This is a genomic window from Marinomonas sp. A3A, assembly GCF_018336955.1.
In the GTDB taxonomy this organism is placed as follows: domain Bacteria; phylum Pseudomonadota; class Gammaproteobacteria; order Pseudomonadales; family Marinomonadaceae; genus Marinomonas; species Marinomonas lutimaris.
In genome coordinates this window covers 115,344-230,686 of record NZ_CP025532.1, presented here as the reverse complement: position 1 = coordinate 230,686, position 115,343 = coordinate 115,344, and the positions used below count along the sequence as shown (strand labels likewise).

General features: G+C 44.3%; 103 protein-coding genes and 1 pseudogene (2 of these 104 cut by a window edge). 45 read left to right on the top strand and 59 right to left on the bottom strand.

The genetic code is table 11. The features are described from left to right. The 3 genes in view from CYL31_RS01035 to CYL31_RS01025 are tightly spaced (at most 24 nt apart) and all read right to left on the bottom strand, a layout consistent with a single transcriptional unit that may run on beyond the window. On the bottom strand, positions 1-1,386 hold the 5' portion of the coding sequence (locus tag CYL31_RS01035; protein WP_212917157.1) for a DHA2 family efflux MFS transporter permease subunit. 141 nt of this gene lie to the left of the window's left edge; only the first 1,386 of its 1,527 coding nucleotides appear in the window; its start codon is at positions 1,384-1,386; its stop codon lies off the left edge, out of view. Between the two features lie 10 nt (positions 1,387-1,396). Then, a complete protein-coding gene (locus CYL31_RS01030; protein WP_212917156.1) occupies positions 1,397-2,461 on the bottom strand; it encodes an HlyD family secretion protein in 1,065 nt (354 codons plus the stop codon). 24 nt (positions 2,462-2,485) lie between these two features. Then, positions 2,486-2,911, bottom strand: coding sequence for a MarR family winged helix-turn-helix transcriptional regulator (locus CYL31_RS01025; RefSeq protein ID WP_212917155.1), 426 nt, complete (start codon positions 2,909-2,911; stop codon positions 2,486-2,488). Positions 2,912-3,113: 202 nt separating this feature from the next. On the opposite strand from CYL31_RS01025, the gene CYL31_RS01020 reads away from it, so the two are divergent. Next, on the top strand, positions 3,114-3,863 hold the full coding sequence (locus CYL31_RS01020) for an SDR family oxidoreductase (protein ID WP_212917154.1): 750 nt from the start codon (positions 3,114-3,116) through the stop codon (positions 3,861-3,863). A gap of 10 nt (positions 3,864-3,873) precedes the next feature. On the opposite strand, the gene CYL31_RS01015 is transcribed toward CYL31_RS01020, so the two are convergent. From CYL31_RS01015 to pdxR, 8 genes are all read right to left on the bottom strand, one after another. After that, a complete protein-coding gene (locus CYL31_RS01015; RefSeq protein WP_212917153.1) occupies positions 3,874-5,532 on the bottom strand; it encodes a tannase/feruloyl esterase family alpha/beta hydrolase in 1,659 nt (552 codons plus the stop codon). Between the two features lie 224 nt (positions 5,533-5,756). Further along, positions 5,757-6,647: a heme o synthase gene (gene cyoE / locus CYL31_RS01010; protein WP_100186256.1), complete on the bottom strand. Its 891-nt coding sequence runs from the start codon at positions 6,645-6,647 to the stop codon at positions 5,757-5,759. A 71-nt stretch (positions 6,648-6,718) separates the two neighbouring features. After that, positions 6,719-7,039, bottom strand: a complete 321-nt coding sequence (gene cyoD, locus CYL31_RS01005) for a cytochrome o ubiquinol oxidase subunit IV (protein WP_212917152.1) — start codon at positions 7,037-7,039, stop codon at positions 6,719-6,721. Next, entirely contained in the window at positions 7,039-7,650 is a 612-nt protein-coding gene (gene cyoC / locus CYL31_RS01000) for a cytochrome o ubiquinol oxidase subunit III (protein ID WP_212917151.1), read from the bottom strand. Before cyoC ends, cyoD begins: the two co-directional genes overlap by 1 nt. Before the next feature lie 2 nt (positions 7,651-7,652). Next, positions 7,653-9,632: a cytochrome o ubiquinol oxidase subunit I gene (cyoB, locus tag CYL31_RS00995; protein ID WP_212917150.1), complete on the bottom strand. Its 1,980-nt coding sequence runs from the start codon at positions 9,630-9,632 to the stop codon at positions 7,653-7,655. Further along, the gene (gene cyoA, locus CYL31_RS00990) at positions 9,632-10,672 is read right to left on the bottom strand and encodes a ubiquinol oxidase subunit II (RefSeq protein ID WP_212917149.1); all 1,041 of its coding nucleotides are present in this window, start codon (positions 10,670-10,672) and stop codon (positions 9,632-9,634) included. Before cyoA ends, cyoB begins: the two co-directional genes overlap by 1 nt. Positions 10,673-10,832: 160 nt before the next feature. Further along, positions 10,833-11,204 (bottom strand): hypothetical protein, encoded by a 372-nt coding sequence (locus CYL31_RS00985; protein WP_212917148.1) that lies wholly within the window; start codon positions 11,202-11,204, stop codon positions 10,833-10,835. 250 nt (positions 11,205-11,454) lie between these two features. Beyond that, the gene (gene pdxR, locus CYL31_RS00980) at positions 11,455-12,933 is read right to left on the bottom strand and encodes a MocR-like pyridoxine biosynthesis transcription factor PdxR (RefSeq protein ID WP_212917147.1); all 1,479 of its coding nucleotides are present in this window, start codon (positions 12,931-12,933) and stop codon (positions 11,455-11,457) included. Between the two features lie 105 nt (positions 12,934-13,038). Here pdxR and CYL31_RS00975 point away from each other — a divergent pair, with 105 nt between their 5' ends. Together CYL31_RS00975 and CYL31_RS00970 are read left to right on the top strand one after the other, a co-directional pair. Next, positions 13,039-13,689 carry a pyridoxamine 5'-phosphate oxidase family protein gene (locus CYL31_RS00975; protein WP_212917146.1) on the top strand — a complete coding sequence of 217 codons (651 nt, stop codon included), beginning with the start codon at positions 13,039-13,041 and terminating at the stop codon, positions 13,687-13,689. Between the two features lie 331 nt (positions 13,690-14,020). Further along, the gene (locus CYL31_RS00970) at positions 14,021-15,427 is read left to right on the top strand and encodes an alanine/glycine:cation symporter family protein (protein WP_212917145.1); all 1,407 of its coding nucleotides are present in this window, start codon (positions 14,021-14,023) and stop codon (positions 15,425-15,427) included. Positions 15,428-15,515: 88 nt separating this feature from the next. Here CYL31_RS00970 and CYL31_RS00965 read toward each other — a convergent pair whose 3' ends face one another. Continuing rightward, the gene (locus CYL31_RS00965; RefSeq protein WP_212917144.1) at positions 15,516-15,731 is read right to left on the bottom strand and encodes a DUF2798 domain-containing protein; all 216 of its coding nucleotides are present in this window, start codon (positions 15,729-15,731) and stop codon (positions 15,516-15,518) included. Positions 15,732-15,877: 146 nt separating this feature from the next. Here CYL31_RS00965 and CYL31_RS00960 point away from each other — a divergent pair, with 146 nt between their 5' ends. Further along, positions 15,878-16,768, top strand: coding sequence for a LysR family transcriptional regulator (locus CYL31_RS00960; RefSeq protein ID WP_212917143.1), 891 nt, complete (start codon positions 15,878-15,880; stop codon positions 16,766-16,768). A gap of 83 nt (positions 16,769-16,851) precedes the next feature. Beyond that, positions 16,852-17,658 carry a TSUP family transporter gene (locus CYL31_RS00955; RefSeq protein ID WP_212917142.1) on the top strand — a complete coding sequence of 269 codons (807 nt, stop codon included), beginning with the start codon at positions 16,852-16,854 and terminating at the stop codon, positions 17,656-17,658. A gap of 226 nt (positions 17,659-17,884) precedes the next feature. Here the strand turns inward: CYL31_RS00955 and CYL31_RS00950 are convergent, their stop codons facing one another. Continuing rightward, positions 17,885-20,779, bottom strand: a complete 2,895-nt coding sequence (locus CYL31_RS00950) for an FAD-binding and (Fe-S)-binding domain-containing protein (protein WP_212917141.1) — start codon at positions 20,777-20,779, stop codon at positions 17,885-17,887. Positions 20,780-21,032: 253 nt separating this feature from the next. On the opposite strand from CYL31_RS00950, the gene CYL31_RS00945 reads away from it, so the two are divergent. Then, complete coding sequence (locus CYL31_RS00945; RefSeq protein ID WP_212917140.1) at positions 21,033-21,809, top strand: FCD domain-containing protein; 777 nt, start codon at positions 21,033-21,035, stop codon at positions 21,807-21,809. A 26-nt stretch (positions 21,810-21,835) separates the two neighbouring features. Here the strand turns inward: CYL31_RS00945 and aroE (CYL31_RS00940) are convergent, their stop codons facing one another. Further along, the gene (gene aroE, locus CYL31_RS00940) at positions 21,836-22,726 is read right to left on the bottom strand and encodes a shikimate dehydrogenase (RefSeq protein ID WP_072838685.1); all 891 of its coding nucleotides are present in this window, start codon (positions 22,724-22,726) and stop codon (positions 21,836-21,838) included. A gap of 117 nt (positions 22,727-22,843) precedes the next feature. Beyond that, a complete protein-coding gene (locus tag CYL31_RS00935) occupies positions 22,844-24,133 on the bottom strand; it encodes an MATE family efflux transporter (protein WP_212918809.1) in 1,290 nt (429 codons plus the stop codon). A 388-nt stretch (positions 24,134-24,521) separates the two neighbouring features. Here CYL31_RS00935 and CYL31_RS00930 point away from each other — a divergent pair, with 388 nt between their 5' ends. After that, a complete protein-coding gene (locus CYL31_RS00930) occupies positions 24,522-24,725 on the top strand; it encodes a hypothetical protein (RefSeq protein ID WP_212917139.1) in 204 nt (67 codons plus the stop codon). Position 24,726: 1 nt separating this feature from the next. Next, positions 24,727-25,152, top strand: a complete 426-nt coding sequence (locus tag CYL31_RS00925; RefSeq protein WP_212917138.1) for a group II truncated hemoglobin — start codon at positions 24,727-24,729, stop codon at positions 25,150-25,152. A 6-nt stretch (positions 25,153-25,158) separates the two neighbouring features. Here CYL31_RS00925 and CYL31_RS00920 read toward each other — a convergent pair whose 3' ends face one another. From CYL31_RS00920 to norR, 3 genes are all read right to left on the bottom strand, one after another. Then, positions 25,159-25,926 (bottom strand): retron system putative HNH endonuclease, encoded by a 768-nt coding sequence (locus CYL31_RS00920; RefSeq protein WP_212917137.1) that lies wholly within the window; start codon positions 25,924-25,926, stop codon positions 25,159-25,161. After that, positions 25,923-27,224, bottom strand: a complete 1,302-nt coding sequence (locus CYL31_RS00915) for an AAA family ATPase (RefSeq protein WP_212917136.1) — start codon at positions 27,222-27,224, stop codon at positions 25,923-25,925. The genes CYL31_RS00920 and CYL31_RS00915 overlap by 4 nt, the downstream gene beginning before the upstream one ends. A gap of 117 nt (positions 27,225-27,341) precedes the next feature. After that, the gene (gene norR, locus CYL31_RS00910; RefSeq protein ID WP_249411652.1) at positions 27,342-28,937 is read right to left on the bottom strand and encodes a nitric oxide reductase transcriptional regulator NorR; all 1,596 of its coding nucleotides are present in this window, start codon (positions 28,935-28,937) and stop codon (positions 27,342-27,344) included. A gap of 207 nt (positions 28,938-29,144) precedes the next feature. Between norR and hmpA the strand changes: the two genes are divergently transcribed. Then, on the top strand, positions 29,145-30,335 hold the full coding sequence (hmpA, locus tag CYL31_RS00905) for an NO-inducible flavohemoprotein (RefSeq protein WP_212917134.1): 1,191 nt from the start codon (positions 29,145-29,147) through the stop codon (positions 30,333-30,335). 7 nt (positions 30,336-30,342) lie between these two features. On the opposite strand, the gene CYL31_RS00900 is transcribed toward hmpA, so the two are convergent. The 5 genes from CYL31_RS00900 to CYL31_RS00880 all read right to left on the bottom strand — a co-directional run bounded on the left by CYL31_RS00900 (position 30,343) and on the right by CYL31_RS00880 (position 35,035). Further along, entirely contained in the window at positions 30,343-31,503 is a 1,161-nt protein-coding gene (locus tag CYL31_RS00900; protein WP_212917133.1) for a GNAT family N-acetyltransferase, read from the bottom strand. 41 nt (positions 31,504-31,544) lie between these two features. Continuing rightward, the gene (gene aroE / locus CYL31_RS00895) at positions 31,545-32,345 is read right to left on the bottom strand and encodes a shikimate dehydrogenase (RefSeq protein ID WP_212917132.1); all 801 of its coding nucleotides are present in this window, start codon (positions 32,343-32,345) and stop codon (positions 31,545-31,547) included. A gap of 52 nt (positions 32,346-32,397) precedes the next feature. Further along, a complete protein-coding gene (hemF, locus tag CYL31_RS00890; protein ID WP_212917131.1) occupies positions 32,398-33,345 on the bottom strand; it encodes an oxygen-dependent coproporphyrinogen oxidase in 948 nt (315 codons plus the stop codon). A 105-nt stretch (positions 33,346-33,450) separates the two neighbouring features. After that, complete coding sequence (gene lpxM / locus CYL31_RS00885; RefSeq protein WP_212917130.1) at positions 33,451-34,389, bottom strand: lauroyl-Kdo(2)-lipid IV(A) myristoyltransferase; 939 nt, start codon at positions 34,387-34,389, stop codon at positions 33,451-33,453. An 82-nt stretch (positions 34,390-34,471) separates the two neighbouring features. After that, positions 34,472-35,035 carry a TetR/AcrR family transcriptional regulator gene (locus tag CYL31_RS00880; protein ID WP_212917129.1) on the bottom strand — a complete coding sequence of 188 codons (564 nt, stop codon included), beginning with the start codon at positions 35,033-35,035 and terminating at the stop codon, positions 34,472-34,474. A 161-nt stretch (positions 35,036-35,196) separates the two neighbouring features. Here CYL31_RS00880 and lpdA point away from each other — a divergent pair, with 161 nt between their 5' ends. After that, on the top strand, positions 35,197-36,606 hold the full coding sequence (lpdA, locus tag CYL31_RS00875; protein WP_212917128.1) for a dihydrolipoyl dehydrogenase: 1,410 nt from the start codon (positions 35,197-35,199) through the stop codon (positions 36,604-36,606). Here the strand turns inward: lpdA and CYL31_RS00870 are convergent. After that, entirely contained in the window at positions 36,601-38,655 is a 2,055-nt protein-coding gene (locus CYL31_RS00870) for an FAD-binding oxidoreductase (protein ID WP_212917127.1), read from the bottom strand. The two genes, lpdA and CYL31_RS00870, sit on opposite strands and share 6 nt — an antisense overlap. 30 nt (positions 38,656-38,685) lie before the next feature. After that, complete coding sequence (locus CYL31_RS00865; protein ID WP_212917126.1) at positions 38,686-39,327, bottom strand: glutathione S-transferase family protein; 642 nt, start codon at positions 39,325-39,327, stop codon at positions 38,686-38,688. Between the two features lie 124 nt (positions 39,328-39,451). Between CYL31_RS00865 and CYL31_RS00860 the strand changes: the two genes are divergently transcribed. Beyond that, entirely contained in the window at positions 39,452-40,363 is a 912-nt protein-coding gene (locus CYL31_RS00860; protein ID WP_212917125.1) for a LysR family transcriptional regulator, read from the top strand. A gap of 43 nt (positions 40,364-40,406) precedes the next feature. Here the strand turns inward: CYL31_RS00860 and CYL31_RS00855 are convergent, their stop codons facing one another. Both CYL31_RS00855 and CYL31_RS00850 read right to left on the bottom strand, forming a co-directional pair. After that, on the bottom strand, positions 40,407-40,757 hold the full coding sequence (locus CYL31_RS00855; RefSeq protein ID WP_212917124.1) for a hypothetical protein: 351 nt from the start codon (positions 40,755-40,757) through the stop codon (positions 40,407-40,409). A gap of 14 nt (positions 40,758-40,771) precedes the next feature. Beyond that, entirely contained in the window at positions 40,772-41,824 is a 1,053-nt protein-coding gene (locus CYL31_RS00850; protein ID WP_212917123.1) for a LacI family DNA-binding transcriptional regulator, read from the bottom strand. A 342-nt stretch (positions 41,825-42,166) separates the two neighbouring features. On the opposite strand from CYL31_RS00850, the gene CYL31_RS00845 reads away from it, so the two are divergent. From CYL31_RS00845 to CYL31_RS00820, 6 genes are all read left to right on the top strand, one after another. Next, entirely contained in the window at positions 42,167-43,105 is a 939-nt protein-coding gene (locus tag CYL31_RS00845) for a sugar ABC transporter substrate-binding protein (protein WP_212917122.1), read from the top strand. 117 nt (positions 43,106-43,222) lie between these two features. Continuing rightward, positions 43,223-44,230, top strand: a complete 1,008-nt coding sequence (locus tag CYL31_RS00840; RefSeq protein WP_212917121.1) for a Gfo/Idh/MocA family protein — start codon at positions 43,223-43,225, stop codon at positions 44,228-44,230. A gap of 12 nt (positions 44,231-44,242) precedes the next feature. Next, entirely contained in the window at positions 44,243-45,202 is a 960-nt protein-coding gene (locus CYL31_RS00835; RefSeq protein WP_212917120.1) for a sugar phosphate isomerase/epimerase family protein, read from the top strand. A gap of 325 nt (positions 45,203-45,527) precedes the next feature. Next, the gene (locus CYL31_RS00830) at positions 45,528-46,505 is read left to right on the top strand and encodes a dihydrodipicolinate synthase family protein (protein ID WP_502845433.1); all 978 of its coding nucleotides are present in this window, start codon (positions 45,528-45,530) and stop codon (positions 46,503-46,505) included. After that, positions 46,496-47,431, top strand: coding sequence for a 4-hydroxyproline epimerase (locus tag CYL31_RS00825; protein ID WP_212917118.1), 936 nt, complete (start codon positions 46,496-46,498; stop codon positions 47,429-47,431). The genes CYL31_RS00830 and CYL31_RS00825 overlap by 10 nt, the downstream gene beginning before the upstream one ends. 53 nt (positions 47,432-47,484) lie before the next feature. Next, positions 47,485-48,735: an NAD(P)/FAD-dependent oxidoreductase gene (locus CYL31_RS00820; RefSeq protein ID WP_212917117.1), complete on the top strand. Its 1,251-nt coding sequence runs from the start codon at positions 47,485-47,487 to the stop codon at positions 48,733-48,735. Between the two features lie 113 nt (positions 48,736-48,848). Here CYL31_RS00820 and CYL31_RS00815 read toward each other — a convergent pair whose 3' ends face one another. The 3 genes from CYL31_RS00815 to CYL31_RS00805 all read right to left on the bottom strand — a co-directional run bounded on the left by CYL31_RS00815 (position 48,849) and on the right by CYL31_RS00805 (position 53,056). After that, entirely contained in the window at positions 48,849-49,517 is a 669-nt protein-coding gene (locus CYL31_RS00815) for a GntR family transcriptional regulator (RefSeq protein WP_212917116.1), read from the bottom strand. Positions 49,518-49,646: 129 nt separating this feature from the next. Continuing rightward, positions 49,647-51,770, bottom strand: a complete 2,124-nt coding sequence (locus CYL31_RS00810; protein ID WP_212917115.1) for a TonB-dependent receptor family protein — start codon at positions 51,768-51,770, stop codon at positions 49,647-49,649. A 389-nt stretch (positions 51,771-52,159) separates the two neighbouring features. Then, positions 52,160-53,056, bottom strand: a complete 897-nt coding sequence (locus CYL31_RS00805; protein ID WP_212917114.1) for a Fe(3+) dicitrate ABC transporter substrate-binding protein — start codon at positions 53,054-53,056, stop codon at positions 52,160-52,162. Between the two features lie 300 nt (positions 53,057-53,356). Here CYL31_RS00805 and CYL31_RS00800 point away from each other — a divergent pair, with 300 nt between their 5' ends. After that, positions 53,357-54,823 carry an NAD-dependent succinate-semialdehyde dehydrogenase gene (locus tag CYL31_RS00800; RefSeq protein WP_212917113.1) on the top strand — a complete coding sequence of 489 codons (1,467 nt, stop codon included), beginning with the start codon at positions 53,357-53,359 and terminating at the stop codon, positions 54,821-54,823. A 97-nt stretch (positions 54,824-54,920) separates the two neighbouring features. Then, the gene (gene gabT, locus CYL31_RS00795; RefSeq protein ID WP_212917112.1) at positions 54,921-56,198 is read left to right on the top strand and encodes a 4-aminobutyrate--2-oxoglutarate transaminase; all 1,278 of its coding nucleotides are present in this window, start codon (positions 54,921-54,923) and stop codon (positions 56,196-56,198) included. Between the two features lie 160 nt (positions 56,199-56,358). Here gabT and CYL31_RS00790 read toward each other — a convergent pair whose 3' ends face one another. Further along, entirely contained in the window at positions 56,359-56,562 is a 204-nt protein-coding gene (locus CYL31_RS00790; protein WP_212917111.1) for a hypothetical protein, read from the bottom strand. Between the two features lie 106 nt (positions 56,563-56,668). Here CYL31_RS00790 and CYL31_RS00785 point away from each other — a divergent pair, with 106 nt between their 5' ends. Next, positions 56,669-57,610: a LysR substrate-binding domain-containing protein gene (locus tag CYL31_RS00785; RefSeq protein ID WP_212917110.1), complete on the top strand. Its 942-nt coding sequence runs from the start codon at positions 56,669-56,671 to the stop codon at positions 57,608-57,610. A 14-nt stretch (positions 57,611-57,624) separates the two neighbouring features. On the opposite strand, the gene uxuA is transcribed toward CYL31_RS00785, so the two are convergent. The 7 genes from uxuA to manD all read right to left on the bottom strand — a co-directional run bounded on the left by uxuA (position 57,625) and on the right by manD (position 65,430). After that, a complete protein-coding gene (gene uxuA, locus CYL31_RS00780; protein ID WP_212917109.1) occupies positions 57,625-58,812 on the bottom strand; it encodes a mannonate dehydratase in 1,188 nt (395 codons plus the stop codon). Between the two features lie 11 nt (positions 58,813-58,823). Then, a complete protein-coding gene (locus CYL31_RS00775; protein WP_212917108.1) occupies positions 58,824-60,290 on the bottom strand; it encodes a mannitol dehydrogenase family protein in 1,467 nt (488 codons plus the stop codon). A gap of 12 nt (positions 60,291-60,302) precedes the next feature. After that, positions 60,303-61,577, bottom strand: coding sequence for a TRAP transporter large permease (locus CYL31_RS00770; protein WP_212917107.1), 1,275 nt, complete (start codon positions 61,575-61,577; stop codon positions 60,303-60,305). Continuing rightward, positions 61,577-62,122, bottom strand: a complete 546-nt coding sequence (locus tag CYL31_RS00765; protein ID WP_100636201.1) for a TRAP transporter small permease — start codon at positions 62,120-62,122, stop codon at positions 61,577-61,579. The genes CYL31_RS00770 and CYL31_RS00765 overlap by 1 nt, the downstream gene beginning before the upstream one ends. A gap of 64 nt (positions 62,123-62,186) precedes the next feature. After that, complete coding sequence (locus CYL31_RS00760) at positions 62,187-63,143, bottom strand: TRAP transporter substrate-binding protein (protein WP_100636202.1); 957 nt, start codon at positions 63,141-63,143, stop codon at positions 62,187-62,189. Between the two features lie 46 nt (positions 63,144-63,189). Then, entirely contained in the window at positions 63,190-64,212 is a 1,023-nt protein-coding gene (locus CYL31_RS00755; RefSeq protein WP_212917106.1) for a Zn-dependent oxidoreductase, read from the bottom strand. Positions 64,213-64,218: 6 nt separating this feature from the next. Beyond that, positions 64,219-65,430 (bottom strand): D-mannonate dehydratase ManD, encoded by a 1,212-nt coding sequence (manD, locus tag CYL31_RS00750; protein ID WP_212917105.1) that lies wholly within the window; start codon positions 65,428-65,430, stop codon positions 64,219-64,221. A 216-nt stretch (positions 65,431-65,646) separates the two neighbouring features. Between manD and CYL31_RS00745 the strand changes: the two genes are divergently transcribed. Then, the gene (locus tag CYL31_RS00745; RefSeq protein WP_212917104.1) at positions 65,647-66,369 is read left to right on the top strand and encodes an FCD domain-containing protein; all 723 of its coding nucleotides are present in this window, start codon (positions 65,647-65,649) and stop codon (positions 66,367-66,369) included. 10 nt (positions 66,370-66,379) lie between these two features. On the opposite strand, the gene CYL31_RS00740 is transcribed toward CYL31_RS00745, so the two are convergent. Next, a complete protein-coding gene (locus tag CYL31_RS00740; RefSeq protein WP_212917103.1) occupies positions 66,380-67,318 on the bottom strand; it encodes a LysR family transcriptional regulator in 939 nt (312 codons plus the stop codon). A 333-nt stretch (positions 67,319-67,651) separates the two neighbouring features. On the opposite strand from CYL31_RS00740, the gene CYL31_RS00735 reads away from it, so the two are divergent. The 4 genes from CYL31_RS00735 to CYL31_RS00720 all read left to right on the top strand — a co-directional run bounded on the left by CYL31_RS00735 (position 67,652) and on the right by CYL31_RS00720 (position 72,920). Continuing rightward, positions 67,652-69,541: a HAMP domain-containing methyl-accepting chemotaxis protein gene (locus CYL31_RS00735; protein ID WP_212917102.1), complete on the top strand. Its 1,890-nt coding sequence runs from the start codon at positions 67,652-67,654 to the stop codon at positions 69,539-69,541. Between the two features lie 399 nt (positions 69,542-69,940). Next, positions 69,941-70,966, top strand: coding sequence for a TRAP transporter substrate-binding protein (locus CYL31_RS00730; protein WP_212917101.1), 1,026 nt, complete (start codon positions 69,941-69,943; stop codon positions 70,964-70,966). 80 nt (positions 70,967-71,046) lie between these two features. Further along, positions 71,047-71,601: a TRAP transporter small permease subunit gene (locus CYL31_RS00725; RefSeq protein WP_212917100.1), complete on the top strand. Its 555-nt coding sequence runs from the start codon at positions 71,047-71,049 to the stop codon at positions 71,599-71,601. After that, positions 71,598-72,920, top strand: coding sequence for a TRAP transporter large permease (locus CYL31_RS00720; protein WP_212917099.1), 1,323 nt, complete (start codon positions 71,598-71,600; stop codon positions 72,918-72,920). The genes CYL31_RS00725 and CYL31_RS00720 overlap by 4 nt, the downstream gene beginning before the upstream one ends. A 117-nt stretch (positions 72,921-73,037) precedes the next feature. Here the strand turns inward: CYL31_RS00720 and fabF are convergent, their stop codons facing one another. Then, complete coding sequence (gene fabF, locus CYL31_RS00715) at positions 73,038-74,306, bottom strand: beta-ketoacyl-ACP synthase II (protein ID WP_212917098.1); 1,269 nt, start codon at positions 74,304-74,306, stop codon at positions 73,038-73,040. A gap of 130 nt (positions 74,307-74,436) precedes the next feature. Between fabF and CYL31_RS00710 the strand changes: the two genes are divergently transcribed. Then, on the top strand, positions 74,437-75,039 hold the full coding sequence (locus CYL31_RS00710; protein ID WP_212917097.1) for a TetR/AcrR family transcriptional regulator: 603 nt from the start codon (positions 74,437-74,439) through the stop codon (positions 75,037-75,039). 66 nt (positions 75,040-75,105) lie between these two features. Here CYL31_RS00710 and cysQ read toward each other — a convergent pair whose 3' ends face one another. Continuing rightward, the gene (gene cysQ / locus CYL31_RS00705; protein ID WP_212917096.1) at positions 75,106-75,960 is read right to left on the bottom strand and encodes a 3'(2'),5'-bisphosphate nucleotidase CysQ; all 855 of its coding nucleotides are present in this window, start codon (positions 75,958-75,960) and stop codon (positions 75,106-75,108) included. Positions 75,961-76,003: 43 nt separating this feature from the next. On the opposite strand from cysQ, the gene CYL31_RS00700 reads away from it, so the two are divergent. Next, complete coding sequence (locus CYL31_RS00700; protein WP_212917095.1) at positions 76,004-76,420, top strand: RNA-binding S4 domain-containing protein; 417 nt, start codon at positions 76,004-76,006, stop codon at positions 76,418-76,420. An 85-nt stretch (positions 76,421-76,505) separates the two neighbouring features. Here CYL31_RS00700 and dprA read toward each other — a convergent pair whose 3' ends face one another. Further along, positions 76,506-77,828 (bottom strand): DNA-processing protein DprA, encoded by a 1,323-nt coding sequence (gene dprA / locus CYL31_RS00695; protein WP_212917094.1) that lies wholly within the window; start codon positions 77,826-77,828, stop codon positions 76,506-76,508. 255 nt (positions 77,829-78,083) lie between these two features. On the opposite strand from dprA, the gene def reads away from it, so the two are divergent. From def to gmhB, 7 genes are all read left to right on the top strand, one after another. Beyond that, complete coding sequence (gene def, locus CYL31_RS00690) at positions 78,084-78,599, top strand: peptide deformylase (RefSeq protein ID WP_212917093.1); 516 nt, start codon at positions 78,084-78,086, stop codon at positions 78,597-78,599. Positions 78,600-78,684: 85 nt separating this feature from the next. Further along, entirely contained in the window at positions 78,685-79,701 is a 1,017-nt protein-coding gene (gene fmt, locus CYL31_RS00685) for a methionyl-tRNA formyltransferase (protein ID WP_212917092.1), read from the top strand. Then, positions 79,698-81,068, top strand: coding sequence for a 16S rRNA (cytosine(967)-C(5))-methyltransferase RsmB (gene rsmB / locus CYL31_RS00680; protein ID WP_212917091.1), 1,371 nt, complete (start codon positions 79,698-79,700; stop codon positions 81,066-81,068). The genes fmt and rsmB overlap by 4 nt, the downstream gene beginning before the upstream one ends. Before the next feature lie 407 nt (positions 81,069-81,475). Continuing rightward, a complete protein-coding gene (gene trkA / locus CYL31_RS00675; protein WP_212917090.1) occupies positions 81,476-82,849 on the top strand; it encodes a Trk system potassium transporter TrkA in 1,374 nt (457 codons plus the stop codon). A 103-nt stretch (positions 82,850-82,952) separates the two neighbouring features. Next, positions 82,953-84,401, top strand: a complete 1,449-nt coding sequence (locus tag CYL31_RS00670; protein WP_212917089.1) for a TrkH family potassium uptake protein — start codon at positions 82,953-82,955, stop codon at positions 84,399-84,401. 39 nt (positions 84,402-84,440) lie between these two features. Continuing rightward, a complete protein-coding gene (ybaK, locus tag CYL31_RS00665) occupies positions 84,441-84,914 on the top strand; it encodes a Cys-tRNA(Pro) deacylase (protein ID WP_212917088.1) in 474 nt (157 codons plus the stop codon). Positions 84,915-84,968: 54 nt separating this feature from the next. Then, complete coding sequence (gmhB, locus tag CYL31_RS00660; RefSeq protein WP_212917087.1) at positions 84,969-85,526, top strand: D-glycero-beta-D-manno-heptose 1,7-bisphosphate 7-phosphatase; 558 nt, start codon at positions 84,969-84,971, stop codon at positions 85,524-85,526. 75 nt (positions 85,527-85,601) lie between these two features. On the opposite strand, the gene CYL31_RS00655 is transcribed toward gmhB, so the two are convergent. Further along, positions 85,602-86,732 carry an MFS transporter gene (locus CYL31_RS00655; protein WP_212917086.1) on the bottom strand — a complete coding sequence of 377 codons (1,131 nt, stop codon included), beginning with the start codon at positions 86,730-86,732 and terminating at the stop codon, positions 85,602-85,604. Positions 86,733-86,907: 175 nt separating this feature from the next. On the opposite strand from CYL31_RS00655, the gene CYL31_RS00650 reads away from it, so the two are divergent. From CYL31_RS00650 to CYL31_RS00640, 3 genes are all read left to right on the top strand, one after another. Further along, the gene (locus CYL31_RS00650) at positions 86,908-87,828 is read left to right on the top strand and encodes an AraC family transcriptional regulator (protein ID WP_212917085.1); all 921 of its coding nucleotides are present in this window, start codon (positions 86,908-86,910) and stop codon (positions 87,826-87,828) included. A 143-nt stretch (positions 87,829-87,971) separates the two neighbouring features. Next, complete coding sequence (locus CYL31_RS00645) at positions 87,972-90,113, top strand: TonB-dependent siderophore receptor (RefSeq protein ID WP_212917084.1); 2,142 nt, start codon at positions 87,972-87,974, stop codon at positions 90,111-90,113. Between the two features lie 43 nt (positions 90,114-90,156). Further along, the gene (locus CYL31_RS00640) at positions 90,157-90,909 is read left to right on the top strand and encodes a siderophore ferric iron reductase (RefSeq protein ID WP_212917083.1); all 753 of its coding nucleotides are present in this window, start codon (positions 90,157-90,159) and stop codon (positions 90,907-90,909) included. 73 nt (positions 90,910-90,982) lie between these two features. On the opposite strand, the gene CYL31_RS00635 is transcribed toward CYL31_RS00640, so the two are convergent. Continuing rightward, positions 90,983-91,396, bottom strand: coding sequence for a winged helix-turn-helix transcriptional regulator (locus CYL31_RS00635; protein WP_212917082.1), 414 nt, complete (start codon positions 91,394-91,396; stop codon positions 90,983-90,985). Positions 91,397-91,479: 83 nt separating this feature from the next. On the opposite strand from CYL31_RS00635, the gene CYL31_RS00630 reads away from it, so the two are divergent. Beyond that, on the top strand, positions 91,480-92,325 hold the full coding sequence (locus CYL31_RS00630; protein WP_212917081.1) for an SDR family oxidoreductase: 846 nt from the start codon (positions 91,480-91,482) through the stop codon (positions 92,323-92,325). A 95-nt stretch (positions 92,326-92,420) separates the two neighbouring features. On the opposite strand, the gene gyrB is transcribed toward CYL31_RS00630, so the two are convergent. The 4 genes from gyrB to dnaA all read right to left on the bottom strand — a co-directional run bounded on the left by gyrB (position 92,421) and on the right by dnaA (position 98,729). Beyond that, the gene (gene gyrB / locus CYL31_RS00625; protein WP_212917080.1) at positions 92,421-94,844 is read right to left on the bottom strand and encodes a DNA topoisomerase (ATP-hydrolyzing) subunit B; all 2,424 of its coding nucleotides are present in this window, start codon (positions 94,842-94,844) and stop codon (positions 92,421-92,423) included. Further along, positions 94,845-95,951: a DNA replication/repair protein RecF gene (gene recF / locus CYL31_RS00620; RefSeq protein WP_212917079.1), complete on the bottom strand. Its 1,107-nt coding sequence runs from the start codon at positions 95,949-95,951 to the stop codon at positions 94,845-94,847. A 97-nt stretch (positions 95,952-96,048) separates the two neighbouring features. Further along, entirely contained in the window at positions 96,049-97,146 is a 1,098-nt protein-coding gene (dnaN, locus tag CYL31_RS00615) for a DNA polymerase III subunit beta (RefSeq protein ID WP_212917078.1), read from the bottom strand. A 32-nt stretch (positions 97,147-97,178) separates the two neighbouring features. Continuing rightward, positions 97,179-98,729: a chromosomal replication initiator protein DnaA gene (gene dnaA / locus CYL31_RS00610; protein WP_212917077.1), complete on the bottom strand. Its 1,551-nt coding sequence runs from the start codon at positions 98,727-98,729 to the stop codon at positions 97,179-97,181. Positions 98,730-99,241: 512 nt separating this feature from the next. Between dnaA and rpmH the strand changes: the two genes are divergently transcribed. The 6 genes and pseudogenes from rpmH to CYL31_RS00580 all read left to right on the top strand — a co-directional run. Then, positions 99,242-99,376: a 50S ribosomal protein L34 gene (gene rpmH / locus CYL31_RS00605; protein ID WP_012072147.1), complete on the top strand. Its 135-nt coding sequence runs from the start codon at positions 99,242-99,244 to the stop codon at positions 99,374-99,376. An 8-nt stretch (positions 99,377-99,384) separates the two neighbouring features. After that, positions 99,385-99,783 carry a ribonuclease P protein component gene (rnpA, locus tag CYL31_RS00600; protein WP_100636222.1) on the top strand — a complete coding sequence of 133 codons (399 nt, stop codon included), beginning with the start codon at positions 99,385-99,387 and terminating at the stop codon, positions 99,781-99,783. Between the two features lie 94 nt (positions 99,784-99,877). Then, the gene (gene yidC / locus CYL31_RS00595) at positions 99,878-101,533 is read left to right on the top strand and encodes a membrane protein insertase YidC (RefSeq protein WP_212917076.1); all 1,656 of its coding nucleotides are present in this window, start codon (positions 99,878-99,880) and stop codon (positions 101,531-101,533) included. Between the two features lie 152 nt (positions 101,534-101,685). Next, complete coding sequence (gene mnmE, locus CYL31_RS00590) at positions 101,686-103,065, top strand: tRNA uridine-5-carboxymethylaminomethyl(34) synthesis GTPase MnmE (RefSeq protein ID WP_212917075.1); 1,380 nt, start codon at positions 101,686-101,688, stop codon at positions 103,063-103,065. A gap of 249 nt (positions 103,066-103,314) precedes the next feature. Next, complete coding sequence (locus CYL31_RS00585; protein ID WP_212917074.1) at positions 103,315-104,022, top strand: Abi family protein; 708 nt, start codon at positions 103,315-103,317, stop codon at positions 104,020-104,022. A 100-nt stretch (positions 104,023-104,122) separates the two neighbouring features. After that, a pseudogene (locus CYL31_RS00580) lies at positions 104,123-104,263 on the top strand (tRNA uridine-5-carboxymethylaminomethyl(34) synthesis GTPase MnmE); the annotation flags it as partial. Between the two features lie 116 nt (positions 104,264-104,379). Here the strand turns inward: CYL31_RS00580 and CYL31_RS00575 are convergent. The 5 genes from CYL31_RS00575 to CYL31_RS00555 form a co-directional block, all read right to left on the bottom strand. Then, entirely contained in the window at positions 104,380-105,387 is a 1,008-nt protein-coding gene (locus CYL31_RS00575; RefSeq protein ID WP_212917073.1) for an NADP-dependent oxidoreductase, read from the bottom strand. Beyond that, complete coding sequence (locus tag CYL31_RS00570; RefSeq protein ID WP_212917072.1) at positions 105,384-105,794, bottom strand: hypothetical protein; 411 nt, start codon at positions 105,792-105,794, stop codon at positions 105,384-105,386. The genes CYL31_RS00575 and CYL31_RS00570 overlap by 4 nt, the downstream gene beginning before the upstream one ends. 4 nt (positions 105,795-105,798) lie before the next feature. Next, positions 105,799-106,617, bottom strand: coding sequence for an oxidoreductase (locus CYL31_RS00565; RefSeq protein ID WP_212917071.1), 819 nt, complete (start codon positions 106,615-106,617; stop codon positions 105,799-105,801). 72 nt (positions 106,618-106,689) lie between these two features. Next, complete coding sequence (locus CYL31_RS00560) at positions 106,690-107,472, bottom strand: SDR family NAD(P)-dependent oxidoreductase (RefSeq protein WP_212917070.1); 783 nt, start codon at positions 107,470-107,472, stop codon at positions 106,690-106,692. Positions 107,473-107,567: 95 nt separating this feature from the next. Then, positions 107,568-108,653: an alkene reductase gene (locus CYL31_RS00555; protein WP_212917069.1), complete on the bottom strand. Its 1,086-nt coding sequence runs from the start codon at positions 108,651-108,653 to the stop codon at positions 107,568-107,570. A 134-nt stretch (positions 108,654-108,787) separates the two neighbouring features. Between CYL31_RS00555 and CYL31_RS00550 the strand changes: the two genes are divergently transcribed. Next, positions 108,788-109,345, top strand: coding sequence for a TetR/AcrR family transcriptional regulator (locus CYL31_RS00550; RefSeq protein ID WP_212917068.1), 558 nt, complete (start codon positions 108,788-108,790; stop codon positions 109,343-109,345). 72 nt (positions 109,346-109,417) lie between these two features. Here CYL31_RS00550 and CYL31_RS00545 read toward each other — a convergent pair whose 3' ends face one another. From CYL31_RS00545 to CYL31_RS00520, 6 genes are all read right to left on the bottom strand, one after another. Then, entirely contained in the window at positions 109,418-110,785 is a 1,368-nt protein-coding gene (locus tag CYL31_RS00545; RefSeq protein ID WP_212917067.1) for a TrkH family potassium uptake protein, read from the bottom strand. 1 nt (position 110,786) lies between these two features. Further along, a complete protein-coding gene (locus CYL31_RS00540) occupies positions 110,787-111,440 on the bottom strand; it encodes a potassium channel family protein (protein WP_212917066.1) in 654 nt (217 codons plus the stop codon). A gap of 44 nt (positions 111,441-111,484) precedes the next feature. Then, entirely contained in the window at positions 111,485-112,174 is a 690-nt protein-coding gene (locus tag CYL31_RS00535) for a response regulator (protein ID WP_212917065.1), read from the bottom strand. Then, positions 112,171-113,241 carry a sensor histidine kinase gene (locus tag CYL31_RS00530; RefSeq protein ID WP_212917064.1) on the bottom strand — a complete coding sequence of 357 codons (1,071 nt, stop codon included), beginning with the start codon at positions 113,239-113,241 and terminating at the stop codon, positions 112,171-112,173. The genes CYL31_RS00535 and CYL31_RS00530 overlap by 4 nt, the downstream gene beginning before the upstream one ends. 130 nt (positions 113,242-113,371) lie before the next feature. Next, a complete protein-coding gene (locus CYL31_RS00525) occupies positions 113,372-114,529 on the bottom strand; it encodes a glycerate kinase (RefSeq protein ID WP_212917063.1) in 1,158 nt (385 codons plus the stop codon). 89 nt (positions 114,530-114,618) lie between these two features. Further along, on the bottom strand, positions 114,619-115,343 hold the 3' portion of the coding sequence (locus tag CYL31_RS00520; protein ID WP_212917062.1) for a GntP family permease. 634 nt of this gene lie beyond the right edge of the window; 725 of the gene's 1,359 nt are visible here — the last part of the coding sequence; its start codon lies off the right edge, out of view — the gene reads right to left on this strand; the stop codon is at positions 114,619-114,621.

Sequence of the window (115,343 nt, the reverse complement as noted above, 5' to 3'; positions counted from 1 at the left end):
AAGCCCCGCTGCCGTTGTCGTATTATAAGCCCCCTGTTCTTGAGCAATCTGTAAGCCAAGATTAAATGGATTAATATAATCCGCAAACGCTGCATGGTTTATCTGTGTTCGCTGCGCCAAGTAAGTCGTTACCACCGAAATACCAATACTACTTCCGATGTTTCTCAGCAAGCTAAACATAGACGTCCCTTCATTGCGGTATTTAGGATCCAAAGTTGCAAAACTAATGGTAGATAAAGGCACAAAAATAAACCCTAAGCCTGTGCCCTGAACCATACCCGTTCGAATAATGTCCCATGCTGTTACTTCAGTAGTAAACAGGGTCATTTCCCACATTGAGTAAGTGATCAGCACCAAGCCCAATGTGATAAACAATCGAGCATCAATTTTATTTGCCAATCGTCCCACTATGATCATCGCGGCCATGGTGCCAAAACCTCGCGGAGCCAAAATCGCCCCAATATCAACAACCGGATACCCCATTAATGAACTCATAAACGGCGGTAGTAATGCCATGGATGACAACAAAATAATGCCAACTATGAAAATGAACACCATGCCGACACTGAAGTTCCTATCACGAAACATTTTCGGATCGATAAAGGGATGACTATGAGTGAAAATATGCACTAAGAACATAGAGCCACAAACGACAGTTAACAAACCTTCTATCGTCACCTCTAAACTCGCAAACCAGTTCTGCGATTCGCCTCGGTCTAGCATCATTTGTAAGCTACCAATAGCAACACCGAGTAGAACAAAGCCATACATATCAAAACTGCGTTTCTTATCGAGCTTTGATTCTTCTAAGAAGCCAGCCAAGCCAAGCCAAGCGATAATGCCAAATGGCACATTGATATAAAACACCCAACGCCAGCTATAATATTCGGTCAGCAAGCCACCAAGATAAGGCCCTAAAATTGGCCCAACCATCACACCAACGCCCCACATGGCCATTGCTGAACCATGTTTTTCTTTCGGGTAAGTATCAAGCAATACAGATTGAGATAACGGCACCAAGCTCGCACCAAACACACCTTGCAGCAAACGGAACAATACGATCTGATCTAACGACTGCGCCGCACCACATAAAATAGACGATACAGTGAAGCCTACTATTGACCACATAAACAAACGTTTACGGCCAATTTTTGCGGACAAAATCCCCGTCAGCGGCATACAAATTGCCGCGGCAACAATATAAGACGTCAGCACCCAAGAAATCTGATCTTGGGTGGTTCCCATGGCGCCTTTCATATGCGGCAACGCCACGTTGGCAATAGTCGTGTCTAACGCCTGCATGATGGTCGCTAACATCACAGATATCGTGATCATAATGCGGTTAGTGCCAGCGTCCTCCGTTTTTAGGCTTTGCGTAAGAGCCATCTCTATCGCCTCACAAAGCTAAACCGAATAAACGGCGCTGATGTTCTGTGTCTATTGTGACATTTGAACTAAAACCTGTACGTAGAGTTGGCGAGTTTTGATCCGTATCGACAAGAATTTTCACAGATAAACGCTGAGCGATTTTCACCCAATTTCCTGTCGCGTTTTCCGCAGGAATAACAGAGAATTCAGAGCCTGTCGCAGGGCTAATACTTTCAACTTTGCCATGCAAAGATACTCCAGGATAAGCATCAACTTCGATTTCAACATCTTGGCCAGGCTGAACATAGGTCAGATCTTTTTCGGTGAAGTTGGCTTCAACCCACTGTTTCTCATCAGACACCAATACCATAGAGGTTGAACCTGCCGTCACGTACTCACCATTGTGTGGGACTTTTGCAACTACACCAGATGCCGGTGCTCTGACGTCAATATGGCCAAGATCTATACGCGCTTGATCTAATGCCGCTTGAGCCGCTTGATAACTAGGATGATCTTCTAATGGAGCGCTTGGATCTCCGCCTAGCGCTTCTTTCAAACGGAACAAATCTTTTTTCAATGTCGCAACGTTTAACTCGCTGACTTCAGCAGCTTGTTTGGCTTGGTCAAATTGAGTGTCTGAAATGAATTTCTGTTTCAGTAAATTTGCCTGACGTTTTTCTTCGCGCTGGTTAAAAGCAAACTGGTTTTCGGCCTGTTTAATTTCGGCCTTTTTCTCTTCGTAAGCAGCTTTTTGCTCTAGAATATTTAGTCGAACTTGCTGTAATTGAGCCGTTGCTTTGGCTTCAGCCACTTTAAACGGTGTGGCATCAATGCTAAATAGAAGCTGACCTTCTGAAACTTTTTGATTTTCTTTGACAGAAATAGACTTAATCGCACCAGATACTTCCGCATTAATCGTCGTCATATCTGACTGAATATACGCATTGTCTGTTTCAACATAACGTCCACCTTTCATATAAACAATGACCGATGCTAAAGCCACCACCAATGGCAAGACGATCAATAAAACACGGCGAGTGGTTCGTTTCTCTACTTGTTTTGACACTGATGGGTTGTTTTCTTGTTCACTCATTTACGGTATTTCCCCAAGTAAATTCTATAATGACGTGTCGGTTGATAAATTTGCATGCATCACAGAGAGTGCATTTTGAAAAACATCTATTTGCTCTTCGGTTAAGCCTTGCAACGCTTTCTCACGAACTCGTTTAACTTCAATATCAATTTCTTCTAATAATGGTGTCGACTTCTCCATTAAATATAATCCGTAAGCACGACGATCTTTCGGATCAGGTCGACGCTCGACTAACTTGTCTTCTGCCAGCTGATCTATCAATCGGGCCAGCGTAATGGGCTGAATATCCATCATTTCAGCCAATTGCACCTGACGAACACCTTCACAATGAGAGACGTATACCAGTGCTCTCGCTTGCATCAGTGTCATATCTAAACTGCCTTTGGAATATTCCCTACGCATCAGACGAATGACGTCTGTTAAGAGAAAACCGATATTGTTCGTTTGCATTCAAATCACCAAATTTAATATCTAATAATTATTATATATATTACTTACTATATTCAATCAGGCCCTATAAAAATGCCTAATACTTCCTCAATTTATGAAGAATAATCGATCATAAATTCTTAATGTAAGAAGGATGAAAAACTGGTTTTAGTCAAATGGGCACGTTAATGTTAGGCGTAAATAAAACATCAAGGAGAGTGATTTGAAATTACCTATACTTTTGATTACTGGTGGCGGGAGAGGTATTGGTGCAGCGACGGCGAAGCTTGCTTCTCAACAGGGCTATAAAGTGATTATCAACTACCGAAAAGATGCGGCTTCTGCAGAAAATGTCGCCGCTGACATCATCGCATCTGGTGGACTAGCACATTGTGTACAAGCGGACATAAGCGACACAGAACAAGTCGTCGAGATGTTTGCCACCATTAGACGTAACTGGGGACCCATTAAAGCTCTGGTTAATAGTGCCGGTGTTTTAGATCAACAGGCTCGGTTTGTTGATACCAAACCCAAACGCTGGCAACGCATCTTTCAAACCAATGTTTTTGGCACCATGCAATGCTGTCAAGAAGCCTTCCAAGACATGGCGCTGAGCCGTGGCGGCCAAGGTGGTGCTATCGTGAACGTATCCTCTCTAGCCTCTGTTTATGGTTCGCCAAATGAGTATGTAGATTATGCAGCAAGCAAAGGCGCTGTTGACTCTTTCTCAAAAGGCTTTGCCTTAGAGGTGGCTGGTGACGGCATTCGCGTTAACGTGGTTCGCCCTGGTTTGATTTATACTGATATGCACGCTGATGGAGGCGAAGCGGGGCGAGTGGATCGTATTGGGCCTAACTTGCCGCTACAACGTGGTGGACAACCAGAAGAAGTCGCAGAAGCGATCCTCTGGTTACTCAGCGACAAATCCAGCTATTCAACTGGAGGCTTTATTGACGTCGGTGGTGGCCGCTAAGTCAGCAAGACTATTTAGCGACCACACATTGAAAAGAGCTAGCCTTAAGAAAATCGCCCTTATTGTATTTTGCGTAAGATGGATAAGGGCACAATGGGCGCTGCATATCCACCATACGAGCCGTAATTTCTGGGTTTTTCGCGCGAGTAGCAGCGACAATACTTTGGGGGACTTTCTTTTTCTCTACCCATGAAATCAATGGCTGCAGCATATCGAATTGATCTGTTGATGGTCCACCTTGTCCGTGAGGCATACCAGGAACACGATATAAACGCACAAACTCTGATGCTCTGCCTTCAAGCGTGAAATTAAGAAAATCATACCAACGCATGGTGTCTTTCACAGAAAAAACAGGGTCGCTATTGCCATGGAAAATAATCATCTTCCCACCATGCTGCTTAAACTCAGTTAATTTAGGTTTAGCGGCATCTGGTGTTGTCATTGTCGTCATCGCGGATTCTTTGAATTGATTATTCGTCGCATAGATTTTGGGCGCGTCTTTATCAAAATCGAACTTAAGCAGATAATTTTCTAATGAGTAAATATCACCTGCAACATTGGAAAAAGGCGTGGTGAAAATATGCGCTAATGAAGCAGCCCCCATCACGACACTTATAGGCTTATTACTCCAATCTGAAATCGTGCTTTCAACTTTCCACATGCGCCAGTTATCAGAGCTAATCCCCGTATCATAGGCCCAGTCAGTGTATAAAGCTTGATTCTTTGAATCATGTGGTCCCATTTGCATACGCATCAGAGCAGCGACTTTGTTTAACGGCAAACAGTCGCGATCAAAATTACTTTTACAAACGAGCGCTTTGGGATTAAAGACTTTTTGGCAAGCGTCAGCTGCAAATATCATGTCATCGCTAATACCGTCTAAAGTATCGCATTGATCCAAGATACGTTTTGCAAATACTTTTAAATCACGTGGCGTTAACGATTGGCTAATATCATCGTTTACTCGATGCAACGCCTGAATGTCCCAAGCATGCTGTAACGCAGCTCTAGGTAAATTAAAGCCTGGATAACCCACTAATAAACCATCAAACATATCTGGGAAGCGCGACGCGGCGACCATTGCCATTCGCCCACCATTTGACTGGCCAAAACCATATGAATATTTAATAGGTGACTCGTAATAATTTTCAATCAAAGAACGAGCAACAGGATTTAACTTTTGTACCGCACCATAGCCATAATCACGGCGCGCTTCAGGATCATGACCAAATATCGCAGGACCTGCTAAACCAGCTTCTGGATTGGCTTGAGCATCGTGACCGCCATTACTTGAAACCACTGCGAAGCCTTGGTTGATCGCATACTGAGAACTAAGAAGTCCCGTTATCGCACCTAACGCAGGCTTAACCTCACCATCATTTCCGCCATTAAACTGATATCCAAAACGCCCTTGCCAAAAGTTAGGTAACCGTAGCTCAAATTGAATCGAATAAAACTTACTATCAACCCCCATACGTTGTGACATGACACCCGAAACCAAGCAATAGGTACTTCTAACCTCTTTATCTCGACCCATCATCGTGGTTTTAATTACTACACCTTCAGGTGCTTTTTGGGCTAACGCCTTACAATTGACAGCGTAGGCGCTGCTGCTACCGAAAAAGAAAAGTACAAAAATCGGCGTCAGATAGGTTAAAAGCGTTTTCATTCACATCATCCTGTTTGATTTTTGGTGTCAAATCAAAAAATTATCCAAACGATGGCAGCAGCTTTAAAGACAATGACTGAGGCAATGTTGGGAATGCTCTTTTGCTATGGGATTCAACGGGCAAGCATTCAAAATAACGAATAATGAGATAAATAGAAAGTTATCGAGCTAAACAGAAAGGAAATAAAAAACGGGCTCAGAAAGCCCGTTTTGTAAAGCATGGATTAATGGGCAGCAAACACCAATAAATTGGGTGAAACTTCATTAAAATCCAATGCCATGGTCACACTAAGAGCCGTTACCGTGATGATAGAGAAGAAGAACACTTGTCGCGCCCAACCATTCACATCAATACCCGGACGGTAGCCTCGTAACGCCATAGCAAGCCACCAAAGACTGGTAGCCAGAGCAACAACCATAAAACCAATTCCAACATAGCCAGTCAGCGGTAAAAGTGCTGCGACTACTGCAAAGGCAGCAATATGTAGAATTATATGGCGTTTTGCTTTCGCGATACCTTGTGACACAGGCAAGACAGGAATCCCTGCCGCTTCGTAATCTTTATAGCGAAAAATAGCGATTGCATAAGAGTGTGGCATTTGCCAAATACAAAACATAGTAAGCAAGATAGCGGCACCAGCATCGAACTGACCTGCTGCGGCGCAATACCCCACAACCGGTGGAACAGCACCAGATAAACTACCAACAAAAGTCCCATATACGGACTTGCGCTTGAAATACATAGTGTATAAACCGACATAAACCACGTAACCAAATACGGCAAAGGCGACCGCAACCCAATTAGTGAAATATGACAGCAAAGCAAAACCAATAACACCTAACACAATACCGTGGAAAAACGCCGCTTTACCTGACATCTCACCATTCACCGTCACACGATTACGTGTGCGCTGCATTTTTGCATCAATATCTCTATCAATATAGTTGTTAATGGCACAGCCAGAAGCAACCACCAACGACAAGCCAACCACTGTCGCTAGCATAAGAATCCAGTCAATCTCGCCACGAGAGGCCAAAAAGAAGCCCCCCGCAACAGAGATGAGGTTGCCCATAATGATGCCAGGCTTTGTGACCTGTAGATAACGCTTAAACATCTTTATAGGCTCCCATCGGACACGTATCACTTATAATGAAAGAAGTCCGCATAATCATCAAATAACTCTGCTTACATCATCATTGCGTTGGAAGCGTAGATAATCCATACGGACAACCCGACAACCATCACAATAATCACAGCAGCAAAAATGAATGAATAAGTATCCAACTTACCTTGCTCAGAGAAGTTCAAATGAAGGAAATACTTCAAGTGAACAAAAATCTGCACAATAGCTAACAATACGATAGCTATATAAGTTGGTCCCTTATCGAACGCTTCTGTCATTACCATCCAGAACGGAATACCAGTCAAAATTACTGACCAGATAAATCCTGTTAGGTATGACTTTACGCTACCGTGTGAATTCGCTTCAGAAGAATGATCGCTCATTAGATCGCTCCCATCAGATAAACAACGGTGAAAACACAGATCCAGACAACGTCTAGGAAGTGCCAGAACAAGCTTAAGCAGCTTAAGCGAGTCACAGTACGGCTACCAAAACCAGATACTATCAACTCAATCATCAGGATAGCCATCCAGATCAAACCTGCTGTTACGTGTAAGCCGTGAGTACCCACAAGGGCAAAGAAGGCAGACAAGAACGCACTGGTTTGAGGACCATTACCATGAACGATTAGGTGATGGAATTCGTAGACTTCCATACCAATGAACACGGCACCCAAAAGAAACGTAACAGACAACCAAGAAAGGGTGCCTTTTTTATCTTTTTTGTGCGCGCAGATCATTGCGAAACCGTAAGTGATACTTGAAAGAAGTAGCGCTGCAGTTTCAACTAAAACGAAATCCAATTCGAAAATATCTTTACCTGACACACCACCTGCTGTGTTCATAAAGAGCACAGCGTAGGTAGCGAAGACGGATGCGAATAACAAACAGTCCGTCATTAGGTATAACCAGAAACCAAACACGTTATGCGGTGCTGGATCGTGGTCGTGATGCTCGTCGTGAGCATCATGCGTATTCATATGTGTAGTACTCATGATTACCCCTTAGCCACGTTATCTAGATGCGCGTTCTCGATACGAGCTACTTCATCTGGTTGAACATAGTAATCAACGTCTTTGGTGTAAGCACGAAGTACAAGGGATACAAAACCACCAATCAAACCAAGCGCCGCTAACCACCAAATGTGCCAAATCAACGCAAAGCCCATTACCGTAATACAGCCTGCGATTGCCATACCAGACGCCGTATTTTTAGGCATATGAATTGGCGCATAGCTATCTTTACGAACGTAAGCTTCACCTTTTTCTTTCATATCGGTAAACGCATCGATATCAGAAACGGTTGGAATTTCAGCAAAGTTGTAATACTGAGGTGGAGAAGCCGTAGACCACTCAAGCGTATGACCATTCCATGGATCACCAGTAGTATCCAAGTTTTGATTACGGTCACGGAAGCTGACATATAGTTGTAGCAACTGGCAAATAATACCGGCCATGATGATGAATGCACCCACCAAAGCGATATACAACCAGATGTTCCAATCAGGATTGTCTGTATGGTTTAGACGGCGAGTCATGCCCAAGAAGCCTAGAACGTACAAAGGCATAAAGGCCAACAAGAAGCCAACTAACCAGCACCAGAAAGCCGCTTTACCCAACTTAACGTTAAGGTGGAAGCCCATCACTTTCGGAAACCAGAAAGCAAAACCGGCAAGGTAACCAAATACCGCACCACCAATAATTACGTTATGGAAATGAGCAATCAAGAACAAGCTATTATGCAATACATAGTCAGCACCAGGTACTGCTAGTAGTACACCTGTCATACCACCGATAGTGAAAGTCACCATGAAACCAAGTGTCCAAAGAACCGGTACCGTCACGCGAAGGCGACCACGGTACATAGTGAACAACCAGTTAAATAGTTTCACACCCGTCGGCACTGCGATAATCATCGTCATGATACCAAAGAAGGCATTAACGTTGGCACTGGACCCCATGGTAAAGAAATGGTGCAACCATACGATGAAACCAAGAATGGAAATCGATGCAGTCGCCCAAACCATAGATTTGTAGCCGAACAAACGCTTGCCTGTAAAGGTAGACACGACTTCAGAGAAGATACCAAATGCAGGCAGTATAAGGATGTACACCTCAGGGTGACCCCATGCCCAGAACAAGTTGATATACATCATTGAGTTACCGCCGCCATCATTCGTAAAGAAGTGGAAGTCTAAGTAACGGTCAAGTGTCAACATCGCTAGTACAGCAGTCAAAATTGGGAATGATGCAGCGATCAATATGTTGGCCCAAGTACAGGTCCAAGTGAAGATCGGCATATCCATCAATTTCATGCCAGGAGCACGCATTTTAAACACTGTTGCCAAGAAGTTAACAGCGGTTAATGTCGTCCCTATACCGGATATCTGTAGCGCCCATATGTAATAATCAACCCCGACATCCGGACTGAACTGCAAGCCAGCCAGCGGCGGATAAGCCACCCACCCAGTCTTAGCAAATTCACCTACGAACAGGGAAATGTTGATTAGAACCGCACCACCAGCCGTTAGCCAGAAGCTAAGGTTGTTTAGGAACGGGAACGCAACGTCACGAGCACCAATCTGCAGCGGAACAACGATGTTCATCAAACCAATCATGAATGGCATCGCCATAAAGATGATCATGATAACGCCGTGAGCCGTAAAGACTTGGTCATAGTGATGCGGAGGTAGATAACCCGGATCACCATTAGTAGCTAGCGCAAGCTGCAAACGCATCATGACTGCGTCAGCAAAACCACGAAGTAACATGATAAGTGCAAGCACTATATACATGACACCGAGGCGTTTATGGTCTATCGATGTAAGCCAATCTTTCCAAAGAGTACCAAGTAAGTTGTACTTGATAAGCAAGAAAGCAAGTACCAATACACCGATTGCAATAACACTAAACGTCGCTATCAGAATTGGTTCATGGAACGGAATAGCATCTAAAGATAATTTACCTAGAATAGACATTATTTGTCTGCCTCCATGTGCATATCATCCGATGTGTGTTCAGACGATTCATGGTTCATTTCCATTTCGCCGTGATTCATTTCACCGTGAGCTGAATTATCATGGATCATTTGAGAATCAAATGTTGTGCCTTTTAACAGTTCAACTTTGCCGTGGTCTTTCATGAATTTCATAACGTTATCCATGAAAATGCCCGGTTTAATTGAGCCGTAATACTGAACTGGCGTTGCCTCATGTTTGTGATGAGGGTCTGCATCATATTCAGCAAGGGCATCGTATGAAGCTTGATCCAATATGCCATTGTTAATTGATCCAGCAATGGACTCCGCTTTCACGCCTGCAACCCAAGCATCAAAATCGGCTTGCGTTTCTGTCGCAATAGCTTTGAACTTCATATTAGTGAAGCCAGCGCCACTGTAGTTCGCAGAGTAACCATCAAAAGTACCAGGTTCATTCGCGATCAAGTGAAGCTTAGTCACCATGCCTGCCATTGAGTAAATTTGGCTACCCAATTGAGGAATGAAGAACGAGTTCATTATGCCTTCAGATGAAAGTTGGAAAGCAACAGGCACGTTTTCTGGGAATCGCAGTTCGTTGACTGAAGCAATGCCAAGATCCGGATAGATAAACAACCATTTCCAGTTCATCGAAACGACCTGAACGTTGATATGATCTTTATCCGATTTCAACGGCTTGTAAGGATCCAGTGCATGAGTTGATTTCCAAGTGATCACGCCAAGAATGATGACAATGATAATTGGGATAGCCCAAACAATGGTTTCAATTTTTGTGGAGTGCGACCATTTTGGTTCGTAGATCTCGTCACGACCTTCACGGTATTTCCAAGCGAAATACAGTGTCATGAAGATGACAGGAATTACAACAAGCAGCATCAACAAAGTAGCAACAATAATTAGTTGCTTCTCTTCAATACCTACTTGCCCTTTAGGATCGAGCACACCACCCTGACAACCGGCGAGCAAGCCCACCATTAGCGCCAAAGCGACTTTACTTAGGATACGAGTTAACAAGAGAATCATCCTCTAACCCCGAGGTTCACAAAACTGCCACTTGAACATCAAGCAACAGAACGAAAATCCGGCAAATGCCGGGTATTTCAGTAAAGATCACCGCACTGTAAAAACAGTGTAAAAATCATTACTGCATTAATGACATTAACGCAGTAATGATTCTTTTGGATCACCTAAATCTGAAAAAGGGAGCTCCACAACTCATCATGCATCGCGCCTCAGCACGACTAGCTTGCTCATTAGGAGCAAACACATGAAACAAAGAGAAGGCCAGTTTCTGGCGAGCAGGGTTGATATTGGTCATAACGGACCAATAACTAACCAATAATAGGGTGGTAAAAACGACGCTAAGAAGTAGCCCCGCTTTAATAATAGGGTCGATACTGATAACACTTAGGCTATCAACAGAGGAAAGAATGGTAATAAGTACAAAAAAACTAACAAACAAGCAAGACACAGCAACAGCAACGCGTAAGGTTTCCGCCAAGACGCTGGATATAGAATGCATGCAATGACGCAAAATGTCTTGAAAATTGTTCAATTTATTCATCCGATTCATAAAAACAAAAGTGAAAATACCGTTTTTACTCGCTTCATACGAATTTACGTGGGCGAAATATAGCAAAATTTAAGCAACCACACAAAGCGTAGTTTAGCCTTTGTTCCTCTTTGCTTCACTGTCTTTTTATAAAAATTCACATTCTAAGTGTAAGGAAATCCCTAATATTTACCCTTCACCCCAAGAGTAACGCCCTTATAAGACGATTTCCTTACAGTATGTAAATCTTACTTTACTCCAGTTTTTTCACAAACCAATGCTTCAATGCGACAATAATATGCACCATTGTTTCTTCACTAGGCCCACTAAAACCTAATAAAAAGCCAAATTGGCTTTTCTCGCCCAGGTTATTTGCATAATGCACGGACAAGGGAGAAAGGCATACTCCATCGCTATCAATAAGCTCTTGAGCAATCTGTTGATCTAGAGCGACATCCACTTCCATCGTAAAAAGGCAATCTGGTTTTAATGCTATCAATACATGCATTCCACCACGAGGCTTTTTCCAGTCAAACCAAGGAGCCAAATGCTGATCTAATAACGCCAATAAAAAGTCTCGCTTGAGCCGATAATGCCGGCGCATTCGATTCACATGACGATCAAAATGACCTTGAAGCATAAAATCTGCCACGACAGGCTGTATTGGCAAGGATGCAGATGACCCCAACACTCGCTGACTTTTTTGTAATGTCGCAATATGCTTCATCGGCGCGACGATAAAGCCAAGCCGTAAACCACGAAACAATACCTTAGAAAAACTCCCTACAAAGAAAACTTGATCTCGGGTTTGATCGTGCACGCTCGCCGTTTGCATAAAAGGCACATTACTTCGCCCCTGATAAACAAACTCGTTGTCGTAATCGTCTTCCACCAACCACCAGCTTGGTGAATCATTCTGCAACGCTTGCAGCCATTGCTGTCGTCGTGCCGTACTAATGCTCATACCAAGCGGGTATTGTCGGTTAGGTGTTATAATCGCCACATTTGAAGCATGTTCACTATTTGGTAAACAAGGTCCGTCCTCGTCAACGCAAAGTCCACCAGCTTTGGCATAAGAAGGAATTACTTCACGAATTGGCGGATAAGTAGGTTCTTCTAACCACCATTTCATTGGCGAATATTCGGAATCACCTATGGAAGTGATTGCATGCTGCAATAAAAGCAGCGAATCCCGACTGCCAGCCGTAACAATAATTTGCTCTGCCGAGCATTCAAGACCACGAACACGATACAAATAGTCAACGATCGCGGTTTTTAAGTCGGGATAACCCGTTATATACCCACCTTCTAACACAGTTAAATCTGGCGTGAGCCAGCTGCGACGCATACTCGCAGCCCATTCTTTAGTGGGAAAAACCGACATATCAGCACCGGCATCAAACGCCCACTTTGGAAGCGTTTCATTGTGAGATAGAAAGTCCGAACTAGGTTTTTTCGTCGAGCGATGCCTCACCATAGGCAAAGCAGCAACAAAAACACCACGCTTTTCTTCGCTAGTTAAAATACCTTCGGCAATTAACTGATCATAAGCCCGCGACGTGGTACTTCGAGAAACACCCAATGAGCCAGCCAAAAAACGTGAGGAGGGTAGTTTGTCGCCAACTGATAATTCACCCGACACAATGCCTTGTTGAATTTGATCAATCAATTGTTGGTAATAAGGTGCACCGTCCTCTAAAGAGAAACGTAAACTAGTAATTGTGTGCTTCACATCTGGCCTGCTTTTTTATCTTAATTCTGGCTATTTTTATAGAAGCCAGTTTTATCTAAAGTCTTGTTATAGCCAACCCCCCATTGAGACACAAGGAGAGAATGTATGAGCCAATCACTAGAAGAAACGACATTAAGTAAAGTAAAAAGAGGGCCGAACCGCGCGTCCTACGACAAAGACTTAGCTCTAGAGATTATTGATGCAGCATTAATGTGCCATGTAGGACAAACTAAAGATGGCCAAGTCTTCGTTACACCAACGTGCCATTGGCGTGACGGCGACTATTTGTATTGGCATGGGCATTCTAAGGCGCGCAACATCAAAGGTCCCATTGATGCAGCTGAAAAGGTCTGCATTAATATATCGCAGCTAGATGGTTTGGTAATGGCGCGCTCGGCATTTCACCATTCAGTAAATTATCGTTCCGTAACCTTATTTGGCGTACCAGAGCTGGTCGAAGACAAAGAAGAAAAAGTGCGTCAATTCAAACTTTTCCTAGATAAAATCAGCCCAGGTCGCTGGGAAACGTTACGTCCCGTCAACGAGCAAGAGATCAAAGCGACGGGAGTCGTGCGTATCAAAATAGACGAAGCCTCGGTCAAATTCCGAGCTGAGCCTCCTGTCGATGATCCAGCCGATAGCGACTGGCCAGTGTGGGCGGGCGTTATGCCGTTAGAAAGACATTGGGGGGAAGTTGAGCAAGATCCGATCCAGAACAAAGATTACCCAAAACCTACGACACCAAACGCCCAATAGTGCACCTATTACATGCACTCTTTGACCTCACGAAAATGGACTTCAGCTAAGTAAAAAATAAAAAGTTATTTATCGTTAAATCAAGGACATACCTACTTAGACAACTCGTTCCAAAAGCAAAAAACTAACAAAACCAAACCACTTTTATGCACTTTTTATGTGCGTGAAAGTGGTTTTTTTCTTGCGGTTTTCCATAAAATCGCTACCCTTGCACACTTTTTTAAGCTTCTGCGCGTTTCTTAGAGTGCCTTTTTTACCCAAAAAAGCACTTCTAATATTCAACCCACGAACAATAAAACGATAATCCTATCGAATAAAGGGAGTGCCCTACATGGCAGCCATCATAGACTTTTTAAATACTATTTTCTGGGGGTATATCCTCATCTATGGACTACTAGCCGTAGGCGTATATTTCACTTTACGTCTAGGTTTTATTCAGGTCCGTCGTTTTCCAGAATTCATCCGAACTGTTCTTAAAGCCCCACAATCGGATCGTGGCGGTATCTCTCCTTTCCAAGCACTATGTACTAGCCTCGCTTCTCGAGTAGGAACAGGCAACATGACAGGTGTTGCTGTCGCATTATATTTAGGTGGCCCAGGGGCTATTTTTTGGATGTGGGTGGTGGCAATTATCGGTATGGCAACCGCCTACGCTGAAAGCACCTTGGCTCAGCTCTACAAAATGCGCGATCAAAATGGCCAATTGCGTGGCGGCCCAGCGTTTTACATCAGTAAAGGCTTAAAAGCACCTTGGGCTGGTGCGGTATTTTCGCTTGCGCTTATCTTGGCGTTTGGTTTGGTATTCAATGCGGTGCAAGCCAACTCGATTGCTGGTGCAATGGAAGGCGCATTTGGTATCGACACCAGTGTGACTGGCATCGTGATCATGCTGCTAGCAGCAATTGTTATCTTCGGTGGTATCAAAAAAATCGCACGTTTTGCTGAAATCGTTGTGCCATTCATGGCCGTTTTATATCTATTGCTAGCTTTGTATGTGATCTTCGCCAATATCTCTGAGGTACCAGCGGCATTCGCGTTAATCTTTAAGAGCGCATTTGGTATCGAGCAAGCAGCAGGCGGCGTTTTAGGTGCCATGCTAAACGGTGTAAAACGTGGTTTGTTTTCCAACGAAGCGGGTATGGGTTCTGCGCCAAATATTGCAGCGGTTGCTACGCCAAACCCTCATCACCCAGCATCCCAAGGCATGGTTCAATCATTAGGTGTTTTCATTGATACACTGCTGATTTGTACTGCAACGGCCTTGATGATTCTATTATCTGGTGCATTGGGTAACGGTCAAACAGGCATTGCCTTAACGCAAACGGCGCTAACGACTCACATCGGTAGTGCGGGTCATTACTTTGTTGCTATTGCGATTTTCTTCTTCGCTTTCACTTCCATTATCGGTAACTACAGTTATGCAGAAAATGCGCTAACTTACCTAAAATGGGCGAATAAACCAGGGATTTTCATTCTACGCATCTTGGCGCTTGGCATGATCCCTTGGGGCGCTTATGAAAGTGTGGCGATGGTATTCAATGCGGCTGATGCAGCGATGGGTCTAATGGCAACTATTAACCTGATTGCGATCATGATGTTATCTGGTTTGGTAGTGAAATTAACCAAGGACTATTTCACGCAATTAAAAACCCACACGCCAGTGTTCAATTCAGACGATTACCCAGAAGTTCGTGACGATATCGACCTTAGTGTTTGGGATGAAAAACCCAGTAAATAAACGACGAACACAACGTTAGTGATGTTAAAAACACAAAACCCGCTGCGCAGCGGGTTTTTCATTTCTAATACAGTTTAGTAACAATAGGCTAAATTTTTGCGGCAATCTTATGCGCTAAACCATGTAAGAATGGCCCTGCGATAAAAGAAATAATACCCGCAGCAGGCCAAGCTAATATCCAAGCTCCCATCCAGAAAGAGACGAAATTTGGATGTAACCCAATATTCAGATACGTAATCCATGCGGACATCAACAACGACAAGGTAAACGACATTAATACGGCAAAAATAATTCTGTGTTTCATTTTTCTCTCCTAATGAACTTACCGTCTTCTCTATAAATAGAGTGCCCCAGACGTAAGTAAACGACTCAAACTCTGAACACATACTAGCAAACAACAATATTTGTAAATATACTGATTTTTTAAAATCAAATTTACGAAATTGCAAAATGCTTGATGATCTAAAGATTTTTATTACTGCTGCCAATAAAAATAGTCTGACTGCCGCCGCTCAACATCTTGATATGACAATAGCTACGGTATCTCGCCGTATCAGCGCTCTTGAGCAAAAACTTGGCTGTGAGTTACTACATCGTTCAACAAAAGGACTAACACTCACACCAGTGGGAGAAAGCTACTATCGCGAATGCGCGGAATTCATCGATGCGTTAGATCAGCGTATATCCAATCTAGACCAAACCCTAAACAGTCTAAAAGGTGATTTGAAAGTACTTGCTCCGGTAAATTTGGGCAGCGGACCTCTAGACGCATTTTGGCAAGGTTTTGTTCAACTGTACCCAGACATCGAACTAAACATCGAACTGAGCAACACACTGCAAGATATCAGAGACACCCGCGCCGACATTGCCTTGCGCTCGGGGAATCAACCCAGCTCATCATTGATTCAAAAGAAATTAGGTCACATTGAGCCTATTCTAGTCGCATCGCCTAACATGGCATTCCCACTGCCTAAAACGATAGAAGACTTACAACATGCGCCGAGCATTGCGTCCAACATGTTTGCCGATTGGTTACTGATTCATAATCAAGAAAATCAGCGCCCGCTAAACAAAGAGCACCGGCATATTAGTAATGACATGACTATCACGCTCAATCTTACCAAAGCGGGCGCTGGAATTGCCTTAATGCCCATGAGCATGGTGCATGGCGCCCTTGAAACTGGTGAACTTATTCGGGTATTGCCTGAATGGCGCGGTCAAAGTAGAGAGATTTTTTTAGTCTGGCCTTATCGACGCAGCTTGTCGGCCAGAGCCAAACTATTAAAAGATGAACTGACTAAATTCCTTCACCAACAAACTTGGTTTCACCCAAGCCCTTAACCTCAAAAGCAAGAGTCTAAAAGGGAAAATTTGGTTACACTAACGCTCGAATAACGACAGACCAGCTCTAAACAAGGATCAACATGGAAAACTTATTCTGGTGGCAATACGCCTTAATTGGCGCCATTTTTATATGGAGCGGCTTTGTTCGCAGTGGCTTAGGATTTGGTGGGGCAGTACTGGCTTTACCCTTTCTTTTGTTAGTAAAAAATGATCCGCTGCTATTTTTGCCAATCATTTCTATTCATCTTTTAGTGTTTTCCAGCTGGATTGCTTGGCAAGGATCAAGAGCCACCAAACAACAAGCCATACTCGCAGCAGAACAAGGCGAAGCGCCACAAGAAGCACAAGGCAACATCGCTTGGGGTTATTTAAAGAAAGCCCTCGGCATCATGATAGTGCCGAAACTGATCGGCGTATTTGGTTTATTAACCTTACCGGGCAACATAGTCACTGGCGTAATATTTGTCATCGTCGCCATTTTTGCCGTGTCTTACATATTGAATAAACCGTTTTATACCAACAACAAAATCCTCGACACCATCTTTCTTATGCTTGGCGGCTACGTAAGTGGCACTTCCTTAATCGGCGCACCGCTTATCGTCTCCGTCTTCGCCACCAAAGTACCGCGCCATCAACTGCGCGATACCTTGTTTGTACTCTGGTTTATTCTGGTGATGATCAAAATGGCGTCCTTCCTCATCGCCGACATCGACCTACAACTCATCCATCAACTTTGGTTACTGCCTTGCGCCTTGATTGGTCACGTCTTCGGGCAAAAGCTCCACAATCGCATTCAAAAAGCCGAAACACCCGTCTTCTTCCAATTCATCGGCTGGGCGCTACTCATCGTCTGCGGATTTGGCTTGTACTCGACCTTCATGCTTTAGTCCGCATGACTTGTACTCAATGTAGTCCGTAGTAACGCTGTTTCCAGATCAACTCTCGCTCCGGCGCTAAAGCGAGAACGTCCGCTCGGTGTTGATCTAGTGACTGCATAGAGCCATGAGAACGTTTTGTAGGCCGGATGAACCGAGGGACGAGGTGTAATCCGGCATTACCACATATCAAAAAACACATGGCATAATCCTTTTCTTCGGTCAAGCCAACGCCGGATTACGGTCGTTCCTCCCTCATCCGGCCTACAGATTGAGTCAATTGATCAACCAGATAGACGATAGATTGATATTCGATGCCGCTGTGTTCCGATAAGCCAATCTCGCAGGTACGGCTGTTGGAGTAGCCCGCTTCGCAGCCTTCTACGGCTTTGGCTAAGGTTTTGAGAGCGCTGGCGTTGAGTTCAGGAGTAGAGAAGCCTTTGTCGCCAGCAAAGCCGCAACAGGTAATGTCTGGCGGAATCACGACTTCATCGGCAAGTTGGTGGGCAAGCTGTACGAAGCTGTCGGCGAGTCCCATGCGGGTGGTGCTGCAAGTAACATGAAGGGCGATTTTGCCGAGCTTTTCTTTCACCGTTAAATTTGGCATCACATAAGTCGAAACAAAGCCCACTTGCTCATGAAGCTGTAAACAAGGATCAAGGCTTTCCTGCATGCGTAGCAAACAAGGGCTCACATCGCAGACGATTGGGATTCGGCCATTATCGCTCGCCGCCAGCAGTAAGCTATTGATATCACTGGATTTTTGGTTCGCTGCGTCGAATTGCCCTTTGGACTGAAACGCCATACCACAGCATTGGCTATCGATATTATCAGGTACAGTTACTTTATAGCCTGCTTTTTTCAATACAGAAAACATCACTGTCATAACAGAGCGTTTATCTTCTGCATTTGGCCCCGCGCCCATGACACGAGTCGCGCAGCTGGGGAAGTAAATCACTTCCTTTTGAACGTCATCACTTTGCATATCATTACCTTGCATAACGGCAATCGACTTCAAAGACGAAGCAGCGCTGGGCATTTGTTTATGCCACTTTGGCACAGCACCTTGGGAAGCTTTGTTCATCACTGAAGTGACGGTTGTCATGCCTGAATCACCAATAATACGACGCGCACCGTTGGCAAGGCTCAGTCCCACTTTCGCCGTTTTGGTAACACCTTCAAAATGATCAGCAATCCAATAACCGACTTTGCTATCTGGATGACGATCGTGGCGAAGTTCGCGGGTTAAATCACCCGTATTGATACCAACCGGACACTGCATCGAGCACAAACCACAACCAGCGCAGGTATCAACGCCTTGATAATCATAGTCTTTTTTCAATTCCGCTAAACGTTTCGGATCTGTACCCATTGCAGTCAGTCGCTGAATCTCACGCCAAATCACTATGCGTTGGCGAGGCGTTAACGTAATAGATTTTGATGGACAAGACGATTCACAGAAACCACATTCAATACAGGTATCAACTTTGTCATTGGCTTTCGGCAAAGGCTTGAGGTTCTGTACATGTAAATTGGCATTGTGCGACAAAATTACATCTGGGTTCAGCAAGCTTTGCGGGTCAAACGCGCGTTTGATTTCCCACATAATGTCGTAGGCTTCTTTGCCCCATTCCAGCTCCACATAAGGCGCCATGTTACGGCCGGTGCCGTGTTCTGCTTTCAACGAGCCTTTGTATTTCACCGCGACCAATTGCGCGACTTCGTCCATCAGTTGCTCGTAGCGTTTCACTTCTTTCGGGTCGTCAAAGCCTTGCGTAAAGACAAAGTGTAAGTTGCCTTCTAAGGCGTGACCAAACAAAATCGCTTCGCGGTAGCCATGTTTTTGAAACACACCTTGTAGCTCCAAAACGCCTTCGGCGAGCTGTTCGACAGGGAAGGCCACGTCTTCGATGATCACCGTGGTGCCAACAGGACGAACAGCACCAACGGCAGGGAACAAGCCTTTGCGAATCTTCCAATAGGAATCGTAGATGACTTTGTCTTGGGTAAATTCAATCGGGTTCAGTGTTGCTTGGCCGCTTAACGCTTGTTTCACCAAGGCCAAATTGGCTTCTAATTCTTCGGCATTTGCAGCGCGTACATCAACCAATAAACCCGCCGCTTGTGAGCCAAGGGACGATAACATTTCTGGCATACCCGGTTTGCCTTCCACCGCACGCAAGCCAGCACGATCAATCAATTCCACGGCAGAAACAGGCGAGCTTTTTAGAGAGGTAACCGCTCGGCAGGTGACTTCCATATCATCAAAGAAGATCATCGCCGCGGCTTTAATAGGATGATCAACCACGGTTTCATAGGTAACTTCGCTGATAAAACCCAAAGTTCCTTCAGAGCCGATCATCAAATGCAGCAAGATATCAAACGGATCTTGGTAATCGGTTAGGCTGTTTAAACTGTACCCTGTGGTGTTTTTTAAACGATATTTGTGTCTAATTCTTTCTGCTAATTCGCTATTAGCTTGAACGCTTTTAGACAAACGAACAAGCGTATCAAGCAAGTCTGCATGACGATTACCAAACGCCAATCGGCTGGCTTCATCGGCGGTATCCAATAAAGCACCATCAGCGAAAATCAGACGAGCACTTTGAATCGTATGATAGCTGTTTTGTGCTGTACCGCAGCACATCCCGCTGGCGTTGTTCGCTGCAATACCGCCAATCATACAGGCATTGATGGACGCTGGATCTGGGCCGATTTTGCGCTGAAAGGGCGCTAGCAGCTGATTGGCTCGCGCACCGATAATACCTGGCTGAAGTGAAATATGATGGCCATGTTCGTGAACTCGATGCCCTTTCCAGTTATCGGATAATTGCATTAAGATGGAATCGGTTACTGCCTGCCCTGACAAACTCGTACCCGCTGCGCGAAAAGTCACTGGTAAATTGCGCTTTCTGGCTTCTTTCAGCACTAACTGCACTTCCGCTTCATTATCGACTCGCACGACTAATTGCGGAATCAAGCGGTAAAAACTCGCATCCGTGCCATACGCCAAGGTACGAAGTGGATCACGAATCAATCGCGTCTCATCAATCGCGCCAGTTTTGGCGTCTTTCAAAGCAGAATATAAATCGCGATATTGAGCGGCTTTATCAGCAAGTGAGTCAGTGTTCATAGAAGCTTCCACGGCGGTAGCCTTTTTATTGTTAAAGAGTATAAGCATTGAAAATTAATGCTAGACAAACTGGTAAGACCAATTTACCTTTTGAATATAAAGCACAGTAAGAACTCAAAGAAACTTTGTCAACTGATAGTTTAGTCGATACTTAGTGAATTTTAGCAGCAAGATTAATTGGTTTTACCACTTTTCAACTTATGCACAGCAAGCGCTAAAGCCATCTTTAAAGAATACATTTTTAGGAAACGTCATGGAATCCAATCACTTTGGTCGTGTTAAACAACCGAAAATTTCCGACATCATCATGAAAGAGCTCGAAAGCATGATTTTAGAAGGCAGTTTTACGGCGGGGCAAAAACTGCCACCAGAAAGGGAATTGGCAGCGCGTTTTGAGGTATCTCGTCCTTCGTTGCGGGAAGCCATTCAAAAACTGATCGCGCGCGGTGTATTATTCAGTCGTCATGGCGGTGGCACTTATGTGTCGGAACAGCTAGGCAGCTCGTTTGCCGATCCGCTGCAAGATTTGCTCAGTTCCCACGATGAGTTCTTATACGATCAATTGGAGTTTCGCGATGCGCTAGAAAGTCTCGCCGCGTATTACGCTGCTTTGCGCAGTACCGACGCCGATAAAACCAAGCTCACACAATGCTTTAATCAACTGGTAGAAGCCAATCAAAACAAAGCCTTCGCCTTAGAAGCAAAATTAGATGTGGAGTTTCACATGATCATAGCTGAAGCAGCACACAACGTAGTCTTACTTCACTCACTTCGCAGCCTGCACGCCATGTTGGCGAAAAGCATTTCGAGTAACCTTAGGAATCTATTTGAGAAGCAAGCCGCTCGTCAGCGCGTGATGGAACAGCACTCCAATCTTTATCAAGCCATCATGGCTGGCGACGCCGAAGCCGCTCGCACGGCGGCGCATACACATTTGGTGTTTGTGGAAGACAATTTATTGAAAATGCGTCAAGAGGAAACACGGATACAACGCTCGCTACGCAGAAACGAGCATCAGAATCCGCTTTAAACAATCTTTGGGTATTCCAGTGATTATTATTTTTCTGTACTCTCCAAATCCGTGCTGTCCAGATCTGTAATGTCCAAAGCATCACTCAATGCGGTTTTCATCACCTCGATAGAAGGCGTTTTTCCTGTCCAGTATTCGAAAGCGATTGCGCCTTGCTGGACGAGCATACCCAAGCCATTTACCGTCGTGCAGCCTTTAGTTTTAGCGGTTTGAATCAATCGCGTTTCAGGTGGATTAAAAATACCATCTGCAACTACCATGCTAGATTTAATCGAATCTGTGTCTATATCTAGCTCTGCATCCACATTGGGATATAAGCCAATAGAGGTCACATTGATTACCAAATCAGTATCGGCAGGAATCTGATATTGCTTTGTCCAAGCATGGTATTCCGCGCCAGCCGACGTGTTATCGGCAACCAGTTTGGAAAGCTCTTCGCCACGCTCTTGATTACGATTCACAATGGTTATGTGCGCCACTCCAGCCAAAGCTAATTCAACCGCAACCGCTCGTGCCGCACCACCTGCGCCAAACAGCACAACGCGCTTTTTGGTTAGCTCTAAACTGGATTTAACGGATTCGACAAAACCACGGCCATCGGTATTTTCACCAATAAGCTTACCATCACGATTCACCACGGTATTGACTGCCCCAATGATTCGAGCCGACTCGCCTAAGTCATCAAGGTGTGAAATAACAGACACTTTATGAGGAATTGAGCAGTTAAAACCGCACCAGTTCATAGCTTTCGCACCTAATACGGCGTTTGCAAGATCATTAGGTTGGATTTCGCAATTGATGTAACGCCAATCCAGACCCAAATCTCGATACGCAGCTTCCATCATCACGCCAGTAGGGTTTTCTAACGCTGGCGTGGCAAAAGAACCGGTTAACTCGCTTAAGAAATTCTTCGACATATTGAATTCTCTCCATGTTTGGTGGCTTTAAAAAAGAGCACGTCATTCATGGTAACAAACCCAGTCGCCAGAAAAATTTCAATTGTTAACAGGAGTCTTTACACAAAGTAATAGGCTTTATGAATTCGCGAACCAAACGCCTTTTTTCATGTTTTGCAGATAACACCAATAAAGCGTGATCGCTCTGGCGATAAACAGCATGGCTTGGCTAAACCATAAACCATGGTTGCCAAGATCTTGAGTGATGAACCAAACAGGGAAGAACACGCCGACCACGCAAATGATCATGGTATTTTGCATTTGTTTTACACTGGTTGTGCCGATGAAAATACCATCCAACATAAAAGACCAAATACCCAACAGCGGGAAGAATATCAGCCAAGGTAGGTACAGAGCCGCGTCATCGCGAACGCTTTGTACGTTTGTTAATAACGCTATGATTTGATTACCAAAAAGCCAAAATATCAGCATCAACATAACCGCAGCAAACAACGCCCAATAGGTAGAGAGCTGAATGACCTTGTTAAAGTTCGCTTTGTCTTTGCGGCCATAGTATTCGCCACACAAGGCTTCCACCGAAAAGGCAAAACCATCCAAGGCGTTAGAAATAATCATCAAGAAAGTCAGCAATACGGCGTTGGCAGCAAGAATAGAATCTCCTTGGCGCGCGCCTTGAGCGGTAAAAAACAACATAACCAATAGCAAAAGAATAGTTCGTACAAACAGATAGCGATTCACTTTCACCAAAGCCATGTATTCACGCCATTTTGCTAAAACGCTTAGCGGCACATGACCGGAAAAACCCTTTAACTTATGCCAAGCCAATACGCCAGCGACAGTTACACCAATATAATGCGCAAACACAGTTGCCCACGCCACGCCATCACTCGCCATGCCCAATCCATAAACGGCGACATAATCGAGAATCATATTGGCGACATTGATCACCAACAGCATCCACAACGGCCCTTTGGAATATTGCACGCCGAAGAACCAACCCATTAAGGCATAACCCGCTAACACGGCTGGCGCACTGAAAATCCGCGCTTCACAATACAAACGCGCCCAAGGTTCCACTTCAGCACTTGGCTCCATCAGAGTGATCGCCAAATCGATCAAAGGGGCCCGGAATAGAATCAGCATTAGCCCGATAAATACGCCCATCAAAATCGATTGCAAAAGCAGTTCACGAACCCGTCTTTCGTCGCCTTTCCCAAGCGCTTGTGCAGTCAATCCGGTTGAGCCCATGCGCAAAAAACCAAACGCCCAAAACAGAAAGCTAAAAATGCTCGCGCCAATCGCCACAGCGGCAAGATGTGTTGCCGTTCCCAAGTGCCCAACTACAGCGGTATCGACTAAACCCAGTAAAGGAGTGGTGATATTTGAAATCATCGGCGGCCACGCCATGCGCCAAATTTTTCGATTTAATACAGTATTTGCACGATACGAGCAAAAAATAGAACTGGGGGATAACTTTGACACGCGGGTCTCACTTGTGGATAAAAATCAATCAAAATCAGAAAACCGGAACTCACTGATCTGTGGAAAATAATAGCAGTTATTCACAATCTGGGGCAGTTCTTAATGATTTTGTGCAATAATTACTCAGAAAAGGGCGATAATCAGGCATGGTTCTCATTTGGCTCCCACTTACCCACAAAAATAGACGCCATATATTCGATAAAATTCAATGTTCCTAATATTGGATAAGTGATGCTTTTTTCCACAATCGTGCTCACATCGTCGCGGAAATTTGCTAGACTCGCATTTATTTTTTATCGTTTGGAGAACTTTTATGCCCAAGAAACTCAAACCCTTTATCGAAGGTTTAGCTGTCGGGTGTGTATTCATCAGTATCACTATGCTGTTTCAAATTCCGCTTTACATGAGTTTCATTATTGGCGCGTTGGCTGCATTAGGCGGTTATCGTAATTCGATCAAAATGGACAAAGAGAAAGAAGCGAAAAAAACACAAAACCAGCCAAAAGATATCGAATAAAATGACGCCTTCTAGTTCACCTGTTTATGGTGAAGGCGATGCGACTCTACAAGCTGTCGGCGGATTACTGGGCTTGCAAAAATTAGTCGAAACCTTCTATCGCATCATGGAAAACACGCCAGAGTTTCGCCCTTTGTTTGATATGCACCCTAGCAACATTGAACTAACCATCGACAAGTTAGTGTCGTTTTTATCAGGTTGGATGGGCGGCGAGAAGTTGTTCTCGAAAAAATATGGCCCAATCAGTTTACCTCAAGCCCACGCACACTTAATCGTCACCGAAAAAGAAAAAGCTATGTGGCTAAACTGCATGGAGACCGCGCTGGACGAACTGGGTTATTCAGAAGAATTAAAGGCTTACTTACTGCCCAAACTCGAATTTCCTGCTGAACGGATTCGACAGGTGAGTGCGGCTAGGCAGCATTAAGTAAATTTAACCGTCATAATGAATAGAAAGTAATTGTCGTTCAGCAGTACTCCCTAAATAACTACGGATGCTAGTAAAAAATTTAGGCCAATGGCCATTCGTGTTTTTCTTTAAATTTACTTCTGCTAAGCGTTTTTGCGCCTCTCCAATGGAAAAGCCTTGGGATACTAACCGTCTTACGTCATCATTTAGTTTGTTCAGAATCTCTCGCCGAAAGCGTCTCAACCGTTCAGTGTCTAGGTTCAACTCAATAATAGTATTTTGCGCTTTTTCAACACTAATATTTGCTTGTTCGCAATTTTCAGAGTCAACCGAAAATTCTCCTGTTGTTCTTTCACAGGAAAAAATCTTAGGGAAAGCAGGGATATTAAGCGGGTTCAAAATCACATTGTCTAGATTTTGACTTCCTTTTGGCACGTCACAAGAAACATCTGGACTAGTAAATCGATAACTGGCATCAACAACATTACGCTGACTGCCTCCATGGCAACAACCTAATAGGTTCTGCCAATCTAAATGCCAATTATGAGGAACAGTACCATCCGATTTTGGATGGAAATGCTCGACTCGGAAATCATCAAGCTCATCCTCTATTTTCTCGACAAGATCAATCTCACAATAAGCACATAAGCCACCTTGATCAGCTTTTATTTGGACTTGCGTTTGATTGCGCCGATATTTTTTCGAAGTGAATTGCTCCCACTCATTGTCTGGATTTATATCTCGATAGTTTGCAAGAAGTGGAGGTTCAATTCCTTTTGATACCTTCTTCATATTTGTTCGCGTTCCCACTCTTTCATTCGAATGTCCATATCTAATCGAGCAAGTTCAGGTTCATGCCCCGCTCCCCATTTATCTAAAATTTTACGCAGATAAACCGCTTCTTTTGAGTCCCATTTATCAAGCTCAACAAGATGCTGATATTTTTCCAAATCCTTAACTATATCTAAAGATTCAACTCTTGGTGATTTCAATCCAAGAACATCAAGCAATACTTGCTGCGCTTCGGCGCCTTCAGAAAAAGCAATAGGGATTAATACGGGCTTATCATCTTTCCAATCAATTACACGCAAACTTGAAGGCTTAACAGATGAAATTACTTGAGGACTATGTGTAGTAACAATAAATTGTACGTTAGGAAAAGTACGCATTAAGTCTAACAAAATAGTTTGCTGCCAGCCTGGATGAAGGTGTAAATCTACCTCATCAATCAGTACAACACCTTCAGTTTGTAAAGGGTCATCTACATCGGGGTTCGCCTCAGCCATACGAGCAGCAATATCCATTACCATTGCTAATGTTGTCCGATAACCATCACTAAGCTGCTCAATTCGTAATGTTTTTTTAATTTCATCCTGACACCAATCAACTTCAATTCCCGCTGGGTAAGCTCCTCGTGGATTACTAAATGCTGGAATCATTGCATTTACAGCACTCCGTATTGCTTTTAGCTCAGGAATAACAAAATCAAATGAACGAGCTTCTTTTTGCTTAAGGGTTTCTAGATCTTCAAGGGAGTAAAAGTATTCCACAAAGCTTTTAAAATTTGTTCTACTTTCAAGAGCGCCTTTAAAAGAGTCAAAACGTGAGAACTTTTTAGAAAAGCTTCTCTTACGTTGTGGTATGTCAAAAACTCCACGACCAGCGCCAAAGTAAGCAAATATAGGTAACTGAAAAGGTTCTTTACTATTGAATGCGTCGGCAAATGTATCAACATGATTAAATAACGCTTTAAGCCCTATTGCCTCAGGAATTTGCTCCGCTGTTTTTTTAGATTTATCACGCTTCTCCGTTCTATCCCAAACAATTCCGTTAAAGGATTCGCTACGTATTCTCATATAAGGAGGCTTCATGCCATCCTGTAAAATCTGAAAATCCATTTCCTTAAAGTTTTTTCCTGTTGCACTTGGCAATCGGGTTAAAAATGGGCCTAAAGAAATAGCCATGCCATCTAAAATGCTGGTTTTTCCTGCTCCATTTTTCGCAACCAAAACCGTTAATTTCGGATCAAATGAAATCTCAAAATCATCAAAGCGACGAAAATGCTTTAAATGTAAGGATTTGATTTTCATGTCATTATGCTCCGCTTGGGCTTAATCATATACATTTCCATAGCTTACCATGGGCAAAGATAAAAACGAGACGTTTCATCCAGTCACGGTTTAAACTTAAATTATGTTTATCAAACATTAAATGCGTACTTCTTTGGCAACGACAATCCCTAAGCGTTTCGCCAAGCGCGCTAGGTTAGCGCGATCCATAGACAATTGCTGAGCGGCTCTAGTCCAATTGCCGTCATTGTTTTCTAACGCTTTTCGGATTAACTCTCGTTGATAAGTCTCTGTTTCTAAACGCAAATCGATTGGTTTATGTTTTTCTAAACGCGGCGGCTCTAGCTCGTTTTTCTGTATCTTTTCTTTAGCACTATTATCGATTTGTAACCCTGTTAAATGAGCAGAAGTGATAACGGTAATACCTGTTGCATTGTCCGCTTTGCCGCTTTCTGCCTTTGAACTCTCGGCCCTAGAAAATAGCGCCGCGCGAGAGATGACGTGTTCTAGTTCTCGAACATTACCAGGCCAGTGATAAGCTTCGAGCATGTCGATAGCTGATGCGGATAAAATCAGTTGTTGCAGGCCTAATTTGCGGCGAAAACGTTCGGCGAAGAATCCGGCTAATAAGGCAATATCGCCTTGTCTGTCGCGTAACGCAGGAACTTGCATAGGGAAAACACTGAGGCGATGGAATAAATCCGCTCGAAAACGATTCTCTGCTACTTCTGTTTCTAAATGTCGGTTAGTCGCAGCAATAATACGCACGTTTACTTTGCGAATTTGATCTTTGCCAACCGCTTGGATTTCTTGATTCTGAATGGCACGAAGCAAAGTACCTTGTACTTCTAACGGTAATTCTCCAATTTCATCGAGCAACAAGGTTCCGCCGTCAGCCAACAAAAACTTACCATCTCTATCTCTATCCGCTCCAGTAAACGCACCTTTTACATGGCCAAAAAGCTCACTTTCGATGAGATGGTGCGGAATCGCTGCGCAATTTACATACACCATAGGCGCTTCTGCACGGGAAGATTGTTCATGCAAAGCTCTTGCGACAAGCTCTTTTCCAACACCCGTTTCACCTTCGATTAAAATAGAAAAATCCGACGATGCGACTAAATTAATCGACTGTTTGAGATCTTGTATAGCCTTGCTTTGGCCGATCATTTCAATGCGTTGATCGCCCATCACTTTTAGTACGTTTTGGGCGTGGAGAGATTGGTTTTCTAAGCGCTCCATCAAGATGGCGGTATTTAGTGTCATGGCCGCCATGGTACCGATGATTTCCAAAGCACGCGCGTCGATATTATCAAAAACGCCCGGCATGATGCTGTCTAAAGTGACAACACCGATCAATTTCCCTTCCAAATACAAAGGAACGCCCATGCAAGAATGCACAGGTAAATTCTCATCGTGGCCTAACACCATGCCATCGTAAGGATCGGGAAGAGGCGACTCAGCAGGAAAACGAACCGGATAATGACCGCTACAAATAGCCTTCAAACGCGGGTGTTCATCAATAATAAACCGACGCCCCATTAGGTCTTCCGATAAACCCCGTTGAGCCAGCGGCGTCAGCACACCATTATTATTCGCCAATAAGACGACTGCATCACAGTTAATTGTTGCCCGCACCGCATACACCAATTGTTCAAAACGATTGGGCTGCGTCACCGCGCTAGCAAGATCGAGGGCAAAGCTCAATAAGGCGTTATTAGAGACCTGATTCATGGTTATCAACTCATAGGGCAAATAATATTTCGTGTCAATTTGACTCGAAGATATCATATAGACTTTTTTATTAGCGAGTCTTATTGACTCTTTAATTGATATTAAAAACCTAAACTACTGATTTTATTATCTATTTTTAGTTGGCACGCGCTTCGCTATAGAAGAGTTAACAAAACATCTATCCGTACTCTTAGCAAAGGAAATAACATGTTAACTCAACACCATATCGACACTGTCAAAGCGACTATCCCGCTTCTTGCTTCTGCAGGAACTGCGATTACAGAACATTTTTACCAACGCATGTTTTTCCATAATCCTGAACTAAAAGATGTGTTCAACATGACGCATCAAAGAACCGGTGGTCAGCCTGCAGCTTTGTTCAATGCCATCGCGGCGTACGCAACGCACATCGATAATCTAGAAGTATTGACTAGCGCCGTGACGCGTATAGCTCATAAGCACACCAGTTTTAATATCCAACCAAACCAATACGACATCGTTGGTCATCACCTACTTGAAACCTTACGAGAACTCGCACCAGAGGCTTTCACCAAAGACGTAGAAGAAGCTTGGGCAGCGGCCTACACTCAATTAGCTGGTATCTTTATTCAAGTCGAAGGAGATCTTTATAGAGAGCGAGCTGCGCAACGTGGTGGCTGGAAAGATTTCCGCCGTTTCCGTGTCGCTTCGAAAACACCAGAATCGGATTTGGTCACCAGCTTTGTCTTTGAACCTATCGATGGCGGCGCGGTAATTGATTACCAACCAGGCCAATACTTAGGCGTTAAGTTACATCCAAAAGGCAATGAGTTCGATGAGATACGTCAATACTCTCTATCAACCACGCCAAATGGTAAAAACTATCGCATCAGCGTAAAACGCGAAGGCGCAGGTGACATCAAAGGTGTTATGTCGAATTACCTTCATGATCATTTAAACGTCGGAGACGAAATTGAAGCCATGCCACCAGCAGGTGACTTCGTTTTCCAAGATAAGCAAACACCTGTAGTGCTGATTTCTGGAGGAGTGGGTTTAACGCCAATGCAAGCCATACTAAATACTCTAGATAAGCAGCAATACGGCCACCCTGTGAGCTATTTACACGCTTGTGCTCATCAAGGTCAACATTCCTTCAAAGAGCACGTAAACAGCCTGAAAGGCCATTTAAATCTGTCCGTTCATACTTGGTACGAACAAGCCAAAAGCGAAGAAGAGGGCGTAACAAAAGGCATGATGCAACTAGATGCGATAAAAGACAGCTTGCCGCTAATAAATGGCGAGTTTTACTTATGTGGACCAGTTGGCTTCATGATGTTCGTTAAACAACAACTGTTAACCCTTGGCGTAGAAGCCGACCGTATTCATTACGAACTATTCGGCCCGCATCAAGAAGTTTGATATTTAGCTAAACTTCTTGCTTAAACGGCAACAATGCGTGGGTATCTTGATGGTACTCACGCACGGCTTGGGCTTCTTCCTCGCAAAAGTTACCAATGGCTTCGCGGAAGCCTTCGTGAGCGATATAGTGAATGCTGTGGCTGAACACAGGTTCAAAACCTCGGGCGATTTTGTGTTCCCCTTGGGTGCCAGGGTCAAAATGCTGTAACCCTTTTTCCAAGCAAAATTCAATGCCCTGGTAGTAACAAGCCTCAAAATGCAGGCAATCTACTTCTTCCATACAACCCCAATAACGGCCATACAAAGAATAATCGTCGAAGAAACACCAAGACGCAGCAATGGCTTCTTCATCTCGAAAGGCTTGTACCAAAAGAATTTGATCGCCTATGTTTTCGGCTAATTGACCGAAAAACTCTCGGGTGAGATAACCCTGTTGTCCACGCTTAGCGTAAGTGGATTGATAACACAGATAAAAGAAATCTATGTCTGCCGAGGTTAAATCTTTGCCGATGGTGCGAGTCAGCGTGATGCCTTCTTTAGCGACTTTTTCTCGCTCTTTACGTGCAGTTTTGCGTTTACGACTGGAAAAGTGTGACAAGTAATCTTCCATGTCTTTATAGTCACGATTGAACCAATGGAACTGACAGGAAATTCGGTGCAATAGGTCTTTATTTGGTGCGAATAAGGCCGCGTGTTCAGGCTTGGTAAATAACAGATGCCAGCTTGAAAACTCTCGTTCTTGGTTGGCTTGAGTCATTAATTCTGCAAGCGCTGGGTACAGATGAGAAAACTGCACATCATCGCCTTTTGGATCGAGGTGAGAAAAAATCCGCGAACCTGTCACAGGAGAAAAAGGAATCGCCCAGATGCGCTTAGGAAAGTAACGCATGCCGTAACGCTGGTAAGCATCAGCCCAAGACCAATCGAAGACAAATTCGCCTTGAGAGTGGGTTTTTAAGTAGGTTGGGGCAATGGCAAGCGGGCTGTCGTCATCATCCATCACTAGCAAATATTCAGGATACCAACCGGTTCCATCGCCGATGCTTTTGCTTTGCTCTAACGCCTGATGAAAAGCAAATTGCGCAAAGGGATAACGTGTTTCTCCAATAGCCTCTTGCCATTTGGCTTGGCCTATTTGATCAACCGAGTTAAACCATTGCGCTTTCATACTACTTTCCTTTCTGTCGCTTATTGCAAAGGCTGTTTGACTTACATCTGTTTACGCATTTCATCCACTAGACTGGCAATTTCTGGTCGGACTTGTCGCCATAAATAAAACGCTTCTGCGGCTTGGCCAACCAACATGCCTAGACCATCGGCACCATCAGCACCATGCTCGTGCGCCCACTGTAAAAACACAGTGCGCCCCTTGCCATACATCATGTCGTAACACCAGGTTTCAGCGTTTATTAGCTCGTCTTTTAAGGGTGGCAAACTGCCAGATAAGCTCGCTGATGTGCCGTTAATGATGATATCAAAAGGACCTTCTAGCGCTTCGAAAGATGAAGCTAAACAATCAAATTGATCGGCCAAGGACTGAGCTTTCTCAAACGTACGATTAGCAATGGTGACAGATTCTGGATTCTCAGCTAAAACGGGTTCAAGCACACCTCGAACCGCACCGCCTGCGCCCAGAAGAAGAATACGTTTATCCGTTAAACTCTGTCCATGATTATGAATAATGTCACGAACCATGCCTATTCCGTCGGTATTATCGCCGAAAAGGTCGCCATTTTTACCCATTAGTAAAGTATTCACCGCTCCAGCTTGTTTTGCCCGTCGACTTAAAATATCACACATAGCATAAGCGCGTTCTTTAAACGGCACGGTAACATTCAGACCTTTTCCATCTTTTTCAAAAAAATCTCTGACTTGATTTTCAAATTCAGCCTCGTCGCCAAGCAAGGTCGAATACACCAATTCTTGATTCGTCAGCGTAGCAAAATACGTATGAATGCTAGGTGATTTACTGTGGGCTATTGGGTTACCTACAACAGCATATTGATCCAAAATTCATCCTCTTAGAAAGTAGAAAAAATTATAAAAGACGATAACAGCATTATCACTTGGCCAGAACAAGCCAATCTTTCGACGTCAAATAGTACTCGGTTAGCTTGGCTTCTTCGCTACCCGCTTCCACCTGATATTCATACGTCCAACGCACTTCTGGTGGTAATGACATTAAAATGGATTCGGTACGGCCCAAGCCACTTTGTATGCCAAAATGCGTGCCACGGTCAAACACCAAATTAAACTCTACATAACGCCCACGACGATGCAATTGAAAGTCGCGTTGCTGCTCAGTGAATGGCAAATCTTTACGACGCTCTAGAATCGGCAAATAGGCTTTAGTAAATGTATTGCCTACCGATTGCATCATGCCGAAACAATGCTCAAAACTGCCTTCATTAAAATCGTCATAAAACAAACCACCAACACCTCGTGGTTCGCCACGGTGTTTCAAATAAAAGTATTCATCACACCATTTTTTAAAGCGAGAATAATAACCTTCTCCAAATGGCTCGACAGCATCATAAGAAGCTTGGTGCCAATGGATACAATCTTCATCGAAACCATAATAAGGTGTCAGATCAAAACCACCACCAAACCACCAAACTGGTGCTATATCGTCTTTGTAAACGATAAACAAACGCACATTAGCATGAGACGTCGGAGCCATAGGATTATTAGGATGGATCACCAAAGACACGCCCATGGCTTCAAATCGGCCACCAGCTAACTCAGGACGATCAACCGTCGCAGAGGGCGGTAAGTTATCACCCATGACATGAGAGAAGTTAACTCCGCCTTTTTCAATAACCTCACCACCTGCGATAACACGAGTCCGTCCACCACCGCCGTTGGGTCTATCCCATGCATCTTCTTTGAAACGAGCTAGTGGCTCGACGCGTTCTAATGTAGAGCAAATATGGTCTTGAAGAGAAAGGAGATAGTCTTTAACGGCTTGCACATCGAGATTGGTAACCGTAGCGGGTGAACTTGCTGACATGAGATACTCCATCTGGTCATGGCTTTAAAACAAAACAAATAAAAACGGCCTAATCATTTAGGCCGTAGTTTATCACTTAATAGGGAGTTTTCGTGCAGGATCTCACTAATAAAGACAAGAACCATCAGGGCGAGTGCGCAATAGATTCAAGATCCACATATATTGTTCTGGATGCTTAGATATCATGGACTCAAGAGCTTGATTCATAATAAGAGCATCAGTTGCCTCATCACCACTGGGGAAATTTTCCAAAGGAGGCGAGATAAAGAGTTCGTATTTACCCGATTCAGCATTGTACGCAGGCAGCATGGGGATCACCGTCGCATCAGTCAAGGTTGCTAGACGACCTAACCCTTTCATTGTCGCTTTATTTGACGCAAAGAAAGGTGTGAATACAGAATTCTTCGCGCCCAAATCTTCATCCGGAAGGTAGTAGCCTAAATGACCTTCTTTAATAGCATTCATAAAAGGCTTAATGCCACTGGTACGGCAATATACACGAGCACCGTAGCGTATACGCTGGCGATGAATTAACCAATTGAAAATGGGGTTTTTCTGAGTGCGAATCATGGCGACAGTTTTGTAGCCTTTCGCTGTTAACATGATTCCAGCGTAGTCAATTGCCCAACAATGTGGAACCAAGGCAATAACTTTCTTCCCACTATCTAAAAGCGGAAATAAATGTTCTTGACCAGTAATAGTACAACGAGATTCACAGCGTCGCTTACTACGAACAACGAGCTCACCGTAAGCAATAAAAAATTGCGCAGCGGTCTGAAAGCTTTTTTTCAATAGGGTCTCGCGCTCTTCCAAAGATTTTTCAGGAAAGCATTGTTCAATATTTACACGCGCTCTTTTTAGCGCTTTACTTTTTGTATTAAGCAGACGACAAGCGATCCAGCTTGCTAACTTATCACGCCAACGCAACGGCAAAAAAGCAATTGATAAGGACACAAAAACACCGACCCATGTAGTCCAAAAACGAGGATGTAGGAATCGCCATTGAAAAGTGGGATTATATGCATGTTTATCAGCAGAATTCATTTTTAGTGTTTCGCATGAATTGTGAAAATTAAATGATACATTATTCGATTAATGCCTGAAAATGATATCTTGTATCTTTATTTTAACAACCATATTGCCTCCACTCAGATAAAGCTCGATCAAAAAAATCAGGCTTATCCGTGCCCTGAACTAAAATAGATGCACCATGTAAACAAGCAAGTAACTGAACAGCCTGTGTTAGCGCTTTATCATCCTCAATATCGCCCAAACGAACAAATATCTGCGTTAGCCAATCTAACTTTAGCTGATAAAACGTTACTAATTCATTACAAACCTGTTCGGGTAGTATGGTTTTATCTGATGTAAGCATAGTACACAAGCTCATATTACGCTGATCAACAATTTTTGCCTTAAACCCATCAATAAAACTATTCAACAGAACATTAGGGTTCAGCTGCTCATTATTTAGATTTGGTAGCTGCTCAGAAAACTCCTCGTTATAGCGCGCCATAACCGCTGAAACTAGATCACCTTTGGTCGGGTAGTGGTAGTGAACGCTTGCACTCTTGATTCCAATTTCATCAGCAATATCACGAAAACTAAAAGCGTTGTAACCTCCTAGCGTGATTAATCGCTCTGCCGTATCGAGGATTTTGCTCTTCGTATCGTTTTTCTCGACTATCATAGTTATTCTCGGTTATCAAAATGTCATTTTTTTGAAAATAAGGTTTATCTATCTACTAGTAGGTATTTTATTGACCCACAATAAAATAACCAGTTACATTCTACCTATCTAGAGATAGGTAGAATGTTTTTTTACCTCAAAAACAACTCACGGAGAAAAATATGACATACGATCTTGTGGTTTTAGGCAGTGGTCCTGGTGGTTATGCTGCCGCATTTCGAGCAGCGGATTTGGGCTTAAAGGTTGCTTTAATAGAACGCCACAATACATTGGGCGGCGTCTGTCTAAACGTCGGCTGTATTCCATCTAAAGCCCTATTACATGTAGCAGGCAAAATCCTTATGGCTGACGAACCAGCCCACGGAGTGCAATTTGCCAAGCCGACTATTGACCTTGAGGCCATCCGCCATCATAGACAATCCACAGTAGATACATTAACTGGCGGCTTAACAATGATGGCCAAAGGTAGAAAAGTCACCGTTCTTCATGGCGAAGGGAAGTTCGACTCGACAAACTCAATAACAGTTTCAAAAGACGGTTCAGAAGAAAAAGTAGAATTCAAAAACGCCATTATCGCCGTTGGTTCACGTGCGATTAAATTACCTTTTGTGCCTTATGACGATCCACGAATTTTAGACTCTACTAGCGCTCTGCAACTCGAACGTATTCCTGAGCATTTATTAGTACTTGGCGGCGGTATCATTGGTCTTGAAATGGCCACCGTTTACCAATCACTCGGTGCGAAAATCACCGTTGCGGAACTTGGCGAACAAATCATGACAGGGGCTGATAAAGACCTTGTGAAGGTCTTCGAGCAAACAAACAAAGACCGCATGACCTTTTTGACACAAACTCAAGTGACCGATATAAAAGCGACACCTGAAGCGTTAAATGTCACCTTGAAAGACAAAAACGGAGAACGCAATCTTGCAGTTGATGCAGTACTTGTTGCTGTTGGTCGCTCACCTAACGGCAAAACGGCAGGCATTGCAGACATTGGCGTAAAATTAGACAAACGAGGTTTTGTATTAACTGATGAGCAATGCAAAACATCTGTACCTAATATTCTAGCCATTGGCGACGTCACCCATGGTCCAATGCTGGCGCACAAGGCTTCACACCAAGGCCATACCGCCGCCGAAGTTGTTGCAGGCCATAAAGTCGACTTCTTGCCTCTCGCTATTCCATCGATTGCTTACACTTTCCCTGAAGTTGCTTGGGTTGGTTTAACCGAAACAGAAGCGAAAAAGCAGGACATCCCTGTTAAAACAGCCGTTTTTCCATGGACTGCAAGCGGACGAGCGATTGCTTCTGGCGTGACGCAAGGTAAGACTAAACTTATCTATGATGAAGCAACAGAACGCGTCTTAGGTGCTGGCATCGTTGGTTCTCATGCAGGGGAATTACTCGGTGAACTGACCCTAGCCATCGAGTTCGGTGCAACATTGGAAGACATCGCCTTAACCATCCACGCCCACCCAAGCCTACACGAATCCGTCGGCTTAGCGGCAGAACTCGGCGCGGGGACGATTACAGACTTACCGAACAAAAAAGCAAAGAAAGCATCATAAGTTCAGCACAATACGGGGACTTTCTGGCGCCGGCTTGGCGCAACAGATCAACACTTCTCCTGCTTGAAGCTCAATGCTGATCGGAGAGGTGTAGACCACTTGCCCTGAATCCAGTTGGCAAACGCAAGAGCCACAGCTACCAGAACGACAGCTGAATGCTGGGGCCAATCCTTGTTGCTCAGCAAACTCTAATAAAGTGCCATCGCTTGAATGCCATATAGTATCTTGATTGCTTTGACTAAACGTTATCTGCGTCTTGTTCGCTGTTTTCGGAGCGACGTTATTAATTGATTCAATTGCGCCATTACCAAACGATTCAAAATAAATCTGCTCTTTAGGCATGCCGCTAGCAACTAACCCAGCCATGATATCTTGCATGAAGCTATTTGAACCACACAGATAATAATCATGGTTTGCCATTCCAAACACCTTATTTCCAAGTAATTGCCGTATAAGCGCGAGATCGATGCGACCTTGTGAATCATGGGATAAATCCAATCGATCCTCAGTCAAAGGTTTAGAAAACACTCTATGCAGCTGTAACCAATCATGTTGTTCAGCAAGCTCAGATAAGTAATCCCCAAACGCTTGCGTTCGACTATTTTGCGTACCGTGAATAAAGTAAACCGAGCGCGGGGACGGAACTAACTGCGAGGAGCTAATAATCCCTTCCAGCATTGCAATCATGGGTGTAATACCAACACCGTTAGAAAGCATCACAATCGATCTATTGCTGGCTTGAATGGTAAACCGACCCGCCGGTTTCCCAACGTCTACTAAATCCCCGACCTTCAATGAGTCATGAAGATACTTAGAGACAAGACCTCGCTCTTCACGCTTAACAGATATTCGATAAGCGCCCAAGAAATCACCGTGGGAAAGCGTGTAGCTGCGCATTAACGGCTGCTGTGATGTTGTTGCGTTAAGACGGATAGGAAGATGCTGGCCCGGTACATGCGCTGCAATGGGTTTACCGTCGTCAGGCTCAAAATAAAACGAGGTAATAGAGTCACTCTCTTTCTGCTTGTCTACTAAACGAAATGAACGGTAACCGAGCTGAAGTTTGGACGTTTTAGAAAGCATCGACTTTTCTAGCCATGACCCTGTGTTGTGTAAAAATGGCGATGGCTCGATCAAACTCGCGGTCATCGGCATAAATGTAGGGATAAACGACACTCGTTCCACATCGATTTCCACCATACGTTCAGCCCCTTCAAAAGAGCGGATAATGGACTCATCCCATAGGATACGAGCGCGACCAACAACAAAGCAGACATCGCCAGAGGTAAAGTCTGGAAAGAACAAACCCACGCGGCCATCGGCTTCAATATTGCCAAGGGTGTTAAAAAAGAGATTACCACTAAAGTCTGGAAAAGTAAGACAATTCCCATCCACCTTAACAAACCCAGGCTTACCACCACGGTGGGACGCATCAATACCAGATCGACGGTCTTGGCTAAACTCTGGCGAGCGAGAGGCAATAAAAAACGTATCAGCACGCTCAATCAAATGTTTAGATTCACCCTCCAATGACAAAACGATAGAGCGAGCAATATCAACAGGCTCAATAGTAGATGAGGCAAGAGGTCGCCATTGCAGCGAGCGCGTTTGAATGTACTTAGGGCAATTCCCATAACTTTGCTCTACCACAATTGTAAAACTGTCCGTATTAAGCTGCTGCAAAATACCATTCATCCGGTTTCGTCGACGAGTCGCTAACTCAATGCCCAGAAACCCAACTTTGCTACCTAACTGAAATTCTAAATCAAATGCATCAATTAGTGTCGAACGTCGGTTAATTTGCAACAAAGTAGCGTCTGGAGAGCTGACAAAACCCGGCTCGCCAAAAAAAGGTATTACCCACGGATAGCCTTGCTGATCAACCAACCCAAGAATTACAAAAGGCAGTTGTGCAAAAAAATCACGATGTTGGTCAGGCATCGCTGTACGAATCGCACTTTTGGTATTACGAGCAACGTCTTCAACAAGTCCTAGACGCTCTTGTATGGCAAGCTCGCCAGAATGAAAATGTAAGGAATCTTGCGGCATCATCTCGTCCTGTCACATCAATATTAATTACTAAACCAACTCAGGAGAGCGAGCCATACCGACAAAACGAGGTTGCGCTTCAATACGTTCTAACCAAGCACGAATCAATGGGTAAGGATCAAGACTAACGCCGCCTTCTGGCACGTGGGAAATGTAGCTATAACAAGCAATATCGGCCAAGGTGACCTGCTCACCAACTAAATAAGAACGAGACCCCAACCAGTCTTCAAGCACAGCAAATAACGCCAATGTTTTCTGCTTCGCTGTCTCGTAATCCAATGCTAAACCAAACAATTTGACCAAACGCACCGCGCAAGGCCCATAGGCAACTTCGCCAGCTGCCACAGAAAGCCAACGCTGAACGGCTGCATATTCAATAGGATTACTTGGCATCCATTCATAACCATCGTTATAGCGCTTTTCCAAGTAAGTGATAATCGCATTGGAATCGGATAGAACAACACCATTGTCATCTATCGCTGGTACCTGACCAAAAGGACTCAGTTTGAGATATTCTGGCGCTTTATGCGCACCATTGAGCATATCAAGATCAACTGTTTTGTAGGGTAAATCGAGCAGCGACAGCATTAGCTCGACCCGATGGCAGTGCCCCGACAGAGGATTGCGGTACAAAATAATCGGGGAGTGATTTGATGGAAACTTAGCATTCATGGTGTTCTCCTGCTTGATCAATATTTAATCGCCAGAAGATTGTAGCGGCTTATCAATTTGTAATAATTGGTTAAAAATGAAATTTATTATTACAATATTTGAAATAGACTACAGAGACGAAAACATGGATAAGCTAGAAGCAATGCAGGTATTTGCTGAAGTGGCGAAACAAAAAAGCTTTGTTGGAGCAAGCGAGCAACTCAACCTCTCAGCACCCGCGGTGACACGATCCATCGCTTGGTTGGAAAATCATCTTGGGGTAAAGCTATTTCACCGAACCACTCGACATGTTCGGCTCACAGAATCTGGAGTGCGGTTTCTAAGCGATACCAAACGCATACTTGCCGATGTGGAAGAATCGGAAGCCGCCGCAACAGGCATCTATGCCGCTCCCAAAGGGACATTAACCATTACGGCTCCCATGTTGTTTGGCGAGATGCACATCATGCCAATTATCAGCGAATACCTAGCTCTGTACCCTGACGTATCGGTGAAAACCATGTTTTCCGATCGCAATACCAATCTAGTGGAGGATGAACTCGACATTGCCATTCGCATCGGCCATCTAAAAGATTCCAACCTTTATGCGACTCAAGTAGGCAACGTAAAACGTATTCTCTGTGGCTCCCCAGATTATTTCCAGCAATTCGGAATTCCCCAATGTCCGGCCGATTTAACCCAACACCAAATCATACTTTCTATGCTTTATGGCCCCTTAAGCAGCTGGGAGTTTATAAACAATGGCAAGAAAGAAGTGATAAAACTCACCCCACGCCTTCAATGCTTTCAGGGTTCAGCCGCCATTAAAGCAGCCATTCAGGGTACAGGTATAACTCGTGTCATGTCTTACCAAGTAGGAGAGGAGCTCAAAGAAGGAAGATTACAACGAGTATTAGAACATTTTGAAGAAGACCCTTTGCCTATCAACATTCTTCATTTAGAAGGACGCAGAATGAACTCTAAAATACGCTCATTTTTAGACCTTGCCGTTAAAAGGCTAAAAAACAACCCATTTGTTTCAACACCTTGGTATTGAAAAATCCAGTCTAATACTTGATCTGAATACGAATAACCTGCAATCAGCCAACATAGACAATATGCTGTTCGTTATCATAACTAAAATTCAGATAAATCTGGATTTGGTTTTCCTTGATATGCAACTTCGAAACAAGGTCGAATGTGCCTTTTTCGGCTTTTTCCGCAAATGTTCGCAATTGCTTTTCCAGCATTACCCAAGCGACTCCATCCCTTGATTCATCGAAATTATTACCCGCTCTAGAAGCCCTTAGCCAACTGAAATAAGCCAATGAATTCGCTTTGATATCAACACTATCGCCAGCATCTGTGGCTACATAGCTAAGTCCACAATGGGGAAACTGTTGTTTTAAATACGCTTTCCACTGCTGCATGAACTGATCTAAATACGGCAAGCAAACCTCTTTTATCAAACGTTTTTTACTACCATATTTTCACGCAACGTTATAATCGGAGCACTCGTCGTCTGCATAGGCTCTTTTTGGAGACGCTCAAAATGATGCATTAATACGTTGATAGCAGTGAGCGCTTCCGATTTCAAATCTTGGTCAATGATAATATCTACCTCATTTTGAGAGAGTAAATCATAGGATCCATCATTTAGCTCATGACCAATAAAAACAACATCCTTTGACCAACCTTTTTCTTTTAACGCTTGAGCAACCCCTTGAGTTCCACCTGTCACGTTATAAATACCTAAAGGCTTAACACCAGAGTTAAACAACTTAATCAAGCTATCGTAACTTTCTTCATCTAAATCGTGATTGTTAAGAGACTCTAAAATTTTAAGGTTGGGAAATTGTTCTCTAATCACTCGTCTAAAACCTAGCTCACGCTCATATTGAGAGCGGTAAGGCGCACTCACAACAAGAACAACTTCACCAGCACACTGCCCGATATAACGCCCCATTAAAGATCCCGCAGTGCGACCCGCGCTCACGTGGTTTGGTCCAACATAAGATAAACGCGATGTATCACACAAGTCAGTCGTAAAGCAAACTATTGGACAGCCAGCTTTTACAATTCTATTAACAGAAGAGGAAATAGCAGGGTCCTCCCTACACAGCAATACAATAGCGTCATATTGCTCTGAAGACACTTCTAACAGTGCAAGAAAGCTCTCTAAATTAAACGGATAGAGTGACTTTGTGTGAATCGTAATATTGTGTGGAGAAAACAGTTCTCTGATTTCAAGTACAGCATCCTCGATCGAGCGTAAAAAATTAGCGCCAGATTCTGATAGAAATAAAAATCTTAGAGGCTCATTCGATTCTGTATTACCTGAATCAATCGACACTTGCTGCTGAATATTCAATTGTTGAATAGCGGCAAATACTCTTTCTTTCGTATGGGGACTGACTTTGGCTCGATTACTTAACACTCGATCGACCGTCGCTACGCTTACCCCAGCCAGTTCAGCAACCTCTTTCATCGTTGTTTTTTTTAGTAAATCTACTGACACGTCTACTGTTCTCTATTTAGTAAAATGAAGTCTGGCTTAGATTACCGTCTTTGATGTTGAAAGAGAACCTAACTATCCGTGATACACAAAAGCCTCATCTTGAAACATTATCACCGTTTACATACAAACCAATAAACATAAAAAAGACCATCATAAAAAAGAAATACAATATCAATTAAAAACAATAACTTAATGAAAAACAAAAGAAACAATGAAACAAAAACACATCAAAATGATCTTCATCAAATCAAAATGATATTGATTAACATCAAATCTCAATGATAGATTCACAATCTAGTGAGGCTTAGTTTCACTAATAAATAAAATAATAAGGAGAAGCACATGAAAAAAATAATTACAGCTGCCATGACGCTAGCCATTTTAGCAACCCCTGCACTAGCGGACTCTAACCAACCTAGAATTGGCGTCACACTGTTTAGTTTTGACGACAATTTTCTATCTGTTCTAAGAAATAATATCGAAACATCGGCAAAGAAATCTGGCGTTAACTTACAAGTAGAAGATGCGCAAAATGAAATCGGTGTTCAGCTAAACCAAATACAAAATTTTATCGCGTCAGGTGTAGATGCAATCATAGTTAATACAGTGGATTCCGATGCCACTATGGGCATGAGTGATGCGGCAGAAGAAGCTGGTATCCCATTGGTTTACGTGGGCCGTCACCCAATAAATATTAACATGATGCCCGATAATCAGGCGTTTGTAGGTTCCAATGAATTGGAATCTGGCACCTTACAAGCACAAGAAGTTTGCCGCCTATTAGATGGTAAAGGCAAAGCCGTTATTATGATGGGTACCATTGGCGATAATAATACAACGATTCGAACTAAAGACGTTCATGACGTATTTGCTACCCCAGAGTGCAGCGGTATTGAAATCATTGAACAACAATCCGCGAACTTCATGCGTACTGAAGGTAACAACCTAATGTCCAATTGGTTAACGGCTGGCTTAGAGTTTGATGCAGTGATCGCTAATAACGACGAGATGGCATTAGGCGCAATACAAGCACTTAAAGCCACAGGCCGCTCTATGGACAGTGTCATTGTCGCAGGTATTGATGCAACCTCAGACGCTCTCTCATCTATGAAAGCTGGTGATCTTGACGTAACCGTTTTTCAAAATGGTGCAGCTCAAGGCAGTGGTGCAGTTCAAGCAGCCTTGCAACTTATAAATAACGAAGAGGTAGAGCAAAAAGTATGGATTCCTTTTGAGTTGGTCACACCAGAAAACATGGCTGATTATAACAAACGTAACTAAGAACATTGCTTTTGTCCTCCTAGCTGGGAAAGGGCTTTCCCAGCTTTTGAACAAGGCCCAGTCAAAATTTCTGGTTTTCATCAACAATAAGTTTTCACAAATAAAAAGGTTAATAATATGAGTATACGAGTTGCATTAATAGGCACAGGTATTATGGGGATGGATCACGCACGTATATTTGCTGAAGACCTACCTCACGTTGAATTACATACCATTTGCGATGTGTCTGCAGAACGCGCTCGCTATGTAGCCGATCAATTTGGTATTCAACACGCTGAAACAGACGCTCTCAAAGTTATTGCAAGCAAAGAAATAGACGCCGTAGTCATTGCCAGCCCAGATCACACACACACTCCATTAACTTTGGCTGCAATAAAAGCAGGTAAACCAGTTCTGTGCGAGAAACCATTGGCAACAAGTTCACAAGAATGCCTGACCGTTATAGAAGAAGAGATTAAGCTGGGTAAAAAAATGGTGCAACTCGGCTTTATGCGCCGGTTTGATCCTTCATACACAGCAATGAAACAAGATTTACTACAAGGAAAAATAGGCCAAGCCGTGATGTTTCATTGCTTCCACCGGAATGTCGAGGCACCTGCAAACTTCACAGGACAAATGGCCATCTCTAATTCCGCCCCTCATGAATTTGACGCTGCACGCTTTATGCTAGATGAAGACATTCAGTCCATTTCAGTATTTCAACCAAAATGCTTAGATACATCTAAAGTAGGTGCACCAGTGTTTATGGTCTTGGAGACTGAATCCGGTCGCTTGGTAAATATTGAAATCAATAATAATGCTGCGTATGGCTATGACGTACGCGGTGAATTAGTAGGAGAGAAGGGCAGTATCGCTTTACGCAGTCCCGTTCTTACGGAGCTACATAGCGCATTACAGGCAAGCGAAGCCTATGCAGCAGATTGGCGACCACGTTTTGCCGAAGCCTACCGTTTGCAAAATAAGGCGTGGATTCAATCAATCTTGACAAACACACCCAATCCAATTGCTTCAGATTCATGGGATGGTTATTGCGCCACACTAATAGCAGAAGCTGGTGTGCAAGCACTCTCCTCAGGCCTAAAAACCCCCATTCATCGCATAGAAAAGCCGACTCTTTACCTATAAGGAACTATCTTCATGAAACTTGGTTTTGTATCAGACAGCCTTAGTGGCCAATCATTAACGGAAATGCTCGATAACGCCCAACGAATGGGTGTTCATGGCGTAGAAATCAATACTGGCGGCTGGTCCACTGCACCACACTGCCGCTTGGAAGAGTTATTAAACAGCGCAGAAGCTCGCCAAGCATTTCAACAAGAATTCGACAGCCGAGGACTCGAAATCGCTTCGCTAAATGCCAACGGTAATCCTCTACATCCGACAGACAAAGCCCAATCTCAGTGCTTAAAAGATACCATCCGCTTAGCTGGTAAAATGGGGGTGAAAACGGTCTGCACCATGTCAGGGCTGCCTGCTGGCGCGCCAGGTGACTCGATGCCAAATTGGATAGTATCTTCATGGCCACCGGAAACACAAACTATGCTGAAATATCAGTGGGAAGAAGTCATGATTCCTTACTGGAAAGACATTGTTGCACTAGCAAAAGAATGTGGAGTAGAACGCATCGCATTGGAATTACACGGCAGCCAATGCGTATACAATGTACCTAGCCTATTAAAACTGCGCTCTGCAGTAAGCCCTATCATTGGTGCTAACTTAGACCCGTCACATTTATTTTGGATGGGAGCCGATCCTATTGCTGCAGTCGACGCGCTAGGCGATGCGATTTATCACGTGCATGCCAAAGACACACTGCTAAACCCAAGTGTACAGGCAACCACCAGCTTACTTGAAAATGGTAGCTTGATTGATATTCCAGCACGTTCATGGTCATACATCACCCTAGGTTATGGCCACGGTGAAGAGTGGTGGCGTCAATTCTGCTACCGCCTATTGATGAATGGTTATGACCGTTGGTTATCAATTGAGCATGAAGACGTTTTACTTAACTCCTTAGAAGGTTTAGAAAAGTCCGTCGATCTATTGCAAGGGGTAATACCAAAAGCGCCTTCTGACTTTAAGTTACAAGACATTTAAACTACTTTTTTAAATAATAAAAGGGGAATAAGAGACAGGCCGAGCATCTCTTGTTTCCCTTATGCCATTCAATATAAACAGATTCCGTACAAGTATCACAGTCTCCCATTTTCAGACACAAAGCCCTTCTCAAACTACAAATCTTTTAAACATACTTAGCTTAACGCTTCTCTCTCACCAGCTATTTCTATTAACTCAAACGCATAGACATAAAGATTAAAGAAACATTCCATTGACTACTTTTTGCTCTAGGTATATTTTGGATACAAAATCCATTTTAACCAATGGGTAACAAATTCCCTAAATTTCTTTGAAAAGGTATCGAATGATGAATAACTCTGTTTTAGACGTTAGTGTTTTCCAAGGTATTATGCCGGCGTTGATGACACCTTGTAAGGCGGATCGTACGCCAGACTTCGATAGCTTAGTAAAGAAGGGCAAAGAGATGATCACGGCGGGAATGTCTGCGGTGGTGTATTGCGGTTCCATGGGCGATTGGCCTTTGTTAACAGATGCCGAGCGTATGGAAGGCGTGGAGCGCTTAGTGAATGCAGGTATTCCAGTGGTGGTCGGTACGGGAGCGATTAATACCAAATCCGCGGTGGCGTTGGCAGCGCACGCCGAGCAAGTCAGTGCAGCGGGTTTGATGGTGATTCCTCGCGTACTGTCTCGTGGCTCGGTGATCGCTGCTCAGAAGCACCATTTCAAAGCGATTCTCTCCGCGGCACCATCGATTCCAGCGATTATCTACAACAGCCCTGTATATGGCTTTGAGACCCGTGCGGATTTGTTTTTTGCGCTACGTGCTGAGCATAAGAATCTAGTTGGCTTTAAAGAATTTGGCAGTAAAGCAGCCTTGCGCTACGCAGCGGAAAACATCACCTCCCAAGACGATGATGTGTTGTTAATGATTGGTGTTGATACGGCGGTTTATCACGGCTTTGTTAAATGCGGCGCAGTTGGCGCAATCACCGGTATTGGCACGGCACTACCGAAGGAAGTGTTGTTACTCGCCAACTTATGTAAGTTAGCAGCAAAAGGTAACGCGGAAGCCCGCGTTCGCGCCCAAGAATTAGAAGAAGCGTTTTCTGTCTTAGCCAGTTTCGACGAAGGCCCTGAGTTAGTCTTGTTCTTCAAATATTTGCTTGTTTTAAACGGTGAAGAAGAGTATCGATTACACTTCAACGAAACGGACGAGCTTAACGCCGCACAACGTCGTTATTGTGAAGATCAATATACGCTCTTCAAAGACTGGTTTGCGGATTGGGCAAAACAAGGTGGAGTAATAGATACATGCAAGTAATCGACAGTCATACGGAAGGTGAACCAACCCGCGTTATTGTGTCTGGTGGGCCAGATTTAGGCTCTGGTTCTTTAGCTGAGCGCGCCAAGATTTTAGCCACGGAACATAAGGATTTTTATCGCTCTGTAGTATCAGAACCCTATGGGCAAGAAGCCATGGTCGGCGTGATGTTAGTTGAACCGGTTGATTCAACTTGCGTGGCAGGCGTGATTTATTTCGACGCTGCAGCTGTCATCGGCATGTGTGGTCACGGCACCATTGGCGTAGCGGCAACGCTGGCTCACATGGGCAAAATCGGTGTAGGGACGCATAAAATAGAAACGCCCGTTGGTGTGGTTGAAGTGACACTTTCCGATGCCAATACCGTGACGGTGAAAAACGTCGCCAGTCGGCGTTTACACAAAGATGTGAGCTTAGACATAGCAGGTGTAGGTACAGTTTATGGCGATGTGGCCTACGGTGGAAACTGGTTCTTTATTGTCGATCAAAGCCCTGTTCCTGTGGTACCAAGCAATATTCGTAACCTAACAGAAGTGTCGATCAAAATTCGTGATGCCATTGAAGTGAAGCAGTTAACAGGTACAGATGGCGGTATCATTGATCACATTGTGCTTTATGGGCCTGCCTTGAACGAAAAAGGCCACAGCCGCAACTTTGTTCTGTGTCCTGACAATGCCTACGATCGCTCACCTTGCGGCACGGGAAGTTCCGCTCGCTTGGCTTGCCTCGCGGCGGATAATCGCCTTGCTCCGAGTGAAGAAATTATTCAAGAAAGCACCATTGGCAGCAGTTATCGTTTGAGCTATCAGCAAGTGACAAACGATACAATTATTCCCAATATAACTGGTCAGGCGTTTGTCACTAAAGAAGCAACCTTGATGATGAACCCCAGCGATCCCTTAAAAAATGGCATTAAACTGTCTTAGCGATGGAAGGCCCAACTTCAAACAATTGGTTAGACATAATTGGTGAACCCAAAATGGACAGTACAAAGAATCAGGATGTGATTGTCATTGGTGCCGGAATTATCGGTATTAGCATTGCGTTAAAACTGCAATCCGAAGGCCGGCAAGTGCTGGTATTGGATCGAAAAGGTGTTGCGGCAGAAACCTCGTCAGGCAATGCCGGTGCATTTGCCTTTGCCGATGTGATTCCTCTTGCTACACCAGGCATTATGCGTAAAGCTCCAAAATGGTTGATCGATCCTCTCGGCCCTTTGTCGTTACGTCCCGCTTACGCGTTGAAAATTATCCCTTGGATGTTGCGTTTTTGGCGCGCTAGCTGGAAAGATAAATACCAAGCAGCATTGGCGGCGCAAGCCAATCTAATGGATTTTTCAAAAGTGGCGCTGGAACGCCAAATCAAAGCCACCAACGGCGAAGCCATGATTCGTCGAGAAGGGCAATTACAGCTTTACGAAGGCCAAGCCGAATTTAACGCCAGCCTTGCTGATTGGCAAACTCGTCAACAACACGGCGTAATCTATGAATTTTTACTCAGTCCAGACGCTATCGCCAAAATCCAGCCAGGCATTCATCCCCGATTTACCCATGCAGCCTTTACTCCGGAGTGGAAAAACGTCTGCGACCCTGCCGAATGGACACAACACTTAGCCAATGAGTTTGAAAAGCTTGGCGGTAAAATCGCCATTGCATCGATTGATTCCATAGTGGTTCATCAGGATAGTGTGGCGTTAAAAAGCGATGCAGCCGATTATGAGACAAGGCAAGTAGTTCTAGCTGCAGGGGCTTGGTCAAAAACCTTAGCACAATCTATTGGTGACAGTTTACCGCTAGATACTGAACGAGGGTACAACACGACATTACCAGCCAGAGCGTTTGATTTAAAAACCCACCTAACTTTTAACAATCATGGTTTTGTAGTGACAAAAATAGGCGAAGGTGTTCGTGTTGGCGGTGCAGTTGAACTGGGTGGATTGGATTTGAAGCCCAATTTTCAACGGGCTGAGGTCTTACTCAATAAAGCAAAAACATTCTTACCCGGTTTAAAAGTTAACGGAGGTAAACAGTGGATGGGCTTTCGTCCTTCCATGCCTGACAGTCTTCCGGTGATCAGTTATTCCAGTCGATCTCAACGAGTAATTTATGCTTTCGGACATGGACATCTGGGGCTCACTCAATCCGCAGGAACCGCTGAGCTCGTCGCGGCACTTGCCAATGATCAGGCTCCAGACATTGACCTGACACCATTTTCAGCCACTCGGTTTTAACCATTTCTAAAGTTTTTTGTAGGTCGTGCTTTAGCGCGTCAAGGACTTGAATTTGGTGTTATCAAATTTTTTGACGGCCTAAAGGCCGACCTACATTAGAGCGGTTAGGGACGCTACCGGCGAGCAGCGGCGATCCATTCAAGCACTTGGAACTTGGTGTTTTCAATATGAGCACGAAGTTTGTCTGCAGCGGCATTGACGTTTCGTTGGCGGGCTAACATCAGTAAGTCACTATGATCTTGCTGGGCGCTTTTTGACTTATTTAATTGATCGATGTGCATACTCACGTAGCGGTTGGATTGTAAGCTGGCACGCTCTAATAGATTTGTTGTCAGTATTCTATCCGCTGCGGCATAAAGCGCACCATGAAATCTTGCATTTAATGGCCCCCAAGCCGCGACATCGCCACTTCGATAAGATAGCTCCATCTCTTTAAGGATACTTTCACAAAGCTCAAAATGTTCATCTTGCATGAGAGGAATAGCACGAGTGAAAAGATCCACTTCTAGCATCATTCGTACATCAAAGATTTCGGCAATTTCAGCAAGAGAATGCTTGGTGACCGTAGCACCGCGATTATTGGTGAAAACCACCAGCCCTTCAGCATCAAGACGCTTCAGCGCTTCACGAATTGGCATGCGCGAGACATCATATTCTTCCGCTAATAACTCCTGACGAATAAGCTCACCTTCCGCAAGGTCGCCAGATAAAATACGCTGGCGCAAATCTGCAGCAATGATATCGGGGAAACTCTGACGAACAACGGCTCTTTTGGGTACCAAGCGACTACTCCTTCGCGGACTAAAATACAGGAAGATCAAGCTATTATACGCAAAAGCGCCGCTAACGTGAGGTTAGCGGCGCTTTTTTTATAACTCATAGATTAAATCGTTTTAAGCCGATCGAACCATTTAGAAAGTAAGATTACCTGTCACACTGTAAGTACGACCCACGGCAGGGTAACGACCAACAGGGCTGGTATCAACACCACGGAAGTAGTATTCCTTGTCGAATACGTTGTTTATAGCCACATCAATGCTCAACTTAGTGTTACCTGCTTCATAAAGATCTTTACTGACATTCAGGTTCCAAACCGTGTAAGACGGTATTTTACCTGTCAAACCGCTAGCATCTTCTTCTACGGTATTAGCATTATCAGAGAAAGCATCACTGTAGTAGTAACCAGATACTGTAGATTGGTAACCAGCAAGGTTATAACTTGCATCCCAAGAGATCTGATTTTTGGATGAGAATGGCAGCTTATTCCCTTTATTTTCTCCTGATTCCTGAAGCGTCGCATCAAGATAAGTATAAGCCAGACCTAGAGTCAAATCAGGCAATGATTCAGGCGAGTAACGACCTGATACTTCTATTCCCTGGTGTTTTGTTTCACCAATATTATCAACAGTTTGTGTCTGACTGTTCGATTGTAACTGGTCTTTATAGTCCACTAGATACAATGCCACATTGAAGCTATTTAATCCTTTTGTATAACGAGCTCCAACTTCATAGTTCCAAGATATTTCTCCATCTTCGTGACCTTTTCCTTTTACTTGAGCTATTTGCGGAGCACGCAATGATTTTTGTGCATTAACATAAGACACCCATTCATCGGTCAAGTTATAAGCAACCGTTAAGCTTGGCAAAGCTTCATTAATCTGGTTACTTTGTTGCTGATTAGCTGCTCCATTATCCCGATAATTCATATTCATATGAACCGACTCAAAGCGAACACCTGGTGTGACTTTAAGACGATCATTCATTAGGCCAATTTCATCACTCACGTAACCTGCAACAGCGTTGGTTTCCAAATGCCAATCACGAGGTACAGGAATAGCCACCACGTTCGAACCAATTCCTCGCTGATTAAGCTTGTAGCTGATATCTTCATTTACGTAACGCATACCAACAATAAGATTTTGGGTTACTGACTCTGGTGATCCAAATGCCACAGACAATTTAGGTTCTACGCCATAAACAGTGAACTCACGAGGCGAGTTACGAAGAACATCGGAAGTAAGACTTGGATCAGACCAAAGGGGGGTACCCGATCTAAACCCCCAAATAAAATCACGAGTATCATGATGACCAAAAGTCAGCACTTCAAGCTGCGCGGCATTGCCCCAATCCAAGTCTTGCATGTACTTTAAATGCCAACGTGATGCAGTGGCGTCGTAGTTATCAAGTAAACGTTGTGATTGAGTTCTATCATCACGATACGCCTGAGGTGATAATGCTCCAGGCATTTCGGTATCGGCCTCGTAGCGTTCTACAAACGCTTGCAGCTCTTGGGTATCGCTGATCAGCCAATCGGTTTTAATCTGGAAATTCTGCACATCGGTATCGGAGTGATCACGAGCACTGTCACCATTTTGAGTATTAGCTTCAAGCTGTATGGCAAAGTCATCGTTGACCCAACCGCCCGTGCGGAGATACAAGTTATTCAATGTATTATTGCTGTGCTCAAATCCAGTGATTCGGTTGCTAATTTGCGATTCCCAATCCTTAGGAATTGGCTTAGTCACCAAGTTAATCACACCACCAACGTTATTTGGGCCATATTGAACTGCAGCGCCACCGCGAACCACATCGATACGCTCTAATGATGACAAGGTCGCAGGAAACACAGATTGACCAGTATGACCATATGGCGCAAGTGTTAGCGGTACGCCATCCATTAGAAATTGTGCTCGCTCACTTCGGCTACCACTCAAGCCTCGTACGGAAACGTTTGGCAATACGCCCGTTCCTGTTTCATCTTGAACTTTAACACCTGGCACTTGTTGCAAAGCATCATCAATAGACTTAGCTGCTGTTTTGGTCATCTGTTCCGCTGAAATAACTGTACGACTGCCAGCGTATTCTTTGACATCTGATTCTTTCGATTCACCAAGCACACTCGCATTAACGGTGAGAGCTTTTAGCTCAGTCGCTTCACTGGCGGCTTGAGCAGATAAGCCAAACATCATAGAGCAAGCCAAAATGGAATAGCGGAATGTCGTACTACTTAAAACAGACGATTCTCGAATAAACATATAAAGATTTTTCCTTCACAAGGTGATAATGACGATTTTTTCTGATTTATAGTTCATAGCTGTAGCTGACCATGAACTCGGCAGGTGAGCCGTATCCGATTGAGTTGATGCCGGATGTGCCATCCGTGGAGCCTAGGTAATACTTTTCATCAAAAATATTGAAAATTGAGATGAAATACGCAGGGCAAGTAAATTTACATAAACTTACTTTTGATAATGAGAACACATATCATTTATATTTACAATGAGGAATGATTCGTTGCAACTTATGCAACACGCCTTAAAATGGCTTTAATATCACGGGGATAATCAAGGAAAGTACAATTCGAGGCGTACCGTTCGGATAGAGAAGAGCATTAAGAAGGTTATAGATTTATAGTTACTACTCTTTAAGGTGACAAAATTCTATCAAGATCTTTTGCTATCCCTTCTGCAGCAAGAATGCCTCGGTTTAAAGACCATAACTCGGGGGAGACGTTGATAAGTTGACTTTTCTTCTCTGCGGTAAGTAACTGAAACAATGGGTTAGTACGCCAATCATCAAGGACTGTGTGGTCACCATAAGCACCAACCAATAACCAGTCGGGGTTCACTTTGAGCAATAATTCTAAGCTGTTGGCTAAATACGGCATATTGCCATCATCGGGAATTGGACTGGCTAATCCCAGAGCATTTAGCACCCCGCCAGCGTATGAGTCTGGCCCATGCAGCCACATGCCTCGCGAACTGACAATAGCAAACTGTACGCTTCCGACCGACGTCATTTTTTCAAATGCCTTTCGATAGCTAGCCATGATGACTTTATGTTCGCTAAGCCTTGCCTGCATTTCTGCGTTTTTATTAACAATAATTCCAATCTTTTCAGCAGACGCAAGACTGTCTAAATAGCTTTCACCACGACTTTTTAGCAGCAAAGTTGGGGCAATGCGGGATAGATTATCGTAAGCCGCCGCGTGCCGCTGAAAATCCGCGATAATTAAGTCTGGCTGAAGTTCGGCAATTCTCTCCATACTTGGTTGTGATCGCATTCCTAGAGAGATCCAAGGTTTCAGTTTCGCCTTAACTTCTGGGAGCAAATTATTAGGGTCATTATCATCCGCAATGCCAATTGGAGAGAGGCCAACCGCAGCGAGTGCGTCCACAAATGATAATTCTAAAACGACAATGCGCTTAGGCTCACTGGGCAGAGTGAAAGTACCATTTTCATCCTGAATGCTTGGATAGGCCCAAGAAGACAATGACAATAAAAGAGAAATGACATAAATAGATACATGACGCAACGGCATAATGATGGCTCTTTTTGAAGGTGCGGCCATCATATTTCAAAAGAGAATGGCTATCAATTTCATTGTTAATGACAAAATAATTATTCACCATTCAGAAACCCTATTTCATCGCGCATCTCTATTAGAAACCTTCGAGCTACCGTAAGCCGTCTAATGTTTGAATAACATCAAACATTGAGTTGATAGCTTCTCATTTTTCAAACCATGGTCATTGCCTACTATCGATTGGTATTAAAAGTGCTAAGTTAATTAAGAGCTGCACTTACTAACCATCCTCCGTAGCCAAGCCTGGAGTGTTTTATGAAAGCAATACTATCTCAGCCCTCTCTACTTAAAAGCCACTCATACATTGGTGGTGAATGGGTAGCTGCTAAATCTGGCAAGACCTTCGCCATTACCAACCCTGCGAATGGTGAACATATTATCGATGTTGCGGATTTAGGCGCAGACGAGACAACACAAGCTGTTGAAGCGGCTGAAAAAGCACAGAAAGAATGGCAAAACCGCACAGCGAAAGAACGCGCGACCTTATTGCGCCGTTGGAACCAGCTAATTTTAGACAACCAAGACGACTTAGCGACCTTGATGACCTTGGAGCAAGGCAAACCATTTGCCGAAGCGAAAGGCGAAGTGGCTTATGGTGCGTCTTTTATTGATTGGTTTGCAGATGAAGCACGTCGTTTGAATGGTGACGTGATTCCTACTTTCGCCAAAGACAAGCGTGTATTAACTATTAAACAGCCTATTGGCGTGGTCGCGGCAATTACACCATGGAACTTCCCAATCGCTATGATCACTCGTAAAGCGGGCCCTGCACTTGCAGCGGGTTGTGCGATTGTCATTAAGCCTTCTGACGAAACCCCTTTGTGTGCGTTGGCTCTGGCTGAACTGGCCCATCAAGCGGGTATTCCAGCAGGTGTATTGAATGTGGTTGTTGGTAAAGATGCGAAAGCTATTGGCGGCGTATTAACAGGCCATCCAACGGTACGTAAGTTGTCTTTCACTGGCTCTACACCAGTAGGCAAATTGTTGCTTTCTCAGTGCGCGCAAACGGTTAAACGTACTTCGATGGAATTGGGCGGCAACGCACCTTTCATCGTATTTGATGATGCCGACCTAGACGCTGCAGTAGAAGGCGCGATTGCGTCTAAATACCGTAACGCTGGCCAAACCTGTGTTTGCGCAAACCGAATTTTAGTGCAAGAAGGTGTGTACGATGCCTTTGCTGAAAAACTAGCAAAACGCGTTGCGACTTTTAAGACAGGAGATGGCTTTGCAGAAGGTGTCAACATTGGCCCGCTAATCAATCCCGCTGCGATCAGCAAAGTGGAACAACTTGTTGGCGACGCCATGGCAAAAGGTGCGAAAGCGCTAATCGGTGGTTCAAAAGCCACAACTGCTGGCGCACAGTTCTTCGAGCCAACCATTTTGACTGGCGTTACCGAAGACATGGACATTTTTTCTAACGAGATCTTTGGCCCAGTTGCTCCGCTATTCAAATTTAAAACCGAAGAAGAAGCGGTTGCCATGGCAAACAATACCCCATTTGGCTTGGCGTCTTACTTCTATTCCCAAAACATCGCTCGTATCTGGCGTGTTTCTGAAGCCTTGGAATACGGCATGGTGGGGATCAACGAAGGCATTATATCCAGTGAAGTCGCACCATTCGGCGGTGTAAAAGAGTCTGGAAGTGGTCGTGAAGGGTCTCAATACGGCATCGACGAATACGTTGAAATCAAATACTTGTGCATGGGCGGCTTGGCGTAAGGTTTTCACCTAACACAACCACTCTTATCTTAATTAACAAGCGGAGCAACGCACCGCTTCATGTACATAGAGCTTGCTCTAAAAGGTGAAAGACAAAATGAACAACGCTGATCTACAAAAACGCAAAGAAAGTGCTATCGCTCGTGGCCAAGGCAACATGGCACCAGTTTACGTTGACCGTGCTTTAAATGCTGAAATTTGGGACGTGGAAGGTAAACGTCACATCGATTTTGGTGCGGGTATCGCTGTGGTAAACACAGGTCATAACCATCCAAAAGTAAAGGCAGCGGTTTTGGCGCAAGTAGAGCGCTTTACTCACACATGTGTGATGGTAAGCCCATACGAATCAGCGGTGGCATTGGCTGAGAAGCTAAACGCAGCAGCACCAGGCGATACACCGAAAAAATCTATCTTTGTTACTACAGGCGCAGAAGCGGTTGAGAACTGTGTGAAGATTGCTCGTGCTTACACTGGGCGTCCAGGTATTATTGCATTCAACGGTGGCTTCCACGGCCGTACAAACATGACCATGGGTCTGACAGGTAAAGTGAACCCTTACAAAATTGGTTTTGGCCCTTTCCCAAGCGATATTTTCCATATCCCTTACCCAAATGATTACCTCGGCATTACCGAAGAGCAAGCACTTGCTGACCTTCAAATGCGCTTCACGTGCGATATCGAGCCTTCTCGTGTTGCGGCTATTATCATCGAACCAGTACAAGGCGAGGGTGGTTTCTACCAAGCATCTGCAAGCTTCCTACAGAAGCTTCGTAAGCTATGTGACGAGCACGGTATGCTTTTGATTCTTGATGAAATCCAAGCTGGTTTTGCCCGTACCGGTACTATGTTCTGCCACGAACAAGCAGGTATTGAAGCTGACTTGATGACAGCAGCAAAAGGCATCGCGGGTGGTTTCCCAATCGCCGCGGTTGTGGGTAAAGCAGACATTATGGACGCGCCAATTCCTGGAGGCTTAGGTGGTACATACGGCGGTTCTCCAGTCGGCTGTGCAGCAGGTCTAGCTGTATTTGATGTTATCGAAGAAGAGAAACTATGCGACCGCGCAGTGGAAGTAGGTGCTCACTTCGTTAAACATCTAAACGCTATGCAGGCTGAATACCCACACATCATTGGTGAAGTACGTAACGCAGGTGCAATGATCGCGGTGGAATTTGTACACGATAGCGATGTAAACAAACCTTACCCAGAGCTTGCGAAAAAACTGTCTGCCAAAGCTGGCGAAAACGGCCTAGTGCTACTTTCTTGCGGTATCCGCGGCAACGTTATTCGTTTCTTACCTGCTTTGACCATCGAGATGGACATCATCGACGAAGGCATGGAAATCTTCAAACGCTGCTTTAAAGAGCTTGTCTGATTTAACTTGTCAAAGTTGAAAAGTATCGACTTCCGCTTGCAAGAATGATCTTGCTGCAAGCCACTGTGGTGACACAGTGGCTTTTTTATGCGGACATTTTTATTTGCAGCGCTGAATGCTGCAGTTGAAAACAACAGTATTCATTAGATAATCTGAGAAGTTACTGAGAATCTTTGGATCGTGTCTCTTCGCGTTCCGTGTAAGGTGGAAGCCCCATATCACGGCGTAAGTAAGCAGGTAAATGACGAGTAATTGCCATTTGCTTTCTGACGACACGTCTGGCTTTTTGTATTTGATACCTATTCTTTAGCATCTCATAGCTTGCGACTATTTTCTGATTCAACCACAACAATAACGTCCACATACTCACACCTCCTGTTAATAAGAGCTTTATTGTGTCGTCAAAAAGAGGTAAAAACGAATGCTATATTCTTACAGGTTAGATTAGAAAATCTTATGGATGATGTTTTATGAGCAATCGCGTTACTCACCTCAAAGCCGCCCATTACTTTTCGGTGGCGAGCCAAACCTTGAGTTACACCAAAGCCGCAAAGCAACTGCATGTATCACAGGCGGCGGTGAGCCAGCAGATTCGTTTATTAGAAGATTACCTAGGTGTGCCATTGTTTTATCGCTCTGGCCGAGACATGCGTCTTACCAGTCAAGGACTAGTTCTCGCAGAACATCTAGAGCAAGCGTTCGAACACATAGGAAAAGGTTTAGAAAGCGTCAAACTCGAACCGCTGGAAGGAACTCTGCTTGTCTCGGGATTACAAAGCTTTGTGTCTCTGTGGTTGATGCCAAAGTTATGGCGTTTTTCCCACTTGCACCAATCTATAAACATCAAACTCTTCTCATCCGATGAACGCGAAGATATCCACTCGGGCAAAATAGACATCAGTATCGATAATCTTATCAACCATCAAGATAATATTTCTCAAAGCCTGCTCTTATCCTCTGAAATCATTCCAGTGTGCGCACCTGAACTGGCAAAAAACATTCAATTTGAACAGCCAACAGACTTGCTCAAATGCTGGCTGATACAAGTCGATACACCTATTTATCGTTGGGAAGCATGGTTTGCAGAGCAAAAGATCTCGCCACTTCGTAATAAGAAGTTACTCTGGGCCGAAGTCAACTCTTGGTACATGGGAATCAGTGCAGTAAAGGCCAGTCATGGTGTGTTTCTGTGCCCAAGGTTCATGGTGCAAGAAGAGCTGGAACAAGGAGTACTGGTACAGGCTTTCCCCAAAGCACTGAATACCAAAATAGAGTTTTATGTAAATTACAGCAAAAACTCTCCACGAAAAGCCCGCATCAAGGCTTTTGTCGACTGGCTCAGAGAAGAAAGCGGTGGGCAGGGTGAAAACATCCTTAAAACAGAATATCATCAACCACTGCCTTGGCCTTAATAACAAGGCTCAAACTATTCGTCTTTCAAAACATATTTTTTCAGAGCAAATTCAACACCACGGATTTCAGCTAAGCCCTTCATTCGACCAAGAGCCGAGTAACCGGGTTTAGCGTCACGGCGCAAATCATCCATAATTTGATGACCATGATCAGGACGTAATGGAATACGTTTATCTATACCTGAGTGTTTACGACGCTGTTCTTCTTTGAGTAACACTAGAATGACATCCGAAATGTCTGTATTCCCTTCTAAATGTGCGGCTTCATGAAAACTTCCCCAAGTCTCTTCTCGTTGAGTCGAGCGCAAGTGAGTAAAGTAAATTCGATCAGCAAAGGTGGTCGCCATGTCGCACAAGTCGTTATCTTCGCGCACACCATAAGATCCGGTGCAGAAAGTAATGCCATTGGCAGGCGAGGGAATACGCTCGACTAACCACTCAACATCTTGCTTGGTCGAAACGATTCGAGGCAAGCCTAAAATTGGACGCGGCGGATCATCTGGATGAACCGCTAAACTAACACCACAAGATTCAGCAATTGGAACTATATGCTCTAAAAAGTAAGCAAAATTCTCTCTTAAAACATCTTTATCAATATCATCATAAGCAGCTAATGCGGCACGAAAGTTCTCTAACGAGTAGCTTTCTTCGGCACCGGGAAGCCCTGCCAATATCGTGTTTATCAGCTGCTCTTTTTGCTCGTCACTTAGTGCGGCGAAATGAGCTTTAGCGGCCGCTATTTCTGCCTCACTGTAGCCGTTTTCACTATTTGGGCGTTGTAAGATAAATAAATCAAACGCGGCAAAGGCAGTTTGGTCAAAACGCAAGGCTCGGGAACCGTCTGGTAAGGCATAAGTAAGATCCGTTCGAGTCCAATCAAGCACCGGCATAAAGTTGTAGCACACGGTTTGAATACCACATCTAGCAAGGTTTTGAATGCTCTTACCGTAGTTTTCAATGTACTTTTGATACTCACCCGTACGTTGCTTAATATCTTCATGAACAGGAATACTTTCCACAACGGACCAACGCAACCCCGCCGCTTCTATCTTATCTTTCACTGCCTGAATAGCCTCAACTGGCCACACTTCGCCATTTGGAATCTCGTGCAAAGCCGTAACAATGCCAGTTGCGCCTGCTTGGCGAATATCTTGTAAAGTGATGGAGTCGTTTACTCCAAACCAACGCCATGTATGTTCCATAATAAACTCTCTTACTTGTCTTTATTCTGAGAAGCGCTTTGCATCAGATTCTGTACCTTTACGCCTGCTAGCAATCCGTCCACTAAGCTCACTAGACGAACTAGTAAGGCCTTATTATTAGCCAAGGCCGTCGGAAAGATATCGTTACGTTGCAGCAGAGCAGAAATCAGGCTCATCGAGTCATCTCGATGACGGCTAACTAATTCGAATAACACAGCTTCAAGCGGATCGTTGATGCTTTGCTGATTCTGTTCGGCATTGCAAAGAAAGGCCATCCAGCCAGCGATACCAAGCTCGATAGCCGGTGCAGCTAGCGTTTTTTCCTGCAATTCCGTTAAGCCACTCAACCAACGTTGTGGCAGCTTCTGACTGCCATCCATTGCAATTTGTTTAAGCTGATGCTGCAAACTATCGTTTTCAAAACGTGCTAATAACTGTTGGCAATAAGTCGCCAATTCCGTTTGGCTAAAACTAGGTAATGTCGGGGCTACTTCTTGCATCATATAATGTTCAAGGAAGGCTCGAATATTCTTGTCTTGCATAGCATCAGCGACGGTTTTAAAGCCCGCAATAGACCCCAAGTAAGCCAACAAGGAATGACTACCATTGAGCATTCTAAGCTTCATCATTTCATAGCTTGAGACGTCTTCAACCATTTGTACGCCAGCAGATTCCCACTGCGGACGACCTGCAGGGAAATGATCTTCGACGACCCATTGGCTAAATTGTTCGCACTTCACCACGGTAGGCTCACTAATGCCAGTGTCCGCTTTAATCATCGCAAGATCGTGATCGGAAACAGCTGGAACGATACGATCTACCATGGAATTTGGAAACGCAACGTTTTGCTCAACCCATTGGGCAAATTCGTCGTCTTGTACTTTTGCTAACGCAACGACCGCGCCTTTCGCTCGAACACCGTTATGAGGCATGTTGTCACAAGACAATACCGTAAAAGCCTCAAGACCTTGCGCACGGCGCTGTTTCAAAGACTCAAGAATCAAACCCAAGGCCGTCTTGGGTTGCGATGGAGACGCCATGTCATGCTGAATTTCTGGTGCATCTAACAATAATTCACCTGTGGATGGCGCCAAGTAATAGCCTTTTTCCGTAATTGTTAAGGTAACAATCTTGGTGGCAGGCGCTGTCATTTGTGAAAGCAGCGCCTCCCTTCCTTCATCAGAGCCGCAGAAAAACGTGTTTTTAATCGCTTTAATTTCTCTTAGATTAGCGTTACTCGTATCAGCATATTCCACCACATGATAACTATGCTCAGCCGCCTGCATCTGCTCTACCAGTTTATGATTAGAACGAATATTCGCACTGGCGATCATCCAATCCCCCCCATGAAGTGCAAGCGTCTGTTCTACATACACAGCTTGGTGAGCACGATGAAAAGCACCTAACCCAATGTGAACAATGCCGATATCATGCTGGCTTGGTTCAATCTGGCTATCTATACGTTGAATGTTTGTCATAAAGTCACCCAATTAACCCAACAGCGAAGGCAGCCACAATGAAATAGCTGGGATATAAGAAACAAGTAAAAGCACAAAAAGGTTACAGAGTAAGAAAGGCCAAATCGCTTTTACAATGGTAGTCATTGGCAACTCACTGATTCCTGCGGCGACAAACAGGCACACACCAACTGGCGGCGTTGTTAAACCAATAATCAGGTTAAGTACCGCCATCACACCAAAGTGTATCGGGTCCATACCAATACCTTCCGCCACTTTTAGCAAGGTCGGGAAAAGGATAATCAGTGCTGCGATGGTTTCCATGAAGCCACCAACCACCAATAACACGATGTTAATAATTAAAATTACCACCAATGGATTTTCGCTAATGCTAAAAATAGCACTCGCCAGCATCTGTGGTATTTGCTCACTGGTCAGAATCCAGCCGAATAAATTCGCCATCCCAACCAATAACAGTAAGCTGGTAGAACTTAAAACCGTATCCACTAATAGCTTGGGAAGATTCTTCCAAGTCAGACCTTTATAGACAAACATGCCGACAACAAAGGCATATAAGCTGGCCATAATAGAGGCTTCTGTTGGCGTAAAGAGTCCACCAATAATCCCGTACAGGATAATAAAGGTCATCAAGAGTGCCCAAAAAGCACCTTTACCAACGATATAAATTTCCTTTAGCGTTGCACGTTTTTCACGAGGATATTGGCGTTTCACAGCAATAATATAAGCCGTCACCATCATAGCTAAACCCAACATGACTCCGGGAACGACACCTGCTAAAAACATTTTGCCAACGGAAATACCGCTTAATGAACCCACAATAATCATGGGAACACTAGGTGGGATGATCGGTCCAATCGTCGATGATGCGGCCGTTACCGCCGCCGCAAAGGGTTTGTCGTAACCACTTCGAGCCATACCTGGAATCATCACAGCGCCAATGCTCGCCGTATCCGCCACAGCAGTACCAGAAATACCGCCAAAGATCATTGAGCCGCCAACATTCGCCAGTCCAAGGCCGCCACGAATGTGACCTAACAAGGCATTACTGAAACGAATAATATAATCGGTAATATTACCGACGTTCATTAAATTGCCAGCCAGAATAAAGCCGGGGATACAGAGCAAAACAAAGGAATCCATACCTGCGTACAAACGCTGAGGCACTATGGTTAAAGGAATCCCTGCCATAGTTAAATAAGTAAGCGATGCGATACCTAGGCAAAACACGATTGGTACGCCCACAAAAAGCAGTAAAAAGAATACGAGAAACAGTAAAATGACTTCCATTATGAAGCTACTCCTTGGTCATCACGTTCAAGCAGAACAAGCAGTGCACTCATAAAGCTATAAAATGCCGTTAACGCGAAGAAAAAAGTCACCGATAGGAATGCCCAGTACATAGGAACTTCTAAAGCAGGAGAGGTCTGCCAACGTCCTATTTGAGCGTATTTGATGGCATAAGGCAGAATATAAATAGCAAAGCTCCCCGCCAATACATGGCAGAAAATTTGATACACCTTATTCCAGAATCGATTTAAAGCACCTTGATACAGTTCTAGACGCACATGGCGATTATGTCGAATCACTAATCCAGAACCCATCACTATAAGATAAACAAATAAATAGCGAGACAGCTCTTCTGTCCAAATAGGGGAGCTAGGCAACAAGAAACGCGAGATTACTTGCAGCATAACCACCGCAGTAATCGCCAATAATGCAGATACAGCTAATACAGAAAATACCCAATCAATGATGTGTAGCAACCACTGAATACTTGCTTCCAGCTTGCCCACAAAATCTCTTGGGTTATTGGTTTGAGATGAGATACTCATCGTATTTCTCTCCAAAAGGGCCTATTTTCGCTATAAAAGCGAAAATAGGCGGTCTTAAACGGATTTAGATTTTGTTATAAAGCGCAAGTTGTTCAGGAGTTAGAGCATCTTGTACTGCTTTTTGAGCTGCCGCTTTGAACGCTTCAAGATCTGGCTGCACAAACTCCATCCCACGAGCTTCTAGAGTAGAACGCAATTGTGCTTCATCTGCAGCAAACATGCTGTGTTCATAGCTTTGCATTTGCTTACCAGCGTCCAGAACGATGTCTCGCAAATCGGCAGGCATACTGTTTAGCTTGTCTTGGCCAATCACCACATAAATCCAGCTACGAACGTGACCTGTTAAGTTCACATATTTCTGAACTTCGTAGAAACTCGCACTATTGATCAAACTTAGTGGGTTCTCTTGCCCATCAATCGTATTCTGCTGCAAGGCAGTAAATACTTCGCTAAATGCCATAGGGATTGGTTTAGCCCCTAGTGCTTGCCAGGTTTTTACAAACAGAGGCACGTTAGGCACTCGCAACTTCAAACCATCCAAATCACTCGGAGATTGAATTTTACGGTTGGAGGTTAAATGACGAGGTCCACGCTCGAACCACGCAATAGGTTTAAGTCCTGTACGCTCAGAAATCTGCTCACTAATTTCTTTACCAACTTCGCCATCAACGGCTTTTGTCAGCTGTTCAGAGCTGGTAAAAGCATAAGGAACTGCCATCAATGCCGCTTTTGGTGCCCAGTTTTGTAGCGATTCACCCGTTATGGTCATATCCGCTGTACCAAGCTGAATGCTATTAATAACATCCATTTCTTTGCCTAACTGCTCATTAGGATAAAGCTTAACGTCAATACGGCCATTCGATTTTGTTTCTGCGACTTCTTTAAATTTCAAAGCAGCTTTGTGCCAAATATTGTCTTCGTTGGCTGGATAGCCAAATTTCAACGTAACATCAGCAGCTTGAGCTAGCCCAGCCAACAAGATAGATGACATGACGGCGACTTTTAACATTGGTTTAATCATGGTGAACTCCGTTTTTATTATTAGATTTATACTCTAGGGTTATAAATTACTTACTCATCTCAACAAGCACTTTACGAGTAAGTTCAGGGTGGTTTTCCATTAGCTGAATACCATCGCCAATGTCGTTTAAAGCAATCCGATGACTAATTAATGCCAAAGGATCCAAACGACCTGATGCAATCATTTCAAGCACTTGAGGAAAACGACGATTATTGAGGCGCGAACCTACAATCGTCAGTTCTTTCTTAATAACTTCAATTTGCGCTAAATCACTTGGTGTTGTACTGAAACCCAACAAGCCAATACGTCCAGCAGGGCAGGCGATACGTAGAATTTCAGGCAAAAGAGCAGGAATGCATGCCGCGTCAGCAATCAAAGGTACACCTTCGCCATTTGTCCATTCTCGGATACAGTCTTCAACTTTGTGCTCTCGGCTATTAATGACATCCGTTGCACCAAGAGATTTAGCCGTTTCTAAGCGTTCATCAACGATATCGGTGACAATGATGCGTTCAATACCCATGGCTTTCGCCACTTGCACTATGGTCAAACCGATCACGCCAGCACCGTAAACCAGCAAGGTATCACCTGGAATTGGCTCCATTCGAGACAACACATTAGTAGCAATGGAATAAGGTTCGACTAATGCGGCTTGCTCAAGCGTGACATTGTCAGGAAGCACTAGTACGTTGCTGGCAGGCGCACTGGTGAACTCACCAAAGCCACCATTTCGATGGACGCCAAACACTTGTAATTTCGCACAAACGTTAAATCGACCAGCACGGCAGGCATAACATTCACCGCAGCTAATAACAGGATCAACACACACTTTATCGCCAATTTTTACGTGGGTGACGCCTTCGCCAACTGCGGCGACAACACCCGAAAATTCATGGCCAGTAATTCGAGGAAACTGAACAAAAGGGTTTTGTCCGTGAATAATATGCAGATCGGACCCACAAATTCCGGCAAAGGCAGTTTTAATCAATACTTCGCCAGCCTCAGCGACAGGCTGTTTGGTATCAATCAAGGCATAGTCATTTACATTCGCTACTTGAAACGCTTTCATAATTTTCTACCAATTCCACAAGGTGCCATCTTCTAGGCGGTTAACCGGAAGATAAGCAGGTTTATAGGGATATTTCGCGGCAAGCTCTTCATCAATATCCACGCCATGACCAGGTACGTCACCAGGAGTGAAGAAACCATCTTTGAACTCATAAGCATGAGGGAAAACTAGATCAGTTTCCTTGGTGTGAGGCATGTGTTCTTGAATGCCAAAGTTAGGCACCCAAGTATCAAAATGCAGTGCAGCCCCCATGCAAATAGGGGAAAGGTCCGTCGCACCATGGAAGCCAGTTTTGACATGATAGATAGAGGCAAAGTCAGCGATACGGCGTACATTAGTGATGCCGCCTGCATGAGTGATTGTTGCACGGATGTAATCTATTAGCTGATTTTGAATCAACTCTTGGCAATCAGACAAACTATTGAATACTTCGCCAATCGCGAGAGGTGTCGTCGTATGTTTACGAATTAGTTCATAGGAAGACTGGTTTTCAACAGGCGTACAATCTTCTAACCAGAATAAGTGAAACTTCTCGACTTCTTTGCCTAAACGCGCTGCTTGGATTGGCGTGAGGCGATGGTGTACATCATGCAAGATATGCAAATCTTCACCAAACTCTTTGCGAACAGCGGCAAATAGTTCAGGTACATGATTAAGGTATTTTTCCGTAGACCAAACATGTTCGGCAGGTAAGGCAGAATCAGCTGGCTCATAAGGTTTGCCGGCTTCTTTAGAAACGCCGTAGGTGGTAGGTATGCCTGGTATACCACATTGTACTCGAACGGCTTTATAACCAAGTTCAACATGCTTACGAACTTCTTCAAGGCAAGATTCAATATCTAACCCTGTTGCATGTCCATAGACCATGACTTTTTCACGGCTTTTACCGCCAAGTAATTGGTACAGAGGCATTCCCGCTAATTTGGCTTTTATATCCCACAAAGCAACATCGACAGCGGCGATGGCTGTCATGCCAACAGGACCACGACGCCAATACGCACCACGGTACAAATACTGCCAAATATCTTCTATTCGCTGAGGGTCTTTACCTATTAGGGTAGGGATGACATGGTCTTCAAGGTAGGCAACAACAGATTGTTCACGACCATTAAGTGTTGCATCACCAATGCCATAAACACCTTCGTCGGTTTCTATTTTCAGTGTGACTAGATTGCGGCCAGGGCAAGTCACTATTACTTTTGCTGATCGAATTTTCATGAATAAAGGTACCTAATTATTTTTTTGGCATACCAAATTTCTATAAGTGAGACAAAATTAGCTGAATAAGCAGATTAAAACAAGTATTAAGCCAATATTGGCATACCAATATCATTTATTCTTCGCCTAATCTGATTAAAATATCGACTTCTTACACGAGTTACGTAAAAATGGCATACCAGATTATTGGCAATACAGAATTACTAAGAACCCACTATGGCAGAACGACTCTACAGAGAAATTGGCGAAAGCATTAAACAAGAGATTGCAAAATCGAACATTAAAGTTGGCGATAAACTGCCAACGGAACGCGTCTACGCGGAACTCTTTGGTGTCAGCAGAACATTGGTTAGAGAAGCCTTTATCATGCTAGAAATCGAGGAGTTGATCGAAGTTCGAAAAGGCTCTGGCAGCTATTTAAAAAATAACCTTTCTTTGAAGGCAAATAATAAAGTGTCGGATGTGGGTCCATTTGAGCTATTACAAGCACGCCAAGAGATAGAAAGCTCAATAGCGGCGTGTGCAGCATCCGTCATTACCAAGCAGGATCTGCAAAAGCTGCAAGATATTCTAGATATCGAGAGTGCGGAATTAGAAATAGTCGAAAAAGCCAATAACGCAGACAGAGACTTTCATCTATCTATTGCACAAGCGACTCAAAATACAGTGTTGCTTGATACTGCGACACGCTTATGGGATATGCGCGATGGCAATCCGATGTGGAAAAAGCTCCATGCACGTATACAAGACACGTCTTACCATGACCAATGGTTAGAGGATCACAAAAAGGTGCTTGTTCAGCTACGTAAACGAAATGCAGAAGGAGCAAGACAAGCGATGTGGCAACATTTAGAAAACGTTAAACAAACCTTGTTTAAGCTCTCAGACACAGACGCACCGGATTTTGATGGTTACCTTTTTGCCCAACCAAACAGTTAGCACGAATACATTAATAAGGTGCAGAAATTAGCTCTTCTACCGTCTGATGTAGCACTTTCAGGAATAATTCGCGGGGTTTATTAGGCTGAGTGGTTTTCTTGCAAATCACGGCGACACCTAAGGTGTAAGAACGGTTTTCTGGCGCTACAGCAACGATTTGTCCGGACTCAACATATGACTCAGCATAGCGTTCAGGTAAGAAACCTATGTATCGGCCCGATAGGATCAAGGCTAAGCGGCTGTCATAGAAATACGAGATCGCAGTGAGGTTCATCTGGGAAATCTGTTCGCTAACCGCTTCATGTGGTTTTAATCCCGCGTGAGTAGCAGGGTATTTGTCCACTTTTTCGTCTTGGTCTTCAACGGACATAGTGGCTAATGGATGATCCTTCCCACAATACAAGTAACAATCGTCGCTGTATAAATGTACGTAACTTAAACCATCCAGTTTACGATGATAGGGAATAAAACCTATGTCGGCTTCATCATTTAAAATCATGCGTTCAATGTTAGACATAGAAGACACGTTCGTCGTGATCGATACTTCTGGGGCTTCAGTCGAAAATCGCTGGATCATTTCAGGGAAATGACTACGAGGATCAAGACTCACTTTATCGGAAAGGGCAAGACGCAGTTTGCCGGTTAAGCTGGCATTTAGGTTGTTTACTGTGGTTCGAAAGGCATCTAATGATTCGAGTAGATTCTCGGTCATTTTATAGATGATAACGCCTTCTTCTGTGAGAGAAAATCCACCACGGCCACGTTTACACAAGACAAGGTTCAAACGCGCTTCTAGATTGGAGATGTGCAGGCTGATAGTCGATCGACCAATATTAAGAGAGGTTTCCGCAGCCGAAAAACCACCGCAATCTACGACAGTTTTAAAGACTTTTAGCTGTTTTATTTCATAATCACCGACTTGCCCCAGTGAGTAATTTTTAACACTCATCGCCTCTCCCCATGTGTATTAACCTGTTCGTCACAATTTAGTTCGTTGATTCTCTAACTTTACATTGATTTAAGCTACTTTCATCCCTCTTTCTGCTTCTTTAAGGTAAGAGACGTCGGCTACCGCAGCAAAATGTCTTCATGATGACGTTTTATGTATTCAGGATGATTCGTATCCGCTTGGTTATACCCTGAAGTGAAGCGTTAAATACTGACCTTTCATTTCATTCTTCCAGCACGTTATTTTGGCCTGTTTGTCTCACTTGATAAACAGGCTTTTTTTGTCATTTTGATTGCTTCCCTTCTTTTCAGAAAGGGTCTAGAGGAGGTTAATATGTTGATCGCGTTATCCGTTCGTCAAAAACTAATTGCGATTGTTGTTTTGGTCTGTGTTGGGTACGCGGGGTTTGGCGCTTATTCCATTTATAACTTGTCGCAAATGTCGAATGCGTCCGACGATTCCACCGAGCTGAGCAGGCTAACCAGTGAAGTCAAAGACGTTGAAATTGCTTTACTAAAATTTGAACGAGAAATGGCAACGCTTTCACCTGACAATGTTGATGCTATCAGCCAAACATTAGTAAGAATAAAAAACGAGACCGCTGCAGGATTTAGCATCAGAGCGGATTTACTCGATGCCGAAGGCAAGACGCTATTAGAGAATAGCCAAGCCTTACAGCCTCATTATTTATCGGCACTTGAAAGTCACCTGCAAAATTTAATCACCCTCGGGTTAAGCGGTGAAACTGGCGCGCTGGGTCGATTAAACCAATCGGCGCAAGCCTTAGCTGAACAACTCAAATCATTGGCAAGCTTTGCCGCAAGCTTTAAAGAAGTGAGAGCGAGAGAAAAAGACTTTCTCGCTTACAGCGATGCTGAACACCAAGCCGCCTTACAGGCAGCTATTAAGGCACTTAGAAATAATGTTGATAACATAGGGTTTGGCGATGTATTTGGTCCGATGATCCAAACTTATGAAGATGCATTGGCGCCAGTTATTGCCTTGTCTATTACCTTAAAAGAACAGCAAAGCGAACTTGCATCATTAAGTAATCAATATACCCACGCCATGGATGAGAGCGCTAATTACCTACAAAACACCTTATTAGCTCAGGCGCAAATACGTTCATCAGAAACCGCCAAGCAAGCGCGCAGTTCTTTGGTCATTGCTTGTGTCTTACTTGCACTTGTTATCGGTCTTATTTTGTCGACGGTGATTCGCTCTTTAAATCGCAATCTAAAAGCCGTTTTAGCGATATTAAAAGAAGTGGCGCAAGGCAAACTTCGTTCACGTCAGCAAACGCTCAATTCAAGCAACCCAGATGAGTTCCAGCAGCTTTTCATTGCCTCAAACCAAATGTCCGATAGCCTGCGCTTATTGATTAGTCATTTAATAAACAGCAACGAGAAGCTGGTGCTCACGGCCGATGAACTGGACAGCGGCATTCAAACCATTGTCAGCGGCAGCGAGCGCATTCGTGATAGAAGTAACACACTGGCCGCCTCTACAGAAGAAATATCCGCCACCGCAGATACGGTGAAATCCATGACACAAAACGTTCAAAGCGCCGCAAAACTGGCTTATGCATCCGCAACAAGTGGCGTGGATGCGATGCGTGATGCCATGACCAGCATTAGCGATGTGGCAGACACCATTCAAGATACCAACGAACGAGTCGCTCGTCTTGGTACATTGTCTAAAGAAATAGATGTGGTTATCGAACTCATCGTCGGTGTCGCAGAGCAGACTAGTCTATTGGCTCTCAACGCCGCGATAGAAGCGGCTCGTGCCGGGGAAGCAGGGCGAGGTTTTGCTGTGGTGGCAGACGAAGTCAAAACGCTGTCCGAGCAAACAGTCAAAGCTTCGGGCAGCATCACTGAAAAAGTCGAAAATATTCAGAAGGAAACTCAATCAGTAATTGATGCCATGACGCTGAGCCTAAATAAAGTCGATCGCAGTAAAGAGCAGGGTGAAAACGCGGTAAAAACCATTCATCTAGTCGAGCAAAATACCCTAGAAGCAATGAACAATACCCAAGAAATTGCCCAAGCCATTAAAGAGGTCGCATTGACGACAGCACAAATGGCACAAGACATGGACATCATTGCCCATGACATTAAAGACAACCACAGTGCCACTCAATCTATTCAGATGGCAAATAAAAATGTTCACCACCAAACCAAAGAATTAGCCAACCAAATCCAAGGTTTTGACGTGGCTTAACAGTCAAAACCCTTGAAAAGGGCTTTCACGAAAAATCATGAAGCCCTAATTTGGTGCAGCAATAAATTACAGACAAAAGACTCGACCGCATATTTAAAAAAGCAAAAAAAATGCACGTTTTCAACATCATAGATCAATAATATTCACACTATTGGTGCATTCAACTAATCTATTTTTTGCACCAAAAAGGGTTGCCAAGCCTCTTTATTGTGCGCCAAATTGCAGTTAGTTATATGATTTATAACAGATTTTGTCTTTTTGGATTGTTTGATGCCGACAAAACTTTAGATAGATTTTGTGAGCTTTATTGCTCTTAGGCTTTTTGAAAGTATCGAGTACAAGGTGTCACAACCACAAAGGCGTGACTTTTTTATGCACTTTTGCTCTCGAGGTAGCTCAATGATTAAGGCGATACTAAAAGTAAAAAAACGATTGGTTGTAAGTTCTCTAGCGGTAGCTCTTGGATTAGGCGCTGTCGCTTCTTCTGCTAATGCTGCAGATTACAACTGGCGCTTCGCTAACCTATACAGCCGAGGCTCTGCATTCGGTGCTGTATATGAAGATTTAGCAAAAAACATTGAGACTATGTCTGACGGCCGCATCAAGGTACAAGTTTTATATGATGGTGAAGGTGTAGGTTCTTCTGGCATTTTTGGTGCCGTAAAAACAGGCCTAATCACCATGGGCGCGACTTTCCAATCTTTGAACGCAGGTGAGCTTCCAGCTGGTTTGGTTGAAATCGGTCTACCTGGTGGAACCAGTGATGTAGGTGAACTAACTACCTTGTTCCAAGAAAAAGGCTGGGCGCCAATCCTTAAAAAAGCCTACGGCGAGCAAGGTCTAGTTTGGCTTGACCCTTACATTCAGCCAGCGGTTTACGTTATTACTAAGAAGCCAATCAATTCGATTGCTGACTTCCAAGGTTTGAAAATCCGTGCGCCTGGCGCATACGGTAAGTTCCTACGTAACCTAGGCGCTTCTCCTGTTTCTCTAGCTTGGTCTGAGATCTACACAAGTCTTTCAACTGGCGTAATCGACGGTTCTATCGGTTCTAACATGATTGATCACCGCGATGGTAACCACGTAGAAGTAGCAAAATATATGTACCCTCTTCCTCTAGCTGGCGCACAAGTGTTACCTATTATCGTTAACCAAAGCGCTTGGAACAAGCTTCCAGCGGACTTAAAGGCCATTGTTAAAGCGGCGACAACCGTTCACGCTCAAGAGCAAATGACCAAGTCTAAACTTTGGGAATCTCAAGCGGTTGCTGATATGGAAGCAAAAGGCCTTCAGTGGAGCCCAGAGCCAAGTGCAGAAGACAAAGCAGCTTGGAGAGCAGCAGGTGCGAAACTTTGGGATGAGTACGCAGCTGCAGACAAATACAGCAAAGAGTTGATTGACGTTCTTCGTAAAGAACAGAAATAATCTCCTGTGCAATAACTAAAACGGCCTTCTCTTCGTAGAAGGCCGTTTTAATTTCGATCCATCCTTACAGGTACAAAACAATGATAATGACTGCGATTAGGCGCTATTGTCTTGGAGTCCACGCGTTGGTGGCTTTCATTGGGAATTCCGTTTCCTATCTTATGCCAGTATTAGCATTTGTCGTTGCTTTCGAGGTTTTCTCTCGTTACATATTAGATAGTCCAACCATTTGGGCTTACGACACTTCGCTATTTATCTTTGGTTATATTGCGGCATTAGGCGGCGCTTATGCCCAACAGCAACGTGCCCACATCAATGTCGATATCCTTTACAACAAAGTCTCAGCTCGAACGAAAAGCATATTTAACCTATTTTCATTCGCTCTCGCCATGTTCTTTATGGTTATCGTCTGCAAAATGAGCATAGGTAAGTTTGAAGAAGCGCTCGAGTTTAACTACCGACGTCAAAGTGAATGGGCGCCTCATATGCATCATTACTGGTTAATGATGGCAATCGCTAGTGTTTTGCTTATTTTGCAACTTTCCAGCGACTGGATTGATTCATTACACCAAGCAATTACTGGTAAACCCTTATTACCAGAAGCACCGACCGAACAAGAGGAAACCGCACAATGATTAGTATTGAGTTATTAACGGGCATTTTATTTGCCTGTATCATAGCGTCCTTTGCCTTAGGTGCACCGGTTGGTTTAGCCCTTGGCGGTATTGCCATGGGCATAGGTTATATGACCTGGGGCGATGCCTTATTTAACGTCATTCCTACTACGCTAGAATCAACCCATTTTAGTTTTATCCTGCTTGCTATCCCTTTGTATATTTACATGGGTCAATTGCTCACCCGATCCGGTATTGGCGATGCCATGTTTAACGCCAGCCAAATGTTAATTGGTCGAGTACGTGGTTCACTCGCTATCAGCGTGATCGTGGTGTGCTCTATGATTGGTGCCATGGTTGGCATTATCGGCGCGGGCATCATGACTTCAGGCAGTATCGCTCTGCGTCCAATGTTAGAGCGCGGCTACGATAAACGTCTAGCGCTTGGCGTTATTATGGCGGGTGGCGGCTTAGGTATTTTGATTCCACCTAGTATCCCGATGATCATGTTTGCATCGTCTACGCAGAACTCAGTAGGGCGCATGTTCATCGGTGCCTTGATTCCTGCGCTTATCACTATAGTTTTGCTAATCGGTTACGTAGTGATTTCCTGTAAGTTGAACCCAAAGCGCGCGCCGATGGATGTTGTACCAGAAGTTCAACCAACGCCAAAAGAGAAGTTCCTAACAGCTCGTGATGGCTTATTGTCTCTGCTGTTAATTGTTGCCGTGCTTGGTAGCATCATCATGGGCATCGCGACACCAACAGAGTCTGGTGCGATAGGTGTTGTGGGCGCAATTGTTCTAGCGATTTTCTTTAAACGCTTCAAACCACGTATGGTACAAAAAGCGGGGATGCAAGCCGCATTACTGGTCAGTGTGGCGATGTGGATTATTGTTGGCGCGTCGGTTTTCAGTAACTTCCATTTGCTGATGGGCGTGCAAAACATGGTTGCGGGTTTCACCCAAGATTTGGGCTTACCACCGATTGTCGTCATCATGTTGTTCCAATTGATCATGCTGTTGCTAGGCTTCATTATCGATGAATTTATCATCGTCCTAATGTGTGCGCCTATCTTCACACCGATTGCCGTGTCTCTGGGTTATGATCCTATTTGGTTTGGTATCTTGATGATTCTAAACATTGAAATTGCCGTACAAACGCCACCTTATGGTTTTGCTTTGTTTTACCTAAAAGGCATCGCGCCTCCTGGCATCACCATGTTGGATATCTACAAATCCATTACGCCATTTGTATTGCTGAAACTTCTGGTTCTTGTCATCGTAATGATGTTCCCAGAATTGGTAACCTGGTTGCCTAATCAACTAATGGACTCATAATTTTCATCTAATTCGTGACTGTTGCTCATTATCATTAGAAATAAAAAAAGCCAGTGTGAATCACACTGGCTTTTTTGTTTAGAGCTTTACTATTTTAAAAATTTTGTCTGCTATTAATTAATAGCGCTTCAAGATAATCGCTGCGTTTACTCCGCCAAAACCAAAGCCATTACACAACACATAGTCGACCGCTTTTTCACGTGCAACCAATGGAATAAGATCTAAATCCGCCATGCTGTCTTCTGGAGTTTCAAGGTTTAGCGTCGGAGGCAAAATACCTGATATTAGCGCCTGCGCACTGAAAATCGTTTCTACGCCACCCGCAGCTCCCAGCAAATGACCTGTTGCGGATTTCGTCGATGAAATCGCCACCTCTGTGACTTTTTCACCAAACACACGACGCAAGGCGTTAATCTCGCCACGATCGCCAACCGGTGTCGATGTTGCATGAGCATTAACATAGCCAATTTGATCCGCAGAAATGCCAGCCATTTTAAGCGCTGTTTGCATCGCACGGGCAGCACCGTTGCCGTCTTCTGGGCCAGATGTCAGATGGTAAGCATCTGCACTGGTGCCATAACCAACGATCTCAGCCAAAGGTGTTGCACCGCGGGCTAAGGCATGTTCAAGGGTTTCAAGTACAACAAGGCCAGAACCTTCGCCCATAACAAAGCCTTCACGATCTTTATCAAAAGGACGAGACGCTTTTTCAGGAGCATCATTTCGAGTAGAAAGCGCCTTCAAGGCACCAAAACCAGCCAAAGACAATGGATCGATACAGGCTTCTGTACCGCCAGCTAGAGCCACTTTTGCTTCACCAGTACGCAATAAACGCATCGCATCGCCAATCGCCTGTACGCCTGCCGCACAAGCGGTCACAGGCGTGCCAATAGGTCCTTTGAATCCATATTTGATAGAAACGTTACCCGCCGCTAGATTGGCAAGAAACGCTGGAACCGTAAAAGGTGACACTCGACGAGCACCTTGCTCTTTTAAAACTGAATGTGCATGAGTAATGGTTGGTAAACCACCGATACCAGTGGCGATAATCGTCGCTGTTGCTTCTTGATCTTCAGCAGACGTTGGATGCCAATTAGCTTGGGTTAATGCTTCTTCTGCAGCAGCAAGGGCAAATAATGTAAACAGATCGACACGCTTACGGTCTTTAGGTGACAGATAGTCTGATTCATTCAAACCATTAGCTTGTTCTGTGTGACTTGGAACCTGTCCGGCAATATGAGTGCTAACGCCTTCAGACAAGGTTGTAGGTAATAAACGAATACCAGATTCACCACGAATCAAGCGATCCCAGACCGAAGCAACACCTAAACCAAGCGGTGACACCAAGCCCATACCAGTGATAACAATTCGTTCTTTAAGTGACATAAAAACCTCTTTAATTTCAGCAGAAATACCATACTCATGCTATAGTGAGACAAAATATGATCAAGATAATATTTAGCTAATTTTCTTAAATAAATTAAGCTTTAGTCTAGTACAAGTAGGGGCAAAAAATATGTCTTACACAGCCAAACACAAAGAGCAAACTAGACAGCGTATATTACATGCTGCTGCAAAATTATTTTGCTCTCACGGTTTTGATCGGGTCACGCTTACCCAAATCATGAAAAAAGCGAACATGACACACGGTGCGTTTTATGCGCATTTTTCTGGTAAAAGCAGTCTATATGAAGCGGCCATGCAATTTGCTAGCTCCAATGCTTTCTGGGCGAGGGACGACAAACAGACCGAAGGAAAAGAAACCCATATTAAGGCACTGGTGACTCGCTACCTTAGCTGGGGTCGAAATGACAAAGAACATCCATCGCCATTGGAATTTTTAGTTACTGACGCCGCACACAAAGAAGAAAAAGTTCGTCAAGCCTACCAAGTTTGCTTCGATAGTTTGGTCGACCGTCTGGCAGGGATTCTGAAAAAACGTGGTAGCCAAGAAGCCGAAGCTCTTGCAGAAGAGACAGTCGTGTCCTTAGTGGGAACCGTCGCCATCGCACGCTCTTTCACCCAACCGCTGCAAAGCGACTTCCTAAAGCGCGCCCAAGAACGCATCGTCAATCGGCTTAACAGCGGATTAAAAAATAGCGAACCAGTGGAAGGTTAAAAAGTTTGAAGCTTTTTTTCACGTGAAACAATTAGATAAGGAAGGGAAGAACAAGAAGAGTAAAGCTTACTCTTCTTGTTCTTCCTCGTTTTCTAGATACCAGTTCATCACATAAGGGGCGAGTTCAGCACCCGATACAAAGAAGTGACCATTGAGTAGCGTTTCTCTTTGGTTGTAACGAAAGGGTTTTCCATCCGGTGTGACGAGCATTCCGCCAGCGGCTTCGATGATGGCTTGCTGAGCGGCGGTGTCCCATTCACTGGTTGGGCCACGACGCAGATGCAAATCCGCAATCCCTTCTGCAATTCGGCAGCCTTTGATTGAACTGCCTTTTGGTAACTCTCGTACTTGCTCGTAACTTTGCTTTAACTTATTTTTCAGCGAGGCTGGAAGAGCAGGGCCGTGACTACGACTTGTCATGGCAATAATAGGTTCGCGTGGTTCACGGACGTTGATACTTTCGTATTCATCGCCTTGCCATTTAAACGCGCCAATAGGTAAGTCTTGCCAGGCTTTGGTCACACCAAAGTAACCTTCGGTTGTGGTCGGCAAATACACCACCCCAAGAATCGGTGCGCCGTTATCTACCAAGGCGATATTAATACTGAATTCGCCATTACGCTTGATAAATTCTTTGGTGCCGTCAAGCGGATCAACGATCCACAACATAGGCCATTTAGAACGCTCTTCAAACGCCACCACGCCTTCTTCAGACAAAACTGGAATATCGGGTGTAAGTGCTTGCAAACCTGCTAGAATCACTTTGTGCGCAGCGAGATCGGCAGCGGTCACTGGACTGTCGTCCAGCTTTTGCTCGATACCCAAATCGGCACGTTGATAAATATCCATGATCACATCGGCGGCATCGTGTATTATTTTTTGAAGAGCTTGGAAAATTGGGTGTCTACTAACGTCCTGCATAACAGCCTCAAATATGACAACAGAATAGGGTCAACGCATTCTTATGAGTAAACCAGAAAAGCAGTCGGCACCACAAGCCGTTCGTTTAGATAAGTGGCTTTGGGCCGCACGTTTTTTTAAAACTCGTTCACTTTGTAAAGACGCCATCGATGGCGGCAAGGTGTCTTACAACGGAAGTAAGGGCAAAGCCAGCCGCAATGTGGAAATTGGCGCCTTAATTGGTATACGAGTTGGTTGGGATGAAAAGGTCGTCGAAATCAAAGACATCAGCGGCCAACGTCGTGGCGCACCTGAAGCACAATTGCTTTATGAGGAAACGCCAGAGTCGATTGAGAAACGTGAAAAGCGCGCCCTCGAAAACAAATCTTTTGGTGGTCGAATTATGTCCGACCACAAGCCGAACAAAAAAGAGCGTCGTGATATTAAGCAGCTGAAGAAAGATATTTTTAGCGACAACTAATAATCTAGATCCAATATCACGCATTGCATCTCAAGCTAAAATTGCACCTCAAGATAATAAGTAAGCGAGAAGGTGAGCCGTCTATTCAACAACGGCAATAAAGACCTTCTCGATTCTCCACACAGCCATACAATTCCAACTCCATTAACACCTGCATCATCAATCCCGCGTCCATTTTGCTTTGGCGAATCAAGGCATCAAAATCCATCGGTTGTGCTTCTTGTTCCATAATGGCAATAACTGCCTTGGCATTATCTGAAGTAGATTCCGGTAAAGCATGAAGCTGATTCGAGGCCAAAATAGGCGTACTTTCAGTTCGCTGGTTTCTATTTTCGGATGATGGTTTTTTACTATTTTTGTTAGCAGTCGAGCTTTTAGTACTCTTCGTTACATTAGCGCTTTTCGTTACAGAAACAGAGGGCAGTTCTGAGCACTCCGCCAAGATGTCATCCACGTTACGAACCAAGGTTGCGCCTTGTCGAAGCAACTGATGACACCCCTCTGATTTCGGGTCGATCAAACGACCAGGCAAAGCAAATACTTCGCGGTTTTGTTGTATGGCATAACTCGCACTGATCAATGAACCACTTTTTATAGATGCCTCCGATACCAGCACGCCCATACTTAAACCACTGATAATTCGATTCCGCGGTGGAAACAGGTGAGGGCGAGGACTAGTTGATAGTGGGTATTCACTTATTAATGCGCCGCCTTGCTCTAGAATCTCTTCGAACATCTCACGATTATGGTGGGGGTAACGGTGAAATAAACCAGTTCCCATTACCGCAATGGTTGGTGTTGTCTTGTTATATAACGCGCCTTGATGCGCTGCTGTATCGACTCCCATCGCGCCACCACTCACTACGCAAACACCACGAGCCGATAATTGCTCGGCAAATTGAAAGGTGGCATCTCTTCCATAACGCGTACATTTTCGCGCTCCCACAATACCGATTTTCGGTAATGCCAAGGTGTCTCGGTTACCTTCTACATAAAGAAACGCCGGCGCGACAGTAATCTCTTTTAATGCCTTGGGGTAATGCTCACCATCTTGCAGTACTAAGTGGTGATCAGCTTCTGCCAACCAAGCTAATGACTCATCACGCTTGGTTTCTTGTTCTTTTGTGAGTATGCCATTGGAAAAATAATCCATTGCCTGACGCGCCGTAATCTCTGGCCACTTTAGTGCGATCAACAAATCATAGGTTATCGTCTCAGAGGAACTTGAGCCGTTCAGCTCTTCATTACTAAATAAGGAAAAGCTTTCAGCATCATCCGTTGATGCATGATGATCGAGTTGACTGAGGTAAGTATAAAGACGCGAGAGTCGAGATGGGCCAATGCCAGATAAGAAACTTAAGCATAACCAATCAGTTTTCGACAAGCCTGAGGCGTTAGAGGTAGACATGGTAGACGGCTTCCTTGCGAGTTGAACATGGGCATTCCTTGCCCGTACGTTTACTTAAAATACAAAATAAGAGTACTTAAAATACAAAACCAAAAGCGAATAGTCTTTGGCTATGGAAGCTATTCAATCATATTGGCCAAAAAACCGCCATGAGAAGACTGCTCAACGGCCAGACTTGCGTTACAATAGACGTAATGAAAAGAGTAGGAGAGAACGTCTCCGCTCATGAACAAAGACACATCGTTGGAAAAGATCATGGCTGTTTTAACTGTACTTGAATACCCAGACAAACGCTTACGCAAAATTGCGAAGCCAATTACCGAGTTCACTGACGAGCTACAAACAAAAATCGACGACATGCTTGATACCATGTATGACGAAAACGGTTTAGGCTTGGCGGCAACTCAAGTGGATTATCACCACCGTCTTGTGGTGATGGATTTTTCTGAAGAACGTAATGAGCCCATCGTTTTTATTAATCCAGAATTCGAAATATTAGACGACGAGCCAAATGAATTCCAAGAAGGTTGTTTGTCTGTTCCTGGCTTTTACGAGCACATTTATCGTGCTGCAAAAGTAAGAGTCAAAGCATTAGACCGCAACGGCAAACCATTCTCTTTGGAAGTTGATGAGCTAATGGCAGTTTGTGTTCAACATGAAGTTGATCACCTCGACGGCAAACTTATGGTCGATTATTTAACGCCTCTAAAGCGCAATCGCATTAAGAGCAAATTAGAAAAAGCCCATAAGCTAGCTCAAAAACAAGGCTAAGAAGACGACTCTTTTTAGCCAATAGATCATTAATACTCGTATTATAAAATCAGGCTTTGGCCTGATTTTTTGTTAAGGAACCTTTATGCCGACCTCACCACTTCGTATAGTTTTTGCTGGCACACCAGAATTCGCAGCGGCTAGCCTGCAAGCGCTCTTAACAAAGATGAAAGATTCAAATGCTGAAAAGCAGTATGAGATCGTCGGCGTTTACACTCAGCCAGATCGTCCAGCGGGCCGTGGTCAAAAGCTAGTTCAGAGCCCAGTGAAACAGCTTGCTATCGCCAACGACATTCCAGTTTATCAGCCGTTAAATTTCAAACAGGATGAAGACAAGGCGCAGCTCGCCGCATTAGAAGCCGATCTTATGATTGTCGCCGCGTACGGAATCATCCTGCCAAAAGTCGTATTGGATACGCCTAAATTTGGTTGCATTAATGTTCACGCTTCTTTGCTTCCTCGCTGGCGCGGTGCAGCTCCTATTCATCGTTCCCTGATTGCTGGCGATGACGAAACCGGCATTACTATCATGCAAATGGATGTTGGTTTGGATACTGGCGATATGCTGCTAAAAGCATACTGTGATATCAAACCAACAGACACGTCAGAAACGTTGCACGATCGCTTGGCTATTCTTGGTGGCAGCACACTGATTGAAGCTCTAGAAAAATTCAAAGCCAGAACATTAGTCCCTGAGCAACAAGATGAAAGCCTTACTTGCTACGCCGCGAAACTTACCAAGCAAGAAGGCGATGTTAACTGGGCATCTTCGGCAGAATTGATCGAGCGTCAAATTCGCGGTTTATCTCCTTGGCCAGTCGCTTACACCAACAGCCTTGCTGGTGTAATGAAAATCCATGCAGCACACATAGCCAGCGTAAGCGATGAGGCTTCCACACCAGGCGATATTTTGGTGGTTAGCAAAGAGGGTATTATCGTTGCCACAGGGCAAGGTTCTATTCTTATTACTGAGATCCAATTTGCAGGCGGCAAACGCATGAAAGTGCAAGACGCCTTAAACGGTAAACACAAAGCAGCCTTAGAGATTGGTCAGCGTCTTGGCGTTAATGAAAGTGAAAACAAGAGTGAGCAAACAGCATGAGCCAATACGACAATAGCCTCCCATCCAACACAAGTCAGCAAAGTGCTCGCCAAGTGGCGGTTACAGTCATCACTAATATTCTGCTTCAAAAGGGTTCACTTAGTACGCAACTTGCTCGCCATCAAATAGATGTTGCAAGCGAACATGCACCAATGCTTAAAGAATTATGCTTTGGTGTATGTCGTCAGTACCCAAGACTAAACAGCATTGCCTTACATTTATTGGCGCATCCTTTTGAAGAAAAGGACACAGATTTATACGCTGCCTTACTTTTAGGTTTGTATCAATTAACCTACATGAACACCCCAGATCATGCGGCAGTAAACGAAACAGTAGAAGCGTGCCGGATCTTGAAAAAAGACTGGGCAACCAAGTTAATGAATGCGGTGCTACGTCGCTACCAAAGAGAAGCCGACGAAATAGTTGAGATTCTAGAAGCTCAACCTTCTGTAGAATTCAACATGCCGAAATGGCTGGTGAAACGTTTTAATAAACATTGGCCAGACAGTCTTGAAGACATTATCGAAGCAAGTAACACGCATCCGCCAATGTGCATTCGTGTAAATGACAGCCTGGTTTCACGTGAAACATACAAGGAGCAACTTGCTGATCTGGGTATAGACTCTGAAAATGGCGAATTTTCAGATTCAGCTTTGTACCTAAGAAATGCGGTTCGTGTTGGAGAGTTACCAGGTTTTGATGCAGGTTTTGTCAGCGTTCAAGATGAAGCCGCTCAGCTTTCAGCTCATATTTTATCGCCCAAAAATGGCGAAAAAGTATTGGATGCCTGTGCAGCACCTGGTGGAAAAACAGGGCACTTATTAGAGAAAGCCAACTCTGCTGGACTAAGTTCAATGGAACTCACTGCCGTTGAACTAGAGCCTTGGCGCATGGAAAAAATCGAATCCAATTTGGCACGCCTTGGCTATTCGGCGCAGTTGATCTGTGCAGATGCGAGTGATCTTGATGCATGGTGGGATGGCGAGCATTTCGATAAAATCCTACTCGACGTTCCTTGTACGGCAACAGGTGTTATTCGTCGTAACCCAGACATTAAGATCAATCGAAAGCCAGCTGACATTGATGATCTCGTTATCATCCAGCGAGAGATTCTTAACAAGGTTTGGACAACGTTAAAATCTGGTGGCTTCATGTTGTACGCAACTTGCTCCTTGATGCCAGAAGAAAACGAACAACAAATCCAACGGTTCCTAGCAAACCAAGAAAACGCGAAAGAAGTTGCACTAAATTCTTTGGCGCCGGATCTTGCAGTAGAATGGGGGATTCCTGTTAGTCACGGTCGACAATTATTTCCCCATGCAGATGGTCACGATGGTTTCTACTACTGCCTTCTTCAAAAAGCTTAAGCCTGCCTGCCTAGCAAATAGGAATCAAAAAAACAGGCACAGATCACCTACGGCAAACGACTGAAAAATAGATCGTTTTATAAAAATGCCCGACAAATTGTTTCACATGAAACACAGTTTGTTGGGCATTTTTTTGCGTTCAATTAATATTATCCTTTGCTGATTACGAACTTGTCTCTCAGTTTCAACACTCAATAAGTAACAAAAGAAATCTCATTACACGATCATCCAAAATAATTACGAGTATTTATCAAGTTCAAGTTAAATAATTGTCCTTATGTGGGTAAACTTGCTCTACTTGATTCGAGCAAAAAATATGCACGCTCGATCAACCAAACAACTCAATTTTGACATTTGAATTAATACACTAAACAAAGAGCCGAAAAAATAACGCTCTAAGGCAGACTATGAAAATCATCATTATAGGCGCGGGGCAGGTTGGCGCCACGCTTGCGGAAAACTTGGCAAGTGAAGATAACGATATTACCGTCATTGATACAGATTTAACCCGCCTTAGAGAGCTGCAAGATCGTCTCGACATTCAAACGGTTGAAGGCAGTGGTTCACATCCAGCTGTATTAGATCAAGCTGGTTGCAACGATGCCGACATGCTAATTGCGGTGAGCAACCAAGACGAAACCAATATGATCGCCTGTCAGATTGCTCACACCTTGTTTAAAACACCGACTAAAATCGGTCGTGTCCGTTCTAGCGCTTATGCAAATTATCCAGAACTCTTTGTTGATTCAGCCATTCCAATGGATGTTCGTATCAGCCCAGAAAAAGAAGTAACTAAACATTTAAGCCGTTTGATTCGTTATCCAGGCGCGTTGCAGGTGATGGAATTTGCGGAAGGTAAAGTACAGCTAGTCGTCGTCAAAGCAGAAAAGGGCGGTCCACTGATTGATCAACCTATCAGTTTCTTAAAAGAACACATGCCGTCGATCCAAACGCGTATTGCAGCAATTTATCGTGATGGTAAATCCATTTCTCCTGACGGCAATACACACATTCGCGCCAACGACGAAGTCTTTTTTCTAACGGCTCAACGAGATGTTTTAGATGTAATGAGTGAACTGCGTCCTTTAGACGTTCCTTATCGACGCATCATCATCGCCGGCGGTGGTAACATTGGCGAGCGTTTGGCACAGAGTTTGGAAAAAGAATACCGCGTTAAAATCATCGAACGCGATCCTGAACGTTGCCGTTATTTGTCCGAAACCTTGGACAACACAATTGTGCTAAACGGCGATGCGTCTAAGCAGGAACTGCTGCTTGAAGAAAACATCGAATCCACCGATGTATTCTGTGCTTTAACCAACAACGACGAAGCCAATATCATGTCTTCTATGTTGGCAAAAGTACTCGGCGTTCGTACGGTTATGACCATCATCAATAACCCTGCGTACGTCGATATCGTTCAAGAAGGCATGATCGACATTGCGATTTCGCCGCAACAAACTACCATCAGTTCGCTACTAAGTTATATTCGACGCGGTGATGTGGTGAACGTTCACTCGATGCGCAAAGGTGCTGCGGAAGCATTAGAGGCAGTCGCGCACGGTGATTATCGTTCTTCAAAAGTCGTTGGCCGCAGCATTGCCAATTTGAATTTGCCTGAAGGCGCAACTATTGGTGCTATCGTTCGTGCAGACGATTTGATTGTCGCCACCAGCGAACTGGTGATCCAAGCAGAAGATCACGTCATCATTTTCGTGACCAATAAAAAGCAAATTCCAGCGGTAGAGCAGCTCTTCCAAGTGGGATTAACCTTCTTCTAATTTGAACGTTTTTTAGCAAAAGTAGAAGCCAACATCATTTGGCTTCAGCAGATTTTTAACGCCGGTCTGGCAACAGAACATCGCCAGACTAAAGGAAGCAAGTATGCATTTTAGTGTTATTTTACGTGTCATCGGATTATTGGTAATGGTGTTCAGTGTGTCACTGATTCCACCAATTATCGTTTCTCTGATTTATTCCGATGGCGCACTCAATGCCTTTTTGTATGCATTGGGTATCAATATATTAGGCGGCTTTCTTCTATGGTTCCCTGTTCGGAAAGAACGTGGGGAGTTAAAAATTCGTGACGGTTTCTTGGTCACTGTCTTGTTCTGGACCGTCCTAGGCTTGTTCGGTTCGGTGCCTTTCTTTTTGGCAGAAACGCCAGACTTGACCTTTACTGATGCCTTGTTCGAATCCATTTCTGGACTCACCACCACAGGGGCAACTATCCTTACGGGTATTGATGGCTTACCTAAGTCGATTTTGTTTTATCGCCAGTTGCTCACTTGGTTAGGCGGTATGGGGATCATCGTTTTGGCCGTTGCCATCATGCCTATGTTGGGTATCGGTGGTATGCAGTTGTATCGTGCTGAAACGCCAGGGCCAGTAAAAGACACCAAATTGACGCCACGCATTGCCGAAACGGCAAAAGCCCTTTGGTATATTTATGCGACCTTAACCAGCGTTTGTGCCTTAGGATATTGGATCGCAGGGATGAGTTTGTTCGACGCGATTTGCCATAGTTTCTCAACTGTCGCAATCGGCGGTTTCTCCACTCATGATGAGAGTATCGGTTACTTCAATAGTGTCGCTATCGAAATGATTTGTACCTTCTTTATGATTGTCTCGGCATTCAACTTCGCTCTGCATTTCTACGCTTGGCGTCACAAAAGCGTATGGCATTATTTTAAAGATCCTGAAGCACGTTTCTTTTTATTGATACTGTCTTGTACGGTTATTTTGTCGACTCTCGTGCTTGCCATGACATCGACTTACGATTGGAGTACATCGATTCGCTATGCGGTATTCGAAAGTGTTTCCATCGCAACTACCTCTGGTTTTGGTACATCCGACTTCGCTAGCTGGCCGCATTTCTTACCATTCTTGTTGATCGTCACATCGTTTGTCGGTGGCTGTGCCAGTTCGACTGGTGGCGGCATGAAGGTGATTCGTATCCTCTTGATCCTCAAACAAGGTATGCGAGAGATCAAACGCTTGATCCACCCAAATGCCGTTATTCCCGTTAAAGTGGGCGGCAAAGCCATCAATGAAAGAGTCGTGTCTGCAGTATGGGGATTCTTCTCGGCATACTTACTGGTTTACGTAGTGCTAATGATTGGCCTAATGGCAACAGGATTGGATCAAGTTACGGCTTGGTCTGCTGTTGCTGCAACATTGAATAACCTTGGTCCAGGTCTTGGCGACGTAGCTGCCAGTTTCACCAGTGTCAGTGATCCTGCAAAATGGATGCTGTGTTTTTCTATGTTGTTGGGTCGTTTGGAAGTCTTTACCCTGTTGGTATTGTTCACACCAATGTTCTGGCAAAAATAAAAAGCGCTAAAAATTAGATAACACGTAAGGATTAAGACAGTGACACCAGCCATCAACCAGCTTAAAAAACTGAAGATTGCGTTTAGTATTCACGAATATGAACACGATCCACATTGTTCTAATTTTGGCGAAGAGGCCGCAGAGAAACTCAATCTCGATCCTGCTTGTGTGTTCAAGACTCTACTAGTCACCGACGACAAAAACACCTTCGTTACCATTGTGCCAGTGACAGATACCTTAAATTTAAAACGAGCGGCCAGTGCACTAGGCGTTAAAAAATTGCACATGGCAGAGGTTAAAGATGCCGAGCGACTTACTGGTTATTTGGTTGGCGGTATCAGCCCAGTAGGGCAAAAGAAAAGCCTCGTCACTTGTATTGACCAAAGTGCGCAGAAATTTGAAAAAATCTATGTCAGCGGCGGACAGCGAGGACTGGATATTGGTCTAGCACCAAACGACCTAAGTCTCGCTTGTCGTAACGCCATCTTCGCAGAGATTGGCGAAACCAAGTAACATAAAAGATTACCCTGCGAATCGACTCTCTCAATTTAAAAAAAGGCATTCTCCATGGCGCAAATTAAACCCATTATTTTATTAGATCGAGACGGCGTCATTAACCAAGACTCAGACGCTTATGTGAAATCAGTAGAAGAATGGCAGCCCATTCCAGGCAGCATCAAATCCATCGCTGCACTTTCCAAAGCAGGCTTTAAAGTCTTTGTGGTGACGAACCAGTCAGGTATTGCTCGCGGTTATTATGACGAAGCCACACTACAGACTATGCACGATAAAATGACAACACTGGTAGAAACAGAGGGCGGCAAAATAGACGGCATTCAATATTGCCCCCATGGACCTGATGATAACTGCAACTGTCGCAAGCCAAAAAGCGGCATGATTGAAGCGATTGAAGCAGAGCTTGGCTTATCATTTGAAGATCACCCAGCCATTATGGTCGGAGACTCTCTACGAGACCTTCAGGCAGGAAATGTACGCGGATGTTCACCTGTACTAGTTTTAACAGGAAAGGGCCGTGAAACGCAGTACAAGACGATAGATTTCCCATTCACCGTTTATACAGACCTTGCCGCGTTTACTATTGCAACACTGCATAAATACAGCTAATCGGATTAAGAGAATTTATTCCCTAAAATACCTTGTTAGTGACTATTCACTAACAAGGTATTTTATTGATAGTAACTACTTGCCTCGCGTCATCCCAGCCAATCTCTGCCAACTCAACGCCATTAATAGCGCTAGAACCAATAAAAGATACGGAAACGCTGCGGCGCTAAACGCCTCAATAATTGGTCCAGTTAGCGACGGAGCCACCAAGGCTCCTAGTCCACAACAGACAAAAACATAACCCGTACGTTTGCCATTGAGCGACATTATGCTATTAGCATATGAAAACAACATGGGGAAAAACGCGGAACACCCCAAACCCAACCACAAAGCAATCATCACCAGCGAAGCATCAGACAAGACCATCACCAAACTTCCCGTGAAACTCACCACCAGCAAACCATAAATACCTTGTCGAGGCGTAATCCAACGCAGCAGGAATACCGAGAACAAACGACCCAGAGATAAGCTAACAAAGAACCAAGTTACTAAGATCGCTGCGGTATTTTGATCTTCACCGGACATAACAGCATAAGTAGTGATCCAACCAGCGATGGTAATTTCAAAACCCACATACAAGAAGATAACTGTCAGAAACGCCAAGAAAGTCGCTTTTTGTTTTGTTGCTGGCACCACTTCGCTGGCTCTAAGTTCGAATGTTGGACTAGGTTGTCGCCATAATAAAAATGGCAACAACACCGCATATAGAGCAACCATCCAATAACCTGCACCATAGCCATGCCCCGTCCATTGCGCGAAAACCAAAATCAAGGGTGCCAACATACAACCTGCGCTGTAACATAAATGCAAAATGGTGACATATGAGCCAACTTTTTCTTTATGCAGCCACAACATCATCATATTGCCTCCCGCATTGACTGACACTTCCGATGCTCCCAGCAAAAAGAACAACACCACCAGCATAAATAAGCTAGTCGAGAAGGGTACCAGCACCAATCCAGTAATCACGCAAAGTAGCATTACTATAAGATAATGATGACCTTGCCAACGATCGAACATACGGCCTGCTAACAAAGCACCAAGAATATTACCAATTGCTCGCGCACTAAAGACGATAGAAATTTCAGCAACGGAGGCATTAATTAAATCGGCCAAATATATCAAACTTGGTCCCAACAAACCCGAAACCGAGCCCGCAGCAATAAACATGGCGCAATACAGCGTAGTTCGAGTTAATTCCTTCATAAAGCAGTGTCCATTTTTTATTTTTTTAATCTAAAGAGAGCATTGATATTTGGATTTAATCACGCAACTTGATTAATTAATAGACACCGCTAAGAAAATCTCTAACGCCCATAGAATCGATTGGCAAGGAGTTCGAATTAGATGATAATGGTTATTATTTTAAAATGTTCTATTCATGGCTAACCAAGACAGACTAACTCGCATAGAAAAGGTTTTAGACTACATCCACGAACACTTGGATGAGCCTATTCACGTAACCAGCTTAGCAGAAAAAAGCTGCTGGTCACGCTGGCAGTTTCAACGGGTATTTGGTCAGACAACAGGCCTTACCGTTGCTCAGTACATAAGAGAGTTACGCTTAAGCCAAGCCGCCGAACTGTTACTATCAAGCAAAACTAGACACATGGATATTGCAATACAATGTGGCTTTGACTCGGAAATAAGCTTCTCTCGGGCCTTTAAACACATGTTCAACTGTACCCCTAGAGATTATCGCCAACGTGGGAAGCGTTATGGATTACGTACGCCACTACAATACAGACGCCCTAATAAAACCCAAACAGAGACGCTAAAATCCTTCACACAAATACGCATTGAAAGTCGCGATGGCTTTCAAGTTCAAGGCAAGTGCGATTGGATTCGAGGATTACTGTCTTCTACTCCGGATTTTTCAGAACGGGTTCCACAGCTTTGGTCTCAAGTTATTTCAGAAATAAGCACGATTGCAAAAGGCTCTCGCCCAATTGGCATAATAGACACTCAAGACCATGCTAAACATCCAAATCAAATGCTTTATTGGGCAGGGTACTTAGAGCCAATAAAACCATCGCCTTCAATAACTTTTAACGGCGCCAACCCATTTAATACCAGGCAGTTAGATACGGTGACCGTGCCACTTCAAGAATACGCTGTCATTCCCGTTTATGGAAAATCGTCGGCAGTTGAAAAAGCATTAGAGTGGTTTATCTACCAATGGTTACCTGAGTCCAATTATTACGGTGTTCAAGGTTATGAACTAGAAGTGTACGAGCCTGATTACGATCCAAACAGTCCACAGAGCTACATGGAATATTGGCTTCCAATAAAGCCAAGATGACCGCTATAAAGTCTAGACCGATGGTTTCTTCCTCTTACTTTTCCTATTACTGAAGATGCACCAAAAGGTTAAGTTTTATGTTTTCAATAAAAATAGAATGAGATTCATTATCAATATTGTTTTATTCTATTCTCGGAGTTAACATGAAACCGTCTGTGCATTTCCAACTCACCTTACTTGCTTTAGCAATGTCATCTGTATCGTCTCACTCTCTTGCAACTGACAGGTCAGAAGCAACAGATACAAGGTTAGAAGATCAATTAAGTACATTAATGGTGAAGGGACAGACATATCGTAATACAGCGACCAAAACCCAATTAGATCCAGAAGAAACACCCCAAGCCATTTCTATAGTTGAGCAAAGTATGCTGGAGCAAAGAGGCACGGAAACGGTTGCGGAAGCTGTCCGATATACCTCAGGCATTAATACTGAATTACGTGGCGGCGCAGTAACACGATTGGATTTTTTCAATATTCGAGGATTCGAGAACGACAAAGCCTACTATGATGGGCTGCAGCTACTTTATAACGATTGGAACCTACAGCCACAAATCGACATGGCAGCGGTAGAACAAGTTGAAGTATTCAAAGGTCCAACCTCGACGCTTTATGGCGCTATGCCTCCCGGTGGCATGGTGAATCTCATCAGTAAAGCACCTCAACCTGAGAGCCAACATAGTGTGGAATTAACATTAGGTAGCGACAGTAAACTCGAAACACAAATCGATAGTACCGGCGCGATTAACGACAAAATGAACTATCGCGTCGTTGGGCTGTTTCGACAAAAAGACGGACAAGCCGTCACATCGGAAGAAGAGCGCATCATGATAGCGCCTTCTATTGATTGGAAAATCAGCGATAGCACCATGCTCAACCTCAATATGTATTATCAAAAAGATCCCAAAATGGGCATTTATTCTACCTTGCCATCAAAAGGCACCGTCTATAGCAGCACCAATGGGAAACTATCTTCAGATGCTTATGCGGGCGACACAAACTGGGAAACCTACGACAGAGATGTACTTTTACTTGGTTATAAACTCGACCATAAAGTAAATAATACTTGGAGCTTTCTTCAAAATGCTCGTTTCACCACGGCAAAAGCGTACCAAGAGAACACCTATTCTTCTTCGCTAGACAGTGATGAAAGAACCCTAAATCGTCGTGCCTATCTCACAGACGAGAAATCCGAAGGTATCAATCTAGATAACCAATTTTCAGGTGTTTTTGATATTGGCAATGCCGAGCACAATATCTTAGTCGGCGTAGATTACCTCAAGCTCAAATCTGACGTTATATACGAAGATGCCGTAGCGCCTAGCATCGATCTGTATAACCCAAATCACAGCCAAATTATAAGAGATAACCTAGACTTCGCAGGGTCCGGATACAGCAGCGATTTTACTATCGACAAAGAGCAAACGGGCGTCTACTTACAAGATCAAATACGCCTTGATCAATGGGTCTTTATTGCCGGTGGTCGCTATGATCAATTCAAAGCAACTGAAAAGGGTCGTAAATACGGAGCGACCACAAACACCAAAGTAGATCAGAGTCAGTTTAGTGGTCGAGCCGGCGCACTGTATGAATTTGATAATGGCCTCGCTCCATTCGTTAATTATGCTCAAAGCTTCGAGCCAATCACAGGCTCTGACCGCAATGGTAAGACTTTTGATACTTCAACAGCCGACCAATGGGAAGCAGGTCTAAAATACAAAAGACGAGATGTTACCGCTAGTATAACTGCCTTTGAGATCACCAAACGCAATGTACTGACCCGCGACCCAGACAGCACAGACTACAGCCAAAAGGTTCAAGTGGGGGAAATGCAATCTCGTGGTATCGAACTTGAGTTACAGCAAGTCATCACACCAGACATCACGGTAAAAGCAGCTTATACACTTCAAGACGTTGAAGTCACCAAAGACAATAGCGGTATAGAAGGTAATACACCGGTTTGGGTACCCAAAAAGCAATTTAATACTTGGCTAACTTATGCGCCAACAGAAGGAACATTAGCCGGTGCATCACTCGGTGCAGGCGTACGTTATGTTGGTCAAATGCAGCTCGACGCAGCGAACTCTAATACCGTACCGTCTTTTGCCTTGGTCGATTTATCCATAGGTTACGACTTATCTATGCTGTCTCCACAATGGCAAGGAACCAGCGTGAGATTTTCGATGAGCAACGTATTCGATAAAACCTATTACAGCTGCTACGACGAATCCAACTGCTGGTTCGGAGACGAAAGAGCCTTCGAAATTAGTGCCCGCTATGAGTTTTAGCTATCTCATGGCATGGCTTAAAGCCACTATTTAGAGGTAAAACATGGAAAGGCTTATAGATCGTCTTTTCAACACCGCAAGATCATACATTGCGGTACTGGATGGGCAAGAACGTTTGTCTAATAAGAAACCAAGCACGACAAGCTTATCCGCTACCAATCCAGAACCCGCTCTGCGGGTTTTACATAAAACGCTACAAGAGGCGCACCCAGAAACGGGTGCGCCTTATTGGCGTATACGGTGTTGGGGATTGGCTTGCTGGCAACCAATCTATCTGGCGATGATCTGCGTTTATCAGCTCAAAGCGGTACCGCTGCGCTTGCAAGATATAGAACAAAAGCAAAGTGGCGAGATGGTCGCAGGGTATTTTTTACCAGATGGGATATGGCAAGAGGGAAGTCACGAGACACTTATCAAAACAGCGAGTGAACAGCTCAATATAATGTTCCAATCATTTGAAACAGCTCACGTTGATGCCTTTGGTGGAAGACCGGCACTGTATCAAGGTTTGCTTGCTGATCAGTTAATGAGTGCGCTAATTGCTATAAATAACTTGTTGCCCGATGAGCAAAAATACAACCTCGAAACGGATTTTCAACTTTGGGCGCAAGAGATGAATTTGCCATTAAAACCTCTTGCGGGGCTAAGTCAGCAAGAAACAGAAACGCCTGTTTTTGTGCGTCATACTTGCTGCTTACACTTTCGCCGTGACGGCGGAGAGCTCTGTACAAACTGCCCTAGACTGCACACAAAAAACGCAAAACAAAAACAGCAAAATGCAATTAATCAAGGTTGATAAAGGTAAGTGATCGTTATAAAAAGTAACTTAGTGTAAGTACTTACTCTCGCTTAAATCCTAATAAATAGGTCTAAAAAACTAATTCTTCATTTCGTTGTGATTGTACAGCCAAAATATCGGTAATATTATCTTCAATCCAATCAGCCAAACTAGCCACTCGAACGGACACTTCAAGTCCTAAATCCGTCAGACTATATTCCACATGAGGCGGCACGACAGGATAAGACGTGCGTAAAACAAAGCCATCTAATTCCAAAGATTGAAGGGTTTGTGCGAGCATTTTTTCACTGACACCCACAATCTTACGACGCAATTCACTAAAGCGCTGTATGTCACCATCTTTAAGAGCAACCAACACCAACACACCCCAACGACTGGTGACATGTTTCAAAATATCACGCGAAGGGCACTTGTCTGAAAACACATCCCCCCGATCAAATAAGTGAGCCATACCGTTCTGAGAATTTTGTAAATTATTTTCCATACTTACCTTTTTGTACGTACTTACTAAAAGTTTGTTAGTGGTATATTCTACTTCCATCTACTCGAAACTCAAAGGAGAATAATATGATTTTAGTAACTGGCGCATCTGGCCAACTTGGCCGTCTCGTGATTGCATCACTATTAGAGAAAACAGCGGCAAGCAACATCATCGCTGCCGTTCGTAATCCAGACAGCGTAAAAGACTTAGCTGAAAAGGGCGTACAAGTTCGTCAAGCTGATTACACAGACCAAAACGCTCTTGTTGCAGCAATGCAAGGCGTTGAAAAAGTATTATTAATCTCTTCAAGCGAAGTGGGCCAACGTGCCCCACAACACCAAAATGTCATCAACGCGGCAAAACAAGCTAGTGTATCTTTGATTGCTTACACCAGTATCCTAAACGCCGATGCATCTCCTCTTATCCTTGCACAAGAACATGTGGCAACAGAAAGCATGTTGGCAGAATCGGACGTACCTTATGTACTACTTCGCAATGGCTGGTACTCAGAAAACTACACAATGAGCCTAGCAACTGCCTTGGAATACGGTGTTGTAGGCTGTGCTGAAGAAGGCAAATTCTCGACGGCAACACGTGCTGATTACGCAGAAGCCGCCGCTGCTGTACTCTTAAAAGACGGACAAGCGGGCAAAGTGTATGAACTAGCAGGGGACAATGCCTTCACACTAAGCGAATACGCTGCAGCGATTAGCAAGGTATCAGGCAAAACCGTGACATACCAAAACGTTCCTGAAGCGGAATACACCAAGATTCTTGTTGGCGCAGGCTTACCAGAAGGCTTTGCAGCCATCCTTGCTAACTCGGAAGTCGGCGCCTCCAAAGGCGGCCTGTTCAGTGACAGCAAAGACTTATCAACGCTAATTGGCCGCCCTACGACGTCCATTGAAGACAGCATTAAAGCGGCGTTGTAAGCATTTTTATACCTAAATTTAGGTGTAAAAATTAAGTATAAAAAAAGCGGTTAGAGCTTTCACTCTAACCGCTTTTTTATTGAATAAACTAAGACTTATACGTCTAGGTTCGCTACGTTCAAGGCGTTTTCTTGGATGAAGTTACGACGTGGTTCTACTTCGTCACCCATCAAGGTGGTGAACATTTGGTCAGCGGCAACAGCGTCGTCGATGGTAACGCGAAGCATGCGGCGCGCTTCTGGGTCCATAGTGGTTTCCCAAAGTTGCTCAGGGTTCATCTCGCCCAGACCTTTATAACGCTGGATAGTCATGCCGCGAGATGCTTCTTTCATCAACCATGCTTTCATGTCGCTGATGGTTTTAACCACTTCACGACGTTCGCCACGTTGAATATAAGACTCTTCACCAAACAATTCAGCTACGGTTTCAGACATAGCTACAATACGTTTGTACTCTGGTGAGTTGAAGAAGGTGCCTTCAAAGCGGTAGCGGTTAGAAACACCGTGAGACATGATGTCGACAACTGGCAAATAAATGTTACGTTCGTCGTCTTTCTCTACAGAGAAGTCAAAACGGAAACCAGTACGAGCATCTTGTGGCATTTGGCTACGGATAGCTTCAACCCATTCCAATACAGCGGCTTCTTTGGTTAAGTCTTCTTGTGTTAGGGCTTTGCAGTACAGAAGTTTGCCCATTACATCTTTTGGATACACACGAGACAAACGTTCAACATCTGCTTCAATGTGGATGTAATCACGTACTAATTTCGCTAAATGCTCGCCTTGGATACCTGGAGCATCTTCGTTGACGTGCATATGAGCGCCATCAAGTGCTACTTCGATTAGATGTTGATCCATCGCAGCTTCATCTTTGATGTACTGTTCTTGCTTACCACGTTTTATTTTGAACAAAGGTGGTTGTGCAATGAAGATGTGGCCACGTTCGATGATTTCTGGCATTTGACGGAAGAAGAAAGTCAAAAGCAAGGTACGAATGTGCGATCCATCGACGTCGGCATCGGTCATGATAACGATGCTGTGGTAACGTAATTTGTCGGCGTTGAACTCGTCACGGCCGATACCACAACCTAATGCAGTAATCAGGGTACCAACTTCAACAGACGCGAGCATTTTGTCAAAACGGGCTTTCTCGACGTTCAAGATTTTACCTTTAAGAGGCAAAATAGCTTGCGTACGACGATCACGACCTTGTTTTGCCGAGCCACCTGCAGAGTCACCCTCCACTAGGTAGATTTCAGAAAGTGCTGGGTCTTTTTCCTGACAATCGGCCAATTTTCCTGGCAAACCTGCGATGTCTAGAGCGCCTTTACGACGTGTCATATCACGAGCACGACGAGCTGCTTCACGAGCACGAGCCGCATCAATCATTTTATTAACGATAATTTTGGCTTCGTTTGGTTTCTCTAGTAGGAACTCAGAGAAACGCTTGGTCATCTCTTGTTCTACCGCTGTTTTTACTTCAGAAGACACTAGTTTGTCTTTGGTCTGAGAAGAGAATTTCGGATCAGGTACTTTTACCGATACGATTGCGGTCAAGCCTTCACGGCAGTCGTCGCCTGTTGTTGCCACTTTTTGTTTCTTCGCTAAACCTTCTTTCTCGATGAAAGTGTTTAGAGTACGAGTCAAAGCACCACGGAAACCAGCAAGGTGAGTACCACCGTCGCGTTGTGGAATGTTGTTGGTGTAACAGTAGATGTTTTCTTGGAAGCCTTCGTTCCACTGCAATGCGACTTCTACGGCGATACCGTCTTCTAGGTCATCACGCTGGCAGATGAAGTGGAAAATATCGTTGATTGGCGTTTTGTTGGTATTCAAATGCTCAACAAAAGAACGCAAACCACCTTCGTAGTTGAAGAATTCTTCTTTACCAGAGCGCTCATCTTTCAATTTGATGGCAACACCAGAGTTCAAGAATGACAATTCACGTAGGCGTTTAGCCAAGATGTCATAATAAAATAAGATGTTAGTAAAGGTAGCTGGAGAAGGTTTAAAGTGAACCGTTGTACCCTTGCCGTCAGAATCACCAACAATCGCAAGAGGTGCTTGTGGAACACCATGTTTGTAGTGCTGTTCGTATACTTTGCCGTTTTTGCGTATGGTCAAAGTCAGTTCTTCAGATAGGGCGTTTACTACAGAAACACCTACACCGTGAAGACCACCGGAAACCTTGTATGAGTTATCGTCAAACTTACCACCAGCGTGAAGTACCGTCATGATAACTTCGGCTGCGGAAACGCCTTCTTCTTCGTGCATATCAACCGGAATACCACGGCCGTTATCCGAAACAGAAATCGATTCATCAGGGTGAATCAATACTGTGATCGTGTCACAGTGACCAGCAAGGGCTTCATCGATGGAGTTATCCACGACTTCAAACACCATGTGATGCAAACCAGTGCCATCGTCAGTATCGCCAATGTACATGCCTGGGCGTTTACGTACGGCATCTAGCCCTTTGAGCACCTTGATACTGGACGAATCGTATTTATTTTCACTCATTTAACTCTCCTGCAAACCTTTGCTCAATAAAGACAATTCGCCATTAGTCATAGAAAACTGACGAACGTCTGTGGTGTCGGCCCAAGTAAAATCCGTTGTGTCGGGCTCGACACTGGTAATAAAAATTTGGCTGTTTAATGACTCCAACAACTGACAGAGTTTCTGTCTGTGGTTAGCGTCCAACTCGGCTGGTAAATCATCCACTAAAAATACCAGAGGGCGACCCATATCGATCAGTAACTGTCCTTGCGCAATTTTTAATGCGGAAACAACAAGTTTTTGTTGGCCACGAGACAAGGTATCTAACGCATCTCCCGTCGCTGTTTTCACGCGTAAATCCGCTCTTTGTGGTCCTGTGTGCGTATACCCCAACTCGATATCTCGCTCACGTCCCGCTTCAACCGCCATGGCTAAATCTTTCTGAGCATCCCAGCCTTGAAAAAACTGCAAACTCACAGAAAGCTCTGTCGTTAATAGCGATAAAACCTTCACAAAGTGCGGTGTTAATTTTTCCACATACGCTTTGCGAGATTGATTGACTTGCTCACCCAGTCGGATCAATTCCTGATCAAATGCCGCCAATAAACTGAGCGATATTTTACCACGTCTGAGCAAGGTATTCCGCTGTTTTAATGCTTTTTGCCAGCCTCGCCACGCTTGAATGAAGTCTTTATCGAAATGAAACGCCCCCCAGTCGATAAATTGGCGTCTAATGCTCGGAGAACCCTCTAATAATCGAAATGCATCAGGGTTAATGAGCTGTACTGGAAGACGTTCTGCAAGCTCGATAACCGACTGCGCACGCTGTCCTTGGATACGTACATCAATTTGACCATCACGATAGCGCTGCAAACCAACACGAATAGGGCTACCTTGTGCTTGATGAAGCTGTGCAAAGACAATACAGGCCTCGTTTTCGTGTTGAATATAGGTCTTGTGTTTATGACTACGAAAGGAACGACCAAACGACAATAAGTGAATGGCTTCTAATACAGAGGTTTTACCGCTGCCATTTTTGCCAACAATTACATTTACTTGGGGCGAAGGTTCAAAGCGCACACTAGAAAGGTTGCGAACATGAGAGATGTCCAAACGCACCAGCGGCATAACTCTTAAACCTTAATTGGGGAGGGAAGACAGCCCGCTTGGCATTTTAGAAAACTAAATCGCCAAGCGGGTGATAGGTCTATCATCTAAGCGATGATTATAGACGCATCGGCATCACAACGTATTGTGCTGCGTGGCTTTGTGCTTCTTCGATCAAGGCGCTGCTGTTAGAGTCGTTCAATGATAAACGCACTTCTTGAGAGTCTACGACACCTAGTACGTCTAACAAGTAACCCACATTGAAGCCCACTTCCATATTGTCGCCTTGGTATTGCACCAATACGGATTCTTCGGCTTCTTCTTGCTCTGGGTTATTGGCAAAAACTTGCAACATGCCGTTAGACAGAATCAAACGCACACCACGGTATTTCTCGTTAGAAAGAATCGATGCGCGAAGGAATACTTGACGTAATTCCAAACGATCCGCAATGACGATTTTTTCATTATTACGAGGAATAACACGATGATAATCTGGGAATTTGCCATCAACTAACTTAGAGGTGAACACATATTCCGCAACTTTTGCACGAATATGGTTTGTACCTATCGTTAGCTCAACCACTTCATCTGTATCGTTTAGCAAGCGGTTTAGTTCTAAAATACCTTTGCGAGGCACGATCACTTGCGTTAAATCGCCATTCACATGAGCATCTTCAACTGCGGTTGCCAAACGATGTCCGTCGGTTGCGACCACACGTAATTGACCATCAGCCACTTCTAGCAACATGCCGTTAAGATAATAACGCACGTCTTGGTTTGCCATCGCAAAACCCGTACGGTCGATCAAACGACGTACGCTATTTTGCGCAATAGAAACCGTTAAGTCACCTTGCATATCTTGGATATTCGGGAATTCATCTGCAGGTAAAGTAGACAAACTAAAACGTGAACGACCTGAACGAATAACCGCTTTTTGGTCATCCAAGGTAAATTCAATCACGGCGCTGTCTGGTAAGCTTTTACAAATGTCCATTAGTTTACGAGCTGGCACGGTAATACGGCCTTCTTCGCACTCATCTAATGGCACATGCCCCACCAATTCAACTTCTAAGTCAGAACCAGTAAGCGTTAATAGTTGGTCTTTCACTTCCACCAACACATTGGCCAAGACGGGCATGGTTTGTTTGCGCTCTACAACGCCTGCCACTAGTTGAAGTGGCTTAAGAAGTGTCTCGCGGACGACTGAAAATTTCATTATTTTCCTCGTAAACTCAAAGTCTTAGACCATCAGGTGGTCAGAATTCGCATCAATTGTTTGTAGTCTTCACGAATATCAGAATCCGTATCTTGCAGTTCTTTAATCTTGCGAATCGCATGCAAAGCTGTCGTATGGTCGCGACCACCAAACGCATCGCCAATTTCAGGCAAGCTGTGGTTAGTCAATTCTTTAGCTAACGACATCGCCACTTGGCGAGGGCGAGCAACAGATCGACTACGACGTTTCGACAGCAAATCACTGATCTTAATTTTGTAGTATTCCGCCACAATTCGCTGGATATTATCGATGTTTACCAGCTTATCTTGCAAGGCCAAAAGGTCTTTTAACGATTCGCGAACAAAATCTGGCGTAATCGCTCGTCCAGTAAAGTGCGAGTTAGCGATAACACGCTTTAGCGCGCCTTCTAACTCACGTACGTTTGAACGTATTTTCTGAGCAATAAAGAATGCAGAATCATAAGATAACTTGATACCACTTTCATCTGCTTTACGCATCAAAATGGCAACTCGTGTTTCTAATTCTGGCGGTTCAATAGCAACAGTCAAACCCCAGCCAAAACGCGACTTAAGACGATCTTCCAAACCTTGGATCTCTTTAGGGTAGCGGTCACAGGTCAAAATCATCTGCTGACCACCTTCTAATAAAGCATTAAAGGTGTGGAAAAACTCTTCTTGCGTACGGTCTTTGCCGGCAAAAAACTGGATGTCATCAATTAATAAAGCATCCACAGAACGATAATAACGTTTGAAATCGTTAATCGCGTTCAACTGTAAGGCTTTTACCATGTCAGCAACGAAACGCTCGGAATGCAGGTAAACCACCTTAGCATTCGGATTATGACGCATCATTTCAGTACCAACGGCTTGCATTAAGTGAGTTTTACCCAGGCCAACCCCACCGTATATAAAGAGAGGGTTATAAGCACCGCCTGGATTCTCAGCGACTTGCAATGCAGCGGCATGAGCGAGCTGGTTGGATTTACCCTCGATGAAGTTATCAAAGGTAAACGAATTATTCAGATTCGCGCCATGGTTAATACCACCTTCTACTTGCACTTTACGTTTGGGCGCCGTTAATGGCAGTTGACCCTGTTCATAAGGTTCAAGCTCACCACGTAATCCCGTACCAGACAAGGTTAATGGTGCTTCAAATTCAAGGTCAGCATTTGGGCTGCCTTCTTCGTCATCCATTAAGCCAAAACCTGGGCGATAGCCAGACTCTCTTGCCACTTCATTATTTAAAGGGCTGATCGTCGGTTCACTTGATACCGGAGGCGGTGGAGGAGACATCTGATTTGCTTGAGCAAAATTTTGAGCTTTCACCGCTAGCTTTAAAGTAGGTGCAAGATCATCGCCAGCAAATTCAGACAACAATTCTTTTATGCGCGTTTGATATTTGTTACTCACCCAATCCAACACAAAACGGTTTGGTGCACTTAGGCACAATTCTCCATTCGGCATCATTTCAGCCTGCAATGGACGAATCCAGGTGTTGAACTGAGATGTGGAAAACTCACCCTGCAAGCGCTGCAGACAAAGATTCCAATGCTCCAAAGACACTGTAGACGTACTCCCTGGTTGAGTGACAGACAAGGAGCGGATTTTACATCGGGCACTTAAAGTTATCCACATATAAATAAAAAAAACCCACATACGACCTTAAATCGGAAAATGTTAATAACAAGCAAGGTTATGCACAGCAGTAGATAAAAATTTCTATATGTGTATAAACACGCTAGTTATACACACGATAGAGTTGATTTATTTTTATGTTACGCACAAGTGGAAAAGTTTTTAACTTTTTGATTTTTATACACATAAATTAATTAAATAGTTACGTTGTGGATAAGATAATTTTATAAGATTCGCTTTATCCACTAACTAGGTAGAACTCTGTGTGTAAGTGTTTGATGGATTGTGTAGCTATTTTTTTATTAATTAAGCTGTGCTAAGCATTGAATTTGCTGAGGAAAGGCTCTAAAATCCGCGCCCTGATTTGACCAATCAAATGTAGAGGCTTGGCGGTCGCTAACCCTCAAAACTCAAACACTGCATTCAGTGAGAGAATTAAGATGAAAAGAACTTTCCAACCTAGCGTTCTAAAACGCAAACGTAACCACGGTTTCCGTGCTCGTATGGCTACTAAAGGCGGACGTCAAGTCATCGCTCGTCGTCGTGCTCGCGGCCGTAAGGTTCTAAGCGCATAAGTACGCTGATGACCGAATATTGTTTTCCTCGGCATGTCAGACTTCTGAATGCCGGGGATTATCAATCTGTCTTTAACGACACCTCCTCCAAAGTCTTCGCAGGCGAATTCCTTTTATTGGCACGAAAACGAGATGATGACCAAACTCGGTTGGGTCTTATTGTGTCTAAGAAAACGGATAAACGCGCGGTAGGCAGGAATCGTATCAAACGTTTGGTACGTGATTCCTTTCGTCACCACAAAATCCCTCTTTCTGGTCTTGATATCGTCTTCTTAGCGAGACAAGGTATTAAGGAGCTAGAAAACGCCGATTTGCACAACCGACTCGATAAAGCATGGGATCAGTTGGCAAAAAAAGCCCTAAAACCCGCTCAAAATAAAAAACGCGATCAATCTAGACAGAAATAGGCTGAAAAAACTGCCAAAGGCTGGTTTAATAGCGCGTGATTTTTATAAGGGTTCTGTGAACCTATTGTCCAACCAAACAAATTAGTTGAATACCATGGATTTCAGACGTTACTTTTTATGGGGTGCGCTTTTTATCAGTGGCTACCTACTGTTTTTACAGTGGAGCCAAGATTATGGTCCTCAGTCCACTCAAAGCGTAGCTCAAAGCACACAGTCTCAATCTGAGACAAACTCTCAAATGAGCGATGATTTGCCTACGGCAACTCAAAGCACAACCGAAGCCAATGCCGAAATTCCGCAAAGTGTGACAAAAATCGCACCAGGAAAATTGATTGAAGTAACAACCGATACCCTTCGTGTTGCGATCAATCCTGTCGGTGGTGACTTAGTTGAAGCCGCTCTTCTCCAATACAAAAAAGAATTAGGCAAGCCTGATCCATTTGTCATCCTAGAAGACGGCAGCGAGCGCACTTATGTGACTCAAAGTGGTTTAGTTGGTCAAAATGGTCCAGACGCTTCTCCTGAAGGTCGTCCAGTTTACCAATCTGAAAAAACGGCTTACACCCTAGCAGATGGTGAAGACTCGCTTGATGTGAATCTGTACTACACCGATGCCAAAGGCGTGAAATACACAAAAACCTTCCGCTTTATGAAAGGTAAATACCGTATTCGCCAATTGATCACAGTGGACAACACATCATCAAGCACTTGGCGCGGCAATCTTTTTGCTCAGATCAAACGTGACAACACGCCAGATCCAAGCAAAGCAACTAGTATGGGCCTACAGCCTTATCTAGGTGGCGCGATTTCTGATGAACAAACGAAATACAGCAAGGTTTCTTTCTCTGACATGAAAGAAGAGCCTGTTAAAACAACCACTACCAAAGGTTGGGTTGCGGTACTTCAGCATTACTTCGTTTCTGCTTGGATTCCAGAACAAGGCCAAAAAGTAACCTTGCAAGCTCGTACCAATGGTGACTTTAATATCGTTGGTTTCACTGGTACGCCAGTGGAAATTGCACCAGGTAAACAAGGTACATTAAGCTCTACTTTCTATGTTGGTCCAAAACTACAAGATCACCTAGAAAGCACAGCCGAAAACCTAGACCTAACCGTTGATTACGGCTGGTTATGGTGGTTAGCTAAACCTCTTTTCTGGTTGCTAACACTGATCCAGTCTTTCGTTATCAACTGGGGTATTGCGATTATCTTGATCGTAGTTTGTGTAAAAGCTGTTTTCTTCAAGTTATCAGCGGCAAGCTACCGTTCAATGGCGAAAATGCGTAAATTCGGACCTGAAATTGCCAAGCTGAAAGAAAAGTATGGTGACGACCGTCAGAAGATGTCGCAGGAAATGATGGCACTTTACAAGAAAGAGAAAATCAACCCATTAGGTGGTTGTTTGCCTATCTTGGTTCAAATGCCAGTATTCCTTTCTTTGTATTGGGTATTGATGGAATCCGTTGAATTGCGTCATGCGCCATTCTTCCTATGGATTCACGATTTATCAGTAATGGATCCGTACTTCATACTGCCAATTTTGATGGGTATCAGTATGTTTGTTCAGCAATCACTTAACCCAACGCCTCCAGATCCAATGCAAGCTCGAATCATGAAGATCATGCCTGTGGCATTCTCCATCTTCTTCTTGTGGTTCCCTGCAGGTCTAGTTCTATATTGGGTAACGAACAACACCTTATCCATATTGCAACAGTATGTGATTACAAAACGCATCGAAAAAGAAGTCTGATACCAAATAGGTTTAGGTTTCGATTAAAAAGGCTTCCCATTGGGAAGCCTTTTTTACGTTTAGATTGCCATGCATGTCTTGCTAACGGACAATGGCTAACAAACAAAAGTAATAACCTCTATTTATTTCCTTTTACCGCACAGAGTTTGATTATGACCGATTTCCAATACGCCACAGACCAAGACACGATTGCCGCACAAGCCACCGCTCCTGGCCGAGGTGGCGTAGGGATCATTCGTTTATCTGGTCCAAAAAGTCTTGCCATCGCCAAGCAAATAGTAGGCTTTGAACCTAAACCACGTTACGCCCATTACGTACCGTTCAGAACGACGAATCAAGAACAACTTGATGAAGGTATCGCCTTATATTTCCCAGGGCCAAACTCGTTTACTGGCGAAGACGTCTTTGAACTACAAGGCCATGGCGGTCCGGTCATTATGGACATGTTGTTAAGCCATTGTGTGGCACTTGGCGCACGTTTAGCCCGCCCAGGCGAGTTTTCCGAACGCGCTTTTATGAACGACAAAATGGATTTAACCCAAGCGGAAGCCATTGCCGACTTAATCGACAGTACCTCAGAACAAGCGGCTAAATGCGCGTTACGCTCCTTACAAGGCGCTTTCTCGAAACGTGTTGATGAGCTGGTCGAAGCCTTGATTCATCTACGTATTTACGTGGAAGCGGCGATTGATTTTCCAGAAGAAGAAATCGACTTCATCGGTGACGGCAAAGTCGCTGCGGAACTGGCTGGCATTCAAACGAAACTGGCAGAAGTACTCAAAGAAGCTAACCAAGGGGCCTTGATTCGAGAAGGCATGAACGTCGTAATCGCAGGCCGCCCCAATGCCGGAAAATCCAGCTTGTTAAACGCCTTATCGGGCAAAGAATCCGCTATTGTCACCAACATCGAAGGGACGACTCGAGACGTGTTGCGCGAACACATTCATCTAGACGGTATGCCGCTGCACATTATAGACACGGCTGGCTTACGCGATAGCCCAGACGAAGTAGAGCGCATTGGTATTCAGCGCGCATGGGACGAAATCAGCAAAGCGGATCGCATTCTCATGATGGTCGACAGCCAATCCATTGATTCAAAAGATCCCAAAGAGATTTGGCCTGAGTTTATGGAAAAGCTTAGCGACACTAAACATCTCACCTTAGTGCGCAACAAAGTCGACTTAACCAAAGAAGGCACTGGAATAGAAACTGTCTCAGGCGTTCCTGTAGTGTCTCTATCGGCAAAAACAGGCGAGGGCGTTTCCTGTTTAACTGAACACCTAAAAGCCGTCATGGGCTTCGACAGCACCACTGAAGGGGGCTTTATCGCTCGTCGTCGACACATAGAAGCGCTCAACAAAGCCAACCGTTTCTTAGACGCTGGTAACGAGCAACTACACGGCTACGGAGCAGGAGAGTTACTCGCCGAAGATCTCAAAGAAGCCCAACAAGCGCTTAGCGAAATCACCGGCGCTTTTACAAGCGATGACCTGCTAGGCCGCATTTTTGGCTCGTTTTGTATTGGGAAGTAGAATACGCAACTTGGTAGAAAGGTTGAAAATGGCAGGTTTAAATGCCAATTAACTGTAATTAAGGCGACAATAAATGTTTTTAAATTCAATGGATTGGATTAATGTTTGGTTTTCTAGTTGTTTAGCTATCTTAAACAAATACATTGCAACAAGTATATTTGTCGCTATAATTAATTCTAACAACACCCCTCCCGCTACCCGTAAGATCAGCGCCCTGCGAGGGGTTACTTGTTTCTGGGGGAGTGAAAAATGACTACCCAGAACAAAATCCTTTTTACTAAGCCGCCTAAGACGTTTGCTGAACAAGTTCAGATACTGCAATCTCATGGTTTGGATATTCCAGATCAATCGAAAGCTGAATTTTATCTTTCACAGCTAAATTATTATCGGCTATCAGCTTACTGCTTACCCTTCGAGACAAATCACACGACTCATCAGGTTGCTCCCGGTACAACGTTCGATGATGTACTAAACCTCTATATTTTTGATCGAGAGTTACGCTTACTGCTTCTAGATGCTATCGAAAAAATCGAAGTCTCATTAAGAACGCAAATGGCTTATCACTTAAGTCACCGTCATAATACAGCGCACCCGCATCTTAACCCCTCAATATTTCACAATACGGGAAGACATCAAGATGGGTTAAACAAGTTGAAAAAAGATGTACATCAAAGCGATGAAGACTTTATTCGCCATCTAACAACTAAGTATCAGGAGACATTACCTCCCATATGGGCCGTAGTTGAGCTGATGACTATGGGGCAATTATCCAAATGGTTTTCCAATATCAATGAGAGACAAGACCGCAAAGCAATCTGTCAGGTTTACAACCTCAATGAAGCAGTAATGACTTCGTTTTGCGAGCATTTGTCGTTGGTGAGAAACAAAGCTGCCCATCATGCGAGGCTATGGAATCGCGTTTTTCCTAAGCAAATGAAGTTAGTCCAAACGATTTGATTAATAGCATTTTGCGCTTGCCATAGACCCGGAAAAAATGGGCTTTCCCGCTGATTGGGAAAACAGTCCTCTGTGGATCTAAGAAGGTGTGATAGATAAAAAAATTCACGGCTACGGAGCAGGAGAGTTACTCGCCGAAGATCTCAAAGAAGGCCAACAAGCCCTCAGCGAAATCACTGGCGCTTTTACAAGCGATGACCTGCTAGGCCGTATCTTTGGCTCATTTTGTATCAGGAAATAACATAGTAAAACACCGATTGATTGCATCAAATCAATCGGTGTTTTACGTTATTAACAATACGTTCTATGTACATTTATTTAAGCAGAGATATTTATCCAAAAAAGCGTTTTTAAGTGTTAGTCATGCATTTTGACAACCACTTTGCCTTTAGCATGCCCTTCGGCTAAGTAAGCAAGGGCCTGCTTGGTTTGTTCAAATGGAAAGACCTTGTCTATCACTGGCCTGATGCGATCGGCTTCAAGCAGTTTGCCAATTTCACTCAGTTGAGCGCCATTTGGGCGAACGAAGAGAAAGGAATAATCCACTTTTTGCTTTTTCGAAAGTTTGTTAATTTTTCGACTCATCAAACCAAATACAAAGGTTAAAATCCCATTCAGTTTTCGAGCTCGGGCAAAAGGCGCATCCAACGGGCCAACAAGAGAAAGGATCTTGCTCCCTGGCTTAAGGATGCCAATGGATTTCTCAATCGCGTCACCTTTGGTCGTCCCTAACACGAGATCGTAGTTGTGCAGTACTTTGTCAAACTCTTGTTTCTTATAATCAACTACGGTGTCTGCACCCAATTTACGAACGAAATCAACATTCCCAGTACTTGTCGTCGTTGCCACTGTTGCGCCAAGGTGTTTAGCTAACTGGATGGCAAAAGTACCAATGCCACCCGAGCCTGCGGGAATAAACACTTTCTGACCCGCTTTAAGATTGCCGCGCTCTTTCAAGGCTTGCCAAGAGGTTAGACCGACCATTGGGATTGAAGCCGCTTGTACGAAGTCTAGATTAGTCGGTTTAAGCGCCGCCGTATTTTCTGGCACTACAGCGTATTCAGCAAAGGAACCAATGCCCAGATCAAATATACTGGCAAATACCGCATCGCCTGGTTTAAAGCGCGTTACTTGGCTGCCAACTTCAACGACAACACCAGACAAATCACTACCTAATGTAGCAGGCAACTGAAATTGTAGAACAGGCTTAAAAAGCCCCGTAGGGATGATATTGTCAATCGGGTTCACACCAGCCGCATAAACCTGAACGAGCATTTCATTGGGTTTGATTTTCGGTTTAGGTACATCGCTAAACTCTATTAAGGGTGATGATTTACTGTACTTTTTAAGGGTAAGTGCTTTCATTTTTGTATTCTCGAATGATTGATAACCTTATGTTTCTTGCCCGATGTTCGCCATACATACAAAAAAGCCAACCCTAAAATCGCTTCTATCAATGCCGCTATTAGGATCTGCTTATTCGCGTGACCGACTAAAAACTCATAAACCGCCAGCACGATTAAGACCATACAGGTTGCCATTATTCCCTTAATGAGCGCCATTCGGGTAATGGAATGTTCGACGTTTCTTGCCATAAAAAACATGATTGCAAACCCTAGATAAAACGCTGCACCACGGCGACTAACAAGTCCTGCGCCATCGCTGTATTGCACGCCCCATTGAGCTAGCATTTGCTTAGGAAAAAACATCCATCCGATTGCTAAGCTAAACAATAGTAAGGAAGTCAGTAATGCTAAATGTCGAAAGGTCATTGCCTTATCTCTTTGTATCAAGCTTTAAGCTTTTACGAATGCCTTTATCCAATACTGAGGCTGGTGCGAAACGGCGTAGAAACTTAAACAAGCGAGCGGTTTTGCCAGCGGTATAGCGTAATTTGGGGTGTGATGCTTGAGCCGCTTCTAGTACGACACTGGCTGCGACTTCTGGTTCGTCAGCGGTAGCCATGGCTTCGCTAACAACATCCACTAGCTTCGCTCGAATCGCATCGTACTCGCTAATTTTTGAATCGGGCTCAATATTATTTGCCTCAAATTTGGTTTTCACATAGGCCGGTTCAATCACCGACACTCTAATACCTTGCGTACGTAGTTCATGATCTAACGCTTCAGAGTAACCCTCAACAGCGTGCTTACTAGCACAATACAGTGCGGCGTAAGGAACAGGAACGACTCCAAGAATTGAGCCAATGTTGATAATTCTACCGCTACCTTGACGACGCATATGTGGCACGACAGCACGCGTCATTCTGACAACACCATGAAAGTTTGTGTCGAACATGGCCTTGGCTTGCTCAATGGAACTCTCTTCTGCCGCCGCAGGAGAAAAACCAAAACCCGCATTATTGACCAAAAGATCGATGCGTCCTTCAAGACGAATCAGTTCAGCAATGGCTGCCTCAACGGAGGTATCATCAGTAACATCAAGCGGGAGCATCTTAAAACGAGATTGCCCTGATGTCGCCCCACGACGGCTAGTGCCGTAGACGCTGTAGCCTGCAGCTACAAGTTTTATGGCCGTGGCTTCGCCAATGCCTGATGAGGCACCTGTTACCAAAGCGACAAGTTTATTGGTCATTACGTAACTCCTTAAGCAAATCTGTAGTTTTCAGCATCTGTGTGGGGCTATGAATCAAGTTTTTATAGTCGTTTATGCTGTTTTATAACGAGTAGCGGCATGTGACATTTCGATATCGGAAAGCAACCCTTGTCGAGCCTTGTCTAGATCATTCCAACGAGTCTCGTTATGCAGTGGTGGAATAGTGACCAGCTCTCGACGGTCAAAGCCAACCAAAGCTGCATCAACCAGTTCATTCACTTCCATCATTGGCGAAGAGTTGCTGATATCGATACCTGCACGATCCCAAATTTCGGTATAAGTGCCCGCTGGCAATAGCGCTTGCACGTAAATGCCTTTAGAGGACAATTCTAGGTTCATCCCTTGAGATAAGAACAAAACGAATGCCTTGCTCGCACCGTAGACAGTCATTTGGTATTCAGGCGCAAGACCCACAACAGAGGACACATTGACGATAGAACCTTTGCCCGCTTTGACTAATCGAGGGGTTACTGCATTAGCAAGTCGGGTTAACGCCGTGATGTTTAATGCGATCAGCTTTTCAATTGAATCTGGTGTTTGTTCAACAAAGCGACCAGATTGAGCGATACCGGCGTTGTTAATCAGTGTGTCAATGCGATCGTCTTCTTGTAGACGTTTTTCAACCAAGGCAAGGTCGCTGGATTTCGTCAGATCAGCAGGCAAGACATCGACATTCACGTTGTATTCTTGACGTAAACGAGTGGCCACTGTTTCAAGTTTTCCGCCATCACGGGCAACAATAACCAAATCATGACCACGACGCGCAAAACGATCCGCATAGACAGCGCCAATGCCCGTAGAAGCGCCAGTGATAAGAACAGTAGAATTTGACATGATATGTTTCTCTTTAAATAATTTTCTGAATAATGTTTAAAAAGTGGCGGCACACAAACCGCAGTCGCCACGTTATTCGCTCAGCGTCAGCGCTATTACGCGTTCGCCAGTGTTGGGTAATCGGTATAGCCTTTGGCACCACCGCCATAAAGCGTTGAGCCATCCAGCTCGTTTAACGCGGCGCCCGTTTCTAATCGTTCAACAAGATCAGGGTTGGAAATAAAAGGGCGTCCAAGGGCAAATAAATCCACCTTGCCTTCTGCTAACTGAGCAGACGCCAGCTCGGTGTTATAACCATTGTTGCCCATGTAAGTGTTTTTGAAACGTTGACGCAGAGAATCATAATCAAACGGGGCGATATCACGTGGGCCACCTGTTGCGCCTTCCACAACATGAAGGTACACAATGCCAAGCGCATTCAACTTATCTGCCACATAATCGTACTGTTCTTGTGGATTGCTGATGGAAATAGCGTTTGCTGGTGAAACGGGAGAAATACGCACGCCGGTGCGATCCGCGCCAATTTCTTTACTAACCGCTTCCGTCACTTCTAAAAGCAATCGTGCGCGATTTTCAACAGAACCACCGTAGGAATCAGTACGCTGATTCGCGCCATCTTTTAGAAACTGTTCCAACAGATAACCATTGGCACCGTGGACTTCAACACCATCAAAGCCTGCTTTCATCGCATTGGCCGCCGCTTGGCGAAAGTCATCAACAATGGCGGGGATTTCATCAATGTCTAATGCGCGAGGTTCAGACGTATCGGCGAAGCCATTATTGACGAACACTTTGGTTTCCGCACGAATGGCAGAAGGCGCGACAGGTGCATCACCATTTGGTTGCAAATCCACATGAGAAATACGACCAACGTGCCATAGTTGAACAAAAATCTTTCCGCCCTTGGCGTGTACCGCATCGGTCACTTTTCGCCATCCATCGATTTGGTCCTGAGTGAATAATCCAGGTGTGTCTTGGTAGCCTTGGGCTTGTGCTGAGATTTGAGTGGCTTCCGTGATGATCAAACCAGCGGATGCGCGCTGTGCATAATAGGTCGCAGCCAATTCATTCGGTACTAAACCTGCACCAGCACGGTTGCGCGTCAATGGTGCCATTACAAAGCGATTAGATAACGTGAGTGAGCCAAGGGTATAGGGTTGAAATAGTGTGTGATCAGTCATTTTTTTCGTTTTCCATTTTTCATCTGTGGAGAATTCATTAATGATGACGATCATAATCTAAAATGTCAATACTTTGATTATGATCATAATCAAAGTATACTGAGTCATGATTTTGGCGAGGAGATGAAATAAAAATGAAAGTGACAAAAGCACAGGTTCAAGAAAACCGCGAACGTATCGTCAAGACGGCATCGATATTATTTCGCGAACGTGGTTACGACGGCGTGGGCATTGCAGAACTTATGTCTACGGCAGGATTAACTCACGGTGGCTTTTATAAACACTTTAAGTCTAAGGCAGATTTGATGGCCGAAGCGGCGGCATTTAGTTTTGCGAAGTCAGCTGAAGAAACCTCTGATATCGATATGGTCGCCTTTACAAAGCAATATCTGTCCCGTGAGCACAGAGATTCAAGCGGCAATGGCTGTACTATGGCGGCTCTTTGCACAGACGCAGGGCGTCAATCAGAGTCCATTAAAGAAACCTTTTTGACTGGTATTGAGAATCAACTAACAACCTTGATCAATGGTAAAGAATTGACAGAAGAGGAAAGAAAACGCCAAATCAGCGCCATTGCTCATGCTGTTGGTGCCCTCGTTTTATCTCGATCCTGTCCAGATAATTCACCTCTTGCAAATGAAATTCTTGATGTCTGTCGAGAAGAGATACTGGCGCAGCTAACCGAGAAATAATATTTAACAGAGAGTAAGCTCAGACAACAGCATGCCTGTTATCTGAGCGATTCAAGACAAACCAAGCCACCCTTAACCCACGGTCATTTTGACTTTTGGATAGCGGACTTTTTTGCTTCTTGGGCTGGCGAGGAAGTAGGCGAGCGTCAATGGCCCAAGGCGGCCGATGAACATCAAGAAGATAATGATGCCTTCTCCTGTGTTACTCAATGATCCGGTTAAGCCACGAGAAAGACCAACCGTGCCCAATGCCGATACGGCTTCGAAGACAACGTCGATCATCTGTGCGTGCTTTTCACTCACCAACAATACGAATATAGCCAACCAAGTGACACCGATGGAAATCATGCTCAAGGCCAGAGCTTTGCTGATTACTTCCTTAGGAATCTCGCGCTTAAAAACGTTTACTTCTTCATCACGACGCAGGTAAGCGTAAGTCGCTAAGACCAGCAACATAAAAGTCACCACCTTGATGCCGCTGGCGGTACTCAAGGATCCACCACCAATGAACATCAATACCAACATCAGTGACGTCGTGGCGTCTCTTAGCTGTTCAATGTCGAGGGTATTAAACCCTGCCGTGCGCGGGGTGACCGCTTGAAACCAAGACGCCAGCCACTTGCCTGTTTCGCTCAATGGACCAAGAGTATTCGGATTACTGTATTCGATAAAATAGATAGCAAGCAGGGCGACAAAATTGATAACAATCGTGCCAGTAATCATCATTTTGCTGTAGGGGGAAAGTCTCGCCCAGCGGCGATTTTTCATCAGATCAATCCATACGGAAAAACCCAAACCACCAATGATGAACAAGCCGCTGATGGTAAAATTCACGATAGGATCAGCCACGTAAGGCATTAAGCTCGCTGAGGAGAGCGCAAATCCGGCGTTATTAAAGGCGCTGATGGTGTAAAAAAAGCCATGAAACAAGCTGGTTTTCCATCCCAAGGTATCACTCCAATGCAGCGCAAGAATCAACATACCGATGACTTCGACAATCAAGGAAAACAGTAATACAGACTTCGCCGTAGAAACGATGGTGGAGGCGTCTGTTTGATTAAATGCTTCAATGGCTACCGTACGCTGCAAAAAACCAATACGGCCGCCTAACGCGACGAGAGTGACGATAGCGAAGGTCATTAAGCCAAGGCCGCCGCATTGGATCAAAATCGCAATCACGACTTGTCCAAACATGGTAAAGGCCGTTCCCGTGTCTTCTACCACTAAGCCCGTCACTGTGACGGCAGACGTAGCGGTAAAGACGCTGTGTAGCCAGGAAATCGGTTGTGTGGTGGCAATCGGTAATTTAAGCAGCAAGGTACCAATAATAATCAACAATAAAAAACCGCCACATAAAATCAAAGGTGGCGCCGCCATGATTTTTTTCGCCGCTTTTGGATGACGCTCTATGGCGGTAACCGCAGGATCCCAATTCACCATCTCAAGCCAGCCTTGGTGCAATATGTTTTAGTTCACTGCGAGGACCACATAGCAACAAGATATCTTTCTCTTTTAGGACAAAGGTTTTGTCTAACTGCAAAAATGTCTCTTGCTCACGTTTAACCATCACCGCATCGACTTTTCCTTTTGCCGGGTCCAGAACATCACCAAGAGGACGTCCGTCTAACTGTGGTTTGATATGAATCTCCACCACGTACAAACCATGACCAATAGACAAATAATCGTTCACCATCGGGTAATTCAGTGCTTGCGCTACTCGCACACCCATTTCTTCTTCTGGATGAATGATACGTGCCACGCCTAGTTTAGAGACAATGGTATGATGGGCGCGGCTACTGGCTTTGACCCAGATTTCTTTTACACCGAGCTTTTTCAGTGCCAAGATGCACAACAGGCTAGATTCCATGTCTTCGCCAATAGCCACCAGCACAGCATCGCTGTTGATCAGATCAAGCTCTTTTAGCGCGTTTTCGTCGGTAGAATCACAAATCATCACTTGGGTGAAGTCATCGACGTACTTTTCAGCAATTTTCGAATCTCGATCTACGCCCGTTACCGTATGGCCTAAATAAATCAGCTCCATGCTGGCTGCAACACCAAAACGCCCTAAACCAATCACTGTAAAATGCGCCATATTGATTACCTTTTGTTCGTATTTTTGAAGAGTCTTTCGATAATTTAACGATCAGATAAAAATCGATAACCCAGACCAGGTTCCGTTTTGATAACACGCTGATCATTGGCATTATCGTTGAGCTTTTTTCGCAGCTGGCTAACTAAAATTCGCAAGTAGTGCGAGTCTCGGGTATGAGTCACACCCCAAATTTTGGCCAGCAACTCTTCTTGCATCACCAGTTTGTCTGGCGTGGTCATCAACATGCGTAAAAAGGCAAATTCCTTCTTGGTTAACGCCAAGGGCGCACCTTGTAACCACACCTGATTGCTACTGATTTCTAACTTAATATTACCTGTTTCTAGAACATCTGCCGGTGAGTGGGTATTCACTAAATCCCGTAACAAGACTTTCACTCGAACAATTAATTCGCGAATGCCAAAGGGTTTGCTCAGGTAATCATTCGCGCCCGCTTCAAGCAGGCGAATCTTTTCATCTTCTTCATCTCGAGCTGTCAGAATCAAAATAGGCGTGTTGCTGGTGGAACGCACAAAGTTAACCAAATCCATGCCGTCGCCGTCTGGTAAGCCTAAATCCAAAATCAACAAATGCGGTGAATCTTGTTCAATCACGCGTTTTGCAGCGGCAATGGATTCGGCACCAAGATACTCAAAACCTTCTGCGGCTAATGAAATACGAATGAAGGTGTGGATTTGAGGCTCGTCATCGACCACCAAGATTTTATAAGAGGTCATGATACGCTACCTTTTTCGTTAATAGACGGCTCATCGCATGCAGGTAAACAGATACGAATTAGACAGCCTTGCTCGACGGGAACAGATTGAATAGAACCATGGTGAGCCGCAATAATGCCTCTTGATACAGCTAACCCCAAACCGGTGCCGCTGTCATTTCGCTTGAAAGAGTCGACCGAGTAGAACAACTCAAAGACAGTTTCAGACTGGGCTGAGCTAATGCCAACCCCTTGATCTCGTACATCAATAACCACCTGAGGATGCTTATTATCTGTGTCTAATGTCTTTATCGAAATAGTGACAGTTTTATCTATTGGTGAATATCGCAAGGCATTATCGATAACGTTAAAAATGGCCTGCTGAATAAGCGACGCACTCACCGAAATCAGCGGCAGCTTATCGTCTATTTGTAGAATCAAACGGGACTTTTGCTGACTAAAACGGTCCATAACAAGATGAATAATGGCGACGGCAGATTGCTCAGACACTTTTGGGATAACCGCGCCATGGTTCAGTTTTGTCGCTTGCAGTAGGTTCTCTATATATTGGTGAAGGCGATGACTTTCGATGGTGGCGCTGTCTAGCAGCTCCTGCTTTTCCTGTTCCGAGAGCTTAGCCATGTATTCTTTTAAGGTGCTCAAAGTACCAATAATGGTCGCCAGCGGCGTGCGTAAATCATGAGAAACCGACAATAAAATACTGTTACGAAGTTGCTCTTGTTTTAATTGGTTTTGCTGATGTTGATATAACTCTGCCAGCTTACTGGTGATTACCGCCACCAGCAGAAATACCAGTAAATTCACCATGTCATCGCCATTAAACATCTCGAATGAATAACGCGGCGTGGTAAACAGGAAGTTAAAGCAAAGCGCTTCAAACAGCGCCACGCCATACACCCATCGGGAACGACAGGATAAAGCGACTACCACCACCGCCAGCTGCAAAATCAGCAAAACGGCAATATTTGATCCAAGCCAAATATCCAATCCATAGCTGATCAGCAAAGCCGTGCTAACAGCAAGCACGGCTAAATAGTGAGAAGGGATTGTTGGTGTTTTCATTTTCATGGTGTCGCTTGTCAACGCCTTTAAATAAAGAAGAGTACAAGCAAGACTGTAGCAAAGGGCGCAGAGATTGGCGCGTAAAAAAACCGTAACGTTTTTATTGGCCATCGCATTAATTGGACCGCCACATTAATTAGCTGATCAAACGACCTAATTGAATTGCGGCGGCGATGTTTCGTGATGAGTTGATTAGATTGCTTTCGGCTTGAGCCAAGACATTATCCAAGCTATCGAGCGCCGGAATAATGGGGAATATCGCCAACATGCCGTGCGCCAAAATCGCTTCGGCATCTCTACCCAAACTACCAGCAATACCAATGGTTGGAACCCCGTTTGCGTTGGCTTGTTTCAACACGCCCATGGGTGTTTTGCCAAAGACAGTTTGGCCATCTATTCGGCCTTCACCAGTAATCACTAAATCGGCATTTTTCAACTTGTCAGCCAGACCAACCGTTTCCATGACAATCTCGATGCCGGGCTTTAAAGTCGCATTAAGAAACACTTTCGCGCCCAATCCCATGCCACCAGCCGCGCCAGCGCCAGGATCGAGTCGATGGTCAGCAAAACCATTCTGCACTAAAACATCCGCAAAGTGCTCGAGTGTTTTATCTAACAAGATCACCATTTCAGGTGTTGCGCCTTTTTGAGGACCAAAAATAGCGGAAGCACCACGTTCACCACATAAAGGATTATCAACATCACAGGCAACATCGAAGCGGCATTCGGCGAGAAGAGGGTGCACCTGACTGATATCAACCTGACTCAATTGCGCGAGCGCCATACCGCCAAAGGGTAGTTCTTGATTATTATCGCCTTGAAATTGAATGCCTAATGCTTGTGCCAAACCAACACCCGCGTCATTGGTTGCACTGCCACCTAATCCCAAAACAATGTGTTTAATGCCTCGATCTAGGGCATCTTTGATCAGTTCACCGGTTCCAAAGCTAGTGGTGTAAAGTGGATCACGCTGATCCCGTGGCACCAAATGCAAACCTGAAGCGGACGCCATTTCGATCACCGCAGTGGCCGATGTCTGGCCTTCGGTTGCACCTAAAATACCGTATTGCGCCATCACTTTATTGCCCAGTGGCCCTGTGACTTCAAGATCCACCAAATACCCTTGAGTCGCATCGACCATGGATTGCACCGTGCCTTCACCGCCATCCGCCATCGGCACTTTGATGTATTGTGCGTCAGCAAATACTTGACGAAAGCCCGCTTCAATCGCATTCGCTACTTCCAGCGCGGTTAAACTTTCTTTAAAGGAATCCGGTGCAATCACAATCTTCATAGCTGTTCCCTTTGTGTCATTGAGTTTTGAATAAATCAAAGCAAGAAATGCGCCTATCTACTCAGCAAGATAAGCGCAAAAACAATCCGCTAGAGCAAGAACAAGCTCAGAATATACACAAGGCACATTGCGGTGACGCCTTGAATCAGAGTCGCCATGGTTTGCGCTTTATAAGCTTGTGGAACGCTCATACGGCTAAATTGAGTCACAACCCAGAAGAAACTATCGTTTGCATGAGATACCGTCATAGCGCCCGCACCAATCGCCATAACAGTTAGTACGCGACCCATTTCACTGGCTAAACCAATATCGCCCAACATAGGAGCCACTAAAGCAGATGTTGCCACTAGAGCAACCGTAGAAGAGCCTTGTGCTGATTTTAAAGCTGCTGCAACAATAAATGGCATAAAGATACCAATACCAAGCGCCGACAATGACGTACCAAGAAAATCACCGATTGGTGTCGCTTTAAGAACCGCACCAAAAGCACCACCCGCACCAGTGATTAATAAAATAGGGGCAGCAACCACCAAACCTTGGCTAATCCTTTCACTAAACTCTTCAATTTTTTTATTACTTTTTAGCAACAACAAAGATAAAAACAAACCGATTAACAAGGCATTTACAGGTTGTCCTAAAAAGACTAATACATCGTATAAAGTCTCTTTTCCCAATGGTGCGGAAGGAAAAGCAGCAATAGATCCAAAACAGATTAATAAAATAGGGACAAAGATCGGCGCAAAAGCTTTGAATGGGCTTGGCAGCTCACCGTAACTTTGCTTTAACGCTTCATAATCTTCATTTTGCGTTTTTA

What these genes read in the sequence shown, in the direction of transcription:
- trkA (WP_212917090.1), top strand. Translation starts at nt 81,476, where the DNA reads ATGAAAATCATCATTATAGGCGCGGGGCAGGTTGGCGCCACGCTTGCG.
- CYL31_RS00805 (WP_212917114.1), bottom strand. Translation starts at nt 53,056, where the DNA reads ATGCCGTTGCGTCATGTATCTATTTATGTCATTTCTCTTTTATTGTCA.
- CYL31_RS00925 (WP_212917138.1), top strand. Translation starts at nt 24,727, where the DNA reads ATGACGCCTTCTAGTTCACCTGTTTATGGTGAAGGCGATGCGACTCTA.
- CYL31_RS00650 (WP_212917085.1), top strand. Translation starts at nt 86,908, where the DNA reads ATGGCTAACCAAGACAGACTAACTCGCATAGAAAAGGTTTTAGACTAC.
- cysQ (WP_212917096.1), bottom strand. Translation starts at nt 75,960, where the DNA reads ATGCAGGACGTTAGTAGACACCCAATTTTCCAAGCTCTTCAAAAAATA.
- CYL31_RS00900 (WP_212917133.1), bottom strand. Translation starts at nt 31,503, where the DNA reads ATGAAAGCGCAATGGTTTAACTCGGTTGATCAAATAGGCCAAGCCAAA.
- CYL31_RS00800 (WP_212917113.1), top strand. Translation starts at nt 53,357, where the DNA reads ATGAAAGCAATACTATCTCAGCCCTCTCTACTTAAAAGCCACTCATAC.
- CYL31_RS00965 (WP_212917144.1), bottom strand. Translation starts at nt 15,731, where the DNA reads ATGAAACACAGAATTATTTTTGCCGTATTAATGTCGTTTACCTTGTCG.
- CYL31_RS00765 (WP_100636201.1), bottom strand. Translation starts at nt 62,122, where the DNA reads ATGAGTATCTCATCTCAAACCAATAACCCAAGAGATTTTGTGGGCAAG.
- CYL31_RS00640 (WP_212917083.1), top strand. Translation starts at nt 90,157, where the DNA reads ATGGAAAGGCTTATAGATCGTCTTTTCAACACCGCAAGATCATACATT.
- CYL31_RS00955 (WP_212917142.1), top strand. Translation starts at nt 16,852, where the DNA reads ATGGAAAACTTATTCTGGTGGCAATACGCCTTAATTGGCGCCATTTTT.
- cyoC (WP_212917151.1), bottom strand. Translation starts at nt 7,650, where the DNA reads ATGAGTACTACACATATGAATACGCATGATGCTCACGACGAGCATCAC.
- CYL31_RS00655 (WP_212917086.1), bottom strand. Translation starts at nt 86,732, where the DNA reads ATGAAGGAATTAACTCGAACTACGCTGTATTGCGCCATGTTTATTGCT.
- mnmE (WP_212917075.1), top strand. Translation starts at nt 101,686, where the DNA reads ATGACCGATTTCCAATACGCCACAGACCAAGACACGATTGCCGCACAA.
- CYL31_RS00535 (WP_212917065.1), bottom strand. Translation starts at nt 112,174, where the DNA reads ATGACCTCTTATAAAATCTTGGTGGTCGATGACGAGCCTCAAATCCAC.
- CYL31_RS00790 (WP_212917111.1), bottom strand. Translation starts at nt 56,562, where the DNA reads ATGTGGACGTTATTGTTGTGGTTGAATCAGAAAATAGTCGCAAGCTAT.
- CYL31_RS00930 (WP_212917139.1), top strand. Translation starts at nt 24,522, where the DNA reads ATGCCCAAGAAACTCAAACCCTTTATCGAAGGTTTAGCTGTCGGGTGT.
- CYL31_RS00945 (WP_212917140.1), top strand. Translation starts at nt 21,033, where the DNA reads ATGGAATCCAATCACTTTGGTCGTGTTAAACAACCGAAAATTTCCGAC.
- CYL31_RS00915 (WP_212917136.1), bottom strand. Translation starts at nt 27,224, where the DNA reads ATGAAAATCAAATCCTTACATTTAAAGCATTTTCGTCGCTTTGATGAT.
- norR (WP_249411652.1), bottom strand. Translation starts at nt 28,937, where the DNA reads ATGAATCAGGTCTCTAATAACGCCTTATTGAGCTTTGCCCTCGATCTT.
- CYL31_RS00710 (WP_212917097.1), top strand. Translation starts at nt 74,437, where the DNA reads ATGTCTTACACAGCCAAACACAAAGAGCAAACTAGACAGCGTATATTA.
- hmpA (WP_212917134.1), top strand. Translation starts at nt 29,145, where the DNA reads ATGTTAACTCAACACCATATCGACACTGTCAAAGCGACTATCCCGCTT.
- CYL31_RS00740 (WP_212917103.1), bottom strand. Translation starts at nt 67,318, where the DNA reads ATGAGTGTTAAAAATTACTCACTGGGGCAAGTCGGTGATTATGAAATA.
- rsmB (WP_212917091.1), top strand. Translation starts at nt 79,698, where the DNA reads ATGAGCCAATACGACAATAGCCTCCCATCCAACACAAGTCAGCAAAGT.
- CYL31_RS00525 (WP_212917063.1), bottom strand. Translation starts at nt 114,529, where the DNA reads ATGAAGATTGTGATTGCACCGGATTCCTTTAAAGAAAGTTTAACCGCG.
- CYL31_RS00575 (WP_212917073.1), bottom strand. Translation starts at nt 105,387, where the DNA reads ATGAAAGCACTTACCCTTAAAAAGTACAGTAAATCATCACCCTTAATA.
- CYL31_RS00545 (WP_212917067.1), bottom strand. Translation starts at nt 110,785, where the DNA reads ATGGTGAATTGGGATCCTGCGGTTACCGCCATAGAGCGTCATCCAAAA.
- cyoD (WP_212917152.1), bottom strand. Translation starts at nt 7,039, where the DNA reads ATGAGCGATCATTCTTCTGAAGCGAATTCACACGGTAGCGTAAAGTCA.
- uxuA (WP_212917109.1), bottom strand. Translation starts at nt 58,812, where the DNA reads ATGGAACATACATGGCGTTGGTTTGGAGTAAACGACTCCATCACTTTA.
- CYL31_RS00865 (WP_212917126.1), bottom strand. Translation starts at nt 39,327, where the DNA reads ATGAATGCTAAGTTTCCATCAAATCACTCCCCGATTATTTTGTACCGC.
- aroE (WP_072838685.1), bottom strand. Translation starts at nt 22,726, where the DNA reads ATGTCGAAGAATTTCTTAAGCGAGTTAACCGGTTCTTTTGCCACGCCA.
- CYL31_RS00630 (WP_212917081.1), top strand. Translation starts at nt 91,480, where the DNA reads ATGATTTTAGTAACTGGCGCATCTGGCCAACTTGGCCGTCTCGTGATT.
- CYL31_RS00585 (WP_212917074.1), top strand. Translation starts at nt 103,315, where the DNA reads ATGACTACCCAGAACAAAATCCTTTTTACTAAGCCGCCTAAGACGTTT.
- CYL31_RS00970 (WP_212917145.1), top strand. Translation starts at nt 14,021, where the DNA reads ATGGCAGCCATCATAGACTTTTTAAATACTATTTTCTGGGGGTATATC.
- CYL31_RS00670 (WP_212917089.1), top strand. Translation starts at nt 82,953, where the DNA reads ATGCATTTTAGTGTTATTTTACGTGTCATCGGATTATTGGTAATGGTG.
- lpxM (WP_212917130.1), bottom strand. Translation starts at nt 34,389, where the DNA reads ATGAATTCTGCTGATAAACATGCATATAATCCCACTTTTCAATGGCGA.
- CYL31_RS00770 (WP_212917107.1), bottom strand. Translation starts at nt 61,577, where the DNA reads ATGGAAGTCATTTTACTGTTTCTCGTATTCTTTTTACTGCTTTTTGTG.
- CYL31_RS01015 (WP_212917153.1), bottom strand. Translation starts at nt 5,532, where the DNA reads ATGAAAACGCTTTTAACCTATCTGACGCCGATTTTTGTACTTTTCTTT.
- CYL31_RS00860 (WP_212917125.1), top strand. Translation starts at nt 39,452, where the DNA reads ATGGATAAGCTAGAAGCAATGCAGGTATTTGCTGAAGTGGCGAAACAA.
- CYL31_RS00755 (WP_212917106.1), bottom strand. Translation starts at nt 64,212, where the DNA reads ATGAAAGCGTTTCAAGTAGCGAATGTAAATGACTATGCCTTGATTGAT.
- manD (WP_212917105.1), bottom strand. Translation starts at nt 65,430, where the DNA reads ATGAAAATTCGATCAGCAAAAGTAATAGTGACTTGCCCTGGCCGCAAT.
- CYL31_RS00645 (WP_212917084.1), top strand. Translation starts at nt 87,972, where the DNA reads ATGAAACCGTCTGTGCATTTCCAACTCACCTTACTTGCTTTAGCAATG.
- CYL31_RS00835 (WP_212917120.1), top strand. Translation starts at nt 44,243, where the DNA reads ATGAAACTTGGTTTTGTATCAGACAGCCTTAGTGGCCAATCATTAACG.
- rpmH (WP_012072147.1), top strand. Translation starts at nt 99,242, where the DNA reads ATGAAAAGAACTTTCCAACCTAGCGTTCTAAAACGCAAACGTAACCAC.
- CYL31_RS00735 (WP_212917102.1), top strand. Translation starts at nt 67,652, where the DNA reads ATGTTGATCGCGTTATCCGTTCGTCAAAAACTAATTGCGATTGTTGTT.
- CYL31_RS00785 (WP_212917110.1), top strand. Translation starts at nt 56,669, where the DNA reads ATGAGCAATCGCGTTACTCACCTCAAAGCCGCCCATTACTTTTCGGTG.
- CYL31_RS00700 (WP_212917095.1), top strand. Translation starts at nt 76,004, where the DNA reads ATGAGTAAACCAGAAAAGCAGTCGGCACCACAAGCCGTTCGTTTAGAT.
- CYL31_RS00635 (WP_212917082.1), bottom strand. Translation starts at nt 91,396, where the DNA reads ATGGAAAATAATTTACAAAATTCTCAGAACGGTATGGCTCACTTATTT.
- gmhB (WP_212917087.1), top strand. Translation starts at nt 84,969, where the DNA reads ATGGCGCAAATTAAACCCATTATTTTATTAGATCGAGACGGCGTCATT.
- CYL31_RS00760 (WP_100636202.1), bottom strand. Translation starts at nt 63,143, where the DNA reads ATGATTAAACCAATGTTAAAAGTCGCCGTCATGTCATCTATCTTGTTG.
- cyoB (WP_212917150.1), bottom strand. Translation starts at nt 9,632, where the DNA reads ATGTCTATTCTAGGTAAATTATCTTTAGATGCTATTCCGTTCCATGAA.
- CYL31_RS00530 (WP_212917064.1), bottom strand. Translation starts at nt 113,241, where the DNA reads ATGAAAATGAAAACACCAACAATCCCTTCTCACTATTTAGCCGTGCTT.
- lpdA (WP_212917128.1), top strand. Translation starts at nt 35,197, where the DNA reads ATGACATACGATCTTGTGGTTTTAGGCAGTGGTCCTGGTGGTTATGCT.
- def (WP_212917093.1), top strand. Translation starts at nt 78,084, where the DNA reads ATGGCTGTTTTAACTGTACTTGAATACCCAGACAAACGCTTACGCAAA.
- CYL31_RS00540 (WP_212917066.1), bottom strand. Translation starts at nt 111,440, where the DNA reads ATGGCGCATTTTACAGTGATTGGTTTAGGGCGTTTTGGTGTTGCAGCC.
- CYL31_RS00960 (WP_212917143.1), top strand. Translation starts at nt 15,878, where the DNA reads ATGCTTGATGATCTAAAGATTTTTATTACTGCTGCCAATAAAAATAGT.
- CYL31_RS01030 (WP_212917156.1), bottom strand. Translation starts at nt 2,461, where the DNA reads ATGAGTGAACAAGAAAACAACCCATCAGTGTCAAAACAAGTAGAGAAA.
- CYL31_RS00565 (WP_212917071.1), bottom strand. Translation starts at nt 106,617, where the DNA reads ATGACCAATAAACTTGTCGCTTTGGTAACAGGTGCCTCATCAGGCATT.
- fmt (WP_212917092.1), top strand. Translation starts at nt 78,685, where the DNA reads ATGCCGACCTCACCACTTCGTATAGTTTTTGCTGGCACACCAGAATTC.
- fabF (WP_212917098.1), bottom strand. Translation starts at nt 74,306, where the DNA reads ATGTCACTTAAAGAACGAATTGTTATCACTGGTATGGGCTTGGTGTCA.
- CYL31_RS00570 (WP_212917072.1), bottom strand. Translation starts at nt 105,794, where the DNA reads ATGACCTTTCGACATTTAGCATTACTGACTTCCTTACTATTGTTTAGC.
- CYL31_RS00560 (WP_212917070.1), bottom strand. Translation starts at nt 107,472, where the DNA reads ATGTCAAATTCTACTGTTCTTATCACTGGCGCTTCTACGGGCATTGGC.
- CYL31_RS00555 (WP_212917069.1), bottom strand. Translation starts at nt 108,653, where the DNA reads ATGACTGATCACACACTATTTCAACCCTATACCCTTGGCTCACTCACG.
- CYL31_RS00775 (WP_212917108.1), bottom strand. Translation starts at nt 60,290, where the DNA reads ATGACAAACATTCAACGTATAGATAGCCAGATTGAACCAAGCCAGCAT.
- CYL31_RS01025 (WP_212917155.1), bottom strand. Translation starts at nt 2,911, where the DNA reads ATGCAAACGAACAATATCGGTTTTCTCTTAACAGACGTCATTCGTCTG.
- CYL31_RS00950 (WP_212917141.1), bottom strand. Translation starts at nt 20,779, where the DNA reads ATGAACACTGACTCACTTGCTGATAAAGCCGCTCAATATCGCGATTTA.
- CYL31_RS00880 (WP_212917129.1), bottom strand. Translation starts at nt 35,035, where the DNA reads ATGATAGTCGAGAAAAACGATACGAAGAGCAAAATCCTCGATACGGCA.
- CYL31_RS00830 (WP_502845433.1), top strand. Translation starts at nt 45,528, where the DNA reads ATGATGAATAACTCTGTTTTAGACGTTAGTGTTTTCCAAGGTATTATG.
- CYL31_RS00810 (WP_212917115.1), bottom strand. Translation starts at nt 51,770, where the DNA reads ATGTTTATTCGAGAATCGTCTGTTTTAAGTAGTACGACATTCCGCTAT.
- gyrB (WP_212917080.1), bottom strand. Translation starts at nt 94,844, where the DNA reads ATGAGTGAAAATAAATACGATTCGTCCAGTATCAAGGTGCTCAAAGGG.
- dprA (WP_212917094.1), bottom strand. Translation starts at nt 77,828, where the DNA reads ATGTCTACCTCTAACGCCTCAGGCTTGTCGAAAACTGATTGGTTATGC.
- CYL31_RS00730 (WP_212917101.1), top strand. Translation starts at nt 69,941, where the DNA reads ATGATTAAGGCGATACTAAAAGTAAAAAAACGATTGGTTGTAAGTTCT.
- CYL31_RS00720 (WP_212917099.1), top strand. Translation starts at nt 71,598, where the DNA reads ATGATTAGTATTGAGTTATTAACGGGCATTTTATTTGCCTGTATCATA.
- cyoA (WP_212917149.1), bottom strand. Translation starts at nt 10,672, where the DNA reads ATGATTCTCTTGTTAACTCGTATCCTAAGTAAAGTCGCTTTGGCGCTA.
- CYL31_RS00935 (WP_212918809.1), bottom strand. Translation starts at nt 24,133, where the DNA reads ATGGCGTGGCCGCCGATGATTTCAAATATCACCACTCCTTTACTGGGT.
- CYL31_RS00840 (WP_212917121.1), top strand. Translation starts at nt 43,223, where the DNA reads ATGAGTATACGAGTTGCATTAATAGGCACAGGTATTATGGGGATGGAT.
- gabT (WP_212917112.1), top strand. Translation starts at nt 54,921, where the DNA reads ATGAACAACGCTGATCTACAAAAACGCAAAGAAAGTGCTATCGCTCGT.
- dnaN (WP_212917078.1), bottom strand. Translation starts at nt 97,146, where the DNA reads ATGAAATTTTCAGTCGTCCGCGAGACACTTCTTAAGCCACTTCAACTA.
- rnpA (WP_100636222.1), top strand. Translation starts at nt 99,385, where the DNA reads ATGACCGAATATTGTTTTCCTCGGCATGTCAGACTTCTGAATGCCGGG.
- CYL31_RS00975 (WP_212917146.1), top strand. Translation starts at nt 13,039, where the DNA reads ATGAGCCAATCACTAGAAGAAACGACATTAAGTAAAGTAAAAAGAGGG.
- CYL31_RS00725 (WP_212917100.1), top strand. Translation starts at nt 71,047, where the DNA reads ATGATAATGACTGCGATTAGGCGCTATTGTCTTGGAGTCCACGCGTTG.
- CYL31_RS00845 (WP_212917122.1), top strand. Translation starts at nt 42,167, where the DNA reads ATGAAAAAAATAATTACAGCTGCCATGACGCTAGCCATTTTAGCAACC.
- CYL31_RS00745 (WP_212917104.1), top strand. Translation starts at nt 65,647, where the DNA reads ATGGCAGAACGACTCTACAGAGAAATTGGCGAAAGCATTAAACAAGAG.
- CYL31_RS00550 (WP_212917068.1), top strand. Translation starts at nt 108,788, where the DNA reads ATGAAAGTGACAAAAGCACAGGTTCAAGAAAACCGCGAACGTATCGTC.
- yidC (WP_212917076.1), top strand. Translation starts at nt 99,878, where the DNA reads ATGGATTTCAGACGTTACTTTTTATGGGGTGCGCTTTTTATCAGTGGC.
- cyoE (WP_100186256.1), bottom strand. Translation starts at nt 6,647, where the DNA reads ATGTTTAAGCGTTATCTACAGGTCACAAAGCCTGGCATCATTATGGGC.
- CYL31_RS00820 (WP_212917117.1), top strand. Translation starts at nt 47,485, where the DNA reads ATGGACAGTACAAAGAATCAGGATGTGATTGTCATTGGTGCCGGAATT.
- CYL31_RS00920 (WP_212917137.1), bottom strand. Translation starts at nt 25,926, where the DNA reads ATGAAGAAGGTATCAAAAGGAATTGAACCTCCACTTCTTGCAAACTAT.
- recF (WP_212917079.1), bottom strand. Translation starts at nt 95,951, where the DNA reads ATGCCGCTGGTGCGTTTGGACATCTCTCATGTTCGCAACCTTTCTAGT.
- CYL31_RS00870 (WP_212917127.1), bottom strand. Translation starts at nt 38,655, where the DNA reads ATGCCGCAAGATTCCTTACATTTTCATTCTGGCGAGCTTGCCATACAA.
- hemF (WP_212917131.1), bottom strand. Translation starts at nt 33,345, where the DNA reads ATGTCAGCAAGTTCACCCGCTACGGTTACCAATCTCGATGTGCAAGCC.
- CYL31_RS00825 (WP_212917118.1), top strand. Translation starts at nt 46,496, where the DNA reads ATGCAAGTAATCGACAGTCATACGGAAGGTGAACCAACCCGCGTTATT.